Genomic DNA, 115,343 nt, shown 5'->3' with positions numbered 1-115,343 from the left:
ATTAGCCAAACAATTAACAGATATAATCCGAGAACAAAATTTATCTAAGGAAAATATATTTGTTGGTGGATTTTCGAGTGGAGGAAACGTAAGTTTATTAATCTGTGATTATCTTGAAAAGAATAAAAGTCAAATTCAACCGAAAGGTGTTTTTATAGTAGATTCACCTATTGACCTCCTTGGACTTTATCGAACTGCCGAAAAGAATTTAAAACTTAATTTTTCAGAATCATCAATCCAAGAATCAACTTGGATTAAAAATATGTTTGATAAAAAATTTGGAAATCCGTCTGATAGCATTAAATCTTACGAACAGAATTCACCTTATACATTAAAAACGGAAAATATTGACAATCTTAAAGGATTGAAAGGATTAAAAATTAGATTTTATACAGAACCTGATTTAAAATGGTGGAAAGAATATGCAAAAAATGAATATGAGGATTTAAATGCTTTTTATATTCAAAAATTATCAGATAAATTAAAGACCGAATTCGGAAATAAAAATATCGAATTGATAAGTACGAAAAATCGAGGTTATCGGGCAAATGGTGAGAGACACCCACATTCTTGGTCGATAGTAAACAGAAAAGATTTAGTAAATTGGATAACAAAATAAATGAAAATTCCAGAATTCTATTTTCCAACCGATAAAGAATGGAGAGAATGGCTACATAATAACCATCAAAATTATGAAGGCATTTACCTTGTTCTCTATACCGTTAGCAGTCCGAAGCAAAGCATGAGATGGGAAGAAGCAGTTAGAGTAGCTCTTTGTTACGGTTGGATTGATGCCACCGTTAAAAAAATAAATGATGAAAAGAGAATCCAATATTTTACACCTCGAAAACCAAAAAGTGTTTGGAGTAAAGTCAATAAAAATCATTTAAAAGAGCTAGAGGAACTAAAATTAATACATCCAAGTGGGTATGAAAAAATTGAAGTTGCTAAACAAAATGGTTCCTGGACAGCCCTAGACGATGTTGAAAATTTAATTATCCCAACAGACCTTCAAATAGCTTTTGATGCAAATGAAATCGCATTTAAAAATTACCTTACATTTAGCAAAAGTTATCAAAAAAGCTATCTCTATTGGCTTAACCAAGCTAAAAGAGAGCAAACTAGAGAGAAGAGAATTAAAGAAATTATTAACCTCTGTAAACAAAATATAAAATCTAGAAATTGATTAGCTTTGCCTTTCATCTCATCTATTTATAATGAAAAGAATATTTTTAATAGCATTATTATGCGTTGTAGCTACTACTAAAGCACAAAAAACAGGATTGTTTCATAACGAAGAACAGTTTACAAGACAAGATACATTAAGAGGAAGTATTACCCCAGAAAGAGCATGGTGGGATTTAAATTACTACCATTTGGATGTTGCTGTAGAACCTTCAAAGAAATACATTTCAGGAAAAAATACAATCCGTTATAAAGTTCTTTCTTCAGCGCAAACCCTACAAGTAGACCTGCAACCTCCTTTAAAGATTGAAAAAGTTACTCAAAATGATAAAGAACTAACCTTTACTTCGGAAGGAAATGCTCATTTTATTCATCTAAAAGAAAAACAAAATAAAGGCGACTACAATGAGGTGGTTGTGTATTATTCTGGACATCCAAAAGAAGCTATTAGGGCTCCTTGGGATGGTGGATTTTCATGGAAAAAAGATAAAAACGGAAATGATTTTGTAGCTACTTCTTGTCAAGGCTTGGGAGCTAGCGTTTGGTGGCCAAACAAAGACCATATGTATGACGAGGTTGACAGTATGAAAATAAGTGTTACCGTGCCAAAAAACTTAATGGACGTTTCCAACGGAAGACTAATTGGAGTTGATGAACATGAGAAAACTAAGACTTTTCATTGGTTTGTAAGCAACCCAATTAATAATTATGGGGTGAATGTAAACATTGGGGATTATGTTCATTTTGGTGAAAAATATGAAGGAGAAAAAGGAACTCTCGACATGGATTATTATGTATTGAAGGACAACCTTGATAAAGCAAAAGAACAGTTTAAACAAGCACCAAAAATGATGGAAGCTTTTGAGCATTGGTTTGGCCCTTATCCTTTTTATGAAGACAGTTTCAAGCTTGTAGAAGTACCCTATTTAGGGATGGAGCATCAAAGCTCTGTTACCTACGGAAATAAATATCAAGATGGGTATTTAGGTCGTGATTTGTCTGGAACTGGTTGGGGATTGAAATTTGATTTTATAATTATTCATGAAAGCGGTCACGAGTGGTTTGCAAATAATATTACCTATAAAGATATTGCAGATATGTGGATTCATGAGAGTTTTACCGCCTATTCTGAAAATCTGTTTTTAGATTATTTCTACGGAAAAGAAGCATCTGCTGCATATGTAATTGGAACTCGAAAAGCCATTCAAAATGACATTCCAATTATTGGAAAATACAATGTTAATAACGAAGGCTCTGGAGATATGTATTACAAAGGCGCAAACATGCTTCATACACTTCGTCAACTGGTAGAAGACGATGAAAAGTGGCGTTCAATACTTAGAGGTTTGGGAGAAAAATTTTACCATCAAACAGTAACTACGCAACAAATAGAAGGTTATTTGTCTGAGGAAACTGGAATTGACCTTACCGCTTTCTTCAACCAATATTTAAGAACCGTAATGATTCCTAAATTAGAATACAGCATAAACAACAACACTCTTAAATTTAGATATACCGATATTGTTGAGGATTTTGACATGCCAATTCAAGTATTTATTAACCAAAAAGAACAATGGATCTATCCTAATAAAGATTGGAAAGAGGTAAATGCTGACACCCCAATTAAGGAGTTTAAAGTTGATGAAGACTTTTACATCTTAAATCAGGAAATATAATTTAGAGTAGTCCTATTTTTTTAGAATGTTCTATAGCTTTAGAACTATGCTCAAAATAGCAAGTCGGTATTTTAAAAGCTTCTACTTCTTGAAGCATTTTTACGGTCTTGCTATTTTGTTTTGACTTTGTTTGTCTAATATAAATTGCCTCCACATTTTCAGGAAAATACTTTACAATTTTAGCATACAGAAAAGGATCTTTTTGCGAATCGTCTCCCATTAAAACAAAACGCATTTCAGGGTAAAACTCTAAAATATCTTTTATTTTATTAAACTTATGATTGTGACTCCCTCTCCCCGAAAAAAGAAAATCTGTTAGTCCGCTTTTAATTTTTTTTAATTTGAATACCGCTTTTGGTAACTTATGAAGCTGTGTGAAATTGAGAATAAAGCTATACAAATTCCACTCACTACTCGATACGTAAAAAAAGGTATTTGTTTCCATTTTATCCTCCCTCCCTGCTCTACTTAAAAGTGAATAATGTGCTACTACATCTTCAAAAATCTTACGCTTTTTTACATTTTTAGTAAGTAAAACATAAAGCTTTTTAAATAAGTTGTTGGTATGAGAAATCAAAAAAGTATCATCAATATCAGATATTACACCTATTTTACCGGGATAAGGTTTTAGAAATTCACTTTTTTCGGTTACTTTATAGTCTTCATAAAAGGCTTCCGCAGTAAAATTATGCCATCCAGCTTTTATATTTTCACAAGGAATACAAATTCTAAAATACCCATCATTAACCGTACGTGTTGTTATTTCTTGATTTTGAAAACTTACTTTCACCAAAGCATTGTTCAGTGTTTTTATAGTAAACATTTCAAACACACCTTTAGCATGCCTATATCCTTTTTTATCGTTTAACAAATAGTCTGGAGCAATAGATTTAAATACATGTCCGAATAAAATTATTTGCTTTTCGTTTGCATATCCCCTATACAAAGTGAGGTCGAATTTCATAAATCTATTTACGTTTTCTTTAAGATACAATTTACTTATTTTGATTAAATTAGTCAAAATACTTTTTTAGATGACTCATATTCCCGCCATTTTATTGATTGTTAATCCTATTTCTGGTGATATTGATAAGGACATACTTATCCAAAAAGTTGAAAAGCAAGTTTTAAATGAGGGCAAGAACCTACTTATTTATAAAACTTCTGGAAAGCATGATATTCAAGAAATAACTTCTATTTTAAAAGAAAACTCTCCACAAAGAGTACTTGTAGCAGGCGGGGATGGAACTATAAAGTTATGTGTAGAAGCCCTACAAAAGTTTGATATCCCACTCGGAATTATCCCTGCTGGAAGCGCTAATGGATTAGCTGTTGATTTAGGGATTCCAACCGACTTAAATAATGCTATTGATTTAGCATTAAACAAAAATGCTAAACCTATGGATATTTTAAAGATTAATGGAGAAACCGCCATTCATATAAGCGATATAGGAATTAATGCTTCCTTAGTGAAAAACTATGACAAAAGTAACATCCGTGGTAAACTAGGTTATGCCTTACAATCTATTCCTACACTTATAGATTTTAAGGAGACTTTCCGTTTTAAAATTGTTGCAAATGGAACTATAAAGGAAGGACATGCAATGATGATAGCCATTGCTAATTCCCAAAAATATGGAAACGGTGCTGTAATAAACCCAAAAGGAAAGCTTGACGATGGAAAGTTTGAAGTCCTAATTTTCAAATCTTTGCAAATAGGAAAAATTTTACAAACAATTTTTAATGAGATTCCTTTTGATGAAGATTTTGTGGAGATGATTGCTACCGATGCTGTAGAAATAACCACAAAAGAAGTTATTCCATTTCAAATAGACGGGGAATATATTGAAAAGACAAAAAAAATAGAAGCTAAAATATTTTCCAAACAAGCCCAAATAATATACTAAATCCCACAAAATTATTAATGCCTTTCTCATTACTAAATAAGAAAAACCTTATTTAGTAAGTAAATTTAAGTTGAATTATAAAAAATTATATAAATAGCCAACAGGAAATATCAACTCTTAAAACCAAGCAACAAAATGCAATTTTCAAAAATGAATTTATTCTTTAAAACCATCATAATAACCTTACTTTTAATTACTTCAACAAATACACTTTCTTCACAAGAAAGAGGAAGAGACCAATTAGGAAGTTGGTTTGCTTTTAACGGTACAAATATGATTTCCGAAAAATTTAGTTGGCATACGGAAGCTCAATTTAGATATTATGAATTTGCTCATAATTTTAATCAAACACTTTTAAGAACCGCAATAAATTATCATTTTTCTAATAAAGCCATGGTTTCCGCAGGATATGGATATATAGACACCTCTTCCTATGATAAAAATGAAAACCAAATTACTTCAGCAGAAAATAGAATTTATGAACAATTTATCCTTAGAAATAATTTAGGGAAATTTAATTTTTTGCACCGTTACAGACTTGAACAACGTTGGGTAAATAGTTTAGGGTACACAGAACTTCTACACAGATTTCGATATTATCTAGAAATAAGCTACCCTATTACAGAAAACTGGCATTTAGTAGTTTCTGATGAAATTATGATCAATTTTGAGCCAGATCTCTTTAATCAAAATCGTTTATTTGGCGGGATTCGTTATAAATTCTCTAAAGATTTAGCATTTCAATTAGGATACCTTAAAAACCATTTTAGTGATATTAGTTTTGATAGAATTTCTTTAACTGTTGCCTTTAGAACAGATTTTATTGCAAAAGCTTTACAGAAATAATAAATAAATACTGTCTCTCAATACGTGAAAACTACGTTAATTCCTCTGTTATATTTTGGAGTTGACTTATATCTTCTTAATTTAGATTTAACTAAAAAAAACAAACATGAAAAAAATAAGTTTGCTCGTAGCAGCAATTCTAATGATTACTGTTATTGGATGTAAAAAATCTGAAAATAATAAGAATTCTGAAAATACGGTTGTAGAAAAAGAAACTACAATGCCAAAAGAAGCCAAAGAAAAAGAAACTTCTTTAAGACATTCATTAGAATTTACAGCTTTTAAAACTCCTAAAAAGGTAGGTGTAAAAGGTACTTTTAAAGATATAACGTTGACTAACACATCTTCAGGAAATATAACTGAGATGTTAACCAATGCTAATTTCGAAATTGTAACTGCAAGCATCGACACAAAAGACCCGACTAGAGATATTAAATTAAAAGAGTTTTTCTTTGATAATCTAGCCAATCCTAAAATAACAGGAACTTTTAAAAGTTTTGAAGGAAATAAAGCTGTTATAAGTATTCAAATGAATGATGTAACTAAAGATATTCCTTTTGAGTATACTGCTACTGAAAAAGAGATTTTATTATCGGGATCTATTGATATGATTGAAGATTTTTCAGCAAACAAAGCATTTAATGCTATTCATGAAGCGTGTAAAATACTCCATGAAGATAAAACATGGACAGATGTAGAATTAAATTTAACAATAGGAAAATAATTAAAACATGAAAAAATTAGCCATAATGTTTATGGCTTGCTCACTTATTATTGGAGTTAGCTGTAAACAAAACAAAGAAAGTAAGAAAGAAGAAATTACTGACAAAAAAGAAGTTACAGTAGATAAGAAAGAAGAAATCAAAAAAGTTAAGGTTTCTATGGATTCTAAAAGTAACTCAAATGTAAGTGGGAATATTGTGTTTGAAGCAAAAGATGGAACAGTAACAATGACAGCAGTTTTTGACGGTCTAGAACCTGGCCCTCACGCTATCCATTTACATGAAAAAGCAGATTGTAGTGCTCCTGATGCAAAATCTGCCAATGGGCATTGGAATCCAACGCATAGTAAGCACGGAGAATGGGGCAGCAAAGAAGGATATCATAAAGGTGATATAGGTAATTTTACTGCCGATGAAAATGGAAACGGAACCATTACTTTTTCCACAGACGAATGGTGTATAGATTGCGGAGATGACCTTAAAGATGTTGTAGGAAGAAGTGTAATTGTACATCAAGGTACAGACGATTTTACATCACAACCAAGTGGTGACGCAGGAAAACGTGTAAGTTGTGGCGCTATTGCTTTGTAAGTAAAAAATTATAAAATTGAAAAGGCTGTCTTAATAGATGGCCTTTTTTTTGTCAGATTAAAAACAAATTTGTTACTTTAAAGAATTAATCTACACCTTATATGGAGCAAGAGCTTTTAATAAAACGTATTGAAGAAAAAGACCCCAAAGCCTTCGATGTGTTATACGAAAACTATTCTAAAAGCCTTTTTGGCGTTATTTACAATATAGTTAAAAATGAAGAAATAGCCGAAGAGATCCTACAAGATGTTTTTATAAAAATATGGGATAAAGCAGCAACATATAGCCCTTCTAAAGGACGTATTTTTACTTGGATGCTCAATATAGCAAGAAATGCAGCTATTGACAAAACAAGGTCTAAAGACTTTAATAAAGACAAGAAAAACCTTAGTTCTGAAAATTTCGTAGATATTTTAAATGCACATGATAATTTAAATGAACAAGTTGATGCAATAGGAATTTCCAAATATGTAAAGAAGCTTAAAGAAACTTGTAAATCCATTATAGAGTTATTGTACTTTAAAGGATTTACTCAAAAAGAAGCTTCCGAAGAACTTAACATTCCTATCGGAACTGTTAAAACAAGAAATAGAAATTGTATTGCCAACTTAAGAGAAATGCTACTTAACTAATGAATATAAAAGAATACATAGAATCAGGGATTTTAGAGCTTTATGTGGCTGGAGTACTTTCTGAAAAAGAAAATGAAGAAGTCTCTACAGCCATAAAAGAACATCTTGAGCTAAAAGAAGAGGTTGAAGATATTGAAACTGTAATTATTAAACTAACTGCAGCAGTAGCTCCTAAAGATGCTCAAAAACTTTATGATAAAATTAAAGCCAATGTTCTTAATGAAAAAGAAACCAAAGTAGTTTCTCTTCCACAAAAAAGAATAAACTGGGCAGCTTATACTGGTTGGGCAGCTGCTGTTATTTTGGCTGGTGGACTATTCTATTTGTCAAACCAAAACAACAATTTAAATTACCAATTACAATCGTCAGATGCTAAAAATGCAGTTTTAGAAGCTAAAATTGCTGAAGCAAGTCAAGACCTTAAAAAAGCGGAAGAATTAGTAACACTTATAAGAGCACAAGACATTACTACCATTAACTTAGGAGGTCAAAATGTATCGCCTCAATCATATGCTAAAGTGTATTGGAAAAAAGACCAAGAGGTGGTTTATATAGATGCGCTTGGATTACCAGAACCTCCAGAGGGGAAGGTTTATCAAGTTTGGTCTTTAACTTTAGATCCTTTGACTCCTACCAGCATTGGACTACTTGCTGATTTTGTTAACGATGAAAACAAGGTATTTGAGCTACAAAACCCTAATAAATCTCAAGCCTTTGGTATAACCTTGGAGCCAGCAGGTGGTAGTGAAACTCCAACTATGGAGCAACTATATACTTTAGGTGTCGTACAATCGTAATGTAGAAAACTGCATATTTTATTTATGAGCAATCATTATTTTGATGATCAAGATTACAATGGAGAAAATTACCAGAAAAGTCCCCTTTTAAAAGGAGATTATGATAATTGCACTTTTACCAAATGTAATTTTAAAGAAAGTGACCTAAAAAATATTAATTTCTCGGAATGTACATTTACTGATTGTGATTTTAGTATGGCCGATATTGGTAATTGTTCCTTCAAAGAAGTAGAATTTTACGAGTGTAAATTATTAGGACTTCAATTTGAAAGTTGTAATCCGTTTTTAATGTCCTTATTTTTTAAGGGTTGTACACTCAATTTTTCTTCTTTTTATAAACTGAAATTAAGCGGAATGAAATTCATAAGATGTACCTTAGAACAGGTAGATTTTACGGAAGCTAATCTTACAAGCGTTTCTTTTGAAAAGTGTAATTTAGAAAATGCTATTTTTCAGAATACCAATCTTCAAAAAGCAGATTTAAGAACAGCTACTAATTTTTCTATCTCTCCACAACAAAACATCATTGAAAAAGCTAAATTTTCTAATGAAGGTGCGCTCTCACTACTTGAACCTTATAATATCATTGTAGACTAAAAATCATTAATACCCTAGTAAAAATATAAGACTGCTTTGCTATAAAAAAAAGAACAAAGACTAGGCCTTAACTATCATAAAATAAACAACTTAAAGAAACAACATTTCTAAAATCCTCTTTTTATTTATTTTTATTAATAGCAAGGAGTCTATTTTGAAAACCTCAATCAACTACCTCGAAGCAAGCCTACGAGGTATTCAAAGGAGAATAATTTAATCCATCGACCTAGCGCCCTTCGGTAAACTAAGGACAGGCTCTCGGGAATAGAACCCTCAATAAGGGATTTAAACCTCGATATAAGTGGAGTCCAATAAATTCCGTTAATTTTTATCAAACAACAATAATTAAAAATAAAAAAGGCTCTCGAAATGAGAACCTTCTCTATTATAAAACTCGATAATCGAGCGTTGAATACATCAAAATTGTTATTTTTTTAAACCTACTTTATGTCCGTAAAATGCATAATAAAGAATAATAGCATAACACGGAAATAAGATCCAATAACCAGTGGTAGCTGCTTGTCCTGCCGCTACTCCTACTTCTACCCCTTCAGCCACAAGGTCTGCTTTTTTAGCATCTACAAAATATCCATACAAAAGAGGGATTGTAGCTCCTCCAGAAATGGCCATAACCAGTAATGCTCCTCCTGTTTTGGTAAACTTACCAAGACCATTAAGTGCCAACGGCCAAATGGCAGGCCAAACCAATGCATTTGCTATTCCTAACGCTGCAACAAACAAAACAGAGGTAAACCCAGTGGTAGAAATAATTCCAATTCCAAAAAGTATTCCTAATATAGCACTTGCTTTTAAGGCTGTTGTTTGTGATATAAATTTTGGAATTAAAAACACTCCTAGAGCATAGGTTCCAACCATAGCCATAAGCGTCATTAATGTAAACGATTTTGCTTCTTCTCCAGGCATTCCTAAAGACAATCCATAAGAAATAATAGTATCTCCAGCAATTACCTCAACCCCAACATATACAAACAAAGCTAATACTCCCAACCACAAATGCGGAAACTGAAAAATACTTGTTTTCTTGGTAACTACACCATCTTTAACCTCCTCTTCTATTTCCTCAGCTTCTACATTTGGTAATGGAGCTTTAGTTATAAAAATTGCTAGTATAAAAAGTACAATTGCCATTACAACATATGGCATCACTACGCTGTCGGCCATTTCATTTAATAAAGTAGTTTTTTCATCTAAAGACACTTTAGTTAATTGGTCTTTAATTTCATCAATTCCAGAAAGTAAAATTGCTCCAAATATTAACGAGCCCAATGCCCCTGCTGTTTTATTGGCAATTCCCATAATTGCAATTCGTTTTGCGGCACTTTCCATTGGCCCTAAAATAGTAATATAAGGATTCGAAGCTGTTTGTAAAATAGTCATTCCTACTCCTTGGATAAAAATTCCTGTAAGAAAAACCCAATACGTTCTTGCTTCAGCTGCTGGAATAAAAACTAATGCTCCAATTGCCATAATTGCTAGTCCGAGTGACATTCCTTTTTTGTAACCTACTTTTCCTATAATATAAGAAGACGGTAGTGCCATAACCACAAATGAAATATAAGATGCAGAAGCAACTAAATACGATTGTGCATCTGTTAATTCATTTATAGTTTTCATAAACGGAATCAAGGCTCCATTTATCCAAGTAACAAAACCAAAAATGAAAAATAGCCCGGCTATAATCATTATTGGAACTAGCGAATTCGCTTTTGTAGAGGTAGTTGTCATAATTTAAATTTGACTTAGTTAATATATAATTGATTATTCGTTTAAGAAATTTCCTTTATCTCTTAAAATTTTATCTTTAGTATACTTTGCATAATTTCTTCCAATCGGAATTTTTTTATTCTCAATTTCTATTAAATTCCCTTCAATTGATTTTACTTTATCTATAGCTATGGTATAGGACTTATGGACTCTTACAAAGTTTTCAGAAGGAAGCTCTTCACTAATACTAGAAAGAGATTTATGAGAGATATAAGTTCCCTCCCGACTGTGGAGTTTTATGTAATCTTTTAAGCTCTCTATAAATAGAATATCATGTAGGAAAATCTTTATAAGCTTCTTTTCTACTTTTAGAAAAATATGTGGATCTTGATCAAAGTCAACTGCTTGTTTAATACCATTAAGAGTCATTAAACGCGCTGTGAGTTTATTTATAGATTTTAAAAACCGATTAAATGGAATAGGCTTCACCAGATAATCCAACACCTCCAATTCATAACTCTCAATAGCATATTCTCTGTAAGCAGTTGTTATAATTACTAATGGATGCTTATTTAAATTCCGAAGGAATTCTAAGCCATTCATTTTTGGCATATTGATATCTAGAAATATAACATCTATTTCTTCTTTATCAAGAACTTGTAAGGCTTCAATTGGATTATTAAACACCCCCACTACCTCTAGATTTTTAAACTCAATTAAGTATGACTTAATGATTTCAATAGCTAATGGCTCATCGTCTATTATCAAACATTTTATAGTCATAGGATGGGGATTTTTAGAGTTACTACAAACATATCACTATTTACTTCAGTCTTCAAATCAAAATTATCTTTATAAAGTATTTCTAATCTTCTCTGCATATTTTTAAGTCCTATTCCTCCTTGAGTTTCAGATTCACTTTTTTCTATATCAAAATTATTAAGCACTTTAAAAATTAAATATTGACCTGCTTTTTCAAAAAAAACTGTCAATTTTAATTTTTTATTATTTTGAACTCCATGCTTAAAAGAATTTTCAATAAAAGGGAGAAATAATAAGGAAGGGACTTGAATTCCATCAATTGTACCATCAATATTAATCTCAGATTCTATACTATCTTCGTAACGTAATTTCTCTAGCTCTATATAATTATCTATGTAATTTATTTCTTGAATAAGAGGTAAGCGTTTCTTACTGGCATCATAAATAATGTACTTCATAATATCTGATAATCTTAAGACAACATCTGAAGCTTGCGAGGACTTTTTTAGAGTAAGCGCATATAAATTATTCAATGTATTAAAGAAAAAATGCGGCTGCATTTGAGCTTTTAAATATTTAAGCTCTGTTTTATACTGAAGTTCTCTTAATTGCTGATTTTGATTTCTTTCATCTATAAAATCAACCGTAAATTTTATGGCTGCAGTAATCCCGATTACATATAACTCTCCAATAGATACTGCTAGAATATGATTAAAGCCAAAAGCTTCTTGAGTTCCTTGTGCTTCTGGCCATAAATTTTCAGTTACAAGCCAATAATTAAGTCCGCTTCTAATAATATAATGTATTGCCAAGAGTAAAATTAAAGAAATAACATAGAGTACATACTTTTTTTTGAATATCAATTTTGGAATTAGGTAATAAACATTAAAGTATACAATTACAATATGGAGTGGAAATTCCACCAAATTTGAAGAAAATGAATAGGAATAATCGTTAAAATAGCTTCCCCATCTTATAAAGTTTATCATAAAGTAGATTCCCCAAAAGTAAAAATGATACTTCAGCGCAATCGTTTTCTTTACAAGCATTTCATTTACAGACATATTAAATAATATTCATCGTTTTAGGCATTTTGATTAAAAATCTGTGAAAAAATATAATTAATTACAAGAATAACCAAAAGATTTTTAAAAATGGTGAATTATAAAAATCTGTTATCGAAAGCTAGGTGTTGTTTATTGGTAAAATGATGTTGTTTGTATAAAAAGATTTTTGGAAAAGTATCAATGAAGTAATTTTTAACCATTAATTAACAAATTGATAATATGAAACAAAAAAACTTACTAGTAATCCTCTTATCATTTATATGTATGTACGGGGTGTTTGGACAAGAAGTTCAAATCTCCGGGGTGGTAAAGAGTAGTTTCGACGATGTTCCGCTTCCAGGAGTAAACATTATGATTGTTGGAACGGCACAAGGAACACAAACAGATTTTGATGGTAACTATACTATCGACGCCAATCCTGGCGATGTATTAAAGTTTTCATATGTGGGTATGAAAGCTAAAGAAGTAACTGTTGGTGCAAACACAACTATTAATGTAGCACTAGAAGAAGACAGCCAGCAATTAGATGCTGTAATTGTTACAGCACTTGGTATTGAGAAAGAAGAAAAAGCACTAACCTATGCTGCACAAGAAGTAAGTGGAGATGAGCTTACTAAAGTAAAGCAAACAAACCCGATAAATAGTTTATCAGGAAAATCTGCTGGGGTTACAATAACTAGAAGTTCTTCTGGTTTAGGAGGTGCTGCAAAAGTTGTATTGAGAGGAAATTCTTCTACCTCCAACAACGACCCTTTATATGTTATAGACGGGGTGCCAATGCTAAATAGTGGAAATGGTTCTAATGGTGCTGAACCTGGAACAGACATTTTTGGTGGGCAAACAGGAAATAGAGATGGTGGAGACGCTATGTCTATGATTAACCCTGACGATATTGCAAGTATGACAGTTTTAAAAGGAGCTTCTGCATCTGCTTTATATGGGAGTCAAGGTGCAAATGGAGTTATTTTAATTACTACCAAAAAGGGAAAAGATGGTGCTTTGGCTGTAAACTTTAACTCAAGTTTTACGGTAGACAATGTAATGTCTTTACCAGAATTACAGTCGGAATATCAATCTAATTCTGTAGGGCAACCAATTGCAGAAAATGGTAGAGTTGCAGATCCAAAATCATGGGGAGCAAAAGTTAACGGATTAGATAATGATGCTAGAGATTTCTTCAATACAGGATATACTTCTATAAATTCTATGTCTTTAACAGCTGGAAATCAAAAAGCGCAAACCTATTTCTCATACGCTAATACTATGGGAGAAGGAGTAATTCCAGAAAATCGTTTAAATAGAAATAATCTTACGTTAAGAGAGACCGCTAAGTTTTTAGATGAAAAAATTGATGTTTCTGCAAGTATCAACTTATCAGATCAACGTATTTGGAATAGACCTACAAACGGTTTATACTCAAATCCGCTTACTGGAGTTTATTTAAATCCAGTTGGGATTAGTAGAGATATGTACAAAAATAAGTACGAGTATTTTAACTCAGATACTAATATGATGGATCAATATGCTTCGTCTTTTGACGAAACTATTCAGCAAAATCCATATTGGTTAATCAATCGTAACCAAAGCAAAGATATTGCACAACGTGTGTTAGCTAATGTAGCTGTTAAGTATCAAATTACAGACGATTTTTCTTTACAATCTAGAGGAAGTTATGACAAATCTTTCTTCACTTTTGATAAAAGAATGTATGCTGGTACAGATACCAATAACTCAGGTACAAACGGACGTTACATTTATGAGAAAACCGAAAATACGCAACAATACATTGATTTAATTGCCAATTACAACAAAAAAGTTACTGAAGATTTCGGAATTACTGCTTTGTTAGGAACTAGTTTAACAAAGTATAAAATTGGGGATCAATTATTTATTGATTCAGGGAGAGATGGCGTAGGTTTAAATTACCCAAATATTTTTACCCTAGCAAATGTTGCTACTACTAATAACATGAGACAATCTGTTGGAAATAGAGAAGTGCAGTCTGTTTTTGGGTCGGTTAACTTTGATTATAAAGGGATGCTTTATTTAGATGTTACAGGAAGAAACGACTGGTCTTCTACCCTTGCAAATACAGATAGCTATGCTTTCTTTTATCCATCTGTAGGTTTAACTGGAGTTTTATCAGAAATGTTTACAATGCCAGAAGCAATTTCTTTTGCTAAGGTAAGAGCTTCTTATGCAGAAGTAGGAAAAGACATCCCTGTATATGCTACAGTTCCATTAAATCAAATTTCAGCTACAGGTCCAAATGTAGGTTCTCCTGTGTTTGCTCCAATAGAAGGAGAAACATTAAAACCAGAAAGACAAAAATCTTTTGAAATTGGTACAGAATGGCGCTTTTTCCAAGGTCGTTTAGGTCTTGATTTTACTTATTATGACACAAAAACATCAGATCAGATATTCTATATTCAAGCGGCTCCAAACCCTTATGGATATTCTCAAAATATTGTAAATGCTGGTGAAATATCTAATAAAGGTTTTGAAGTTGTAGTAAATGGAAAGCCATTTGCTAATGATAAATTTACTTGGAATACAGCTTTAAACTTTGCTAAAAATGATAACGAAGTAATTTCTGTTCATCCTTCTTTACAAGATGGGGAAGCAATTATTACTGCTCGTGGAGTTAATGGATATGAGTATTCATTAATAGAAGGCGAAAACTTTGGGAGTATTAAAGCGCGTTCCTTAATTAGAGATGAAAATGGGACTCCTGTTATTAGTGATTCTGGAACTTTACTCTCTACCGATTTTGAAACAGTAGCATATGCGCAACCAGACTTTACATTAGGGTGGAATAACTCTTTTGATGTTGGAGATTTTACTATCAACTTTTTAATTGATGGTAAATTTGGTGGAGATGTAGTGAGTGTAACCGAAGCTATTAACGATTATTACGGTGTTTCTCAAGCTACGGCAGATGCTAGAAATAATAATGGAGGAATGGTAAATGTAGTTGATGAAAATGGTACTTCTTCTCAAATTACTGCTCAAGATTATTACACTGCTGTTGGTGGTAGAGCTGGTATGTTAGGAGAATATGTTTACGATGCTACAAATGTAAGTTTAAGAGAATTTTCTGTTGGATATAGATTAGCATTTAACGATGGCTTTATTCAAAGAGTAAACTTCTCCATTATTGCAAATAACCTTTTCTTTTTCTATAAAGATGCTCCATTTGATCCAAACATTGCAGCAAGTACTGGTTTAGGATTACAAGGAGTAGATATCTACAACCTACCTTCTACAAGAAGTATTGGGTTAAACATTAACGTAAATTTCTAAGAAAAATGAAAAAACTAATAACATATACACTCGCTTCTGTCCTCGCTTTAGGCATGACCAATTGCACAGAAGATTTTAAAGATATTAATACTAATCCACACGGAATTTCAGATGAAAGTCTACAACAACGCTTTAATAATATTGGAGCTAAATTTCCTCCAATGTTTGCCAATGTTATTCGTGTAGAACCAGCTTGGAATTATCAGTTACAACATAATTTAAATGCTGATTTGTTCTCTGGATATATGACTACTCCTACTCCATTTGCAGGAAATATCAGTAATCAAACTTATAGTCTTAATAGCGGATGGAATCAGTTTATTTGGACAGATGCTTATGATGCTAACGACGGAAATGGGGTAATGCCTTATGCTAGAGGGATTGACGAGCAAGTAGAATTGGCTGGAGATGAAAGCTCTAAAATGTTCTCTTATATCTCGGATATCATAAAAGTAACAGCAATGCATAGAATCTCTGATGTTTTTGGACCTCTTCGTTATTCAAAATACAACGATTATGAGACTACAGGAGCATACGATTCTCAAGAAGAAGCTTACAATGCTTTTTTCGCAGATCTTGGAACTGCCATTGACCAATTAAAAGCTTTTGAAGGGCAACCACAATTTACCCCTTTTGATTTGTCAGAATTTGGAGGAGATATTGCAAAATGGAGAACCTATGCTAATTCCTTACGTTTACGCTTAGCAATTAGAGTTTCTAATGTGGATCCTGCTTTAGCAAAAACAGAAGGCGAAAAATCGCTTTCTAGTGATGCAGGACTTTTAGAATCTGAAAATATGGCAATTGATATGCAAGGATTTATTCATCCATTAGCAACTATTAGTGAAGGATGGGGAGATATCCGCATGTCTGCAGAAATGGAATCTATTTTAAAAGGTTTTAATGATGCACGTTTAGAAACATTCTTCCAACCTGCTTTAGGGAATGGTGTAGAAGGAGAATATAAAGGGATTCGTTTAGGAATTGCTATAGAAGCAAAATCCGATTACGGAGATCATTCTAAATTAGGATCTTATTTAGGAGGTTTAACTTCTAAAGATTGGATGACTAGTGCAGAAGTTTACTTCCTAAAAGCAGAAGCTGCTCTAAGAGGTTGGACAGGTGCTGGAGATGCTCAGGCAAATTATGAAAGTGGAATTAGAGCTTCTTTTGCACAACATGGTGCTGGCGGTGTTGAAGATTATATTATGGATGCAACAAGTACACCTTCAGACTACGTAGACGCTGTTAATGCTAGTAATAGTATTGCCTATGCTTCTGATGTGAAAATTGCATACGATGCTACTGCTCCAAAAGAAGAACAACTAGAACAAATTATTACGCAAAAATGGATTGCTATGTTTCCTGACGGACAAGAAGCTTGGAGCGAATTTCGTCGTACTGGGTTTCCAAAAATATTTCCTGTAGTTGTTAACAATAGTGGAGGAACAATAGACACAGACATTCAGGTACGTAGAATCAACTTTGTGGATACAGAAAAGAACACAAATGCAGCCAATGTTGAAGCTGCAACAGCCTTATTAAAAGGGCCTGATAATGGTGGAACACGTTTATGGTGGGACACAGGATCTAACAATCTTTAAGGATTATATTTAAAAGCCAAGAATACATAAAAGTGGCTATCTAAAAAGTAATTTATAGTTGTCAAACTGAGCTTATTGAAGTTTTAAACAACTGATAATCAAAAAATATCCTTCGAAAAACTGAGGATAACACTTAGAGTTTGGATACTTTTTAGACAGCCACCTTTTACTAAATAGAACGAGAAAGAAAAACAAAAAAAGGCTATTATAAAATGATACAAGAAATTAAATACAAACAGGTTGGTAAGTTTGAAGATACCAAATTTGAAAAGATTCATAACGAAATCTTTGAAGACTCTAACTATGCGTCTGTTTTGGTGGCTCATGAAATTGCAGAACTTATCAAAGAAAAACAGCAGGAAGGAAAACCTTGCGTTCTTGGTCTTGCTACAGGATCTTCTCCTATTAAAGTATATGAAGAGTTAGTTAATCTTCATAAAAAAGGAGAGCTCAGTTTTCATAATGTAATAACATTTAATTTAGATGAATATTACCCAATGGAACCTGAAAATCGTCAGAGTTATTACTACTTTATGCATCAACATTTATTTGATCATGTAGATATTAATCCTGAAAACATTAACATTCCTTCTGGAGAAATCTCTCAGGAAGAATTGGATCAATATTGTATTGATTACGATTTAAAAATTAAACAATTAGGAGGCCTGGATTTTCAATTATTAGGAATTGGACGTACAGGACATATTGGTTTTAACGAACCCGGTTCTCATAAAAATTCAGGAACAAGAATTATTACCCTCGACCATGTTACGCGTAGGGATGCAGCATCCGATTTTAACGGAATTGAGTATGTTCCTAAAAAAGCAATCACAATGGGAGTTAGCACCATTATGAAAGCTAAAAGAATTATTATGCTAGCATGGGGGCATAAAAAATCTGCTGTCGTAAAAGAAACTATAGAGGGGCAAGTTACTGCAACTATACCTGCTACATTTCTTCAAAACCACGACAATGTTACAATGATTCTAGATGCAGAAGCCGCATCAGATCTTACTAGAATTAAAACTCCATGGATTGTTAGTCAGTGTATTTGGACAGACGATTTAAAAGTAAAGGCTGTTACTTGGCTAAGCGATGAGTTAAAGAAACCTATTCTAAAGCTTACCGATAAAGATTATAATGAGCATGGCATGGCAGGATTACTAACTATTGAAGGCTCTGCTTACAACTTAAACATTAAAATCTTTAATAAATTACAGCATACTATTACTGGTTGGCCTGGAGGGAAACCAAATGCCGACGATAAAAACAGACCAGAACGTTCTACTCCAGCTAAAAAAAGAGTTATTATTTTTAGTCCACATCCAGATGATGATGTAATCTCTATGGGAGGTACTTTTTCTAGACTTATAGACCAAGGGCACGAAGTACATGTGGCATACCAAACCTCTGGTAATATTGCAGTTACCGATGAGGAAGCATTGAAATTTGCAGAAGTTGCAAAACTAATGGACAGCAATGCTGATAAAACAGATTTCAAAAAAGTTATTGATTTTTTAAATTCTAAAACAACTGCTTATGAAGACAGCTTGGAAACTAGAAAATTAAAAGGATTAATACGTAGAATGGAATCTTATGGAGCAACTCGTTATGTTGGATTAGACGATTCTCAAGTACACTTTTTAGATTTGCCTTTTTACGAAACTGGAAAGGTAAAAAAGAATCCTATTGGCAAGGAAGATATTGAAATAATCTCAGACCTTATTACTAGTATTAAACCGCATCAAATATATGCTGCGGGAGATCTCGCCGATCCTCATGGAACTCATAAACTATGCCTAGACGCCATTTTTGAAACTATTGAGCAGATAAAAGATCAAGCTTTTATGGACGATTGTTGGGTGTGGTTATACCGTGGTGCGTGGCACGAATGGGATATTGCAGATATAGAAATGGCTATTCCATTGAGTCCAGATGAAATGAATAAAAAAATAAACGCTATTCTTTTCCACCAATCTCAAAAAGATAGAGTAATGTTTCAAGGAGAAGATGCTAGAGAATTTTGGGTAAGAGCACAAGAAAGAAATAGAAATACCGCTGTTTTGTATGACAATTTAGGACTTGCAGAATACGAGGCTATCGAAGCCTTTAAAAGATATCATTTTTAAATTTTAGTTTATAGTTAGCTTTGAGTTAGTTTCAAGATTAGCCCTTCTTCATGGGGCTAATCTACTACCTCAAGAGAACAAAACCGACTACCAAGAGGCAAACCTACGAGGTATTCAAAGGAAAATAATTTAATCCATTAGGACATAGAGGCCTTCGGTAAACTCAGGACAGGCATTGAGGAATTAAACTCTCTCCTCTATAAGGGATTAAACTTAAATGATTATCTTAGAAACAGTGTTATTTCTAAACAAAATATAAACAAAAAAACATGATTTTAGTTGCTGATAGCGGTTCTACAAAATGTGATTGGATACTTGCTGATAAAAATGGAGAACAGTTACTTTTCTCTCAAACTGAAGGAATAAACCCAATGGCTTTATCCGATAAATCTATAATTGGTATCATTCAAAACAATAAAGATTTAGATCCCTACAAAACGCTGGTTACACAAATTCATTTTTATGGAGCTGGTTGTGGTACACGTAGTGCCGATCAAAAAATGAAACTTATACTTGAAAATATCTTTGAAAATACTATTCATATTAGTATAAAAGAAGATGTTGTTGCTGCCATTCATGCAACAACTACCAAGCCTGGAGTTATTTGTATTTTGGGTACCGGATCCAATTGTTGTTATTTTGATGGCACTAATATCATTCAAAAAATACCTTCTCTTGGTTATGTACTTTCAGATGAAGGAAGTGGTAATTTTATAGGAAAAGAACTACTTCGAGGTTATTACCACAAATTAATGCCTCAGCATTTGGCAATAGCTTTTGAGAAGGCATACAATACAGATATGAATCAGGTTTTCCAGCAATTATATCACAACCAAAATCCAAATAAATATTTAGCCTCTTTTGCTCGTTTTGCATTTAATCATAGAAACGACCCCTATATAGAAGCTCTTTTACACCATACCATAGCAGGGTTTGTAAAAACGTACTTAACACACTATCACCAAGAATTACAACAAGACCCCATTCACTTTGTTGGATCTATTGCCTATTATGCGCAAGACATCATAAACAAGCAACTTAAAGAAAAAGGATATAGAGCAAGTACTTTTGTAAGAAAACCAATTGACCGACTTGTAAAATATATTGCTAGTCAAAACATCCAAGCTTAAATTTAAAATTATGAACCTAAAGTATCTCTTATTATTCCTAATTGTTTGTATTAGCTGTAAAAACACTAATAAGGAAACAGCTATAAATACAAATACTTATATAACTCCAAAACCTCAACATTTAGTAAAGAAAGAAGGGACTTTCACTTTAAACAACAATACTTCTTTTAGTTTTTCTGATGAAAAATCCAAAGCACTAGCTTCCTTTTTTATAGATAAAATTAAAGGATATACTGGGATTAAATTAACTATTGCTGAAAATAAACCAGAAAAAAACACCATCTATCTAAAATTAAACGATTCGTTATCAATAAATAACGAAGGTTATAATTTAACTATCGATTCAAAAAATATACTAGTGGAAGCAAAAACTCACCAAGGTTTATTCTACGGAATGCAATCGGTACTTCAATTAATCCCACTTGTTTCAGAAGAAGAAAAAAACACTATCACTTCAGTTGTTATTCCTACAATAGAGGTTGAAGATGAGCCTACATTTTCATGGAGAGGAATACATTTAGATGTTTCCCGTCATTTCTTTTCAGTAGAAGAAATTAAAAAGCAATTAGATGTTTTAGCGCTTTTCAAAATAAATAAATTTCATTGGCATTTAACCGATGATCAAGGATGGCGTATCGAAATAAAAAAATATCCAGAACTTACAGAAAAGGGAATTAGAGTTGATGGAACTTCAAAAGAAAAAGAATTTTATACTCAAGAACAAATAAAAGAGGTTGTTGCTTATGCTCAAGAGCGTTTTATTGATGTAATTCCAGAAATTGAAACCCCAGGACATGCAGTTGCGGCTCTTTCTGCATATCCAGAATTGGCTTGTAATGATAAAGAAAACTACCAACCAAGAGAATTATGGGGAATTGATTATAATATTTTTTGTGCTGGAAAAGAAAATGTTTTTTCCTTTATAAAAGATGTTTATGATGAATTGATTCCTTTATTTCCATATAAATACTATCATGTTGGAGGAGATGAAGCTCCTAAAAAAAGATGGGAAAATTGTCCGCTTTGTCAAAAAAGAATGCAAGAAAATGGACTAAAAAATGAAGCTGAACTACAAAGCTATTTTATTGCTCGTGTTGAAAAAATCTTACAAGAACACGATAAGATAATGATAGGTTGGGACGAAATTCTTGAAGGAGGTATTACCCCTACAACAAATATAATGTCTTGGCAAGGAGAAGAAGGAGGAATTAAAGCCGCCAATGCAGGTCATGATGTTATTATGACACCAACAGCCTATTCATATTTAAATTTTCATCAAGGAGATTACAGAGTAGAACCAATGGCACATGGAAGTTATATTCCGCTTGAAAAAGTTTATAATTACAATCCTATTCCAGAAGAAATACAAGAAGATAAAGAAAAACATATCCTTGGAATGCAAGGAAACCATTGGACAGAATATGCGTATGAAGGGAAAGATATTGAGTACTATGCATATCCTAGAATAATTGCTATTGCTGAATTAACATGGAGTGGGGAAAACACAAAAAATTATAATGACTTTTTGGTTCGATTAGACAATCTCTATCCTACTTTAGATTTTTATAATATAAATTACCATATTCCACTTCCTGAAGGACCTACAGCCAACAATATCGCTTTTATTGATAGTGTGAGTTTAGAATTTAACACCACCCATCCGGTTAAAATGGTGTACACTTTAGACGGAAGTTTACCTACTCCAGAAAGTGAAGTTTATAAAAATCCGCTTACATTTACTGAGGATACTAAAATAAATATTGCCTCTGTTTTATCTACAGGAAAAATAAGTACTATAAGAAAACTCCAAGTTAAAAAAGTTAGCCTTAAAGAACCTTCATCTGTTGATAATTTAGCTTCAGGATTAGTAATGAAAACTATAAAAGGGCATTTTGAAGATGCTTCTGCCATTACAGGAACTCCTTCTAACCCAAAAATCATTAAAAACATTCAAGATGCAAATGTAACTTTCGATTGGGGAAAAGATATTGATACAACACAATTTAAAGCTGTATTTTTAAAAGGATTTGTTGATATTCCTGAGGATGGTGTCTATTATTTTGCCAGTAAACAAGAAAAAGTAAAGATTGCCGATTCTTTGATTATCGATCCAGAGTACACGCTAAAAAGGTTTCCACTAGAAGGTACTATTGCTCTTAAAAAAGGAAAACATCCTATTGAAATAGTCTACATAAACAATGTTATAAAAGGATGGGCATCCGATTGGAATACTGTAGAAGTTACCTACAGAAAAGCAGATGAAACTGAATATAAAGCAATTGATAGCACTATGATTTTTCACTAACCATAAGTTGTAATTAGCTTTTATAACACCGCCATAATTTGTTGTTTTCAGTCTACCTTTCCCAGAGGGTAGACTGATTTTTTTATGGTCTAGTTTAGAATTACGTTGATTATTTCTTAGCGCTAATACCAATCCAAATTACCAGTGACTTCATGCTTTTCATTTCTTTTGCTCGCCCAAAAGAAACGAAACAAATAAAAAAGCGCATTATTTAATGAATTTGTTCGACAACGAGGCCAAAAAAAGTAAAGTATATAATTTTCAATAACTTAAATCATATTTCGTATTATCCTAACACAAAGGCGAAACAAAAAAATTAGTCTTCTTATATATTTATAATTCTTATGTTGAACTCACGTTATACTATAATTATAAGAAAGCTAGTATACTGTATAAACTGAGAAACCTCACCACCCGATAAGGTAGTGAGGCCTCTCAATCAAAAGCTAACTTAAATAAATAAATTAACGCTACTAAAAACTAATAAGATATTAGTTATACTTCTATTATTCAGGTTTAAAAACCCAAGTCCATCCTGTTCCCCCAGCATTATTTGCTAAGTAAAGAATTAACTCGTCTTCTGTTAAAGAAATAATGGTGTATAAACCATCAGGATTTCCTTGTTCTGCCCCTAAAATATTTAATCCCTTAATTTGTAATGTTTGGTTCTCTACATCCAATACAAATCCTCCTTGTTCTCCATCGCCACTAGCATCTACATAATAAGTGTAATTTGCACCACTATTAAGGTCAAAATGCATTTTCCCTGCTGCATCTCCTGGAGGGCAACAATCTCCTGCTGCATTCCACCATGCAGTTTCCCACGAAGCTGGATCATCTGGTGGCGACATATACCACCACTTTCCTCCATCTGCACCTGGTCCTCCGGCAAACACCCATGTTTTTCCTACAGACGTTTCTTCACTTACCAAATCATACCAATCTTGGTCCAATGCATTATCTAATTGATCAATTTGTACATCAATAGTCTTAGTAAAAAACTCGGCTCCTAAAGTTCCCGTAAAAGTAAATGTTGATTTTCCTGGAATTGGATAAATAAATTCTACTTTATCTGTGTAAGCACGTCCTAGGTTATAATCCCAATATCCTGTAACACCTTCTGTTAACATATTAAGTTCTACTTTATTTCCTCCTGGAGTACTTTGTGTTGCCACTAGCTGTACTCCATCAATATCTATAGTATTCTCCAACATATCTCTATCCTCAATAGGCTGGCATGCTGCAAATAACAGCACAAGAGATACAATCCAAAGATTTATAATCTTATATTTTTTCATGTCTTTAATTTTTTTCAGTTAACATCTTACCATCCTGGGTTTTGTTCGTAAACACCATTCGAAAGTCTTATTTCTGTTTCTGGAACAGGTACTAACCCTTTAGTTTCTGGTCTATACTTAACACTATATTTAGCATCCACCCCAGAATTTCTAACATCTATTTGATCTCCAAATGCATCCTCAAGATCTCCCCAGCGTACCAAATCAAACCAACGCAAACCTTCAAAAGCAAATTCGTGTAAACGTTCTTCTTTTAATGCTTCAAGAGAATATCCTACTGAAGCTAAACCAGCTCTACCTCTTACGGCATTTAACCCATCTGCAGTTTCCGTTAATTCTGAATGCATTAAAAGTACATCTGCATAACGTAAGTATATGTAATCTTGGGCATTCCATAATTGTAATGGATCTCCATTATTCATATCATATAAGAAATAAAACATTCCTTTAATTCCATCTTCTCCCTCTGGGTCTGGATCTGGATGCTGAACAGTAGTATACTTTTTATTTACAAAACCAGTTTCATGATCTCCTTTATCTGCTTGCCAACCATCGGTACCTTGTTCTGCATCTCCTAACTGAAGAATTGATCCTCTTTTACGAGGATCCGCATCATCCCATTGATTCCAAAGTTTAGGATTTACAGAACCCCATCCCCATCCTTGACCGAATGGCACCATAGAATTATCTCTAATTCCAAAGAAAAGAGGATATCTATTGTTGTATTGTTGTCCCCAATCCCAATTGGTAGTTGTATAACGTTGCATAAACATAGTTTCTTTGTTTCCAGTACCATAAGTTGGCGATAAACCATCTTGACCAACCCAGCTTAACCCTTCGGTTTCTGCCCATGGAAGCACTACATCTCCTGCGCTCTCATTAACATAAGAATATGGCCATAAATTTCTAAAATCGGAGGCTAATCCATAACCGCTATTATTCATACAGTCATTTAAATAAGTAACCACTTGAGCTTTTGTAAGTGTACTTCCATCTGGTAATGCAATATCACTTGTTGCTTGCCCTTCAATATTGGCCATATATCCTGTGTAAAATAAATATGCTCTTGCCATATAAGCTTCCGCTACCCATTTATTAGTATGTCCATATCTTGCTGTAGGAATAGCAGAAAAACTTTGTGATGGTAATAAATCAATTGCAGTTTTAAAATCGGATGCAATTTGTCCAAATGTTTCAGAGTAAGAAGCTCTAGGAGCATCTCTAGGGTCATTAATTGTTAGAATTAATGGCATTCCCCCAAAGAATTTAGCAGCTCTAAAATAGAAAAAACCTCTCATAAAGTATGCTTCTCCTATTGTTTGTTGCTTATATATTTCTGCTTCTGCTTCCGTATTAAAAAAAGAAGAAAAATCTGTTGTTTCTACTTTTTCAATAATTGTATTACATCTAACCACTCCATTATAAGTTTGTACCCATAAATCTCTATACGTATCTTCTTCTGGGTCTTGGAAACTATCTACATTTTTAGCAGACCTATCATCTGGTCCCCCACCTCCAAACATCATATCGGAGAGTAAGTTAGCCGCTATGGCTTCATCACTATGTGGTGCCGCAGTATACAAAGCATTGTAAACCCCAGACATAGCTTCGTCTATATCTTGTGGACTACTATAAAAGTTGTCCAAACTCTTTTCGTAAAGATTTTCTGTATCTAAATAATCCTCACTGCAACTCGCCGTAATTGCAAGAACAGCAATGGAGATACTATATATTACTTTTTTCATTGTTATCGTTTTTATATATTAAAAATCAACACTTAATCCAAACATTACTGTTCTTGGTAATGGATATAAACCTAAGTCAACACCAGAAGCCCAAGCAGTATTATCATTTCCTCCGTAGGATACCTCAGGATCCATTCCGTCGTAATCTGTGAATGTGTATAAGTTATTTATAGCAGCATAAATATTGATCTCCTTGATATAATCAACATTCTTTAAATATTGTCCTAATTTAAACCCTACTGTTAGATTGCTAATTCTTAAATAATCAGCATCGTGCATATAGATATCAGAGATCCAGTTGGTATTTCTATTAGAAACAGAACTTAAACGTGGTAACGTATTTGATGTTCCTGCCCCATGCCAACGATCAAAAATATCTGTAGTATAATTTTGGTCAAAATTATCGGCAAAAGAACGGTACGATTGCATTACTTGCATTCCATATTTACCAGTTAAGGTTGTATTGACATAAAAACCTTTATACTCTGCATTTAATTGAAGTCCTAATTCAAAATCTGGATTAGGATTCCCTAACATTTTCTTATCTAATTCATCAATAACCCCATCTTGATTTTGATCTACAAAACGTACATCTCCAGGACGTTGATCTGAAAAATAAGGAGTTCCATCTGTTGGCTTCACATACGCATCAACCTCATCTTGAGTTTGTAAGATTCCATCGGTTTCATACCCATAGAAATAACCTATTGGATATCCTACTTCAGCTCTAGAAATATAAGCAGTTCCTTGAGATAGTATATGTGGCTCCCCAGTAATAATACCTTCGGCATTTGCTATTTTAGTCACTTCATTTTTGTTATAAGCTCCTGTTACAGTAGCTCCATAAGAAAAATCTCCAACCTTATCATTCCATGACACCATAAACTCAAAACCAGTATTCTCAATATCACCTCCATTAATGTAAGGAGCACCAGCTCCAGCTGTACCTTGAATAGGGGCTCTTACTAACCAGTCCATTGTTTTTTTCTTATACCAATCTGCTGTAATTGCAAGTTTTGAATTAAAGAATCTTGTATCGACTCCGAAGTTTAATTGTTCTGATGTTTCCCATGTAACATCTGGATTAGGAACAATTGCTGGGGCTGCTGTTGGTCCAGAAATAGGTTTTGTATCTCCAAAATAATAACCAGGGTTAAAGTAAGCTATACTAGAACTATAATAAAAATTAGGAATATTTTGATTCCCATTTTGTCCCCAGCTTCCTCTAAGTTTTATAAAAGTATTAGAATCTTTCATAAAGTTTTCGGCACTTAAAATCCAACCTGCAGAAACTGAAGGAAAGTATCCCCATCTATTTCCTTCAGCAAAATTTGAAGACCCATCTGCTCTCATCGTTGCAGAAAACAAATATTTTTCTTTATAGTTATATTGTGCTCTTGCAATGTATGAAAGTAATCCTCCTCCTCCAGCAGCCCAATCGGCTCCATAAGTATTAATAGCTCCAATTACAGATTTATCTACATTATTTAAGAAAGCGTATTCTGGCAATCCAAATCTACTATCTGCCATACTTCCGCCTACTTCTGTATTGATTTCATTTTTATAAACTTCATTACCAATTAAAGCTGTTAACTTATGGTCTCCAAAGGTATGGTCATAAGAAATTGTATTTGTTAAAGTAGAATTATTTCCTAAATATTGATTTTGGGCAACCCCGTCTGTAGCATTACTATATAAAGTTCCAAGTGCATAAGTTGGTGTCCAAGAACGACCATGACCAAACCATGCATTAACTCCATAAGAAGATCTAAATTTTAAATTTTTAAGAGGTTCTATCTCTATATATACATTCCCTACAATGGCATTATTTTTATTCCCAAGGTTTGCATAATTATGCCTGTAATACATAACTGCTATTGGATTATGCGAATTATTAGAAATTCCATCCATAGTTGGCGTAAATCCATATTGATCTGGAGAATCTGCCCAATACGCTGGCATTAAAGGATGTTGCACCAAAGCATTGTGCAAATCATTCCAATAAATATTTCCAGTTGCTACACTTCTATTTTCTGTTTGAGTGTAAGTAAAATTCTCTCCAACAGTAACAATACTGTGTTGATCATTTTTAAACAGCGTAAATTCTGTATTCATTCTTGTGGTTAACCTTTTAAAACCAGCATCGGTAATATTACCACCTATAATCCCTGTTTGGTCAAAGAAAGAAGCCCCTAAAGAATAGGTTATATCTTCACTCCCTCCTGTTATATTAATAGAGTGATTAGCAATCGGTGCATTTTTGGTTGACATTTCATCAATCCAATTGGTTCCTTCCCATCCATTTTGAAGCATACTCCAAACATCTTCTCCTAATTGAGTTCCTAATTGTCCTGGATATGAATTATTTAACCAACTGTTATTTTTAATTATACTTTCCCAATCGTTTGGTGCTAATCCATCATTAACACGCCCTTCATCCATTATGTACATATACTCTTGCGCATTTAACGGACTTAAATTTTTATAGATATTCTGGAAACCATAATATGTTTCATAATGAATTTGTGGTTGTCTAGCTTTACTCCCTTTACGAGTTGTTACTAAAACAACACCATTTGCAGCACGAGAACCATAAATTGCAGCAGAAGCAGCATCTTTTAATACATCAATACTTTCAATATCTCCAGAACTTAAATAATCTATATTTCCAACAACCACTCCGTCTACTACATATAACGGATTAGAATTTCCAATAGTCCCTAAACCACGAATTGTAACTTTTGTTCCGGCTCCTGGCGCTCCACTATTTCTAGTAACACTAACTCCAGGCGTTACCCCTTGAAGGGCTTCCATTGCTGTACCTGTATTTAGTTTAGAGATATCCTCACCTTTAACATTTACATTTGCTCCAGTTGTTAATGCTTTTTTCTGTACTCCATACCCTACAACTACAACTTCTTCAAGTGACTCTAAAGATTGCTCTAGAGTTACATTTATAGAAGTTTGTTCTCCTACCAATATGGATTGTGATTTCATACCTACATATGAAAAGATCAATTTGTCTGATGGACTTACCTCATTAATATTGTAATTCCCATCAAAATCTGTTTGGACACCATTATTAGTACCATCTACCATAACCGAAACCCCTGGCATAGGCATTCCAGCATCATCAGTAACAGTACCACTAATGGTTTTTGTCTGCGAAAACATGCTTTGTGCGCAGAGCAGCAGCAAAACAATAATCGCGAATTTAAACTTTAGCATCATCTTTAATTAATTTAAGTTAATTGAGTTAGATTTTAATCAAAGCAATACAAAGGATTATGAAGAGTACCTTACTTGTTAAAAAACAAAAAAGACTAAAAAGACTAATAATCCAATAATGATTATTATTAATAGAATCTCACTTAAGGTTCTCCAGCTAAACTTTGAAAAGCTTTTTTTCATTATGTAAATGTTAACAAAACATTAAAAAAAATGTAGAACGAATTAAGCAATCAATATTAAATTTGATGCAAGGGATGTAGTAGAAATGATGTATGCTTCATATGTTGCATAGAATGCTTCATTATTACTATTCACATATAAAACATTCAAAATCAGTAATTAATAAATATTAAATGTTTAATATTTAAGTACAAAAAAAGATGATATGATAATATCACTATGCTTTATTCGCTATAGACTCAAAAAAGTAGTACACGTAAATATTCCCTTTGAAATGAAGATAAAACTGTCTCAAAACTATAATTTATTACTAGAAACACACTTATATCTATATTGTAACACTAGACAGTTTAAACAGAATTATTGTTGTCCGATAAAAGCAGACAGCGTTTATTGCATTCCACATATATCAAGGGTTAATAGAGGTTTTTAAAATACCCCCCCTTGCTATTAAGAAAAATGAATAAAAAGAGGAGTTTTGTAATGTTATTTCTTTAAACTACTCATTTTGTACTAGTTAAGATTTTAGTCTTTTCTCTTGCAGTGAAGTGGTTTTGTATTTTTACTCGGACATTAATAAAACAGAATAATTAAATGGTATTTGAACACAGAGTATTTAGATTAACCCAAAAAATTGAAAATTCAACTCTCTCAAAACAATCCCTATAAGTAATCAACTACCTCGAGGCAAGCCTACGAAGTATTCAAAGGAAAAATATTTTAATCCATTTCGACGTAGAACACTTCGATATACTCAGAACAGGCTCTGGGGAATAAAACCCTCAATGAGGGATTTAAGAGACACAAATTCAATTGATTCAATGCAGAGTCCCTTCGATAAACTCAAGATAAGCTGTAAGGAATTAAACCTTCTTAAGATAGTAAAGGCTTGATAATTGATTATATAAAAGTAGTTGTAGTTTGTTTAAAAAATGTATACTGAAGCAAAATTACTCCTCTTTATCTGCTTCTACTTCTATTTGCGTAGGAAGAACCCCAAAATAATTTTTAAAGCATTTGGTAAAATAAGAAGATGTAGAGAACCCAACCGTGTAAGAAACTTCACTTATATTGGTATTACCTGCTTGTATGAGAACCTTAGCTTTATGAAGCCTGATATTTCTTATGAACTCGTTTGCTGTTTGATCTGTAAGAGCTTTTATTTTACGATATACCTGACTTCTACTTAAATTAAGATGAGAAGCAAGCGATTCCACACTTATTTCTGAATCTCCAATATGTTGATTTATATAGTTTAATGCTTTCTGAATAAACTCTTTATCCAAAGAAGTAGTATTTGCATTGGCTGGTAAATCGCTAATAGCGCTAAAATATTTATTAAAAATAAGTTGCCTACTGGTAATAAGTTGAGACAAACGAAGTTTTAATAATCTCATATCAAATGGCTTTACCATATATGCATCTGCACCAATTTCTATTCCCTCTATTCTATCGTCAATTTTTGCCTTTGCAGTAAGCATTAATAATGGAATATGACTGGTTCTGATGTCTGTTTTTATACATCTACACAATTCAAATCCATTCATCTCAGGCATAATTACATCAGTAATAATTACATCTGGCAATGTTTCTATAGCTAAATCGTATCCTTCTTTTCCGTGGTTAGCTGTAAGTACCCTATAATGGTTTTTTAATTCACTTTTAAGGTAATTCCTCAATTCTATATTATCCTCTACAATCAATACCGAATATGGATGAAGAGCTTCTTTAGGTTGATCCCCTTCTATTTTTTCTATAGGAATATTAGCTTGTAAATATTTCTTGTTAGATTTATTTTGTTCATACACATCAGAATAAATCTCATCATCTTTTAAATGTTCTTTCCCCTTTGGTAGTATAATTCTAAAGGTAGTTCCATCTTCTACCTCACTTGCTACTTCAATTTTACCCTTATGTAATTCCACAAAACTTTGAACAACTTCTAAGCCTATTCCTGTACCTCCATAATATGTTTTATTCAAACTATCTACTTGATAAAAACGTTCAAACATCTTGCTTATCTCGTCTTTAGGAATTCCTATTCCTGTATCAGAAATTACCAACTCTACTGCCTTTGCTTGATAATGCTCATTCACCAAAGGAAAAGTAACCAGATCGTCTTTAGTATACAATGCTACACTAATAGTACCTCCTTCTGGTGTTGCTTTAAAAGCATTTGAAATAATATTAAAAATAACTTTTTCAAGCATATCAATATCTGCCCAAACCATTACTTCTTCTTCATCGGTACTAACATCTAAGTCGATATATTTTACATGAGCCTCTTCCTTAAAATAGCTCAAAACATCATGAGTTAAATCAACCAAATTAAATTCTTTGGCTTTTAGGCTAATTTTATTAAGCTCCAGCTTTCTAAAGTCTAATAACTCATTTACCAATCTATGAAGTCTTGCTGTATTTTTTTGAATAATTCGATGTTTACTTTTAATTCCCTCTGGAAGAAGCAGCTTTTCATTATTCATAATATCATGAAGCGGATTCATTATTAAGGTTAGTGGAGTTCTAAATTCATGAGAAATATTTGTAAAAAACTGAAATTTTTTCTCATTTAAATTTTGCTCTTGTATACGTTTTTCTTCCTCGTACTTAGCCAATTGCTTGGTACGAATTCTACTTTGGGTTACTTTATTTAAAAGATACAATCCAATAAAAAATATAGTTAAGTACCCTATTAAAGCCCAAGATGTTTTCCACCATGGCGGCAAAATGGTTATTTTTAATTCTAAAGGCTTTGCATTCCATACCCCATCGTTATTAGACGATTTTAGTTTAAATATATAATTACCAGGGTCTAGGTTGGTGTAAGTGGCACTTTTAACACCTCCTACATAATTCCATGTGTTTTCATAACCAGCCAAGTAATAAGCATATTCATTTTTTTCTGGTCTTGTATAATTTATTCCTGAATACTCAATTGTAAAAACAGATTGTTTACTGTTTAATGAAATACTATCGGTCTCTGTTATAATTTTATTTAACGGTGAGTTCTCTTGAGTTGGAAGTACTTTTTTATTAAAAATCTTCAATTCCGATAAGTATAAAAAGTTTTCACTCTTATTAATATCTATAGTATTTGGTTTAAAATAATCTACCCCATCATAGCCTCCAAAATAGATTTCTCCATTTGCATTTTTATAACTGGAATTCATATTAAAATCATTAGAAAGCAAACCATCATTAACAGTAAAATTTGTAAATTCATTGAATTCAGTATTTATTTTTACTATTCCAGAGTTCCCAGAAACCCATATATTCTGACTGTTACATTCAATAATCCCACAAACATTTTCCAATATTAGTCCGTTTAACTTATTGTACCAAATAAAAGAGTTACTTGCTATGTTATACTTACATAAACCAGCTCCTTTTGTTCCAATCCATATATTTTTATCGCTACTTTCATATAAAGAAAGAATATGATTTGCTGTAGTTACATTATGGTATTTCTCCTCCATTTTTTCTTTCATGGAATTTATAGAGAACGCCCCATTGCTTTTTTGTACTATTTTAAATAATCCATTTGTAGTACCAAGCCAAATATTATCTTTATAGTCTACAAGAACTTTCCAAGAATCACTATTAGAAATTCCATTCTCCTGAAACTCTGGCGTATTATAATGAGTAAACTTAGCTGTTGTAGGATTGTAAGAGTGTAATCCGCTATGGTAAGTAGAGATCCATATGGTTCCTTTGGAGTCTTCATCAAAACTAACCACCACATCAGATTGTAAATCTCCATTTGTAGTCTCTTTTGTTTTATTAACAAAATGTTTTGTTCCATTCTTTAAAAAGAAAATACCTTGATCCCAGCTTCCAGCCCAAATATTCTCTTTACTATCTATAAAAATAGCTTGAATATAGTCGCTTGTTAATCCTGAATACTTGCTTTTTAAAGAGGTGTTTATATGTGTGTATTGATTACTCTTTTTATCAATCACATCAATTCCTCCACCATCCATTCCTACCCATATCTTACCAGATTTATCCTCAACAATAGAGGTTACAGAGCTAGCTTGAAGAGAATTAGGATTGTTATATAAGCTTTCTAATCCTTTAAATTTATCATACAGAGGATCATATACCGCTACTCCTTTATTATAATAGCCCAGCCATATTTTATTATCTTTATCTTGATACAAAGACCATATTGAGCTCGACAATAAACTCTTTTCGTCCTTATTACTTGCTTTATGATGATTTAAAATTTTTCCTTGCTGATTGATATGGTACAACCCATCGTTTTCAGTTCCAAACAACAAAGTTTCATCTTTTAAAGATGTTATCGAAAAAAATGGATTCTCAGAAACTGAAAAGTGCTCTATCTCTCTATATGTATCATTATCCTTATAACTTGCCTTGTAAATTCCTTTTGAGGTAGCACCAGCCCAAATATTATTATTCTCATCAATAATTAAAGATTTTATATGATCTTTCACATATAATTCTTTTGAAAACAACGTAGGCTTCAATATACTTTTGTTCGAATCGTATTCTTGTATTCCTAAATTAGTTCCAGTGTAGATTTTACCATCATTATCTATAGCAATTGCTTCTATGGTTATTGGAACATCTATATTTAATTTGCTGCTTTGAATTTTATCTACCTGAAGAATTTCATCTCCAGTAATCTTAAATAATCCCGCCCCAAAAGTTCCTACAAAAATATTTCCTTGTTTATCTTCTATTATATTTCTTACAGATATACTCTTATTGTAGGTAGCTTCAAACTTAGAGTTTGGAATTCTTAAAAATTGATCATTATTTTGATTATATAGATTAAGACCTTCTTCTGTTCCTACCCAAAACCTATGTTTACTATCTAAAAATGTGCAATAAACTACACTACTGCTAAGAGATGTAGAATCGTTTAAAATATATCTGTAGGAATTGTAATCTATTCCATCATACCTGTAGAGACCAGCCCCGTTGGTAGCAATCCACATAAACCCATCGTCGTCTTGATTGATATGATAAATTCCTACTTTGGGAATATCCTCCATCATACTCACAAAATTGAACTTCTTATTTGCTTCTTGAGCAAACAAAAAGACATTCAACAAGAATCCAATACAGGAAAGAAAATAGTCTTTTCTAGACATTTTAGGTTTTTATTAATAGGTACATAGGTTAATACCAAAAATAACATAAAATATTAAATATTAAATTTTTATACCTATATTTTAAAATAAAACCTTTTTAATGCGATATAAAATATCATAAAATAATTTTTTAACTTAATTTAATAAATAATATTTGGAGTATAAATCTCCTTATTTCATAAAAAAACCTTGAGAAAAATCTCAAGGTTTATACGTATCTAATCAACACCATCGGTGCACCCCACGAAGCATTTAAACAAAAATATTTAATTCATTTCGAGGTTTTCAAAATAAACCCCTTGCTATTAATAAGAATGAACAAAAAGAGGACTTCAGTAATACCTCTCCTTTAAACTGCTTATTTTATGACAGTTAGATTAGTCTTTGCACTTTATTCTATGCTCTATGTTCTATGTTCTTTGTCTTTTGTCTCTGTTCTTTTTCTTATAGCAAAGCGATCTTATATTTTACTCGCACATTAATGATAAAATATTTATAAAACTCTTACAACTACTTAAATAAAATACATACAGGTGTTGCTGCCTTTATCTCATCTACATATGTTAATAGTCCGTTATTGATATCTCTTTTAAATGAAATTATATTGTTTGTATATTGATTTGCTACTAAAAGAAATTTTTCGTCTGGCGATAATGAAAAATTACGCGGACCTTCTCCTCTAACAGATTCATGACCTATAACTTCTAAATTACCATCATCCTTAACTTTAAATATTACAATTGAATTATGTCCACGATTGGATGCATACAAAAACTTCCCATCGGAAGAGATATGAATATCTGCTCCTGTATTTTCTTCTTTAAAATCTTCTGGTAGTGTTGAAATAGTACTTTCCACTTTAAACTCTCCAGCCTCATTTATTGCCAAAACTGTAATCGTATTATTTAATTCTCCGAAAACATATGCCCACTTTCCACTCGGATGAAAAGCCATATGACGAGGTCCTGCACCTTTTGCTATTGCTAATTTCTCATTAGACTTAGGTTCTATTTTATTGGTTTCGGAATTAAGTTTAGAAAACCATAATTCGTTTGTCCCTAAATCTACTTCTATTACATCATTTTGGGTAGGTTGTAACCATACAGAGTGCGCATGCGGACCGTCTTGTCTTTTATTAGCTCCTTTCCCTTTATGTTGATGTACATCTAATAATTCTGTAAGACTCCCATCTTCTTTTAGTTTAAGTAAGCCAACACTTCCACTAGAATAGTTTGCTGCCAATACAAATCCTTCATCATTACTTACTACAAAACATGGATGCATTCCTCCAGAAGATTGTTTATTTATAAACTCTAATGTATCTTTTAATATTTTAAATGAAGAAACTTTCCCTTCTGTTAGTTCATTGGCTGCTATTAGATATTTTTTATCTGCAGAAAAATTTAAATAAGATGGATTTTCTGTCTTAGCAACAAGCTTCTCCTTAGATAATTTCCCATCTTCTGCTAAAGAATATTCATAAATCCCTTCACTCTCGCCATTGGTATAAGTTCCTACGTAAAATGGGGAATTTTGCTCCTTTTTTTCTTCAATTTTACTATGAGAATCTACCGCTGTCATATTTTCTTTTTTCTCTACTTTGTCCTTACAGCTTGCTAATAAAACTATTACCAATGCTATTTTTAGTAATTTCATTTCCGCTAAATAATTAGAATGTTTATAAAAAGGAAAGATACAATTTATTAGTATTTAATTACAAAAAGTCAAGATGAGTTCATAAAAAAGATTCCCATCTAAAAGAAAATTATTTAGAATTTCTAACTTCGTTTTCTTTATCGTTTTTATTTTTTTGAAAAATTCTTCCCGTAAAATATCCTAGTAAAAATGGTAAGAAAAGTATTATTGCAAAAAATAAAACTACATAAAACAGAACACTGCTTATAATATCTTTTACATGTGTCATGGTATTGTTTATTGCCTCTTCGGCTAAAATATTTACCTCTTTAGAAAGTGCTTTCCGCTCTCTCAACACCATACTATCTAATGCAACCCGTTCTCTTTCAATAATTGTATCTATAGACGCTCTTTCTTCAGAGAAAAAGACTTTTGAACTTTCTATGTCGTTATGTAATCCTAAAAATAAAATTTGCATATCCCTCCGGAAGTCTTTTATAGATTCATCAAGCATTTCTGGAGTAGTTTCCGCAGTGGTAACTAACCTATTCAAACTATTATCCATACTATTAAATGCTTTTTGAAGACTAGCCGAGTCTATTCCTTGTTCCCGAAGCATCAATTCTGTATTCCATTGTAATTGCTTTCCAGTACTTTCTGAAGTATAAACCAGTCTGTTTGAAAAATTTGTCATTACTTCAGAGAGCGTTCCAACGGTTTTTAAAGCCGTACTATCTGGAGTTTTATTAGCCTCTAAATATGCATCGCGAATGGATTTATGACGAAAGTTTAGTCCGTAAATAGGATTTTTTTGAACGTAGTTTTCTACTAACTCATCTAATTTCTTGTAATTCTTTTCGCTTAACAAACTCCGGGCATTTTTCTCTATAGCATTTGAATTTGTATGAGCTATGTTAGCAACATAAGGCTGCCACTTTCCAAATAAAGGCCTTGCTTTATCTGAAACTAAGAAGTTTTCCATAGCTAAAGAAAGAGCCCAAGCATCTACTAATGCCAATTGCGGCATTGTTTGAAACCCCACTTCCCTATAAGAAGTTAATGTTTTTAATTTCCATCGATAAGCATTTTTCTGAATTTCAAAATCGGCTTCTTCATAGATAATACTATCGGCTGCCCATTCTACCCTTTCAGAAGCATCTGCTATAAAACTCTGTGTTAGCAATCTAGAGTTTAACTGACTCGTAGTTAATGGTTCCTGAGCGCTTTCTATTTTTAAAAGTGAACAAGATTGTAGTACAAATAAAATAAGAATAGCAGAAATATAAGTTCTAAATCTCATCTAAGCTTGGTTTATTTCAATAGGTAGATTCTTTTAAACTGTTTCCTAAAGATACTTATTTTAACTGAAATCAATCAAAACCTATAATAATAAACTCCACATAATACACCTTCATTAGAACAACACTTTTCTACAAAGAACAAAAAATCCTGTGAAGCTTTTCCACAGGATTGATTTTAGTATTTAAAAATTTATTTTCCTTTTTTAAGGCTACTTATTATTAATGTCCGAGAAAAAATACAAGACCGCTTCGCTGCAAGAAAGAAGAACAAAGACTAAATCTTAACTATCAAAAATGAGTAGTTTAAAGAAATAACATTAGTAAACTCCTCTTTTTATTAATAGCAAGGGGGCTATTTTAAAAAACCTCTATTAATCCTTGATATATGTGGAACGCAATAAACGCTGCCTGCTTTTATCGGACAACTATAGCTACTTATCAAAGAAATATTTTCCTTTAATAGGAGTCATAGGCAGTTTATTTACCCCATTTTCCTCCACCAAGATAGAAACCTAAAGATATTCCAAAGTAACTATTTTTAACTTCAAAACTATCTACTTCTATGCTTGATCCACCTTCAGATAATGAGAAACCTTCTGATTTTGTTTTAGGTATTATATTATATTCTAATCCTAATCGGAATTTACCAACTTCAACACCACCTCGAATCATTCCTCCAAATTTACCAGACACATCAAAAGAACCACTTCCATTATTATCGGTATCAAGCTCTAGACTGGCTAATCCATAATATCCCATACCTGCTCCAACAAAAGGAGCGAAAGTACTACTCCCATTATTAAAATAATAATCATAAGTCCCTAAATAAGAGGACATTGTAGCTACTTTTGCTTGTTGATTATTCACCTCTCTAACTGTGGCGGCACCAGCAATTCTCAAACCTACATTCATATTATCTGCAATATTGTATTTAGGTTCAATGTCGAATAAAATTCCTCCACCTCCAGATGCAGCTGCGTATCCTAAGTCTAAGCCGACTCTAAATTTACCCTTTTCCTGCGCTTGAGAGCTATATACTCCAACAACAGTAATTAAAATCACTAATAATAGTTTTTGTTTCATAATGGTATAAGTTTATATTTTATACCACTAATATAACATATATTCTATAATTAGAAAATATTATTTGTATTAAATATTATTTTCTATATTTATTTAGCAATATTCACTGCTCTTGTTTCTCTAATAACAGTAATTTTAACCTGTCCTGGATAGGTCATATCTGTTTGTATTTTTTGAGAGATTTCAAAAGATAATTCAGAAGCCTTGTCATCACTTACTTTTTCACTTTCTACAATAACACGTAATTCTCTACCCGCCTGGATTGCATACGCTTTTTTAACTCCAGTAAATCCAAAAGCTATTTCTTCAAGGTCTTTTAATCGTTGGATATAAGAATCCAAAACTTGACGCCTTGCTCCTGGTCTTGCTCCACTTATAGCATCACATACCTGAACAATTGGTGCTAATAAAGACTTCATTTCTATTTCGTCGTGGTGAGCCCCAATAGCATTACATACATCTGGTTTCTCTCCATATTTCTCTGCCCATTCCATTCCTAAAATAGCATGTGGAGTTTCCATTTCTGTTTCTGGAACTTTTCCAATATCATGTAAAAGACCAGCTCTTTTAGCCATTTTTGCATTTACGCCTAACTCCGCAGCCATTACGCTACATAATTTAGCTACTTCTCTTGAGTGTTGTAATAAGTTCTGTCCATAAGAAGAACGATATTTCATTCTACCCACAGCTTTAATAAGTTCTGGATGTAAACCATGAATTCCAAGGTCTATTACGGTACGTTTCCCTACTTCTATAATTTCCTCTTCAATTTGCTTCTTGGTTTTCTTCACCACTTCTTCAATTCTTGCAGGGTGAATCCTACCATCGGTTACCAAACGGTGTAAAGATAATCTGGCAATTTCTCTTCTTACAGAATCAAAACAAGAAAGTATAATCGCTTCTGGTGTATCGTCTACAATAATTTCAACCCCAGTAGCAGATTCTAAAGCACGAATATTCCTACCCTCTCTACCGATAATTCTACCTTTAACATCATCCGATTCTAGATTAAAAACAGATACACAGTTATCTATAGCTTCCTCTGTACCAATTCTTTGAATGGTATTAACAATAACTTTCTTTGCTTCTTGTTGTGCTGTAAGTTTAGCTTCTTCTAATGTATTTTGAATGTAAGCCATAGCATCACTCTTAGCATCTGCTTTAAGCGATTCTACTATTTGAGAGCGTGCTTCGTCGGCAGAAAGCCCTGAGATAACCTCAAGTTGCTCTATCTGACTTTTGTGAAGCCTTTCTATTTCTGCTTGTTTTTTATCTAAAAAATCTAAACGAAAATCATAATCCTTATTCTTTTCATCTATTTCAGCATTGAGCTTTTTATTCTTTGCTAATTCGTTAGAAACTTGAGACTCTTTATCTCTTGTTCTTTTTTCAGCTTCAGCAATTTTTTTATCTTTAGAAATAATTACTTTTTCATGCTCAGCTTTGAGCTCTAGAAACTTTTCTTTCGCTTGAAGTATCTTATCTTTTTTAATACTTTCTCCTTCTGTTTTAGCTTCTTTTAAAATCTTTTGAGCTTCTTTTTTAGCTCCTGAGATTATTTTAGTTGCATTTTTCTTTTCAAGCACCTTGGCTATCACAAATCCAGCTGCAATCCCTATTATTCCTACAATTATTACTAGTGTAGTATTCTCCATCTTTACATATATTTAAAAAAAAAGCCTACATTGGTAATTGAAGTTTTGTACAAACTCCTCTAAACAGGTTTAAGGCTACCAAACTGATCAAGGATCCGCAGTCCTATATCTGAAATTAATCAGAGGAGCGGCTTGCTTTTACAACTTGAACTCACCTTTTTTAATATATACTTGTTGAGTTTGTCAAAAAAATGCAACCAATGTAGGCAGTAACATTATACTATTTAAAAGAACATCTTATCATCAGCCCAAATGCTTTGATAGCATAGCGTCTAAGTTTTTTAAACGCAATTCCATCTCTTCACTTGTTTTGTTTGTATCAATACCTTCTTGTTCTACTTTAGAAGCAAATTGTAAGGCACACATTGCCAAAACATCTTGCTTGTCTCTAACAGCATAGTTTTGTTCGAATTGCTTAATCAATGTATCAATAGTCTTTGCAGCCTTGCGTAATCCTTCCTCCTGTGATGGTGCCACCGTTAACGGGTACACCCTATCTGCTATCGATATTTTGATTTTAAGCTTCTCTCCCATTGTAATTAGAACGTTTTATTCGGATAATTGAGCAATGCATTGATCTATTTCCCGAATTAAAGTATTTATTTTAAGCTTAGCTTCTGTTTTATTTTCATTACTGCCAAGCATTGAATTTGCCATTTTGAGTGATTCATATTTCTCTTCCCATTTAATAACAGAAAGCGCTAAATCCTTATTCTCATTTTTCGAATTAGCCAATTCTTCTTGTAATTTTAGATTGATATTACGTTCTTGCTCTAATTTCTTGAGCAATTTCCCAATCTTATTCTCCAGAGAATCAACAATTTCTATAATCTCACTCATACATGCAATATTCAACACATATCTTTACAAAGTTAACATACCTTTACGTACTTCACAACAGTTTGTAAAAATTTCTTTTTTATTCTATTTTGAAGGATAAACCTTATATTTTATATCAATCTATAAAGTGTAATTCTTCAGGGTTCAAATATCGTTGGTTTTTTTTGATTAATTTATTATATCATACTAATATAATTAAAATTGCGTTTTTACCGTAGTTTTTTCATGTTTAATTAACATTTGACTATTTTTACGGCATAACTATTTTTTCATGCGCTATCTATTAATTTGCACTATTTTAATATCACAATTTATACATTCTCAAAACAGCTATCCTAAAGATTATTTCCGCTCTCCTTTGGATATTCCAATTGTTTTAGCAGGTACTTTTGGAGAATTGCGCTCCAACCATTTTCATTCTGGAATGGATATAAAAACGCAACAACGAGAAGGATTAAACGTGTATGCAGTTGCAGATGGCTATGTTTCTAGAATTAAAGTGCAACATTATGGATACGGAAAAGCCATTTATATAACACACCCAAATGGATACACCTCTGTTTATGGACATTTACAGAAATATGCTCCAGAAATTGAAGCTTATATTAAAGAAGAGCAATATAAAAATCAATCCTACGAAATAGAACTCTTTCCCTCTGCCAATGAAATTCAAGTTCATAAAGGAGATTTAATCGCTTTGAGCGGAAATACAGGAGGCAGCGGTGGTCCTCATTTGCATTTTGAGATTCGTGACGGACTAGAAAAGCCTATAAATCCACTTTTATTTGGGTACCATGTAAAAGATACCAAAGCGCCACGTATTCTAGGAGTTCACGCATATCCTGTAGGAAATAACGCCATTATTAACAATGAGAATACTAGAAAAGAACTGAGACTTACACAAAATCCAGATGGCACTTATATGGCCGATAAAATCTATGCCTCTGGAAACATTGGTTTAGGCGTAGAAACCTACGACCAATTAGATATGGCATACAATAAAAATGGTGCTTACAAAATATGTACTACAGTAAATGGCACCTTAAATTTTGAATACGATTTCGAAACTTTTTCTTTTGCTGAAAGTCGCTATATAAACACTTTGATAGATTATCCTACTTATATTGACAACAGCATTAAAATTCAAAAATGCTATATCGAACCTTATAATAAATTAAGTATTTATAAGAAAAGAAACGATGATGGTGTAATAACTATAAATGATGGATTATCCTACCAAGTTACCATGGAAGTTTCGGACTTTGCAGGTAATACAAGTACTATTATTATTCCTATTGAAGGGAAGAAACAAGAACTATCCAACCCTATTACATCAAATACTGAAAATAAAGGAGATTATTTAATTGCGACTCGAGATAATATCTTTTCGGTAGGAAATGCTTCTTTATTTTTTCCTGAAAACACCTTCTACCATGATCTTTTTATCAATTTAAAAACAGAAGATGATGCCATTATTATTCATAATGAAAGTGTTCCTGTAAAAAACAATTACACTATAAGTATGAATATTAGCAATAGAAATGAAACCGATAAAGACAAGCTTTTTATTGCACATGTCTCTGATGATGGCAGACTTTCTTATGAATACACCTACAGAAAAGGAGATTTATTAAGCACTCGAACCCGAGACCTTGGAAAGTTTAAAGTAGCTAAAGATACAGTTGCTCCTGTAGTTAAACCTAGTAACTTTAGAGATGGACAATGGCTTTCTAATTTTCGTTATTTAAAACTAAACATTACCGACGACCTTAGCGGCATAAATTCCTACAGAGCCACTATTAATGGGGAATGGATTTTAATGGAGTACGAATACAAAGAAAATTCTCTTACTTACGATTTAAGTGATATTGATTTTAAGGATGCTGCAAATAATTTGGAAGTAGTTGTAACTGATAATGTTGGAAATAGTACTACTTTTAAAGCAGTTTTTCATAAAAAGTAACCAAATCTGACATTGAACTTTAAAAGAGCGATTTTTCCTATACTGTTTTTTCTGACATTAAATTCGCTTTACTGTCAAACTGCTACCATTCGTGGTGTTATTTTAGACGAAAAAAATATTCCTGTTGAAAGTGCTACTATTTCTACTGAAGAAATTGCTACTACAAGTAACAAAAACGGATTTTATCAGCTTATAATTCCTGCAAAAAAGGAGATTGTCATTCATTTTAATCATCTCTCATTTAAAAAAATTCAGCTAAAAATAAACCTTCAATCTGCCGAAAATTTTGAGTTTAACCCTGTTCTAAAAACACAAATAGAACAGATTGGCGAAGTATTAGTTTTATCTTCTGAAGAAAAAAAAATCGAGGGAATCCAAAATATAAATCCCGAAACCGTTAGAACCATTCCAGGAGCAAATGCTGGAGTAGAAAATATATTAAAATCGCTTCCAGGGGTAAACTCCAATAACGAATTAAGCACTCAGTATGCTGTAAGAGGCGGTAATTATGACGAAAATCTAGTATATGTAAACGAAATTGAAATCTACCGTCCTTTCCTAATCCGTTCTGGTCAACAAGAAGGAATGAGTTTTATAAACACCGACTTAATTCAAAACATCGACTTTTCTGCAGGGGGTTTTCAAGCAAAATATGGCGATAAACTTTCTTCAGTCTTAGACATTACTTACAAAACTCCTACACAATTAACAGCTGCTATAGATGCTAGTTTTTTAGGAGGAAGCGTTTATTTAGGAACAAGCTCCAAGAATAACCGATTTACAACTTCTTCTGGCATTCGCTATAGAAACAACAGCTTATTTGTTAATAGCAAGGACACCAAAACAAATTACAATCCTGTTTTTGCAGATGCGCAAACGTTTATGACCTATAGATTTTCAGGGAAATTCCAACTTCATTTTTTAGGCGCCATTTCTTTAAATGAATATGATTATAAACCACAAAGCAGACAAACAACTATTGGCACTTTTAACATTCCTACAGCTATTAGTGTGAATTATAATGGAAAAGAACAAGATAGCTATAAAACAGTTTTTGGGGCTCTAAAAGCTAATTATCAGCTTAACCAAAATACCTCTTTAAAATTTATTGCGTCCTTATATAATACCCGCGAAAAAGAAAATTATAACATCTCTTCTCAATATCAAATGGGAGAAATAAATACGGATCTGGGCGGTCTGATAGGAGATTATAAAGATATTGGCTCCCAATATGAATATGCTAATAACAACTTAGATGCTCAGATTTTTAATTTTCAGCATAAAGGTTTTTTCGAAAAAGATAGCAACACTTTAGAATGGGGAGTAAAATATACGCATGAAAGAATTAAAGATCATATCAACGAATTTGAAGCAGTAGATACCCTAATTATTGACAGTTTAGACTCTTCAAACCAATGGGTAATTCCAGACTTTAATACTATTGATGCGGAAAATAAGGTTAAGAATAATAGAGTTTCTGGACATACACAATGGAGTAGATTAACAACTATTGGAAGTAGCAAAGTATGGATTAATGCAGGGGTAAGAGCACAATTTTGGAATGTTTCTGGAGATAGTATTGCTTCAAAATCTCATTTTATTGTTAGTCCAAGAGCACAATTCTCAATAAAACCAGCATGGAAGAAAGACATGCTTTTTCGTATTTCTGGTGGCTTATACCAACAACCACCTCTCTACCGAGAAATGCGCGATAGTTTAGGCAATGTAAATCCGAATGTGAAAGCCCAAAAATCGTATCATTTTATTTTAGGTAACGAATACAGTTTTAAACTTTGGGAACGCCCTTTTAAATTAATTTCTGAAGTTTATTATAAATATTTAGACGATGTAAACCCATATAACATTGAAAATGTTCGCATTCGGTACCAAGCAACAAACAATGCAACAGCCTATGCGTATGGCTTAGACTTAAGACTTAATGGAGAATTTGTACCTGGAACAGAATCTTGGGTAAGCTTTGGCTACTTAGAGACAAAAGAAAATAGAAATGAAAGAGGTTACATTCCGCGCCCTACCGACCAACGAATAAAATTTGCAGTACTCTTTCAAGATTATATGCCTTCTATTCCAAATTTAAAATTATACCTCAATGGTGTCTACAACACTGGACTTCCTGGAGGCTCTCCAAATTATGCCGACCCTTACGAATATCAATCGCGACTTCCAGCATACAAACGAGTAGATATTGGTGTTACTTATGTGTTTATGAATAGTGAAGGAAAAGTTAAAAATGAAGAACGGAATAACAAATTCAAAGAAATTGAGGTAGGCTTCGAGATTTTCAATATTTTTGACATCCAAAATTCAATTACCAACACATGGGTAAATGATTATTACACCAATAGCCAATTTGCCATACCAAACTACATGACAGGAAGAGTTTTTAATATTAAAGCAGGATTGAGGTTCTAAACATATGAAGAAAATTATAATTTTATGTAGTGTCTTATTAATAAGTGCACTAGGATATAGTCAAAAAACAATATATCAAAGCGATTCTTTTGAAACCTTAAGTAGCAACCATAAAACAGTGGCTATTATTCCTTTTGAGGCTCGTTTAGAGCTAAAAAACAAAGAACTTACAGATGAACAATTAGAAAAACTTCAAGAAAAAGAAGGTTATGAGGTACAAAATGCTCTTGAAACTTACTTTTTAAAAATGCATCAACGCAAAGATTATCGCATTGAATTTCAAGACATACAAAACACCAATGCACTGCTATCAAAAGCAAACATAGATTTAATGAATTTAGACATTTACACTACCCAAGATTTATGTGAAATTTTGAATGTAGATGCTATTATTTCAGGAGACCTTACACTAAATGCCTTAATTTCCGAAGGGGTTTCTACAGATTTTGATTTTATGTCTTTTATTTCTGGGACTTCAGATTATGGTAGGATTGCCATTAAATTAAGTGATGGAGCTACAGGAAAACTTCTTTGGAAATACGAAAAGGTAATTACTAGAAAATCGGGTAAAAACACTTATGACATTATTGAAGCTATGATGCGTAAGTCTACTCGTAAATTTCCGTACGACAAGTAATTAATAATTTTTAAAAAAAATTATTAAAATAAATCGAGCGAAGTATGAGTTGATTAACTCGTTACTTCGCTCGAACTCATAATTGCGGTTATAAGCAAATAACCATATCTTTAATTACATCTCCCAACCTTTACGGTAAGTTCTAGTAACAAATTGATTTGCTTCTTCTAGGTTAGTAATTTTCATATTCTCACCATCCCATAATAATTTCTTACGTCCGAAAAACTCTTCATTTCCTTTAGCATTTTCTTTTTTCAGCATAAAACTTCTAATAGCTAGATTCCCCATTAAAACAGTTTCTGTCATAGGTCCTGCATAGTCAAACGAAGAAGTAAGTCCTTTGTGTTCTTTACTGTTAAATCCAGCCTTACAAGCATCCACCCATTTACGTTGGTGTCCGTATTCTGGTTCTGGCATCTCCTCTACTTCTGGACCAAATTCGGTAGTTCCATCATTTAAATAAAGCTTAGGCATTAACGGAGAACTATCATTAATATTAGTGGAAATAATTCCATTTTCACCATGAATTAAAACTCCATTAGCACTTCCTTTCCCTCCAATATCACTATCTGCAGGAATAATATCTGGATGTGCAGGACGAATCCCTCCGTCACTCCACGTCATTTTCAATGGTGCTTTAGTTTTATCGGTAGCATCAAAATCTATAGAAATAAATGACGATGGCGGACAACCCTCTGGGTGATAATCTGGTGTCCACATTTGTGAATATACAGACCCAACACTACATTCGGCTGCTTTTGGATACATTAAATCCAAGGTTCTAAAAGGAATATCTATTAGGTGGCATCCAACATCTCCAAGAGCTCCTGTTCCATATTCCCACCAGCCACGCCAGTTAAATGGATGTATATTTGGAATATAAGGCGTTTCTTTTGAAGGGCCTAACCATAAATCCCAGCTCAATGCATCTGGTTTTTTACTTGGGTCTGGAGCAGGCATTTGCCCTCCTTGCGGCCATACAGGTCTATTTGTCCATACTTCTACTTTTGTAATAGCTCCAAGTTTACCAGAATCCACCCATTTTTGAACCATATTTAATAACGGATTAGACCCTCCTTGATTCCCCATTTGAGTAACCACTTTTTGATCTCTTGCCATTTGTGTAAGCATTCTTGCTTCACGGATATTGTGCGTCATTGGTTTTTGAACATATACATGTTTTCCACGTTCCATAGCATATTTTGCTGCAGGACCATGAACATGGTCTGGAGTAGAAATAGTTACTGCATCAATATCCTTTTCCTTATCAAGCATCTCTCTAAAGTCGGCATACAATTTAGCTTTAGGAAACTTTTTAACTGTTGCAGCTGCTGATCCCGAAAAATCCACATCACATAAAGCAATCACACGCTCTCTTCCATTTACAGAAGCATTTATAATATCGCTTTGTCCTTTTCCTCCTGCACCAATAGCAGCAATATTTAGTCGGTCACTAGGAGCCATATATCCAACTCCGCCGAGAACATGCCTTGGTACAATTAAAAATGAAGAAGCTAAAGCACTGTTCTTAATAAAAGAGCGTCGCGATGTTCCTTTTGGTTTCTGGTTTTTTTCGTTCATAATAATAAGTTTACGGTTGTTTTTAACAAATTAATTAAAAGTCAGCTAATTTTACTAAAACGTTTTATTAAAACAGTCAAAAAAAATGATTTCAAATACTATAAAAATCAACTAACAGGATAAATGTATGAAAACATTTAGCTATCACTAAAATTTTAACATAAAAAAATACAAAAATCAACTAAGTCGAAGCAAGCCCACAAGGTATTCAAAGGAAAAAAATTTAATTAATTTCAACGCAGAGCACTTTGATATACTCAGAACAGGCTCTGGGAAATTAGATCCTCTATGAGGGATTTTAAACAGTCTTCCCTTTTTCTAGTCTCAAAATTTTAGTAACACTATTTGGGATTTCTTCCTCTCTATGAGAAACATAGATCATGGTTATATGTTTTGAAGCACAGATATAATCTAATAATATTTTAAAATACTGAATTTGATTTCTGTCCATTCCTTGGCATGGTTCGTCTAAAATAAGCAACGAAGGACTTTTAACCAATGCCCTTAAAAGCAATAAAACACGTTGCTCTCCAAGAGAAGCATTTACAAACAACGTATTCTTTAAATGAGTTAATTTTACAAGATCAAGCCATTTACTAGCCACCTCTTCTTGATGTTTTGTAGGAATAGAAACAGTTCCTATTTCATCTTTAAAACCAGAAATAATTACATCCGAACAACTCAGAGTACTGTAAGTTTCTTCTGTAGTAGTAATCCCCGGAACGCTATTGGCAATTCCTTTTCCTCGCATAAAATACAAATGAAGTTCTGGAGATAAAAAACCGATGTGTTGCTTTATATCCCAAATACTTTCCCCACTCCCACGTTTTCTATCAAAAAGTATTAAATGATTTCTATATCCCTGCGGATTATCGGCAGTAATTAAACTCAATAAAGTAGATTTCCCAGCGCCATTATGTCCTAAAAGTGCCCAACACTCCCCTTGTCTGATAGTCCAATCTACATTTTGTAAAATTGACTTACCACTCATGGATACATTTACATCTTTCATTTCAACAATAACCTTGAAATAATTTGAACTTTCTTGCAACAAAGCATCAACTTCAATAGAATTATCTAGCTTTAATTGTTGCGCTTCTGTAATTTTAATTTCTGAAGGAATTCCTTGCTGAACAATTCTTCCCTGCTCTAATACGATGGCATTTGCTATAAATGATGGGATTTCGGAAACATCACAAATAAGAATTATCATTATTCCTTTATCAGAAATACTTTTTAAAAAATCAGATAAATTCCCTCTTGATTTTACATCCAAGCCTATATACGGCTGATCCATTATTAAAACTTCGGGATCTTGAAGGCAAGCAGTAACTAATTGCAGTCGTTTCCGTTCTCCATTACTTAACTGAAGTAAACTTTTTTCAAATAAATAAGTAATATTAAAAGTTTTAAAAAGAGACACCTCTTCCAAACTTCCTTCTACAAACCTTTCCTTTTTATTGAGGCGCTCTAAATATTGATATACGGTAAGCTGATTTTCGTATTCATGAAACTCATATCGTTTACTATAATATGTACTTGCCATTCCAGCTATTTCACTAAAATGATCTTGCTGCGAAACAAAAATGGTTTTAAACGGATTCCTTACCACTCCAGAACTAGGAGTTTTCTTCATCTGAATTAAATTAGCTAAAGATGTTTTTCCACTTCCGGAATTTCCTGTAATTGCTAACGAATTTCCCTTGTGTATTTCTAGATTAATCGCATCTAAAATAAGATGATTTTTAATCGTTAAATTCGCATTAGATAACTCAATAAAAGCTGTTTTAGACTCTGGCATTTCAATATAATTTGTCTTGACGAATTTCGTATATTCTTAGTAAAATAACAATAACATTTACGGTACAAGTTTAAAGATACCCTAAAATTAATTTTCATTATCTTTATAATAAAATCTACTAAAACAATTATGAAACCTCTTTCTTTATTTCTGATATTAGTTTTTCTTATTTCTTGTAAAGAAGCAAAAAAAGAAAATAGTAACGCTACTGAAAAAACTATTATTGAAGGTCCTAAAAAGGAAATAGAAAAGTCAGTTGAAGAAGTTTATGCTCCTCAAACAGTAAACGATGAATTAGCAGAAAAAATTAAAACCTATCTAAAAACCGATTATTTAAAAAATGACATTGCTATTTTAGAAGAAACTGACAGGCAGTTTCAATTTTATGAAATAGATTTAAATGAAGATGGTAAAAACGAAATCTTTATCAACTTCTTTACCCGTTATTTTTGTGGTTCGGGAGGCTGCACACTATTACTGCTGGATGCTAATTTAAAACCTATAACTAAATTCTCTGTTATGAATCCTCCGCTCTTTGTTGAAAAAACGAAGAAAAATGGATGGTCCATTCTTTTAATAAAAGACTCGGGAGTTTTTAAGGAACTTAGCTATAATAAAGGCAAATATCCTTCAAACCCAAGCATCTTAGAAAAAGCTCCTTATGATGCCCCTAGCGGACATGCCGAAATTCTTTTTAGCGATGAATACAGCAAAGCTAAAACCTATACCTATTAAATCTAAAAAGCACACATTAAGACTCCTTTCAAGGAAAATAATATTGATTAAAACTCATAAAGTTAATAGGAACCTCTATAAGGGATTAATTTTGAAAAGCTAGTTGCTGTTTAGAAGCTTTTTGTTTTCTATACCATACTATTGAAACAGCCAAGATAACACCACTACAAGCCATTATAGCGCCTACTATACTTGCAGAAGTATAACTAAGCCCATAAGCTATTGGAAGCCCTGCAAAATATGCCCCCGACGCATTTCCCATATTAAAAGCACTTTGATTAGCAGAAGAACCTAACATTTCGGAACCTTTAGCACTTTTTATAACCGCCATTTGAATTGGAGTAGACACCGTAAAAGCAACCATTCCAATAATAAACGTCATTAATAAAACAATATAACCACTAGAAGCTATAAAACTATTAAGAAGCAAAACGCTTACCATGACCACTAAACTAATAATTACCGCTTTTAAAGGAGTAAATATTTCTGCCAATTTTGCACCTACAAAATTCCCTACTACCATTCCTAAACCAGCAATTATCATTGCATAACTCACTATATTTTCATTCAAACCAGCCACGTCGGTTATTAATGGTGCTATATAACTATACCATGCAAAGAAACCTCCAGTTCCTACCATTGTTAAAACAATTAGCCCTAAAAAGTCTAAGTTTTTGAATAGTTTAAACTCTTCTTTTACACCTTTAGTTTTTGTTTTTTCTATTTCAGGCATCCAGAAATAGATACTTAACATTGTTAAAATACCTATTACTCCAACTATCATGAACGAAATACTCCAATGAAAATGGTGTCCCACATACGTTCCTAAAGGCACTCCAATAACATTTGCCACAGTTAACCCTGAAAACATAGTTGCAATTGCTTTGGCCGATTTACCTTCTTTAGCTAATTTCCCAGCCACCACAGCTCCAATTCCGAAGAAAGCACCGTGAGGTAAGCCCGACAAAAATCTAGAAATTAATAATAAATAGTAACTATCTGCAAACGCGGAGAGTGTATTAAAAACTGTAAACCAAACCATTAAATACAAAAGCATTTTATGAGGAGCCCATTTATTTCCAATACTAGTTAAAAGTGGTGCACCTACTACAACTCCCAATGCATAAGCAGAAATAAAGTGTCCTGCCTGCGGAATTGTAATATTTAAAGCAGTAGCTACATCGGGAAGAATCCCCATAATAACAAACTCTGTCATCCCTATACCAAAGCCTCCTATTGCTAATGCCAATAATGCTTTCTTATTTGTTATTCCTGCCATTTGGTTTTATTAAAACAATTATTAATTTATTACAAAAATACCGCGTATTTAATGATTTTTCCTATACTCTATTATCTAGTATATGTAAAAAAATATCATTAATTAATATTGCTGTCCGATAAAAGTTAACGGAATTTATTGGACTCCACTTATATCAAGGTTTAAATGAGGTTTTCAAAATAGATTCTACGCTATTAATAAAAATGAATAAAAAGAGGATTTTTAGCAATACCGCCCCTCTAAACAACTTATTTTTTGATAGTTAAGATTTAGTCTTTTTCTTATAGCGAAGCGGACTTATATTTTTACTCGCACATTAATGATTAATTAACTATTATTTTTGACAACAATTTATTTAGTTCGATATTTAAGTATAACCTAACATTATTTTTTATTAGGAATCAACTTTACAATTCCTTTCCCTTCTATTCCTACGTACAAAAAACCATCGGGTCCTTGTTTTATATTTCTTACCCTTCCTTCTCCTTCTACTATTTTTTCTCTTTTTTCTACATTAGTACCTTCTAAAACCATTCGCTCTAAATAACCAAACTTTAAAGACCCTACCATTAAATTACCTTTCCATTCAGGATAAACATCCGAAGTTACAAAAGCCATTCCGCTAGGCGCAATTGAAGGCACCCAATAATAGATAGGCTGCTCCATCCCTTCTTTTTCGGTTATGTCTGTAAAAGAAGTCCCGTTATAATTTTCCCCATAACTAATTACTGGCCAACCATAATTTGCTCCTTTTTTAATAATATTAATCTCGTCTCCACCCTGAGGACCATGCTCATGAACCCAAATTTTTCCAGTTTGGTAATGTTTTAACATCCCTTGAGGGTTTCTATGTCCGTAACTATAAATTGCCTGTTTTGCTCCAGACTGCTCTGCAAAAGGATTACTATCTGGAATACTACCATCGTCATGTAAACGATAAATTTTCCCTCCATCTCTAGTAATATCTTGAGGATTTACATCTCTTTCCCCTCTTTCTCCTATTGAAAAATAAAGATATCCGTCATTATCAAAAGCTATTCTAGAACCGAAATGTTGTCCTTTTGTTGTGTTAGGCTCTGCCTTATAAAGAACTTCGGTGCTTACTAACGAATTTCCTTCTAATTTCCCTCTCGCAATAGCTGTATTCCCTCCATCTTCTTCGCCTTCATTAGAAGCATATGTTATATATATCCACCCGTTATTTTGGTAATCGGGATGAAGTTCTATATCTAAGAGTCCACCTTGTCCTCTATCATAGACAGTTAAGTTATGTGCTATTTCTGTTTTCTGACCATTTTTAAACTGAAATAATTTACCAGACTTTTCTGTTATTAGCATACTTCCATCAGGTAAAAAAACCATTCCCCATGGAATATTAATCCCATCAACAACAGTTTCCAAGGTATAATTAATGGTTTCGGGAGTTGAAATTGTTTTGTCCTCCTGAGCACAAGAAAATTGAATTAAGATCAACATTAATAAATATATTTTCGCCTTCATAGTTATTTTTTTTTGATAATATAATTAAAAAAAATAACTCACAACTAATTGCCTATCAAATAGTAATATTTATCAACACTATTTTGAATTAAAAAATTTTAGTTTTATAATGATATTTTAAAAAAATAATCATACTTTTGTGCCCGCTTTAAACAAGACATACTAACGTTTAGTATTTATCTTTTAAAAGCAGAACTTTACTCAAAAGTTTTCGGGGTGTAGCGTAGCCCGGTTATCGCGCCGCGTTTGGGACGCGGAGGTCGCAGGTTCGAATCCTGCCACCCCGACAATTACGGTGTCAATAGACACTAAAATATAGCTAATCTTATGAAAATCAATGATTTTCATTTTTCTTGAAATCATAAGATTGGCTTTAATATCAATTCAAAGGTTACCTATTCGGTTACCTAAATTGTTACCAGAATTTTCACTACATTGGTAATTCAATAGACTTGACTTTCGCAGCGATTTGACTTTCGTAAACAAATCGATTATTAACTTAAAGCGAGAGTTTATGCAGACTTCCAAGACTTTTACCATTCATTTTTGGCTGAGTATGGCCAAAGCAAAAGATGATTTTGCACCTATTTATGCCCGTATTACGGTCGATGGAAAACGTGCCGAAATCAGTTTAAAACGATCTACATCGGTTACCTATTGGGATACCCGTTCCAAGAGGTCAACGCTAAGGACTTCCGATGGAAAGTCATTAAACGTTTACCTTGACCAGGTGTACTCTGATTTATTGGAATGCCACAAACAGCTTCTGGGCGAAACCAAATACGTTACCGCCCAGGCCATCAAAGCCCGATATCTTGGGGAAGATGAACAGCACAAAACGCTGCTTCAACTGGTTTTCTATCACAATAAGAATATGGTTTCGGTACTCAAACCCGGCACCTTGAAAAATTACTTCACTACGGAACGCTATATCAAACGGTATCTGAAGCACAAACTAAAGACCAATGACGTTTTCCTGAAACAACTGTCCTATAAATTCATCATTGATTTTGAACAGTTCCTACGTAACGGAAAATCCATAAACCGTTCACAGCCCCTAAAGAACAATGGGGTTATGAAACACTTGGAACGCTTGAAAAAGATGATGAACCTTGCCCTTCGGTTGGAATGGATCGAAAAAGACCCTTTTGTAAGGTTCTCGCTGAAGTTCACAAAACACCAACGGGCATTTCTGTCCCAGTCGGAACTTGAAGTTTTGGAATCTGGTCAGCTTTCAAAAGTGATGCACCAGAAAACGAGGGATGTATTTGTTTTTGCCTGTTATACGGGACTGTCCTATATCGATGTAAAATTACTTTGCGATGACCATATTGTACGAGGCATCGATGGAGATTACTGGATATTTACAAAAAGGGAAAAGAACGATGAAGCCGTAAAAATACCACTGTTGGATAAAGCCCTTGACATACTGAAAAAATATGACCAAGATCCTAAAAGCAAGCAAGAAAAGCTGCTTCCGGTATTTTCCAATCAGAAAATCAACAAATATTTGAAGGAAATAGCGATAATTCTAAAAATCAATAAAAAGCTTACGTTCCACGCGGCCAGACATACGTTTGCCACTACAGTTACGCTTTCAAATGGCGTACCCATTGAGACCGTTTCAAAATTGCTAGGTCATACCAAGCTTTCCACAACGCAAATCTATGCCCGGGTTATCGAGCAAAAGGTATCATCGGATATGCGTTCGTTACGCACTAAATTAAACACCAAGGACACGGCCGAAACAAGGGTGCATTATCAATAATTCGGTTTGGAAAACAGCTTTTAGGTTCTAATCCAGTCGGCACTCTTATTTTTTCTCGTCAAATCCTTTGCAGATTTTGGTTTTTTATTGAGCCATAAATTTCTGCGTTAAGTCATTTTTTGTTTCGGTCAGCTGAGGCAACCAAAACCAAACCGTGGGCAAATGTAGCCACATCCCACCGCTTGGTCAAGGCCAGGCCCTTCGGGATGCCGAACATTTTTCTGCGAAAAATAACCGCTCATACCTTGCCCCTTCCTACCTGTGGCTGTTAATGCCCTGTTTTGGTATTGCTCGTTGCCTTACAAGCTACCAAAACGATTTAAAATAATGTTTAATTTAAAAATTTTAATTATGGCAACAACAGTAAAACAAAACGGAACTGCAAAAAAGGAAAATGCATCCGTTAAAAAAGAAGTACAGAAAAAACTGACCGATGAAGCTATCGGAAAAACCGCTTCTACAGAAAAAGCGGTAGCATCCAAAAAAGCTACCATCAGTTTGGATGATCGAATCCAAAATTTTGAAAAACTGAGAGGATTGGCCACCCAACGGGAACGGTTATCCCAAACCTTGAACGAGTTGACGAAATTCAACTACAACCAAGGGGATTCAGCTTCATTTTATATCCGGGATTCCCACAATTTGGAGTTTAAAACGACCAATACGAACCTTATCAAATTGGTCACAACACACTTACAGTCCACTTTGGAGGAACGAAAATCCGAGATTGAGGAACAAATTGTAGAGTTTGAACTCTAAGGTAACTTTAAATCTTTTAAACAGGAAGCCTACTCGCAAGAGTAGGTTTTCTTTTTTCCTTAAAAAAGGGAGGTAAAGTATTCAATCAATATGTGCGCAAAGGTAAACTCGTAAAATACTCCCATCAAAAGACTACGGCATAACCGGGCTCGTTCCTCACTCCTTTTATTCCGTTTCCTTTTGAGCCGAGATTTTATCTTCCGTTTGGCTCTAGCTTAATATTAATTGTTTAACTAAAATCAAATGTTATGTATTTATCAAATTTACAGCAGGATGAAATCTTCGTTCCATCAGAAATGAAATCCTTGAAAAGTCTGACCCAGATGGAATCCCGAAGGGGGCTTGAAAATGTCATTGTATCAAATGGCAAGATTGTCAACGTGGTATCGAACAGCTATGGCCACGTACCGAACGAATTGTACTTCAAAAAAGCCGAGGAAATGTTGACCGGTGCCGGACTGAATTATCAGAAGCGCACGATCAATAGGGATGACCGGTCTTTCATAACCGACTTTATCATCGATGACAACAGCCAATTCTCGGTCAAGAATGAAAAAGACCTGATACTGCCAATGCTACGGTTCAAAAACTCCTATGATGGTAGCGAAAAAACGTCTGGGCATTTTGGATTTTAACGTCAGGTATGCTCCAATGGACTGCACGTTTCACAATCAGAAATTGAGTTTTCAATCAAGCACAGTAAGAACAATACCGACCTGATAATGCCACGGTTGAGCAATCTGTTCGATAAGTTCTTGGACAATGAGTTTTACACCATTACCAAGAAATTCGACAGGATGAGGGAATTTAAGATCATCGACACCAAAGAATTTGTGGAGGATATCTTGCACAGAACTAAATTGTTTCGGTATGAATGTAGTGACAAGAACAATGATCCTTCAAAGAAATCCCGGGAAGTCCTTGAAATTCTGGATAATGAAGCCCTACTACTCAATGAACAACCCAATTTATGGATAGGCTATAATGCCTTTAACCAAATGCTTCACAATAAATTGAAGAAAAGCTTTTCACAACAGGAACGCTTGGACAAAAAACTGTTCAATGCTGTCTATGAAATGGCTTGATGTCATTAAAGGTTCATCCGGTACCTTAAACTGGATTTTTTCTATTTTCAGCAAAAGAAATTAATTGAAAAGTTGGCTTTGCAATCCCACTCAGCCCATTTCCCTGCATTTCGCAGAAAAAGCTCCATTCCGGGAAAAGCGCTTCATTACAAAGATCTTAGACACAACTCCAAAGCTTCCGATTCCCATTGCGCTAATCCTGCTGAAATACGCAGGAACGCTCCATTCCCATCTACACCTTTGAAGTTAAGTCCGCTTGAAATCCTACTTTAAGAGGATAATCCGTTTTTATAATCCGGTCAGCACATTGCCGCTCCATTTCGCGAAAAGCTGCATTCCGGGCAAAGAGCTTTCCTGCAAAGGTCTTGGACACAACTCTAAAGATTCCGATTTCCATTACGTTAACCCTGCCTGAAAAACGGCAGGAACACTTCATTCCCAATCTACATCTTTAAAGCTAAGTCCGCCTGATAGGAATTCCATTTTATCATTTAGTCCCGCTTCCTATGTTTTTGTACTTCACAAAAGGCATTTAGACCTACTCCCGAACCGCCGCTGTCCCAACCGTTTTTTTGTAAGCAAAATACCAACATTTGGAAGTTAAACGGACTGCATAACCGGTCGTACCTCCCTTTTATAAGTCCTTATTAATTCCAAATATTGAAAATGTATCAGCAACAAAAAAAGGTAACAGCGGACGGCTCTATGGGAAGTAAATCTAAATCGAATATTATGAAATCTTACAAAAACATCAAAAAGGAAGCGGGACTAAAAAAACAAAAAAAGGAAAACGCTCTGGATATAATAAGTAAATCACTTCAAAAAAATATAAACCCAAACTATCCGAAGGGTTCGGGTAGCATTTTAATTAATCTTTAATTCTTTTATTATGAGTACTTTAAAAAATCACGTACAGTTAATCGGAAATGTTGGCCAAGAGCCACAAATCACGAACCTTGAAAGCGGTAAAAAGGTAGCCCGTCTTTCACTCGCCACAAATGAGTATTACAAAAACAGCGAGGGCGAAAAAGTCCAAAATACCGAATGGCACACGATTGTAGCCTGGGGCAAAACTGCCGAAATCATCGAGAAATATGCCGGAAAGGGCAAAGAAATCGGGGTAACGGGAAAACTGAAATCCCGAAGCTACGAGGACAAGGACGGTATCAAAAGGTATGTTACCGAAGTGGAAGCCAATGAAATCCTTTTGTTGGGAACTAAGAACGGCAATAATTCAGCCGATTAATCTAAAAATTAAAGAGGGCGTTTCCGTCTAAAGTTGCGCCCTCTTTTTTCATTATTAACTCCTTAAATAGAAATCACAATGAAAGCACAAGTTAACGAAATCAAAGAGGGATTGCAACATTTTCACGGTTCAGAAACCATTTTTCAAATCCCACTATTAAGAACCCGGTACACCAACGGAATGAAATATTTGGCGGAAGCTGCGGAATGTTTTTGGCTGATTACAGATACCTCCGCATTTGCTAAAACCTTGATGGATAAAAGCTATTTTGTAACCATCGACTTTAAAAGGCTATCTAATTAAAAACAGGATCATTCTGGGTACGAAGCCGAGATAATTTATAGCGATGGAAACGGGAATATTTTTGAGACCCACCGATATAATGTAACGGATTTTCCATTGGATGAACTACGGTTATTTTTTGTGGATAATACGTTGATGCTGCCGAGCGAATATTAACCCTTTCAAAAACCTAAAAATTATGATTTATCTAAATTTTTCAGACCTGAACGGGGAAGCCCAAGAACGGCTTTTGGAAAGTTCAAAAAACGACGTTGAGCAAAAATTTGGCGATGACATTCGGAACTATTCAAAAGAACATCACACCAATTTTGATGTGATGATCGAGGAAGAAGCACTACGGAATTTATACAGTTACACCTATGTGTTTAATATCTGAAATTGTTCAAATATTAACGGAAAGACCTTTGAATTTTTCAGAGGTCTTTTTTACTTAAACACATTCAATTAAATAAAAAATTGTTATCTTTATTTCGCTGAAATACAGCATTCAATTCTACGTAGGGTCATCCATTTTTTGACTTTCGCCGATAGCCCTGCCCATCGAAAAATCACATAACAGGAAATTATTTCCCTAGAACTGGCAATTGTCTTTTGACCAAATTGTACGGAATTTTCGTTCGCCTGTGGCGAACGAAAAGGAGTAGCAAGAGGGTAACACGCGATGCGATGTTTGGCACTCCTTTTCGTTTTCAAATAACTGATATTCAGTAACTTGAAAAAATATAAAATTCCCGACCTTCTACAATTTGCGACAAATACGCTGCAAACGCCCATTTTTAGGGAAGGATTTGCGACAAATCGGCGAATTATGGACTCATTTATCGGCATCAGGTTTAAAAAGGAAACGGCAAAACGTTTTCAGGAATTTTCAAGAACACACTTCAAATCACACACCGAAGCATTAGAAACAATGCTTGACTTTTTCTTCTACAACGAAATTTCCCCAAAAGAAAAACTAGGACCTACGGGAAGGACAATCGAAGCTTCAATCAAGAAGCGAATCAATGCGGTGATTGCCATTATGAGGGATATGGAAAAGAGCCAGACCAAACCCACTGTAGCAATGTTGGAATCCCTATTTCAAACCGAAGAACCCAAAAAGAAACCGTTAATTTTGGAAAAGAAAATCATTGAAGAAAAGAATGAAGTACGCTTTCGAGAAAAGCTAAACGGGAACAACAATCTGTAAATTTTTGAGCTATGTACATTACCATCACACCTCAAAAATTAGGGAACAATTACTCGCAAAGTTCAGCGGATTTTGTGGGCTACCTGGAGAAGGAAAATCAGGATCTGGAGCAGGGATCTATGGAACATTTTTTCAATCAATATGATGATGAAATATCAGCGGATGAAGTTGTAAAGGAAATTGATGGAAATGGTTCCAAACTCAAAAAGACGGAACCAAAATTCTATTCGATTACGGTCAGCCCTTCCAAATATGAACTGAACCGGTTACAGAACAATAGCGAGGATCTAAAAAGATACACCCGTGAACTGATGAAGAACTATGTGGCATCCTTCAATAGGGAAATCAACGGAAGACCGATTAGCATCGATGATATAAAATATTACGCAAAAATAGAACACCAACGAACTTTTAAGGGAACGGATTGGCAGATTAGGGAAAACCAGCCATATGCAACGAAAATCCTTCAGCTCAAAACAAAAATCAGAAACATTAAGGAGGGGCGATCTGAAGGCAATATTAAATTATTGCAGAGTGGAATTGATCGATTGGAAAAGGAAGCTTCGCACCAACAGGATGGAAAGCGAATTGTCCAGGGGATGCCAAAGGCAGGAAATCAAAGTCATATCCATATCATTGTAAGCAGAAAGGATGCCTCCAATACCTTTAGCCTTTCACCAGGGAGCAAGCATAAGGCATCGGAAGTCGAGATGCACGGTAAGAATGTAAAACGGGGCTTTCACCGTGATCAGTTTTTTGACCAGGCAGAAAAGACCTTTGACAGGACTTTTGTCTATCAAAGAAACTTTGCAGAGACCTATAAGGCTCGGAAGGATTTTATCAAAAACCCTAAAATCTATTTTGCATCGCTGATGAAATTGCCCATCAATGAAAGGGCAATCGCCTTTAAAATGATGAAGGAAAGTGATGTTCCAATGCTACCAAATATTCCGGTTACCCAGGCACAACTGGCAATGAAAGTATTTAATCGGTTGAGGCGTGGTGTGGACATCGCTATAAAATCAAGTTCAATAGGTATCTAAGGAAAAACAATAATGCAACTAGCCAATCCACTACATATACTATTAATTATCGTTTTGACAGCTTCAGTATTTTATGGACTGTATCGGATCTCAAAATATGCCTTTTTCTTAAATACTGTGCTGCTTTTGGGATTAATAGCCTATCTGTATTATCCGCATAATATGATAAAAGCACTACTTTATTTAGGTTGTCCTCTATTGTTGGTCAATACGGTATTTTACGTTTTTCTGCATAAACCGGATTTAAAGCAAAATACCTCTCAAAAATATCGTGTAACTTTTAAAACAGATAAGAAAAGTTTTAAAATTGAAAATATCAAACGTGGAGCTTCGATTATTGGATCTGCCGGAAGTGGTAAAACTGAAAGCGTGGTTTACGGATTTTTAAAACATTTCCAAGAACATAGCTTCTGTGGGGTTATTCACGACTATAAGGATTTTGAACTTACCGAAATGGCGTATCCGCTTTTTAAAAATTGGGATATTCCTTTTCGTATAATCTCCTTTGACAAAATTATTCATAGGGTAAACCCCATTGCACCCCGGTATCTTGAAAACGAAGAAAGTGTAAATGAGATTTCCCGGGTACTTATTGAAAATCTTCTGGAACAGCGGGAAATGGGAACCACGGGTACCTCTAAATTTTTTAACGATGCAGCTGAAGGTTTGATAGGCGGATTGATTTGGAAACTGAAAACATCCTATCCACAATTCTGCACCTTACCCCATCTAATCGCCATCTATCAATATTTGGACACGGATAGTCTCATAAAGTTTTTAGAGACCAATACCACCTCCAGAGCTATGGCAGATGCCTTTATTAGCGGCAAAGATTCCGAACGACAGACCGCGGGTGTAAAAAGTACCCTGGCCAATGCTCTGAAACGCATAAGTACTCAAAATATTTTTATGGCTCTTTCCGCAGATGAAGTGCCATTAAATATTAATAATCCGGAAAATCCTGCTGTGGTATCAGTAGTGAACAATCCTAAATTTGAGACCTCTTATTCGCCAGTTATAGCCACAATAATTCATACCATCGTTAAACAAATGAGTGTGCGCAATTGTATGCCTTCTTTCTTGTTGATGGAAGAAGCACCAACAATTCGATTATTAAATATGCACCGCATTCCGGCTACTTTAAGAAGTTATGATATTGCTACAGTTTACGTAATGCAGGACAAGATCCAGAATGATATGATGTATGGTGATAAGGCGAGTAAAGCAATTCTGAGTAATCTTTCTTATCAATTCTTCGGAAAAGTCAATGATCCGGACACCGCTAAGTATTATGAACGCTTTTTCGAGATCGTTAAAAAGGAAACTACCAGCATCAACCGTGGTTATAGTCTTGATTTTGATACACGCATTACTACCGGGGAACGGGAAACACCCAAAATACGGGCAGATGTGTTTTTCCGCTTAAAGCAGGGGGAGTTTATTACTTATGCTGATGGGGAGGATAAAAAGGTGCAGTTCAAATTGCAGAAAATTCAAAGACAGGTTCCTCAGGAGGAAAAGCAATTTTCCAAGGCTGACTTAGAAGCTAATTTTGAAAGAGTTTATCAGGAAGTGAGATCAATTTTTAATTAAATTATAGTTTAACAAATCAGAATATTATATTTGTACAAATGGCAAGAGCAGATTTATTATTAAAATTAGTTAAAGCCGGAACTAACGGAGACAATACCCTTTTTAGAAAGGTTGTTGAATCTATTATTGCCGAAGAAAAGAGTAAACAACATCATATTGTAGCTCAACAACTATTAGATGCACTTTCCAAAGCCTCGAAGCCTCAATCCAACCAACCTATACATAATCGTTTACTGGAAGATGGATTAGACAGTTTTTTATATCGCATTTACCCTCAAAAGACTTTGGATGATGTGATTTTAAATTACGAAAATCAAGCCGTCATTCAAGACCTTATCCAGGAACACCATCGCAGTGACTTATTGAGATCCTATAATTTAGAACCTAGAAATCGTATTCTATTGGCAGGTCCTCCTGGAAATGGAAAGACTTCTCTCGCAGAAGTCATAGCTCAATCTTTAATGATTCCATTTTACGTTGTGAGATATGATGGTATTATTGGTAGTTACCTAGGAGAAACCGCTACTCGGCTTAAAACAACTTTTGATTTTATTAGAACGCAAGAATGTATTTTATTTTTTGATGAATTTGACACTATAGGAAAGGAACGTGGGGACATTCACGAAACGGGTGAGATTAAAAGAGTTGTAAGTTCATTACTTCTTCAGATTGATCGCTTGCCGAGCTATGTCGTAGTTGTCGCAGCAACTAATCACGCCGAACTTCTGGATAGGGCTGTATGGAGAAGGTTCCAAGTAAGATTGGAGTTAAAAGCTCCGGATAAGTCAATGATAAAGATTTGGCTCAAAAACTTTGAACAGCGTGTTAAATACGATTTGCAATATCCTATTGATAAAATAGCAAATAAGCTCGAAGGTCTTAATTTTGCTGAGATTGAAGAGTTTATCCTCGATGTTGAACGTAAATATATATTGTCGCTCCCTGACGTAAACGTAAAAAGGTTAGTGGATGAATGCCTTGTTCAAATGGAGCATAAATATTCTTTAGGGAATGGTTAAAAAACCAATTCTTTTGTTCCCATTCCCTATAAGTGCGGAAAAATCTAAAAAACAAGGTTTTCCTGGTAAAATGTTCATCCCAACCAAAACTCAACAAATTCAAAGAAATGAACTAAAGATAACGGAATTAGATCGTGTACTTTCTAATAGGTCAGCCTCACTACAAAAGGAAGTAGGGAATATTATCCCTGAAATGATCTTAGTGTTAGAAACTGCCGGAGAAATAAAAGATTTTTTTAAAGCTGTGAAAATGACTCTAGGAATGGAGTTTTTAGCTGAATATGAGACTGAGTTCGAGGCAGAAGATGATTTCTATAACATAGATAAAAACGGTAATAGATCTGAAGAAAATGTTGATGCCAGATTTTACCTCACTATGACCAACCAAAGGGCACTTAAAGAACTTCAGAAATATTGGCGAGAATATAAGAAAGATAAAGAAAAACAAAATTTTAAGCGAGGGACTGCAAAATTCAGATCGCTTTTTGAACAATTAAAGGATATTAGACCCTATAATGTTAGTGATAGGGTACGTGATACAGGTATTGAAAAATATATTCAGGAAAGAAAATTGTACGATTTTGATTTCGTAAGATTTGAAATAGAATTGGCCTTTAAAGATAGTGACCAAGCCAATCGAATAGCCTATGAAGAAGTAATCCGTTTCCTGAATTTACATAACGGAGAAGAAGTGAAAGGTTCAAGGACTATAATCTCCGAGATATCATATCACGCTTTTATTGCAAGGGCTCCAATTCAAGTATTTGATGATCTTACGGAGAATACGAATATTTCCTTTTTAAAATCGCAACAAGTTTTGTTTTTTCGTCCTGTAGGACAGATGGTTTTTGAAACTCCTGAAGATATTGAGCAATTAAAAAAGTTGCCCAATGTTGAAGAAAATGATGAACAACCCACAGATGGCCATCCAGTCATTGCACTTTTTGATGGTCTTCCCTTAGCAAATCATTCTCTATTAGAAAATAGATTACAAATTGATGATCCTGATGGTTTCTCCAGTAATTATACGGGTAATCAAAGATTTCACGGTACCGCAATGGCTTCTCTTATTATTCACGGGGATTTAGATAATGAGAAAAAATCGATATTAAAAAGACCCTTATATGTCCGCCCTATAATGAAATTGGACACACAACTTTATCAAGGAGAATGTCTTCCAGATGACGTTTTACCAATAGATTTAGTACATAGGGCTGTTCTAAGGATGAAAGTGGGAGATGCGGACAATCCTCCAGTAGCCCCTGAGGTAAAGATCATTAATTTTTCTATTGGAGACGCTTTTAGACCTTTCTTAAACAATATGAGCTCTTGGCAAAATTACTGGATTGGCTTTCTTATCAATACGATATCTTATTTGTAATTAGTGCTGGAAATTTTAGTGACGATATCGCTTTGGAAATCCCAGATGATGAATTTGATAATCTCTCTGATGATGAAGTACAAAAATTAGCTTTAGAGGAAATAGTTAGGACAAATTTTAATAGAAAGATTTTGGCACCAGCTGAATCAATAAATTCTATTACAGTTGGTGCGGCACATTTTGATTTCTCAAAGCCTAATAATTTATACCAAAGGAAAAATCTGATTAAGTCATCCTCCTTATTATCTCCAATAAGCCGGATTGGTTTTGGTTTCCGAAGGAGCATAAAGCCAGAAATTATAACGTCAGGTGGGCGGAAGTTATTTCGAAAATCTCCAATTCAAAATTTACCAGGGAAAACGCTTCTTAAATTAGAATCAAGCCCATTTAATGTAAATCCTCCCGGAAACAGATCTGCATTTCCAGGTATTTTAGGACAAATAAATAAGTCTGGGTATTTGTGTGGTACTTCAAATGCAGCAGCTTTGACATCTCGTCTTGCTGCCCAACTTTATGATGTTTTAATTTCTATAAATAATTCTGGAGATAAATCTATACCATCAGATTTTCTTACTGTAATTATTAAAAGTTTATTGGTACATAGTGCTAGTTGGAGTAAAAGTTCAGATTTTTTATTGCAACTAATTAAGGATTTACCAGGCTCAGCTGCAAATACTTCAAAAAAAAACGTATTGCCTTATCTAGGGTATGGGGGTATAGATCCAGAACGCATTTTATATTGCACTGAGAAACGAGTAACCATTATCGGATACGGAAAGCTTTACGATGGCCAAGCCCATTTATATAGATTTCCATTGCCGCCATCACTTACTAAGGGAAGGATTGATAAAAAACTAACAATAACTTTAGCTTACAATAGTCCTCTAAATTTTAAAACAAGACAATATCGTAAAGCACAATTATTTTTTGATAATCTTAAGCATAATAATCATCTCGAATTAGATAGATCATATTATGATTTCCGAACCACACAATTAGGAACTGTGCAACACGATATTCTTATTGGGGACAAGGCTGACGTCTTTGTTGATGGAGATTTTTTAGAAATAAAAGTGAATTGCAGAGAAGACGCATCTGAGCTTGGAAAACTGTCAATTAAATATGGATTGTCTGTTACTTTAGAAGTCAAGGAAAATAATGACATAAAAATTTATGAAGAAATTAGGCAACGAGTTCAAACACGAATTAGGCCTACTCTATAAATTCAAAATTTATTTTTCAAAAAGGTCCTTTCTCTCTTGGTCCTTTGCTGGTAACTTTCCATTGACCATTTTCTTTAGCCAGTTTAAAAATTCCTGTTTTCCCATCGTAGGTGGTGCTGTATTTTACCCAGGCAAGTTTGCCATCAACAGCTTCATCTAAAATTTCTACCTCGATGTCTTTATCAGAATCTGGCATCATATTCTGTACGGTAATCAGACTGGCATATCCTTCTGAAGTGGTATGTTTTTTCAAGGCTGATTCATCTTTTGAGAAAAAGCTTTCTGCAACAACTTTGGCAGTTTCAGAAGGAGATTTTGTTGTGCTTTCTAAACAAGAAAGGAACAACAGTACGAGCGAACAAATGACTATTCTTTTCATAACATTACTAATTTGGGTTATTAATATATCTATGTGATATTTTTAGTTCTGTATTGCGTTCGCCATCCTTTTCATTCAATTCCAAAATTACTCGACGGTCATCGGACAATGAAAACTTGGGCATCACATAAACAAAGCGAGCCGTTTCATTTTCCTTAATCTTAGACGGCAGATTATGTTTGTATATCGGTTCTTGATAGAGCCGCTGCAACGATTTTCTTTTTCCTTTTTGACGAGTATCGATGGAAAGGTTTAAGAAATTCAAATCGTAATCCAACGTAGAATTATTTTCAATTTCGATAACAAAATAGAGTTCATCTTTATCAAAAACAATATTCTCTACGGTCAAGATAATACCTTCGTTTCGCTTCTTGATTCGCCCTATTCGCTGTTTTCTTTCAAGAAGGTACGAGCAGAATTTTTGGAAATAATAGGTGCTGTTATCTACAAGTTCTTCAGAAGATTCAACAAGGACTGAATCAGTTAAAATCGGTTTTTCATTACCGATACTATTTGATAGCGGAATGAAATAATTGAGCTTAGATATCTTCTTTTTATATCTTACAATATACGAAAAAATCGAACCATTTCTATTGATTACCAGCAAATTACTTTCCTTCCCAGGCTTTGCTTGAAGTAGCCCAAAATACTGTTCATTTTCACGGTTGTAGGTAAAAACAAAATTGTCCGAACCGGTTATGCCTTGTCGTATGGGTTCTGGGAAGAATAGCGCAACATTTTTGGTATCGTTAGCATAAATGGTGTCCAGAACTTTGGTTTTTAACGCTGTAGCTTGTGCCGAACAGAGTCGAGGTGTGAAGACGGAAATCAACACCAGTATTAAAATTGAGATGAATGTTTTCATAATTTGGGTTTTAGAATGAGTTTATAATTGTTCAGTACCGTAACTTTTACATTTCTGTTGCTACGTCTGAGCACCTTTGTTACGCCACCAACTTGCGGAACAGTTGGAATATTGATGTCGCTAATAATATCGTCCAGAACTTCGGTAGTGGCTTCTGCCCGAAAATTGTTTTGCACATAAATACCTTCACTACCATCTGACAAATCGAAGGCTTTGAGTTTAGTAGGATGGTGCTTTATGTTTTCAATTTCAATGAGTGCACGATTAGGCTGAAAGCTGATAAAACCAAAAACGGATGTGTTCTTTGGCATTAGCTTACCATTGATGGTAGCAGCTTTGGTCAGGCGCATCCGCAATCTGGTGTTAGCTTTTACTACTTGGTCGCCATCCACAACCACGTAGATAGCTTCATCTGTATTCCCGATGACTGAAATGGCGCTAGGTTTTGGCGAAGTAGCGAAGAACAATTGATGTTCCAAGCCCAATTCTTTCGCTTGAATTTTTTGTTCCCTTTTTACTTCAGCAGAATCGATTGTTGGTATCGCTTTGCGAATAGTTCTTTTCTGTCCCAAGTTTTGGTATCGTTTTTCTGAATACTGAATCTTGCCAGCTTCATAAATGCTATCTACGATACGTTCTTTTTCGCGTTCCGGTAAATCTGGGTCGTAAAATCCCAATGAATCAATCAGCTTTTCATCATAGATGCTGGGTGCATTGTTTTCACGCACTTTTTTCAGGTCGTTAATAGCATCCAGTTTGGAATCGTACTCTTTTTGGTCCTCTTCCAAATCTGGCACTAAGGTCTGCTTAAGGTTTTCAGTTTCACTTTCATCATCGCCCATTACCATTACAGAATAGGAAATCAGGAATATGAAAATCACGGCCAAAACCGCGGCAAATACTATCTTGTTTTTTTCTACTTTCATAAGAGTGAGTTTTTAAGTGCCGATTATCGGCTTTCAACTTTCATCTGATATTTTCTTTAAGGTGTTCTCGAAATAGTTTGTAATCAAAAGTCCGTGTGGGTTGTTCGGGAAGTTCCGATCAACCATCATTAAGTTGCCAGTTGAAACCAATTCATAGGTATCTTTTATTGAGCCTCTATTGATTTCAAAAATGGTGGTTGTTGTAAAACTATACGAGCCATTATTTTCAGATATTCGTGAATCGATGCTCAGTACTTTTTGAACCAAGGAATACTGAAGCAACCTGTTGTAAACACCATCCGCTTTTTTCTGGCGGTAGAGATTGTCCACAGAACTATTGCCCAACCACAATGCCTTTTCCAAATTGCGTTCGTAATTACTGGCATCGATGTTATAGAAGTAGGTGTGGAACAGATCCAAATGTGCTAAAGCTTCAACCCGAAAATTTTCCTTTTGGGTTACGAGCTTCAGCGGAATTATACTGCCATCGGTATTGATAGCAAAGGCACTATTAAGGGCTTTTTGATTGGTTTTGAATGCCATCCAAACTGAAAAGGTACTGGATAGCAAAGCACAGACGACAACTGCAAAAACGATAAGCCGATTCAGTTTTAGGACGTTATAAATATTCTGGTATGGTGTTTTCATATTTTCATTTTTAATCTGCCTTATGCAGTAAATAATCTGAGCGTGAATGACGTGGCGCGTCTATACAATTTGAATTTTAGGAAAACGATGAAGCCAACCGACCCTAACTGAACTACAGGTGCAAAAAAGCCCTGGCCAACGTCCGTTCCAAACAGGTTTGTCCAAAAGTTGGTATTTATCTCGGTATAAAGGGCATTGACAAAAACGTTGACCAGAAAGAAAGCAGGCACCAGCATATACACCGCTGCATACAGTTTGAAGAACGTATAAGCGAGCGAGCGGAATTTCTCAAATACTGCTAAGCTGATGACCAACGGGAAAAATGCTTGCATAATTCCGAGTAGAAAAAACCGTTCTGCCAAAAACAGTGGATAGATGAACAAATCCAATATCCATAGGAAAAGACTGATAATAAAGGTAAATATTTCGAAACCGTAGAGCGGTGTTACCAAGGCTTCATATAGAAGTGTCATAGCCGCTTGTGCCACCTCGATGATACTCACGTCCTCTTCAATTGGAATATCCTGCATTTGTAATGGCAATAAAGCCGGTGCAGTCCCTCGATATTGCCCTTCAATGGCCACTAAGATGCCATCAAAAAATCCCAATACCTGAGTTGAGAATATGACCAAGATGACAATGGTAAAATTCTTGACCAATTCACCAGGATTCAATCCCCAAGTGTAACCGTCCTTCTCTGCAACGCCTTCGTTATACTTTTAAGGATGTTGACCAAAAAGAACAGGACAGCGAGCGTTTTCATTCCCGCAATTGTGTATTGCGAAAAATTGCTAGCCTGTATGGTCTGGAAAACGGTATCGATATATTCTAGTCCGATTCCTAAGAGAATTGTGGCGGTCATTTTTAGTATTCGGTTTCTCGGTTATTGACTTTATCCTGCATTTTTCTAAAGGAAATAATGTCACGATAGCGTTTTGTTTTCGTTGTGATGCTGGAAACCATCTGTTTTGATTCCAGCTCTTTTGCTTTTAGAATTTCAGCACGCTCGGCATCACTCATTTTTAGGTAATCGCTGGACAGCACTTCATCGATAAAATCCACCGTGTTTAATGAGTTTTGAACTATGGCGTCGAAAGATTCCACAACCCTTGAAACTTCTTCTGGTTTGATATAAGGCGAGTTTAAAATATCCTGCAAATCATTTTGCATTACGTTGATAAGGCGCTGATTGTTCTGTCCAATTTCCTCAACAGCCCTAAGCTGTTGGACAACACTGGATACTTTTTCTACGGCCTCTTTTGCATCTTTTAGAAATTTCACAGACTTGATAAGTTGGCTCGTCTGCTTCGCAGATTCTACCAAAGATTTTACCAGACTGATAAAATTGGTGTTGTCATATACTGGCATTCCTTGGGCAGTAGCATTGCCTGACATAAAAAAAGTGAGGGCTACTGTCATTACTAAAATTTTGATTTTCGTCTTCATAATATTATGATTTAGATGTGAATTGCATTATTGCTTTTTCCATATCGTTATGCTCATTGTATAGCTTCATTATTTTCTCATTTTCTTGTCCATCGGTCAGGTAGGCGGCATAAACTTCCTTCGGAACTTCGAGCCGGAAGATGTTGCTCTCACGACCTATTTTGATAAACATTTCTGTGTATTTGCGTGGACCGGAAAGATTGTTCTTAATGGATTTTAACTGGTTGAGATCGTGGCTTGATAGATTGAGCCTTTTGACTAGTTCATCATAACCCTTTTCGTTGTTCAGGCTATAGATGACCTGTGTGTTTTCAAGAATACTTGCTGAAGTTGAATTATTTGGAAGTTGGTTGATGGATTGTAAAATAATTCCAATAGCACCATTTTGCTTACGTATGGCTTGGTAATAGAACTCGACGCTTTCCAGCACGTTTTCAAACTTTAGTTGTTTAGCGAACTCATCGAAGAGGATGATGCCTTTTTCAGCTCGGTTTTTCCAAATGGTTCTTTGGATGGCTGACTTAATAAGCTTGAGCATTACGGACAGGATTTCCTTATTGTCCTTTACTTCATCCAACTCAAAAACGATCAGACGTTTGTCTTCAATTTTATAGGTTTGGTCTTCGCTCACTTCAAACAGGAAACTATATAGACCATCGCCGACATATTCGGACATTACGTGCAAAAAGCTCGTGACATTGAAGTAGTCGGGATGGATTTTTAAGGTGCTCAGAAGGTCTTCCTGATTCCTTTCTATAAAGCTGTAAAAACCATCTAAAGAGTGATTTTCTGAAGTGCTATCGTAATAATGGCGAAGAATCTTTTTGACCGATACCGATTGCGCTTTTGTGACTTTTAAGTCTGAAGCAAAGAGTTCAAACAAGAAAACGGACAAGTCTTCCAAACGTTCAGGTGTGAGGTCATTAGTATCGCTTATATAAAATGGATTGATACCAAGGTTCTTTCCACTTTCGTACCTAAGCACGGTATATTTTTCAGGATAGAGTTTGGCAAATTTGGTATAGGATCCACCGAGGTCAATGATGACCAAGCGAACGCCACTTTCAAAATATTGACGCAGAATATTATTGGCCAAGAACGATTTTCCTTCACCTGTTGGTGCAAAAATGGCGAAGTTTCGTGCCTTTATTCTTTTCTTCTTTTCGTCCCAAACATCCTTTAAAACAGGAATGTTATGCTCACGGTCATTAAAGATAATTCCGGTGTTATCGCTTTTGTAATTGGTATTATTGATGAACAGGCAAAGCGCGTGTTTCAAATCAGTTACATACAAATCATTGTTTGAAAAATTGGAAGAGAAACAACAATAGCTATTTAGGATGTAATTTTTACGTTCCTCGCCTCTTGGATAATACGGTATGATATCCAATTCCTTAAATTCAGCCTTAATTTTTGAAGTTATCTTATCAAGCTCTTTGGCATCTTTTGACCAATAAACAATATTCAAATGACCACGAATAATTCGGGCATTATCATCAGCATTGATTTGGTCAAGGATGTACTGGATTTTACTGAGTACCACCTTATTCTGGGAACCGAAGTTTGAGCTTTTGTTCAGTTCTTCTACTTTCTTGTCGAGCAGCTTTCGCCACTTTTGTTTATCCTCCAGATATAGGATTTGATTAACGATATGGTTCTCGTTAAGCGTAAGCCCTAAGCCATCAATAAACCCTTGATGAAATACAAAATCGTCTGAAGTGAATTTCTCATTGGTCTTGCTGCTCTGTACACTTTCGCCAAAGCACAGTTCGCTATTGATGGCCAGGGCATCAAAATGGTTTTCGCCAATATTGACGCTTTTTTTATCTAGGATAATGTCTGTATCATAACCTTCATTAAATCCATTGAAGTAGTTACTTGTAAGCTTCTGTATTTCTTCCGCTTTAAGCGGAGAGAACGCCATTTTTCGGCTATTGTTTATAAAGGAAACAGAGTCGCTTACCGAGTTTACGAAACTCTTTATGTTATCATCCAGTTCCTGTACGATTCCCTTTGAAACTTTTCTGAAGGGATTGACATATTTTGGATTGTTGAGTGCTTTGTTTTTCGTCAGAATGAAGAACAAATAACAGCTGTGCTCGATGTGGCTACGACCTTTAAAATGCTCGTGGGTAGCCTTTTCCAGAAAAGTTGTGTTCGGAAGCTTTTCTGAAGCATATGATTTTTTGAGGTAGATATCCTGCTTGTGAACCACAGTGCCGACCGGTAAGGATTTCAAAGCCTGAAACCACGCACCGTGCATATCCTCAAAATCCTTTTCGGAAAGCGAATATATTTCAGGCAGGTTGCCTTTATAGCATAGGACAACGTTGCCATTATTGACAAATACGATATTGTCCTGAATATCTGCAATGGGTTGATATGCCGAAAGGTTAATCTTGTTCATAATTAAAACCGGAATTTCTTTTGTTACTAATGATTTTTGGAAAGGCCTTTGCCATTTGGAACAGTTGCGGATTGTGTGCTATCCTCGTCAGCGCCACATATAGGGAAGCGTTGAAGACCAACACACCTATAATCATCCCAAAGCTGAATGAGAAAATGATGATTAATAGCGAAGCCAAAATGGAAACCATCATCAAGGCAAACAGGGAAATGGGCAGCCCGAATATGACCGCCCGTTTCCTGATGTTCTTATATACCTCGAATTTTTTCATAGTGCTTGGATAATAAATCTCTCTGCGAGGTTTAGACCACAATTCCAATTAAGTAGGTAAAGATTCCTACGACCGCGCCGGCGATCAAAACAAAGACCAGAACACGAGTAATCCCTTTTTTGAGATCGGCATTTTCTCCAAAGAAGTGCCCTGCGTTAAAGAGGAAACCAACTAGAAAAATTACACCCAGGAGAATTGGAAAAATAACCCTAATGGTATTCGAAACATCATCAACGGAATCTTCTATCCCTCCGATTTGTGCAAAAAGCGATTTTGAGAGCAACGAAAGAAACATTGCCAAGTAGATTGATTTTTTCATAACGGAACGGTTTAAATTTTAGTTCATTTTCGTTATTGGAAATTTACATATATTTGAATGTAAATAACTGAAAATCAAATATTTGTGAATAAAATATTATTTGATTCTGTTTGAATTCCGTTGCTATTAATTGGCATCAAATCCTATGGATTTTTGAAGGGAAGTTGTTCATAACCCGAAAATTGAAAATGAAAAAAGTGCTCAAAAACGTCAGTTTTGTGATTTTGCTTCTAAAAATGTGCATCATTCTTGGGCAAGAACCGACTGCTCAAAAACGAATCGTGATTGACGTCGGACACGGTGGAAAAGATTCCGGTGCAATTAGCATAAATGGCATCCAAGAAAAGGATGTTGTTTTTTCCATTGCTAATGATATTTTAAGGTTGAATAATGATTTGGATAAACCTTTGGATATTTACTTGACCAGGTATAACGATACGTTAATTTCATTATCGGACAGAACTAAGCTGGCCAAAGCCTTGAATGCTAATTTGTTCGTGTCGTTACATTGCAATCATTCAGATAATCCGGATGCGAGAGGGATAGAACTTTATGTGGCTAACGCTATATCCAAATACTCGGATCATTCTACTTGGTTTGCTTTTCAACTGCAAGATGACCTAAATAAGAAGCTGAGTTTAGAGAGTAGAGGTGTGAAGTTTGCAAATTTTCAGGTGCTACGGGAAACAGTTGGTCTTTGCCCTTCTTTGCTGATGGAATTAGGCTTTTTGAGTAATAAAGATGAGAGCTTTTATATTTCAGACAGCAACAATATTGAACGCATAGCACTATCGATATTATTATCTATTCAAAAACTATTAAAATTATGAAAGATATTTTTTTAGAATTAACAAAGAGTTTGAAGGATATTATAGCCCAATTTATTTCAGAAGTGATTTTGTTATATAAATCCTTCAAAAAATAATCTACTTCCTCTTATCCCCAGCCCCCTCATCAAATGCAATCAGATTAAACAGTTCCCGCATCCGGCTACGAACACGGTTACCGTAACGTTCCTCCAATTCTTCTGCATTTAGGTTTGTTGTCGCGTGGGTCTTGATTTTGTGTTTGGTCTGAAGATAAAGTTCGTAACGCGATAGAAGAACTTCACCCATCACGTTCAGATCCTTACCGTAAAACCTCCCGGCAGGTTCTACCCCCAAGTCATCAAAACAGAAAAACTTAGTGTTTCCATAATCCTCGATGGTTTTAAAACCAAGATGGTTAAAACTGAATGCCACATTCCGGCAAGGGATCATTTCGTAAGGGCGTTGCAACGGCACTAAATGCCGTAAAAGTTTTAATAAACTGGTTTTCCCGCACCCTACTGGGCCCGAAAGTAAAATCCCTTTTTCAACATCGATATCAAATTTTTGGCAGTTTTCCTTGTCTTTGATGAAGTAGGAACAGAGTTTCAGCAGAATATCTTTGTCCTCATCGTAAATCTTGAATTTCTTCCCAAAAAGCAGTTTGCCTTTAGCATTCAGGTAAATCAGGATTTTCGGGAAATCGTAGAGCACGCATTTTCCGTCAAACTTGCCCAGCGAGTATTCCACGCCGCCTTCGGTTATTTTAGAGGGGTTGTCCATAATCCTTAGTTTTAGTGGTTCGCAAGTTGTCCTTGATTTGGGACGCTCCCGTTTTGTATGGTTTGTTTTCTTCGGTAAATAATTCGGTTCTATCCATCCAGTTGATGGCTACGGCACGCCAATCCCTAATTTCTTTTCCATCGCTCGTTTTCCAATCGTTCGCTTGGTAATGCTCCAAGAATTTTTTTCCTTCATCAGCAGAAAAACTTTTTTCAATAAAAAAATCTAAAACGGCCTGCCTGCCATTTGGTTGTTTATTAATGTTTACCTGTTTGGTATTGTTTATATTAGATACCAATGCTTGTCCACTCACGGGACGGTGAGGGTACACAGCTTGTCCGTTGGTGGGATGGTGCTGGTACACTACCGGTTCACGTATGGGATGGTACCGTTCCGCAAGTTGTTCCAATTCGGGATCGTACAGTCCCAAATCCGGTTCATCACTTGTCCCGATAATGGCCATCTTGATTTTGCTGCCTTTGTATGGATTATTGGACGGATAATAAAAAAGATATTTCCAAGAATCTAGATCGGTTACACACCGGTGATATGTAGATTTAGAACCTATTTTGGCCACCCGCATCAATTCGCGCCGGTTTACGTAAAATTCACTGGCAAAGCGGCTGCTGTTCCATTCCTGGAATAAAGCCATATATAGGCTGATATGCGTTGGGTTCAAGCGGTCATCAAAGAAGAATTTTTCAAAAGCCGCGTTGAGAAGCTTTATATAATTCATCGCCTAAGAATTTAATTCGTGCTGCACACGATTTGCGGTCATTACATTCTGGATTTCCTCGGCATCATAGTAAATGATACCGCCCACTTTCGTGTAGGGCAAGGTGCCATTGACGCGAAGGTTTTGAAGTGTACCCGGACTTACCTGAAGCAATTCCATCACTTCGGAAGATTTAAGGTATTTTTTGAGCTTTCCTTTAGACTGATTGGAAAGCAATTTTTTAATGTCATCGAGCAATTCCATTTTGAATTCCCGAAGATCGTCTGTGGTAATAATACTTGTTGGCATAATAGATTTTTTTAAAAGAAAGGGACTACCAAAATGCTTTAAGCTAGTTTTGATAGCCCCTCGCAGGATTTGACTTTCGTTCTACAAATTTGGGCCGGTTTATTGTATTTTATTCCCCATTACGACCGTAGTACGGTGAAAATTTAACATATTGAAATTTGATGGTTTTTGAGGTGTTTTGAGGGTTGTAAATTAGAAATAGTGAGCTAAATCACACTAAATTATATGCAGACGGTATTTAAAAACAAAAGACCATAGGTCAACCGTAGTACGGTCTTTAATTGACGATGTGATAAGAGAGTGTGGAAGTTGGGGAACGCTTATTATCCCTCGCTTTTATCCATTTCTTTGAGCAGGGAGGCAGCAAGTTGATCGAGGAATAGTGTGCGGCTATTTTTACGATTTTTGATGTCCTGAAAGGATTTGTAGATTTCTTTTGGCTCAAAGTTGAATATTTCCTGCAACATCTTGGAAAGTTTAACAATACTCAGCTTATTTTTATTAAATAGTCCAGCAGCGTAAAGCGCATAAACGAGTTCTACCCAATCGGTGTTCGAGAATGGCCAATCGATTTTTTCGGCAGGTTTTCTGTTCAAGTATTTTCCGTTCAAGCCACTTTTGATTTTAAGTTGCTTTTCATTCATATATCCTACCAATGAATCATACGCTTTGTACTTGCCCAACAACATATCCCTTGGGGTACAAAAATCTGGGTCTTGGAAGTAGAATTTTGAAGTGGTTATGTGATAGGTGTCCAGGTGATCGCGTGTGTAGTATTCCTTGTCAAAGTGGGTTGCCCCTGATTTGATATATTGCCCAAAATCAAGATTATATAAAAAGAAGCGGTTGAGCTTGGTTATCTTTTTCTTGATGAATTTTAGCTGTGCGGCTTTATCGGCTTTGGGAAATTGGATTTCAAAAGAATGAATTTCAGAGAAGTAGATGAGTTCTGCCAACGGTATCTGTTTGGTTTGTTTAAAGAAGTAAATTTCGTCATTTAAGGAGTCGAAATCATTGACCAGAATTTCACGCTTGAATATACTGAGCAGATTTCTACAAACTTTTATAGAACGATGTGCCCGTTCCAAAATCGGTAGATTTTCGAGGCTTATCTCGTTCAACTTGACGAGAAGTTCCTTTGTTAAAGTTTGTAAGTCCATTTGCAACCATAAATTTAATTCTGCCGTTAGTTTAACGGGTATTCTTAGGATAGGTCGCTTAGTTTGTAGTGGCATCTTTAGTTCGCGAATGTGTAGAAAGTGTACTTATAAAGTAGAAAGTTTTAATCACAGGGGAATCTAAAGAACCGTTATAAAAATAGACCTTTGTTCTATAAGGACAAGTATTTTAATCCGTAGATAAATACGGAACTCACCGTAATTTCCTACGAAAAACGTTGTTATCCCCTATTACTTGCTATTTTGATTTTTTGCGGTATCGATGTATGAATTGCCGTCTGTTTTTAACACCTGTTTTTTTATAAATATTGGATGCGTGTTTAGAAACTGTACTTTCTGCTATAAACAAGTCTTTAGCAATGCGCTTATAGCTCAGATTGCTTAAAATCGATAGCGTAATTTCGATTTCTCTTCTGGTCAAATCCTCGTAAATAATTTTCGTTTCGGGCAGACAGAGTGCCTGCTCTCTGCTCATTGCAAATACCTCGTACATTTTTGTTTTGTTTTCCAAGAAATACAAATACCTATCTATTTCAATTATTGTAATGGCGTAAAACGCTGCATTCATAATAGTAAAGGTTAACCATTGATAGTCCCCTATAACGGTTAATATTGGCAGCAAAGCGATGCTTCCAATACTAACCATAGACAACCGGATACGCCGTAAAATATAATCATTCGGGTTGCTCGGATTGGAAATTCTCTTATGGAAAATCCAAAGAAAAACAAAAGCCAAACAAGCGATGGGTACGGTAAAAAGTAATCTCGCAGAGTCCAAAGAATTGGTAAAAAAGTATGGAATCAAAAAAAACAGAACGAAACTTCCCGATGCAACAATTGCTAAATTTCTGATAGAGGAATTATATTTTAAGACCTCAATATCGTATTCTTTGTACAGATAATAAACGATATAAATGCACAAAGCAATGGCAACTCCATAGGTTATGATGTACTGAATAATAATAGGTCCTAGAAAATATTCAGTTGGTAAGAACCCACCGGTTAAATTGTATGCTATGAACAGAATGCCTAAGTACAGAAACCTTTTGTAACCACTAGAATCTTTTCTGGTCGAATAGTAGATTGTGCACAATACAATGACCGTATCTAATAGAAGATAGAAGAAAGTCGTCCAATGTATTGATGTTCCAAACATTTAATCTTTTCATAGCTGCTCAAATTTGTTGGTTTCTAAATTTTTAGTGACATTCTTCCAGTTGAATATTGTGCCGTTCATAGCTACATAAACATCTGGTATTAGAAATTGTACAGAGCATATTGCATAACCTAAATTGAATGGGGCATCTGTGCCATAGGATGAGCCTAAAACGAATGAGCCAACTAAGACTATCGTTTTGTTCAGGTTAAGTTTTCCGATATATTTTGCGGTATCTTCCATAGTGAAAGTACCGTGGGTTAATACTATTTTAGCTGTGTCCGAAGCCTTTATTTTCTTAACCAAAAGTTCCCGGTCTTCGTCTGTAATAAAACGGCTGTCCTTGTTAAGGACATTTTCAATCGAATAGGGAAATGAAACATTGGCAGACCTAAAAAAATGCTCTATTGAAATTATTTTTTCATGGGTATTATCTTCTTGTGGATCATGGTCCACCCCTTCAATTGTACCGCCAGTTGTGATTATATGTATCATAAAATAGGACTTGTTGTGACCTATAAATATAATGGTTAATTTTTGCGTTATTTAGGGTATGTATATGTCTAATGTTCCGTCTAGGGTTCTCAATTTCAGGAGGTTTTTCTAAATCTTCAACATAAAACATCTTCTTTAGTAAGTTTGAACCGATTTTTTTTAAAAATGGAGTTTTTAATAACTCGACCATTTATTCAAAGATTTCAATTTTCATGTGTATTCAATTTTTTGAATATTCAAAATAGATGTGGCCTTCAGGCTATAAATTGATTTACACACATCTTTTTTAGTTAGTTCATCCTCAGCTTGTTCCTGCTATTATTATAATAATATATTACCATCAAAAGGGTAAAAAGTATCATTTGTGCCATTAAAGTTTCGGTAGTTGGGTAAACGCCCAGCCAATCAATTTTTAGGTACACAGGAAAACCGGTAACTGAAAGCCAACCAGCTTCCTGAATTGCGTGAATACCTTTACCAATGAGAATGACCGCTAATAAGGTAATCACCCAAGCAGAATATCTAAAAAGTTGCCTTACCGGAATTCTTTTGGAATATTTCACAAAAATAACTGCAAGCAATGCTATCAGTCCAAAAGCAGCAATTACGCCCAAACCTATGGAAGACCCATCGCCAGTTTTGGTCTCTAAGTTAATGGCCTGTAAGAAAAGGATGGACTCAAAGGCTTCCCTAAATACCACCATAAAGGAAAATACAGCCAATCCGAACATTTTTTCTCCTCTTAGTTGTTTTCCTATCTTTTTTTCTATAAACTCCTTCCACTTTTTTGAATGGGAATGATTATGCAGCCAAAACCCAACAAATGCTAACACTATTACCGCTACTAAAGAAATCAACCCCTCCATAATCTCACGGTTCTTACCACTAATACCAATTATCCAATCTGATAGGAACCATCCTGCGATACCTGTTAAAATGGCCATAATCCACCCTCCGTGTACATATGGGAGTGCTTTTTTTGTACCAGAAGTTTTTATTAAAGCCAGGATCAGGGCAATGATAAGGAATGCTTCAAGCCCCTCGCGCAACATAATAGAAGCTGCCAAGAAAAAAGAAAGCCAATAGTTGAGCTTCGTATCCCTCATCAATTGGTCTGCACGGTCTATCATTGATAGCGCAGCACCGATTTCAGCTTGTACCGTGGAAATGCTTTTAGAGCTCTCTATAGCCTGTCTAACGGCCATCATTTGCTGCTCTAGTTGTGAGGTAAATTCTGGGTCGTTGGCTTTCAATCGTACTTCCAATGGTTCAATACCTTCGAGATACGCATTCAAGGCGTTTTGACGTGCCGATTTTTTATTGCCTTCCTTATAATCTAATAGAACAGCGTTCAGGTAATTTCTTGCAACAACAAGACTATTTTCGGTCGAGTTCTCGGGAAGAGAAAAAATTCTTAAAGCTTTCAATTTTTTATAAGTAACGGAATCTTTGTAGCCCAACTTTTGAATCAATTCTTTATCGGATAGAGTAGCCACATCTTTTAGGGAAACTTCATTCGAGACTTTATCAAATATTTGCTTTAGCTCAAGCGAATCCGCGGAAGAGGCATTAAATCTCAGGGATTTGATATAAAAGGAAAGGTCCCATACTTCTTTATCACTCAACATTCCGAAACTTTGCATTGCAGTTCCTTCTACACCAAGTTTGATAGTGTTATAAGCCTGAAAGGGGGAAACCTCACGCATAAGGGTATCGATCAAGAAATTGGTCGGTGCCGGGTTTAGGCCCATAGCTAGTTTGCCCTGTCCATTACCGCTTACTCCGTGACATTGAATGCAATTGTTCAGAAATAGTTTCTGTCCATTATCAATATTTGGCCAATTAGGTGGGCTAATTTCAAATTCTGTAAAGCTGATAATAGCCCACTTAACCTTTGAAGTGACCGTTTTTATTTGTTGATGGGAAACTTTGTTTAGTACATTTGTCCTCAAATCCATCAAATCCCTCTGTATCTGATCCGCCTGCGTTATGGAGAGCTCAAGATTTTGGCTTAGTGAGAGAATGGTTTCACTAAATTCTTTCATTTCAAGGTATTCACCTTTGTTAACTATGACACCATCTTTAACCGCTGCTGGATAATCTTTTGATAGATAGTCCAATAAATGTATAATGGTCTGAATATTAGAGTCGTCCTTGGCCGTGCCGGCATAGATGTTCGAGCTTAATAAGGCAATGAAGCTTATTAGAAAAATACTTATATAACGCCTGTGTTGTAACATAAAAAACTATTATAAAAATCACTAATATTATTTAGACTAAATAAAAACAAAGATACGCTTTAAAATAAACTTTACTGGAAGAAGTGGTTAATTAATCCATACGGAGTTACTCTATTAAGCAATTTTCAAATTTAACCATATACCAAATCTTTTATAAAGAAATGAAATAAGAGAAGGGCTGCGATAAAAATTCCAATTAGGGCCATAATTGCCCATAGCTTATCTCTTTTAGTTATTTTACTTTTAGACCTTTTCTCCCTTCTTCTTATTCTTCTGTTTAATGACATAATTTAATTTTGAGTAATCAAGACACTGTTCAACAAGCAATAAGGACAATCCCTGAACCTTAGAAAAATTCAATCTTTAAGAGGAAGGCGATGTCATTTATATAAATGAACTAGGTAAACATTATATTTTTCAACTCCCGACAGTATTAGATAAATTAAAAAATCTTTTGAATAGTATCAATTCGAAAAAAGCAGGTAAAAAAAGTAGAAAATGGCATCGAAAAAATAAATTATAAGTACTATGGTAATTTCGACAAGTGCTAGGGTGCCGTACAATCTGTCTTTCATAGGCACAGTACTTTTTATGGGTTTTTCATCTCTTTTTTTTGCCTTCTATTTCTACGATTTTTAGAGATTTTATTCTTTATTTGCTTCTCCCAATTTTAAATTAGTCCCATTTCATTTTCTGTAATCTTACCGCATTGAGAATAGCCAGAAATGCGACACCAACATCTGCAAAAACTGCTTCCCACAATGTGGCCATACCAATTGCGCCCAAAATCATAAAGATAATTTTTACACCGAAAGCCAGACCAATATTCTGCCATACGATGCGTCTTGTAGACCGACCTATTTTTATTGCCCTTGCAATTTTAGAGGGTTGGTCGGTCTGGATAATGACATCCGCCGTTTCGATGGCCACATCACTACCCAAACCACCCATTGCAATGCCAACATCACTTATCGCCAAAACCGGGGCATCGTTAATACCATCGCCTATAAATGCTACTTTGGTTCCGGATTGCTTTTTGAGTTCTTCGACTTCGTTCAATTTGTCTTCAGGCAACAATCCACCTTTTGCCCAATCGATATTTAACTCTTTTGCAACTTGTTGTGTAATAGAGTCCTTGTCGCCTGATAGCATTATAATCCTGGAAATTCCTGAATCTCGAATTTGTTTAATGGCTTGGTGTGCATCATCCTTTAATTCATCTGCAATGGTTACATAACCTTCAAATTTTCCGTCAATAGACACCATAACAATTGATTCTACAATACCATCTGTTTCCGAAGGAACTTCAATACTGTTTGAGGTCATCAATGCTTTGTTACCTACAAGTACTGTTTTTCCGTTGACCATCCCTTTCAATCCTTTTCCGGCAACCTCTGAAACATTGGTGGCCTCATAATCAGAACCGTCCGCTTTATATTCCAAGATCGCCTTGGCAATGGGATGTGTGGATTGTTCTTCCATCGCCATCAGGTACTTCATAAACGTTGCCTTTTCTAATGTTATGGGTTTGATTTCCTTTATTTTGAATACCCCGTGAGTAACGGTTCCTGTTTTGTCCATTACTACCGTATTCACTTGGGTCATTGCATCCAAGAAGGATGCACCCTTGAATAGAATACCGTTTCGGGATGCTGCACCCAACCCACCGAAGTAACCCAGGGGAATGGAAATCACCAATGCACAGGGACAAGAAATTACCAGAAAAATCAAGGCCCGGTATAACCACTCCTGAAATACGTACCCGTCCACAAAAAAATAAGGTAAAAACGTTAAGCATACTGCTAAGAAAACTACGATAGGAGTATAGATGCGTGCAAATTTCCTTATAAACAGTTCGGTCTTTGATTTACGTGCTGTGGCATTTTGCACCATATCGAGAATTCGAGCAATGGAACTATCCTTAAATTCCTTGGTGGTTTCCACTTCTACAACACCTTCTAGATTGATGCTCCCGGCAAAAACCTTGTCTCCTTTGGCAATGGTGTCGGGTTTGCTTTCCCCCGTAATCGCTGCGGTATTGACCGATGCTTTTTTAGATAGCAATTGGCCATCTAAAGGGAACTTTTCACCTACGCGCACTTGTATTTTTTCTCCAATTTCAACGGTCTCGGGATCGACCGAAACATAATCGCCGTTCCGATACACCACGGCCTCATTAGGACGTACATCAAGAAGCGCCTTTATGTTGCCCTTTGCTCGTTTTACAGCTGCGTTTTGGAAAAGTTCGCCCACGGCGTAAAACAGCATTACGGCCACACCTTCCGGGTATTCCCCAATGGCGAACGCCCCTAAGGTTGCGATAGACATTAGGAAGAATTCGGTAAAGAAATCACCGTCCCTGATACTTTTCCATCCCTCTTTTATAACAGGAAAACCAACGGGGATGTAGGCTACCGCATACCAAGCGATTCGTACCCAACCTTTAAAAAACGGAAAGGCATCAAAGTAATCAATAGCAATTCCCGCTATCAACATCACAAAACTGAATATGGAAGGGATGTATTCCTTAATGCTCAGTTGTGATGAAACCTTATTTTCAATTGAAGGATCCTTGAGGTCTCTTAGATTTAGTTTTTTCTTTTTCATATATGTTTTATTTTAAAATAGTTTTAGAACAAAAAATACCATTGTCAATAGATAGACGATATAGGCTGCATCGAACGCGAATATCTGCCATCTGCTAAAACCGTGAAGTTCCTTGCTTTGATGGACAAAAAGGGAGTACAAAAGCGGCATCAGTCCAACGAAGGCAAGATTCACCCAAAACAACTGGAAATCTTCGATAGGGGTAGTAACCAGCGCCAACGGGAAAAAGGCGACCGTCATCGTAACAGCATTATCTGCGATAACACTAGTGGTGCCTGCCGTTACTTCGCCTCCTTTCACCACGCTCCAGGTCTTAAATATTTCAGGCGCGGTGGTCATTATACCCGTGATGAACAATCCCCCAACGATTTCAGAAATATTCAGGGCCGAAACAATATTTTCTGTTGCCTTAACAATAAAAAAAGCACCCACAGCTATGGCCAGGGCCCCGGCCACGGATAACCAGACTTTCTTTTTGTCCCATTCTACTTTTTCGCCCTTTTCCCTGCCTTTTATAATGGCATGCGTTAAAAAAGCAGCATAGGCAGCCAGCATAATATAGCCATCGATGGGTTGTAATCCACGCCAGGCTTTGGGAAGGGTTAGTATAGCTACCAAAGCAATGATTGCCAGGTAGGGGATGGACAATACCGAAACAGAACGTTTGTTCAGAGCCAGTAGGTTGGCATCCAGATGTTTTTGGTGTTCCTTATTATTTTTAAATTGCTTTCTGGAAGCGAAATAGGCTATGCTAACCATCAACGGAATGGAAATTATATTGGAACCCAAAAGGTTGCCCAGACCAATTTCCGATACTCCCCGGGCTGCACTGGTAACGTTTACAGCTACCTCGGGGCTGGCGGTCACAATGGCAAGGAAAGCTGCTCCTGCAGAAGCTGTAAGCCCCCATTGCTTACGCAGCATTTTTAAAGGGGTAAGGAGTTGGTCCGCGCCCCAATGAGCAGCCCAAGCTGCCAATCCCAATACTACTACCCAGAGCCAAACGTTCATAACTAATCGTTGTTTATAATTTTTCTGTTACCCTCAGTATATTTCAACTTTTTCTTATCCGATATATTCTGGTCTTTTTTTGTTGGCTTTGAAAGATCAGGAGTAAAATCACTCCCGTGCTAATCCAAACATCTGCGGTATTGAATACAGGGTCGAAAAATGTAAATTCATTGCCTCCCCATAATGGCATCCATTCCGGAAGCCTTGTGTCAATAATTGGAAAGAACCACATATCCACCACATTGCCATTTAAAAATCCCGCATAACCACCGCCTGAGGGGAATATTTCAGCAATGTTGCGAAGTGCTGGATCACTTTTTTCAAAGATCAGTCCGTAAAATGCACCGTCCATCAAATTGCCCAATGCACCTGCGTATATAAATGCGGCACAGATTATAAAGACTTCTGCATATCCTTCACGTATCATCTTTTTGATATAAAAGGTCCCCCAAATAACGGCTACGAAGCGAAATAGTATTAAAACAAATTTGGCCAGATATCCTTCGCCAAATTTAAAGCCCCAGGCCATGCCGGGATTTTCCAAAAAATGTAAGCGAAACCAATCCAGGCCAAACACAAAATATTCCTCGCCATAATAAAAATGGGTCTTCACATAAATCTTTATGGCCTGGTCTATTACGAACAACAGTAAAATCAATAATGCTACACTACTTTTATTCATAATTTCCTTATTGTTGCCCAACGTCTTGTGCAACATATATTTGCATTATTTAGATAATTTTAAAATTCTTATGGCGCCCCGCATTACAAACGTGAAAACGATGCCGCCAATTACCAAATCAGGCCATTTGCTATCCAGAAAATAAACCAAAACACCTGCCAGAATCACCCCACCGTTTACAATAATATCATTTGAAGTAAAAATAGCACTGGCCTGCATATGGGCTTCCTTACTTTTGGCCTTATTGATTAACCATAATGAAATTAAGTTTCCGGCAAGTGCCAGAGAGGAAATAATAATCATCCACTGAAATATGGGAGGTTCACTGCTCATAATAAACCTGCGTAAGACCTCTACAAATCCAAGTGTCGCCAGAGCCATTTGAAAGTATCCGCTAAATTTTGCGACCTTCTTTTTTCTTGAAACAGCACCACCTACGGCAAATAGGCTTAGTGCATATACAATGGAATCTGCCAGCATATCTAACGAATCGGCAATAAGGCCCATCGAAGAAGATATCCACCCCGTGGTCATTTCGATAATGAAAAAGCCGAAATTTATCCCGAGGACCCACCAAAGGATTGTTTTCTGTTTGGATTGGTCTTCTATTTCAGGAGGCTCGGCTTCTTCGGTCCCTTGAAAGGAATCCCCAAGGTTTAAACCGGCTATTGATGTTTGTATATCTTCGATTCCATTCACATGATATACTTCCAGTTTCCTGTTGGGAATATCAAAATCCAAGTGTTTCACCTGAGCATAAGACTCCAACTTCATCCGGATCATCTGTTCTTCTGAAGGACAGTCCATTTGACTTACTATAAAAGTACTTTTGTTCATTTCTCCCATATCACTTAACTATATTTTTCTTTCCTTTATTGGAAGTTAATAAGAGAATTACCGCACCGCCAATAGCTGCAAGTAATGAAGCTATCAAAATGCTTATTTTCGAAATTTTAATCAATTCCTGATCATTAAATGCGAGATTGGTAATAAAAAGGGACATGGTAAAGCCAATTCCCGCAATCATACCAATTCCAATTATATGTTTCCAGTTTAGTGTAATATGTAATTCGGAAACTCCAAGTTTTTGCCCAATCAATGTAAAAATACCAATCCCTGTTACTTTACCAATTGCTAATCCCAAAAGGATCCCCAACCCTAAAGAACCGGAAACAACCTCAATTAAATTTACATCGAGCTTTACTCCCGCATTCGCGACTGCAAAAACAGGAATGATAAAGAAAGCATTAAAATCAACAAGGGAATTTTCCAGTTTGAGCAAAGGAGGCCTTGAATTCTCAGTATCTGTTTTAATGGCTTTTAAAATTTTTCGTTGTTTTATATCCTGAAGAGGATTTAATTTTTCTAACTCTGCTTTCTCAAGATCAGTAACGTTTGTGGCAGTCCTTTCTTTGAATTTTTTACTGTCTAATTTGGGCACTATTGGGATGGTAATGGCAAAAAGTACTCCCGCAATTGTTGGATGGATACCTGAATTAAGGAAGCAATACCATAAGATGATACCTATAATAATATACCAAATCAAATTTTTGACCCCAGTCCAATTCATTAATAATAATAACCCAAATGCCCCCATGCCCGATCCAAGGTATATCCAGCTCAACTCGTTGCTATAAAACAATGCTATCACCAATATGGCACCTATATCGTCAGCAATAGCGAGGGCTATTAAAAATGTTTTTAACTGCCTGGGGACATTTTTCCCCAGTAGGCCAATTATCCCTAGTGAATATGCGATATCGGTAGCCATAGGGATGCCCCAACCCTTTATATTTTCAGTGCCTAAATTTAGGCTAATAAAAATGAGGGCCGGAACTGCCATACCACCTAAAGCTGCCAACAAGGGGGCTGAGGCTTTTTTAATTGAAGATAATTCCCCCACCATAACCTCCCTCTTCAATTCAAGGCCGGCAACCAAAAAGAAAATTGCCATTAGGCCATCATTGATCCATTCTTCAATTGTTAGCCCAAAACTAAGATGCTCGGAAAATTCAAAAAGCAATTCATCACCAAGAAAATGATGATAGGCACCTGCCCACTGTGAATTAGCTAAAAGAAGGGCAACTATAGTAGCAATTATTAAAAAAATCCCCCCAGCTGTTTCCCTGTCGAGGAACTTTGTTGCCGTTTCCCTGATATACCCAATAGTGGATTGATTTCGAACTGATTGCCCCATTTGATCTTATCTATTTTTTGAGTTTATTACTTAAACCTTAATTTTTCAAAAAGCTCTGTAGCGTCTTAATTTTTAAGAACTTACTGTTAGGTCAACTTTAAATATGCAACGCCCTGTCTTCGGTAGCTGCCAGACAGGCCTCCTTAAAGGTCTCGGAAAATGTGGGGTGCCCGTGTGACATTCTTGCTATGTCTTCGGCAGCTGCCCTAAATTCCATCGCTACCACCGCTTCAGTGTAGCTGTCTGCAATGCGAGGGCCTATCATATGCACGCCCAGTATCTCATCGGTTTCCTTATCTGCGATTACCTTGATAAAACCGTCAGTGTCCATACTTATCTTTGCCCGTGCGTTTGCCTTATAGGGAAAAGAGCCCGTTTTTATACTTCTATTGGTCTTCTTCAGTTCTTCTTCCGTTAAGCCTACACCGGCAACCTCGGGTTGGGTGTACACAATATTTGGGATGAGCGAATAATTGATATGGGGCTTTTGGCCAACAATCCGTTCGGCTACAAAAACGCCTTCTTCGCTGGCTTTATGGGCGAGCATTGCCCCTCGGATTACATCCCCAATGGCATATACATCCTTGACGTTTGTTTCAAGGTTTTTATCTACCGTTACCTGTCCTTTCTCATTGGTTTTTACTCCTATATTTTCAAGCCCTAAACTGGCGATATATGGCTTTCGGCCAATGGCCATAAGACAGTAATCGCCTTCTAAACTCATTTCTTCTTTATCCGAAAGGTTTTCCGCTTTCAATTCTACTTTGCCGTCAGTTGCCGTTGCATTGGTTACCTTATGTTCCAAATAAAAATCAATTCCCTGTTTTCTTAGGGAACGGTGCAATTGATGTCCCAGTGCGCCGTCCATAGTGGCGATTAGGCTATCAAAATATTCTACTATAGAAACCTTTGAACCCAGGCGGGCGAATACGGAACCTATTTCAACACCGATAACGCCACCGCCAACGACCATTAAATGCTCGGGAATTTGGCCTAAGGCAAGGGCTTCGGTAGAAGAGATGATCCGCTTTTTATCGATTTCAATATTGGGCAGTGAAGCGGGTTTGGACCCTGTGGCAATGATGATTTTATCGGTTGCTATGGTTTCCGTTTTATCTTCGCCCTTAATCTCAATCGTGTTTTTATCCCTGATGGTACCGTGACCTTCATATACGGAAACCTTGTTCTTTTTCATCAGATAGTCAACGCCATTGATGATTTCCTGTACCACATCCTGAACCCTTTGGTTCATCTTTAGGATATCTACATTGGCCTCTTTAACATCAATTCCAAATTTTTCGAATTGATGTTTGAGTTTGTAATAATGCTCAGAGGCTTCCAACCAGGCTTTTGACGGGATACAGCCCACATTAAGACAGGTACCGCCCAACGTGCTGTACCTTTCAACAATGGCCACTTTCAATCCCAATTGGGCGCAACGGATCGCACTTACATACCCGCCCGGGCCAGATCCTATTATAGTTACATCAAATTTTTCCATATTCATATTTTTTTTAAGTTAGTTACGGTGGAAAAAACCTTAAGCTTGACCATTGGGGGCTGGGATTCAGGCTTAAGGCACTCCCACCTATTATTTTTTACTACAATTTTTACAAATCCCTTTTAAAACCAGGTTCACATCGTTCACCTCATACTGGTCTGGCAAACTCTCTTCCGATATTTTATTTGGTAAACAGATTGTTTTCTTACAATCGGTACAATGAAAGTGCATATGTAAATCTGTACTGTGTTTAAAATTGGTGTTTTCATCAGAAAGCGCATATTTTGCAAAAGCAGTTCCATCGTCAATTTGGTGCACCATGCTTTTTTTCTCAAAGAGCTTTATCGTCCTGTAGAAAGTGGTCTTATTGGCCGTTTTGATATTTTTATTGATAAAGACTTTTTGCATTTCATTTAAACTTACTGCATAAGTTTTCCTTTTGAGGTATTTGTAAATTTTCAACCTCATTTCAGTGGGACGTATCCCTTTTGACGATAATTTTTTTTCCGTTTTTGTCATTTTATATTCTTTCGAAAAACAGTCTAAGTCCGGATCTAATCTTTTTTATAAGCCAAAAGCCTTAACGCATTAAAAACCACCAGAAGCGTCGAACCTTCATGGATTACTACAGCCACTCCAATATTTGCCAAGCCGAATATGGTTGAAGGTATAAGCAGGGCCACAATACCAAGGCTAACCCAAAGGTTTTGCCTGATAATCGCCTTTGCCTTCCTGCTTAAGCCTATGGCAAAGGGCAGGGTTTCCAACTTATCGGCCATTAGCGCAATATCCGCCGTTTCCAAGGCTACATCACTTCCCGCAGCACCCATAGCTATGCCTACAGTGCTGTTTGCCATGGCAGGGGCATCATTAACGCCATCGCCCACCATTGCCACCTTGGATTCCTTTTCTTTTAATTCTTTTATAGCATCCACTTTTTCTTCCGGCAATAGGCTCCCCCAGGCATCGGTCAATCCTATTTCTTCTGCTACAGCGTCTGCTACCTTCTGGTTATCTCCGGTAAGCATGATCATTCGTTTAATGCCGATTTCTTTTAATTTTTTGAGGGTTCCCTTGGCGGCTTCACGAGGGGTATCCATTAATGCAATGATGCCTATATATTCTTCATTTTTTCGTATAAGCATTGTTGTATTTCCACCACCTTCAAGACCACGCACTTTCGTAGCTATTTTTTCGGAAGGTGTACTCTCATCAAGCCCTTCGTACAGGTCGAGGTTACCTATATAGATTTTATCATTGCCAAACGATGCTTTAATCCCTTTACCCAGAACTGCCTCCAAATTAGAGGCATTTGGGATTTCCTCGCCTTCCAGACGCTCTTTTCCATCACGAACTACAGCTTTGGCCAGGGGGTGATCACTCAAACTTTCCACAGCTACTGCTATTTTGAGAAGTTCGTTTTCAGATATATTTCCAAGTGGCACCACTTGGGTAAGTTTTGGCTTTCCTTCCGTTAGAGTTCCGGTTTTATCAAAGGCGAGGGCGGTAATAACCCCCAGGTCCTCCAGAGGGCGCCCTCCTTTAATTAATACCCCGCCACGGGCAGCTCTGGCCACTCCACTCAATACAGCACTTGGGGTCGAGATTGCCAACGCACAGGGACTTGCAGCTACCAGTACCGCCATTGCCCGGTAAAAGCTCGCGCTAAAGGGTTCGTCAATAACTAAAAAAGCGAACAAAAGAATCCCGACCAAAATAAGGACGGACGGCACAAAATATTTTTCAAATTTATCGGTGAGCAACTGGGTAGGTGATTTTTGGGTCTGGGCCTCGTTAACCAGTTTCACCAATCGGGAAAGCGTTGAATCTTTGGCTGCTTTGATCACTTTAATTTCCAAAGTATTGTTCCCATTGATCGTTCCGGCAAAAACGCGGTTTTCATCCTTGATATCATCTTGCGCCGAATAATCCTTGTCAACATCTTCTACGGGAACTTTATCTACCGGTACACTTTCCCCGGTAATCGGAGCTTGGTTGACACTGCTTTTTCCGTTGACCACAACGCCATCGGCAGATATTTTACTGTTCGGCTTGACCACGATAATATCGCCTATACCCAATTTTTCGATACCCACCTCTTCGGTTTTGCCATCTTTTTTGAGCAAAGCTGTTTTTGGTGCGAGATCGGCAAGGGCCGCTATGGACTTTCGGGCCTTGTTCATTGCATAATGCTCCAGGGCATGCCCCAGGCTAAAGAGAAATAATAACAAAGCTCCTTCAGCCCATTCCCCAAGAATAGCTGCTCCTATAGCTGCGACCAACATGAGAAAATCAATTTCAAATCCACCTTTGGCTACGGTCTGTATGGCTTCTTTTGCTGTAAAGTAACCTCCAAAAAAGTAGGCACCTATGTATAGGGATAAGCTGACCCATTCCGGTATTGATGTTACGTAGGACAAACCAAAACCAATACCCAAAAGAGCACCACAAATAATAGCAAAAATAAGTTCGGTGTTTTTCCCAAAAATACCTCCGTGGGCGTGGGAATTTTCTTCCCCGGCCCCGTGGCTATCCGCTTCTCTATGATTCTGGAGATCAGTATCTTTATGCTTTTGTTCTTCTATATCCCTTACCTTTTCTTTATTTAAATTTTGAGGATTCTTTTCGGCAGATTTAAAGCCCTTATTCTCAGCAGAGGAGCTTTTTTTAACTTGTAGGTTTTCTTTTTCGAGCTTTGTAGTTATCTCATCAAAACTTGTTTCCCGTTTATCATATTCTAAACGGATCATTCCTCCGGCATTGGCGGAAGCTTCCAAAACGCCTTTGATATTCAGCAGACTCTTTTCTAAAGTCCTTGCATGCCGGGTATGTCTAATCCCCTCAACCTCTATAAGCAAATGTCCATATTTCGCGGTAATTTCAGCCCCGGTTCTTTCTGCCAATGATTGAATGCGGTCAATAGAAATTATATCCGGATCGTAATGAAAGCACAATTGTGGCACCGTATCTTCCTGATCGTCTTTTATATGCACTTTATCAAGACCTTCTTTGGCTTCTAATTCTTCAATGAGCCTTTGCACACAAGTGTCTTTTTCATTTGGCACCTGAGGTAACAGTACCGGAATTTTCAGTTGTAATTTTTTCATTTTAGGTGTTGTTTATTTTATGTTTTTTCAAAAAAGGGAAATGATGTGAAACCAATAATAGAATAAGAAAAGCGGATGTAACACTTCCAATGAGGTACATACCAAACCCAATTGATATACCAACCGCGGCAGTGGCCCAAATTGTAGCTGCGGTAGTCAAACCGGAAATTAAATTTTTCGCGCTATCCCTAAAAATAATTCCTGCACCAAGGAACCCAATACCGGAAACAATATTGGCGACAATGCGGGTTTGGTCAGTTACTTCAATATGAGTATTGATTATTGTAATTAATGCGGCCCCAAGGCAAACGGCTGCATACGTTCTAATTCCTGCCGCATTTCCGTCAATTTCCCTATCGAGTCCTATCAGGACACCTAGTAAAAGAGCGACAAATAATCTCGGTATCAGTGTTATTTCAGTTTGAAAATCCATTGTATTCATCTTGTATTATAAAATATAATAATCTGTTGGCTCTTTCTTTACAGGAACATCTGTTTCACCTATCATTTGTTTAATGTTTATTTCTATCGTTTCGGCCAAATCAGTCATGGGTGTATCCAAAGGGTCGTTTTCAAAGGGATCCTGCATGAGTATGGATGTTTTTTCAATGGCAATGAAAATGACTGGTATAATAAATGTTATAGCGATTTCAACTGCTATATTTTTATCGTCCAATCCAAAAGGCAACATTGTAGCAAAAACGTAGATGATCAAATGAATCAATAAGCTGTGTGCTTTGGGGAAGACAGTATTTTTTATACGTTCGCATTTGCCCATTGAATCACATAACCTGGCTATAGTACTGTCTATCTGTACCTGCTGAAAATCATTGACCATACCAATTTCTTTTGCCTTTAACAAAGTTTCAGAGTGTTGTGACAATAAAGCATTAGGAATATTAAATGCTTTAATCCCATAGGATTCTGAGTATACCTTAACCCGAGTGGAAAAGGGTAGTTTCCTCAACGATTCCCCTAGGGCATAGCACCAGATTACCTGACGATCGGTCATCTCTTTCACCATCTTTTGATAGCCTCCTTGATCCCTTGCAAAAAAAGACACACACTGCCTGACCAGTGTTCTGGAATCATTGACAATAGCCCCCCAAATAATACGGGCTTCCCACCACCGTTCATAGGCTTGATTGGTTCGAAAACCCAAAAGTAGAGCCACCGCAGTACCAAAAACGCCGGTTATTGCAATTGGAATAGAGATTTTTGACAAAAAACCATATTGGTCCATATAGCCAACCAGAATTGAATAACTACCGATAAATATCAGGTCAAATTTTATGGTTTTCAAGAAGTCAAAAATTGATATCCGCTTATTTAAGAGCATATTTAAAAATTATTTAAGTCCGTTCAATAAGTTGTTTGCTTATTCTCATAATGTAAACTATACTTCATTGCCACATTTAGAACAAAATTTTGCATCCATAGGTATTGGTTCTTGACAACTTATGCATTTTACTTTACCTAAAGGCTCGCCATAATGTTGACAAAAAGAAGCATTTTCAGGATTGTCTTTGCCGCATTTTGTACATCTCACAACAACCTTGGGTTCATTAAATCTTGGGTCATTATTTTTACGTTGATGCTTGTTGGAATGATGACCATAATTTCCTCTTAATAAATGTTTTAAAAATCCCATATTGTTTAGTTTAAGTATGTTTCCATATATTCCAACGCCTCGGGCATATCCAACTCGCGGGTTCCGTTCCCTGTTCTGATAAAGAAATGCGAACGATCGCCCAAATTCAAATACACAGGTTTTTGTGATTTGTGAACCCTTACATAACAGATATCCTTTTCTTCAAATTGGTGAAAAGACACTTTAACCAAAGTGCAAAAATGGGTACCCAACTTGAGGGACACCAATTGCATTATATATTGCTCAAACCCGTCCTTGCCAGGTTTTTTTAAAGTACCATAATCCTGTTCCAGCCCCAGAATACTACCTTCATCATCAATTCCGATAATTAAATGCCCTCCTTGGGTGTTCATAAACCCGGCAATTGTTTTTGCTATTACGTCTTCCAAAGCCTTATTCGGTTTAAACTGCCTCAAATCCCATCTCAAGGTAGATTTAAATTCTACTTGCTGGTTTTCTCCTGCCGCAATCAGCTCTCTGATCTCCTCCAGCTTATCTTTTCTTCCGGTCAATTGAAATATTCTTTGCCTGACCATAAACATAAGCGACAAGGCAATGCCCAGCAGTCCAAATAGCAATTTGATTATGGCTTGATCCAAATCCCATGAACTAAATTCCTGCTGATATGAAGCAAGCAGAGATTTCCACCATTCGCCATTACCTCCCTGCATGTCATACATGTGGAGTGAAATAACCAGGGGCTGTATTATAAATAAGCCAAGGGCTAATCCAATGAATATAAAAACAAATACTTTGCGTTTTTTCATTTTTACCTTCTTTTATAAGCCATAGGTGCCATCGCTTTCGATGCCTGTGCCTTATAACTACTTCTTCTTATCCTGAAGGACTTTCTTCTTTTGTTCAAATTCCTCATCGCTTATCTTCTGTTTAAATTTACTTAACTTTTTTAATGATTTCCTTTCTCCATCCATTCCTTGGCCAAATGTTTTTCTTCAGGGCTAAAGAATTTAATATGTGCCTTTGTAAAGGGTATCAAAACTTCGGTAAACTGTTCCTGCCATTTTGTAATTCCCACCAATGCAACCTTTTTAACGCGTTCTTCATTCGGAAGTTTCAGTTCAATGCCTTTCCAATACGCACTTGCAGTCCACCCCTCAAAATTTTCCATTTCAATATACCAGTATACTTTATGGTTTGCCTGTATATGGTTTTTTAATTGAGATATCAAATTGTCATAATCGGTAGCATCCAATCTATTTTGAGCTACCATATATACCTTGTTTTCTTTTTTATAAATTTTCATCATTGTTCCAATTTTTTAAATCAAAAAACTTAATCCAAGTCATTGCTACATTTCTCACAGACTCCCTTGGCCACCAGATTGATATCCTCTGCCACATAGCCGTCGGGCAGGTTTATCTGAGGGATTTTGTGCTCTGTAAGGCACACGGTTTCCCCGCAACTATTGCAATGAAAATGTAAGTGAAGGTCGTTTCCCACCTCACATTCACAATTGTCTTCGCACAGGGCATATTTAATGATGCCGGTGCCATCCTCAATTTGATGCACGATTCCTTTTTCTTCAAATGTCTTCATAGTACGGAAAAGCGTACTCCTTTCCGAGCTTTCGAAATCCTTTCCAAGGTCGCCTAAGCTAACGGCCACATTCAGTTGTGCCAGCCGTCTATAGGTCATCAAGCGCATTGCCGTAGGGCGGATGCCTTTGCTTTCCAACTTTTTTACTATTTTTTCCATTTGCTATAAAAGTATTTAGGGGTCGTAACGCTTTATGGATTCCCCGGTTTTTATCTGGAAGGCATCTTCAATATCGGAAAGATAAATTATTCCGTCACCGGGTTCAGTTGTTTTTGCATTCTCAAGGATAATATCTATTGCTGATTGTGCTTCTTCGTTTTGACATACCAGTTCTAACTTTACAACCGGACTGTCTGTTACACGGAAATCTAAAGAAGGTGATGCGCCTTTTGCTTTAAAAGCCCCCGTTCCTTCTCCCTGGGAAAGGGTCATACTTTTAAATCCGCTTTCACTAAGAGCTTCAATTACATTTTGAACTCGTTTCGGTTTTATAAATGCTTTTATTTCTTTCATTGCTGTAATATTAATTTTAGTATTAAGGATGAACCCTCTGGAATTTTAATTAAGACAAACATTTAACAGAGAGTCCATCCATCTAATTTTTTTAATTTAATGACCATGGGAAGTCTGGCTTTTCTGCATTTCAGAAACCAGATAATAGGCATTATTATAGGCAACCAACGTACCTTCAGGCAGAGGCTCCAGCAGTTTAATTTCAACCCAACCATCTTCATTTATTCCCGTTCTAACCTGCACTGGTTTCAATTCCCATTCGGTTTCACCATCTTCCTGGTGTTTTTGGGCCGTAAAGATGTAGGGATTTCCTTCTTCTTCAATTATTGCTTCTTCCGGTAAGGCAGGAACAGCTTCTTCACCGGTCCTGATTTTTCCGTTTATATACATCCCCGGAATTAGAAAATCTTCTTTATTATCGATTTCTGCATGCACATGTACCGCTTTGGGGTTTTGTTCAAATTGTTTCCCCACTGAATAAATTTCCCCGGTTAAATTACTGCCTGGAACCGATTCCAGTGTAAACGCAATCTTTTGGCCTTCTTTCACCTTATAAATATCTTTTTCAAAAACCATTAGATCGGCATGCACATATTCATTATCAACTACCATAAACATACTGGTCTGAGGGTCTACATATTGTCCTACCTGTACCAGTACTTTTTCAATATAACCTCCAATTGGGCTTACTACCGGAATATATTCATATAATTCACCGTCTCTAACCTGGGAAGCATTTAGGTTTAACTGCCGTAACTGTGATTCATACCCCCGCACTTCACCTTGTACAGACTGGTAATCTGATTGGGTTTGTTGAAAAGATTTTCCAGATCCTACCTCTGCTTCATATAAACGTTTCTGTCTTTCAAATTCCTTTTCCAAAAATTGCATCCTACTATATGCATTAATATAATCAGACTGCATTCTGGTTAAATTTGGGTGAGAAAGATAAGCCAACACCTGACCTTTATTTACCTTATCCCCCTCAATAACCTTTATAGAAGTTATATTACCGCCTAAAATTGCCGTAACGGTAGCTTCATATTGTGGCGGCACTTCTAACTGGCCATTGGCTTCCACAATACCGGACAAAGCTTTTTTAGGCAAGGTATCTACTTTAATCCCCAGACTATTGAATTTCATTTCTGAAAGATGTACCGAACGCATCCCACCTTCTTCTTCACCGTGTTCTTCATCTCCTTCCTCACCGTGATTTTCACCTTCTTCGGTATTAGTAGTTGCAGTTTCACTGGAAGCATCTTCCCCTGCCGCAGGATTTTCTTTACATCCAAAGAATATGCTGAGCGTTAAGGCAAGCATTAGAATATTTATTGATCTTGTATTCATATCGATTTTCTTATTTTAATTTTTAATTTGAATTCTTAAGGTAATATTCCAGTTGGTAGCGGCTGTCGAGATAATCGTTAAAAGCACTCCAGGCATTTACCTCGATTCTAATGGCATCTCTTATATTTTGGAGAAATGTCACATAATCGATAGCGCCTTCCTTAAAGGCCAGCACTGATCCACCTTGTTGCTCTTTGGCCAGCGGAAGTGCTTCATCCCTATAATAATTCCATGAGTTTCTCCATTTGATGTAGTCTTCACGCATATTTTTATAGGCGGTTTCCAGTTCGATTTTATCCTGATAAAAGTTTTGCTCTGCAATCTGTCTATTTACTTGTGCTTCCTGTGTACGGCCTAATTCCGGCCCAAAAAACAGCGGAATTTGAATTCCTATTTGATATTGGAAGAAACCCGATTGCCCGGCTATTTCCTGCCTACCGTACTGACCCTGAAATTTGGGCAAAAATTCAGATTTTCGTTCTCTGGTAACCGCTTTGGCAACATCTATCCTTTGTTCCGAAACCTGCAGCAACGGATGATTTTCAAGCGACTCTACCAGAAAGTTTAAAGGTTCGTCTAAAGTTTCAACAGGCAAATCTGGTACATCATAGATTGTGTCACTAACGAACCATAGGTTTAAACGCTGTATTGATTTCAGGTAATCTCGGTACGATTGTTCCAGCTGTATTTTAACCTCATTCCCCTGATTTGAAGTAGCAAGATACTCCAGTTTAGAGGTAGCTTCTGTTTCATACCTGATTCGTGCTGCTCTTTCAATGTCTTCAAAAATTGAATCCATTTTCTTATATACCCGATACCTCTTTTTACTTGTATAAACTGAAGCCCAGGCCCTGCTTACTTCACGTTCCACTTCTAAGGTATTTAGTTCTAAAGCATTTTCAGCAAGGGCCACCCTTTCTTTCTGTAATTTCAAACGGGGAGCTATTCCAAAAACATCTATGCCTTGTTGTTGAACACCAATTTGGGTATAGATCCCATCAGAGCCATTTCCTACCTCTTCTTTTCCTGTAAAGATTTGGGTATTTCCAAAATCATAGGCGGTTTTACGCAATACTTCCTCACTTTCAATTTCAAGTTGGGCAGCTTTTAATTGTGGAAAGTTTTGGATTGCCATTTCTTTAGCCTCTTCCAAACTAATAGTTTGTAAAGAATCCTGTATTGGATTTTCCGATGACATTTCATCAGATTGTGCATTTACGGAAAAGGTTCCGCCTAACATCAAGCCAATTATCAAAATTGTGGCTAAAGATCGTGAATTGGAAGAACCAAGCTTGTTCTGTTCCTTTTTCTCTCGTCTCTTCTCTACAAATGTATAAAGGACAGGAAGAACAACCAGCGTAAGTAAGGTAGCTGTAAGCATGCCACCAATAACAACCGTAGCAAGGGGTCGTTGTACTTCAGCTCCTGCTGACGATGAAAAAGCCATCGGCAGAAATCCAAAAATATCTGTTGTTGCTGTTAACATAATGGGACGTATTCGTTCTTTGGTTCCTGTAAAAATTCTATCTTTTATACTGGTTACCCCTTCTTCTTTTAAGGAATTAAACCTGTTAATAAGCACCAGCCCGTTTAAAACGGCAACCCCAAACAATACAATGAAGCCTACACCAGCTGAAATACTAAACGGCATATCTCTTAACCAAAGAGCAAATATTCCTCCAATAGCCGCCAGTGGAATGGCTATATAGATCATAATTGATTGGGAAAAAGATTGGAGTGCAAAGTACAGAAGCACGAATATCAGAAATAGAGCGATGGGCACTACTATTTGTAAACGCCCTTTTGCTCTTTGAAGGTTTTCAAACTCCCCACCATAAGTAATGTAATATCCTGGAGGTAAATCTAACTCTTCATCCAATTTTTGCTGGATGTCATTTACCACAGATTCCACATCCCTCCCGCGGGCATTAACTCCCACATAGGTTCTTCTAAAGGTGTTATCCCTGGAAATTTGCATAGGACCCGGTACATAACTAATATCAGCTACTTCCTTAATCGGAACCTGGGTTCCATCCGGCAGATCTATATAGAGGGTACGTAAATCATCAATGCTTTGGCGGTGCGCCTCATCAAAACGTATTACCATATCAAACCGCTTTTCCCCTTCAAAGATCACTCCGGCCGTTCCTCCGGCAAAAGCTGCACTTATATAATCGTTAATCTTTTCAATGTCCAATCCATATTGCGCAATTTTTTTACGATTAAACCGCACCGTCATTTGTGGAAGACCAGATGTTCGTTCAGGGTTCACATCTCCTACGCCCGGTATAGTCTGTATTATTTCAGCCATTTTATCAGCTTTTTCAGCAAGAAGGTCTAAATCTTCGCCATATAATTTTACCGCAACATCTTCCCTGACCCCGGTAAGCAGTTCATTAAAACGAAGCTCTACAGGCTGGCTAAAAACCAGGTTGACTCCCGTAAGTTCTTCATTAAGTTTCTCTTTGATCTTTTCTATCAATTCCTCTTTAGAACTTGCCGAAGTCCAATTATCCATATCCTTCTCTAATACAATAAACATATCGGCAATATCCATAGGCATTGGATCAGTAGGGATATCGGCAACCCCAATCCTCGCTACGGCGGTTTCTACTTCCGGGAAATTCTCAAGAAGGATATCTTCTATTTTTGTGGAAACATCGATTGTTTCACTCAACCCACTTCCAGGCCTGATTAACGCCTGCATGGCGATATCCCCTTCATCAAGTTGAGGGACAAATTCCCCTCCCATTCTGGAAAAGATAAAACCGGCTACTATAAGTGAGACAACCGCAGACCCCAATACTATGAACTTCAATCTTAAAGCTCCTTTTAATAAAGGCATGTATCCTTTTTGAATCCCTCCAATAATTTTATCACTAACTTTTTCCAGCCAGCGTTCAAACTTTCCAAACCAGTTCTTTTTATTCTGAATTGGTTTCATAAATAAAGCAGACATCATAGGGACATAGGTAAGGCATAAGAAAATAGCACCTATCATGGCAAAACCAAAAGTAAATGCCATTGGCCGAAACATTTTCCCTTCTACCCCCGTTAGAAAAAGAATGGGCGCAAATACGATAAGAATGATAATTTGTCCAAAAAAGGCGGAACCCATCATCGTACTTCCGGCATCATAGGCTACTTCATCCATTTTAGCCTTATTAAATTTTATTTTGCCGGAACGCATCCGTTTTTGTATTTCATATACCGTACCCTCAATGATGATCACAGCACCGTCTATAATAATTCCAAAGTCAATAGCTCCCAAACTCATTAGATTGGCCCAGACATTAAATTGCTTCATTAATATAAAAGCAAAAAGAAGTGATAAAGGAATGGTAGTCGCTGTTATAAGTCCACCTCTTAAGCTACCTAATAGTATCACCAGGGCAAAAATCACGATTAAAGCACCTTCCAGAAGATTCTGGGTCACGGTACTCGTAGTTCTTTCAATTAAAACACTTCTGTCAAGGAAGGGTTCTATTGATAAACCTTCAGGCAAAGATTGTTCTACCGTCTCCATACGATCCTGAACATTTGCAATTACTTTATTAGGATTTGCACCTTTCAACATGAGCACCATACCGCCAACAGCTTCACGGCCGTCCTGGGTAAAAGCACCATAGCGTACCTGGCTACCAAACTGGACCTCTTCAGCTGCATCTCCAATTGTTACAGGTACTCCATTTTCATTCTTGATAACAATAGATTTTATATCATCTAGTGACCTGATTAAACCCTCACCACGGATAAAATTGGCCATATTATTTTTTTCTATATATGCACCGCCTGTATTAACATTATTTTTTTGCAGGGCATCGAAGACTTGGGAAATAGAAACGTTTAACGCATTCAGTTTTTCGGGATTAATGGCAATTTCATATTGTTTTATAGAGCCCCCAAATGAATTTACCTCTACTACACCTTCGACGAGGGTCATTTGACGCTTTACGATCCAATCCTGGATGGTACGCAATTCCGTAGGGGAATAAACAGTGTCATACTCTTTTTGGGGCTTTATCGTATATTGATAAATCTCACCCAAACCTGTAGTAATGGGCCCCATAGCGGGACTTCCAAATTTTTCAGGTATTTGGTCCCTGACTTCGTTCAGTTTTTCCTGAACCAGTTGACGGGGTTTGTAAATGCCCATATCGTCCTCAAAAACAATTGTAACCACGGAAAGGCCAAACCGGGAAACAGATCGTATTTCCGTAACCCCGGGCAGGTTCCCCATTGAGAGTTCTACAGGATAGGTTACAAATTGTTCAATATCTTCTGTTGCAAGATTAGGTGATTGGGTGATCACCTGAACCTGGTTGTTAGTAATATCTGGCACCGATCCCAGGTTGACGGTCATCATGGACCAAATACCCGTCCCTATCAGCGCTAAGGTAAGTAGTCCAATAATAAATTTATTATTAATGGAAAATGCGATTATCTTATTAATCATATAAATAAAAATTTAATTCAGTTAAAATTCTTGATAATAATTTTGTGCCTAACAAAATCTATCAATAGGACCAAGGATCTAGTATGAGAACCAGGATTTGGTCAAAAAAGGATATAATTATCCTTTAAAAAAACTGAATTAAACTTTAGGGGGATCTAAAAAGGAAAGAATAGGTTCTTCCACTGAGCTGTCAAAATGGACAAAGGCTTTTGATGGAATTTCAATAATCAAAGCCTTGAAATTTGAAGAACCGAAATCTACTGTATGCACATGGCAGCAATGACAACTACAAAAAGGAGGGCATAAATCTGCTACTTTATCATGTGAATGGTCGATATCTAAATCCTGGGTAGCAACCATTGTTACTTCTGAATCAGAAATCACTTGTGAAGTATCACTATCATTACAGGCTAATAAGTTAAGCCCGAATATATATAGAGATAATATGATAGCGATCATTTTCACACTACAAAGATAAAAAAAAATCAATGCACAGATTGTGCAATGATATAATGAGTACGTTTTTAAAGTATATTCAATTATTTCAAATCTTGAAATAATCGCGAAAATCTATACCACAATGAACAGCCAAAATACAATAATTATGTTCCCGATCATCCAATTGTTATTTTTGTTCCATTAGTAGTTCTTTGCTTTTATCAAACACTCCGCTTTTACATCTTCAGGAACAAGCCTTCCGATGAAATAAATCCCAATCGGTATTAAGATTAGGCTGTCAAGATATCCAATTATCGGGATGAAGTCAGGAATAATGTCAATTGGACTTAACGCATAACCGATAATTATAAAAATCGAAAGTTCGGCTTACCAGAGAGTTCGCTTTTCTTTCGAAGTCAAATGGAGCATCACTATTCGCTGCTTTAGGTTCTTCCCCAGGTTTTTAGATTTTCAATAATACATTAGGCCTGTTCAAAATACTTAAGAATTGTTGCACAAAGGGGGAGCCAAATAGAATTTGATTCTATTTATTGTCTTTTAGTTTAAGATAATCATATATCTTTGCATTTACGAATAAAATCGGTGCAAAGGTTACCTATCCGGTTACCTGATTTTATTGAAACAGTGTAAGTGTCTGGTTATTAAAATATTGTCTAGTGGTAATTTAGTTCTGCCACCCCGACAAAATAGCTTTTAAAAAGCTATAATAAAAATGTAAAATGATGATTTTCAGTAAATTACATTTTTATTAAAAACATTTGATCGTATTTAAAATCAATGAAAAAGTTACCTAATCGGTTACCTCTCAGGTAACCGATTTTTTTATTATCTTGTATTCGGGAGCCACCATTAGCTCTTATGATTTGACTTTCGTTTTGTATCACTGAATTATTCATGAAAAACGAGAGATTATGCACGTTTCAAACACATTTTCCATTCTTTTTTGGTTGCATACAGCCAAACAAAAAGACAATTTAGCCCCTATTTACGCACGTATTACTGTTAACGGTAAAAGGACAGAAATTAGCTTAAAACGAACTGTATCGGTTACCTCTTGGGATAGTTCTAAAAATCGGGTTACTGGTAGGACAGATAGGGTGAAAAGTATTAATTCCTTTTTAGATCAGACACATGCTAAATTGCAGGATTGTTATAGTCAACTACAAAGTGAATTAAAGCTCATTACAGCACAAAGTATCAAAGCACGGTTTCTTGGTGCTGACGAAAACCATAAGACGCTTCTAGAGCTTATAAAGTATCATAACACAAATATGAATGGTACTATTAAGCGAGGAACGATGAAAAATTACTTTAGTACGGAAAAATATTTAAAAAAGTTTCTGCTAAAGAAGATAAAAAGCAACGACATCTACCTAAAGCACATCTCTTATAGTTTTATTGTTGATTTTGAAACTTTTTTAAGAACAGCTCCTACTTTAAAAAAACATCAACCATTAAGCAATAATGGTATTATGAAACATTTGGAACGTTTAAAAAAACTCATCAACCTTGCTTTAAAACTGGAATGGATAGATAAAGACCCTTTTGCAAGATATAGCTTGAAGTTTATAAAATTTGACAGGGTTTATCTTAATAAAGAAGAGTTGGAGCAGTTGGAGGGTACATCCTTTAAAAACACAACGCACCAAAAGACAAGAGATATATTTGTATTCGCCTGTTATACGGGGTTATCTTATGCGGATATAAAGACATTAACTTCTTCACATATTGTAAGAGGTATTAACGGAGAGTACTGGATTTATACCCGAAGAGAGAAAAGCAATACTTCGGTTAAAGTTCCATTACTGGATAAAGCACTGTCAATTATTAAAAAATATGATGAGAATCAAGATAGTAGCTCTAATCAAGTATTACTTCCAGTTTGTAGCAATCAGAAAATGAATAAGTACTTAAAAGAAGTAATGCAAGAATGTAAGATTCACAAAAGGATTACTTTTCATGCAGCAAGACACACTTTTGCTACCACAGTTACGCTTTCTAATGGAGTTCCCATAGAAACCGTTTCTAAACTTTTAGGACATACAAAAATAACGACTACTCAAATCTATTCAAGAGTATTGGAGCAAAAGATTGGAGATGATATGTTTGCTCTAAAGACAAAATTAAATATGCCTACAAAAGATGATATTTATAATCAAAATTTATAAAGGTGGCAGGCTTATTTTAAAAACGCCACATACCCTATTATTACTGTTATTCTGTAACTTTCAATTATTTATGAACACCTAATTGCATACTAAAACCAAGAAAAGAGCTTTGGAGATATAATTTACTCTCTTTTAATATTATAAAGATATGAAAATTAGTAAATAGCACAATCTCTGCAAAAAAATGGTTATACTACGTACTCATTGAATTAATTGTCCAGTTTTTTGTTGCAAATCCAAAATATATCTGTAACATATTCCATACTTGTTCGTCGAAAGTTAAAAAAATAAATGCGAACCATACTCTTATTAATCTTATCGATCAAATGTCTGTTTTCATTCGCTCAAAATAATGAATTAAAGTGTTCTAAAAGTGACACTTTAGTTATTATCGAGAAGAATTCTGAAAAAGGTTTTTATCATGACTATATCTTGTTTATTCCAAAAGAAACACCCTTTAACAAAAAAACATACCTACTGGTAGAGCCAAATAATACAGGTAGAACTACCGATAGTATAGAAGTTCATAAAAAGTATGCTATTGATTTAGCGTCAATAAGTTCTGTAGGAAACAATGTTTCTACAATGCTAAAAATACCCTTACTGGTTCCTATATTTCCTAGACCTGCCAAGCAAGAATTAATCTACACTCATGCATTAGACAGAGATGTTATGTTAGAAAAATCTCCTGAATTAAAACGGCTAGACTTACAATTACTTGCCATAATTAATGATGCTAAAATAGTTTTAAACAAAATGAATATTCAAGTTGATTCAAAAGTATTTATGAGTGGTTTTTCTGCATCTGCCACGTTTACAAATCGTTTTTCTTTTATACATCCAGAAGCTATAAAAGCATTAGCCATTGGTGGGTTTAATGGTGAACTGATGCTACCTCAAAAGGATATTAATGGTACAAAATTAAATTACCCTCTTGGTCTAAACGATTTCACGGTTTTATTTGATAAAAAATTTGATATTGCTTCCTTTAAACAAATTACCCAATTTATTTATATGGGTGAATTAGATGAAAATGATGCTGTTCAGTTTGATGATGCCTACAGTGAGCATGAACGCCAAATCATTAACAACTACTTAGGGAGAGAAGTACAAGTAAGGTATTTAAAATGTCAAGAGTTATATTTGGAGAAAAACATTTTTCCGCTTTTTGAGAACTATGAAAATGTTGGACATTGGACAACTTCAGAAATAAATTTTGCTGTGATAAAATTCTTTTTCAATCAAATGAAATAATCTTACTGCTAACATTGTTAAAAAATGGATACATCAATAACTTTATATATATTATTTTAGTTTTGTCTCACGTTACTTTATATAGCTGGTAATCGTTATGCATTATCTTACCCCGTGCTGAATATGAAGACATAGAAAATGGAATTAAGGAAGAATTAAACAACACATTTCATGTCGATGGACAGGTTTTTTCGATAGCACCTGATTTACTTTGCTAAGAAGCTTTTGAGTTAGGGAAACTAAAACTTTTCTGGGAGGGTGAAAATATGGTATGGTAGGAATATAAAAAAGGAATTGGAATTTTTTACATCATTGGGTTTACATCCCGAAACAGGTAAAACATTAGACCCAATTACAGATTATATGATAAAAAAATATGCGTGCCCTAAAAAAATGCCTTAAAATTAAGAGTTTAGACTCTTTTATCAATACTCTCTTTATCAAAAGCTATTAAATTGAATAGCTGATGAATTCTTTAACTTGCTCGTTTACAGCATATCTATTATAAATCCTGTGCGTTCGGTCTTGTCGTTGCATGGGTTCTTATTTTTCAATACATAAATAAAATTGATTTTTTATCCTGATAAGTTCAACTTGTGATTAAGATTCTTGACACCAACATGTAGTTGGTTAACCTAGTAATTTAAACAAAAAATATTAATTAAGAGTATGGTTGACTTTAGATAGCTCTTTCTGGCCAAAAGTCTTTAGGAGAACATTTGAATATTTTGGCAATTGCATTTAGATGATTCAAATTGTATTTGGCTCTTCTGCTTTTAGCTTCTACATGAGATATAAAACTATCGTTCATTTCCAGTCTCTGAGAAAGCTCTAATTGTGTAATGTTGAGCTCTAAACGCTTTTTTCTAATTGAATTTATTATATGTTGTTCTATATCAGTTGCCAATTCGGGTAGATTTATTACAAAGAGCTACTATTTTTACATTCTTTTCAATGGTACATGTACCATTATTTAAATAATTTTATTATATTTGACTATCAGTTAATGATTTAGCATTAAAAGCATTGTCCTTAACAATATTTTAGTGCATACTAAATATAGACTCCCATATAAAAAGTTATCTATAACAAATGCTTTTTAGGATATTTAAGAGAGAAATTAAAATGTTTGGTTTTTTCCGTTATGGGGATGGTGTAACTGTATTTGACATTCTATTTAAGAAAAAACCAAAGAACCCAATATGATATTTTTAATTATAGGATACCCTGTTGCACTTTTTTAATTCCGGTAATCGACATTTTTAATCCTATAATTCACGTACTTCATTTTTCATGGTATCCGGCCATGCTTCTATTAATAAAGATTTAATGTTGATTCTTTCTTGTTATTACAGGGCTAGGCAATTGTATGGCTTTGCTGATTCCAAGTGGTTTAGCATTTAATAAAACAAAATCTATTATGCCACACACAAACTTTGAATTATTAAAAAATAATGATCCCGCTGCTTTGGTTAAAATTCATGAGCAATACAACAGGAGTATCTTCTGGGTGGGAAAACGATGGCTCAATGATGAATTTGTGATAGCGACCTTGGTTCAAAATGTTTTTTTAAAACTGTGGGTTTGTAGAGACAGGATAGAAACGCCAAAACATATTTACTTTTTCTTAAAGTTTGTGATGAAAAGAGAATGTATCTCCTACTATAGCACGCCCAGAAATAAATTTTATAGAAAAACTTATTCCTTAGATAATTTTAATAATTACCAAGATTATATGGCAGGCTATGATCCAGAAAAAGTTGATACCCATCTTCAAGATCAGGAATTCGATCAGCAGCAATTTGAAAAGCTCAAAAAAGTATTACCCCTATTAAGTAATGAGAGAAAACACCTAATAGAACTCTGTTTAAAATACGGTTTTCAATATAAAGCAATTGGTGCAGTGATGGGAAAAGGTATTACAGAGACCAGTAACGAGGTTAAAAGAGCCATAGAAGATTTAAAAACCATCATCCATCAGGGAGGTATGAAGGCAGTTAAGAAAAGTCCAGCTATTGGGATAAAGATGCAAGGTGTAATGACCGAAGAACAAAAAAGAGTATTGGAGCTACGATGTAAAGAGAAACAGTCCTTTGCATTTATCGCCAACGAACTTAAACTATCCCAAAAGGAAGTCCACAAAGAATTTGTGACCGCCTATAAGCTAATGCAAGAGCAACATAAGCAGCAATTAAAATCAGCATAGTTATGGGGAAATCAACACTTAAACTCACTCGAAAGATTCAGATACTAGTAGACCTGCCAGCCAAAGAAGAACGGAAGGAGAAACTAGACAAATTATATCAATACCAGAATCGGTGCTTTAGAGCAGCGAATATTATGATGTCTCATATGTATGTGCAGGAAATGATTAAAGACTTTTTTTACCTCTCCGAAGGAATCAAATATAAACTGGCAGATGAGAAAAAAGATAAAGATGGTATTTTGCAGCGTTCCCGTATGAATACAACTTTCCGAGTGGTGTGTGACAAGTTTAAAGGAGAAATTCCAACGGATATTCTATCGAGCTTGAACAATACCTTGTTGTCCACTTTTAACAAAAACAAATCGGATTACTGGAAAGGACTCTGTTCCCTACGAAATTTCAAAAGAGACATGGCATTTCCGTTCCCTGCGAAAACAATGAGTCGGATTTCCTATAATCCTGATAAAAAGGCATTTTGTTTCCGTTTGTTTTCTATACCGTTTAAAACGTATTTAGGAAAAGACTATACCGATAAACGAAGATTATTAGAGCGTTTGGTTGAAGGGGATATGAAGCTGTGTACCTCAAAGATTAAATTAAAGGATGGAAAAATCTTTTGGTTAGCGGTATTTGAAATTGAAAAAGAAGAGCATGGTCTTAAACCTGAAGTTATCGCAGAAGCTTCACTTTCTCTTGAGTATCCTATAGTGGTTAAAACAGGCAAAACAAAGCTAGCTATTGGAAGTCGAGAAGAATTTTTATACCGAAGGCTAGCTATACAAGCCGCCTATAAAAGAACACAGGAAGGAATTACTTATTGTAAATCAGGAAAAGGGAAAAAGCGAAAATTAAAGGCTGTGGAGAAGCTTCGAGATGCAGAAACTAATTATGTATCCCATCGCTTACATTTATACAGTAGAAAACTGATTGATTTTTGTGTAAAAAATCAAGCGGGAACACTGATTTTAATAAATCAAGAGGACAAAATCGAGATTGCTAAAAAGGAAGATTTTGTCCTTAGAAATTGGAGTTATTATGAGTTAATGACTAAAATAAAATACAAAGCCGATAAAGCAGGTATTGAGCTAATTACAGCTTAATGATTTAATTTAGAGGGTGCTTGTACACCCGTAGGGTGAGGTTTACCTATAGCGCTCACTAAATGCTTATAGCATATACAACGGCGTGGGCTTTCTTTATTTTTCTATATTCTGATTAGGGTAAAAAGCCCTAAATCTTACCATAACTAATACTATTTTTTGAATGGGATTTATAGGAGTTATTAAAATATTATCATGATAAGAACGTTTACCTAAAAACTCTTCATTGAAGCTAGGAAAACTTTAAAGTTCTCTCAACTACAAATTAAATAGGAAGTCTAAAAAGGCTTTCTGTTCATTTTTTACTAAAAAACACCCTAGTTTTAAAAGGCTGAGCGCATTTTTTAGTAAAAAACCTTCCGAAAACACCTAAATTCATTTCAAGAAATTTTCTTAAAATACATCTGAAATTTATATAGCATAGATATGCGAAATCATACTTTTTGCAGCAAAAAATAGCCTATTTATTAGAGATAGAGAAGGATTTGCTGCAAAAACAAAGTAAATAGGAATAATCTAAAAGATACTGAAAACGCTGAAAACCGATATAAACAAAGGGGATTTCGAGGAAATGTAAACCAGTAACATCGCTTTAGCGTGTTACCCTCTTGCTATCCCCCTTTGTCCACTTGAATAGATTAAATATCATAGTTCTTCATTTAATATTCCTGAAAAGCTGCATTTTCATAAAAAATGAGGATTTCCGTAATGATAGTATTTAATCTTTAGTTTACTTTGTTAAGTAATTTTAATGCTTAAGGAGTTTATCCAACTTAGAATTAAAGGTACTTATATCTATAAAATAGCTTCTTTGCTAGAAAAAATTACTTGATTTGAAAGGATTATATTTATTTTAGTTCAAATAAATATAATTGAGATAAATACACCACATGTGTTTATACAGACGTTGCCAGTAATGCGGAAAAACAGAAACCTATGAAACCAATAACATTCGAATTTTTAGAGAAACCATCGGAAAGTGAGTTTGACTATTCCGTTATCGAATATGATAATGAATTTAATTTAAGTGTAGATAAAACCACAAAATTACCTGCAATTGATTCTCTGAATATGGAAACAGAAACATTTACAAAAACTGGTGGAGAAGCATCAGACTCTGATGCCGATTTTCGAATGGATACTGCTACTCGAACATATACTGAAATGGAAGCTACAGATAGCGATGCAAATATCCATAGTTTAATTCAGCTTATGGGAACATCGACACTTACGGAATCTTCTGAAGCTGTCGATTCTGATGAAGATATCAAATGATTCTAATTATTACACATAAACAAGACTATACAGTCGATTTTGTAGTTAATAAATTAAACAAAAAAGGAATCCAATACAAAAGACTTAATTGTGAAGATTTAATAAACAAAAATTATAGCTTTAATTTCAACAATGATTTTTCTTTCTCATTTGATGGCATAAATAACTTCAAGTCTGTTTGGTTCAGACGAACTAAATTCCCAGAAATAAACGACTTAAAACAAGAAGAGAAACATTACATTCTTACCGAATATGATTCGCTTCTTAAGAATATTTTTGCAACCATAGATGCAAATTGGTTAAGCGAACCTAAATATGTTTACAACGCTGAAAATAAAGCTCTTCAACTAAAAGTTGCAAAGAAAATTGGCTTTAATATTCCTCAAACAATCATAACCAACGAAAAAGAAAAAATCAGAGAGTTTTATAATAAAAATAACAAAGACATTATTATTAAACCATTAGCTCATACAAGGATTAATTACAATAATGATGTTGCTTTTATTTTTACTAATTCAGTTAGTCAAAAACTAATAGATTCAATTGATGGTTTTGATATCAATCCTTGCATATTTCAAGAAAACATTAAGAAAGAATACGAAATTCGTGTAACAGTAATTGATAAAAAAGTTTTTGCATCTTCTGTTTATTCACAATCGAATGAAAACACCAAGAATGATTGGAGAAAAGAAAAACTTGATTTTAATATCGTTGAAATTCCGAAAGATATTGCAGACAAATGCGTCACACTTTTACAAGAGTTAAATCTTAAATTTGGTGCAATTGACTTAATCAAAACACCAAAAGATGAATATGTGTTTTTAGAAATAAATCCAAACGGACAATGGGCTTGGATTGAAATGCAGACTGGACAAGAAATGTCCGATGAAATAATCAAATTTTTAGAAAATGACAAAACTTAAATTTCTCTTTCAGTCATTTGGACTTTTCAAAAAATTGGAGTTCCAAAAACCATATAATTACGACATAAACGATTATACTAATTCAAAAGAAAAACAATTAGAATTACATAAGGCATATTTAAAAGAGATTGAAAATGAAGAAAACAACAGATTAAATGTAATTGAAAATAAAACTTCACAATTAATCGCTCAAACTGGACTAATATTCTCTTTATTAAGCTTGTTTATGCCATTCATCATTGACAAGGTTTTAGATTTCAACCTATACCTTAAAATCCTATTTATAGTTGTTTTGGCTCTTGCCTATTTATTCTACATTCTTACAATAAATAATGCGCTTAAAAACTTTAATGTTAAAAACTTCAATTACGGTAAGAATTCACCAAATTCTATTTTAAGCAAACAAGATGTAAGTGTCAAAAAGTTTCTAAAGATGGAGATAAAAGACTCTCTTTTTACAATAAACAATAACATTTCCATTAACAATGTAAAAGCTACAAATCTCATAACAGCTTATAATTCATTTAGGTATGGAAATATATTCACATCAATATTAGTAGTGTTTTTATGTGCCTCATTATTATTTATTAGTTCAAAAACAGAAGAAATTAAAATAGAGAATCCAATTGAAATAAAACAATTTGAAGAGTATATTGAGACATTAAAAGAACAGAATCTGATTTTAAAAGAGCAATTAAAAACGGAAAAAAAAGACACTATTGTGAAAAGCACTACTGGCAACAAAGTACTGTGGTAAAAAACAAATGAAATTATGAAACAAATATTTACAATTCTATTTTTCTTTCTATTCTTATTTTCATTTGCGCAAACAAATCCAAATCACGTTTATGTTAGTGGATATTATAGAAGCAATGGTACTTATGTAAAGCCTCATTATCGAACTGCACCTAATAGTACTAATAGAGATAATTTTTCAACCAGAGGAAATACAAACCCATATACAGGGCGAGCTGGATATATAACACCTGACAATAATACATCTTCAACTTATACACCAAGCACATATTCAACTACTACTACAAGTTATCCTAAAACCACATATAACACCACATCATCGAGTACATCAAACAGTTCATATAATTCAAGTACAATTTATACGACTACAAGTTCTTATGGTCAATTATGGAGAACACCATCACAATACGATGCAATTCGTCCATTAAAAAAAGGTAGTAATGTTAAAGTAATTGAATATGACAACGGATTTTATAAGGTAATATCAAACGGCACAGTTGGGTATATAAATGATATTACTATTAATGAAAATTCTTCAATGAAAAAACTAAAAAATTCAGAAGAAAAATACTCAAATAATGATGTTAACAAAGCAACAGTAAACGAGATATTTGACATAGATGTATCAAAAATTTACGCTTTACCAAGTAAATACGTTTCTGCAAGAAAAGCCAATTTGAGATTAGGACCGACAACAGTTACAAATGTGCTAACTACAATTGAGCGAAACGAAAAAATCCGAATAATTGACAATTCAACTTATAGCTCTTGGACAAAAATCATAGTAGAAGTGGATGATGGATTTTTCATAGGATTTTTAAGTAATAGTCTAATATCTAATAGTAAAATTACCGAAAGCAACCAAAAAGATAGCCCGACCTCTGTCGTTAAGAGATTTTTAAAATATTTGGGCGATGAAGAATTTTATAGTGCATTTTCATTAACTAATAATCCAAGCTGGAATAAAAATGGTGGTTACAAATGGTTTTCATCAACGGATGCTTATGGTGGAATTGATTACGTGACTGTTTACGAAGTAAGACTTGAAAATGCTTTTGATGACCAAGCAGTTGTTTTTGCTGATTATTATGCAAGTGACCCTTTGCACACTTCAAGAAGATGGAAACAAATACTTATTTTAGAATATCAGTACGGAAAATGGAAAATAGTGAGAACCAAATTAGCAGAATAGCACTACACACAACAAAGATGTATATAAAAAATAGGCGAAACAGTAATAAATAAAAGAGTTGTTTCTTTCCAACGCTCATATATGCCTGAGGAAATCCGTAATTAAATTTACTGGAAATGAAATAAATTACCCAAATTGAATTATGATGAATATATAATCCGATGCTAAAAAAATAAAAAGAATGTCAAACACGCACGACCCAATCAAGCAAATAAAATTTTTAAGCCAATCATTATCAAATGATAAAAAACCATTGTCTTTTTTCATTTCTGCTGGTTGTCCTTTGGGAGTGACTATGCCTGAAGGCGAATGGCCTTTAATTCCTGCCATAAAGGAATTAAGTCAAAAAGTAAACGCAGAATTAATAAAAGAAGGAAAAGAGGAATTGAGGTATAACGATTTCATAGAAGAAATTAAAAAAGATTCAAAAGACCACGAAAATATAGAATTAGTATTGAGCTTTGCTCGCTCTTTAAAAGATGTATCTCTTGGTGGAGAAGCTAGAGGATTTACAAATAAAGAGCTAATTGAAATAGAGAAAGAAATTTGCTCATACATCGCTGAATTGATAAATGTTGAACTTCCAAAAGACATAACACCATATCATAAATTTGCATCTTGGATAGCATCTATAGATAGAGATAAGCCAATAGAAATTTTCACAACAAATTATGACCTCTTAATTGAGCAAGCTTTGGAGGAAACCTATGTTCCATATTTTGACGGTTTTGTTGGTGCTCGTAATTCATTTTTTGACCTTCGTGCAATAGAAAGCAATTCTATTCCTCAACATTGGACAAGATTATGGAAAATCCACGGTTCTTTAAATTGGTATCAGTCTAAAAACGCAGTCCATAGAAGTACAGGAAGTAACATACAAGACCAAGAGTCACATTTGATATTTCCATCTCATCTAAAATATGACCAAAGTAGAAAAATGCCATATTTAGCGTTGATAGACCATTTAACAAATTCTATAAAATCAGAGCCTGCAATTCTTTTAACATCTGGATATTCATTCAATGATGAACATATAAACGATGCTATTCTTAACGCATTAAAAGCAAATCCAACTTCAATTGTAATTGCATTACTATTTGGTAATCTTTCAGATTATCCAAGAGCAGAGGAAATAGCAAAACGCAGACCTAATATTAGTCTTTGGGCTTTTGATGAGGCAATTATCGGAACAAAAAAAGGAAACTGGGAACCTAGTGATACTTTTGAAAAAGAAGATAATATTGCCGAAGTAGTTCATAGAATAGAAACTGATGACCCAGAAGATGCTGAAAACAAAATAATTTCGTGGAATCTAAAGTTAGGAGATTTCGCAAAATTAGGGGACTTTTTGCAAGAACTAGTTGGTAGTGAAATTGAAGAAAAAAAATGAAAAATCAAGCTACTTTTTTAGGAACAATTGAAGATGTTAAAGGTTCTAGCGTAAGAGTTCTATTATCGAATGAATCTCTATCTGGTTTAACATACATTGATGGACAAGGTTATAGAATTGGTCAAATAGGAACATTTATAAAAATCCCAATAGGCTTCACATTATTATACGGTGTCATATCTCAAGTTGGTGCAAGTTCAGTACCTGAAAACTTAATCGACCAGCAACCGTATGGAAATAGATGGATGACTGTTCATTTAGTTGGAGAAGGAACTACCAAAGGTAGTTTTCAACGTGGAATTAGTCAATACCCAACAATCGGTGATGAAGCACATTTAGTATCCGAAAAAGACTTGACTAAAATTTATGGAAAGGTTTCTGATGTAAATTACATTAAAATAGGGAACATAGCTAGTTCCGAATCTATTCCTGCCTTGTTGGATGTCGATAAACTTGTTACTCGACATAGTGCAATTGTTGGTTCAACTGGTTCTGGTAAATCCAACACTGTTACTTCCTTATTGAAAGCAATTAATTCTGGAAACTACCCAAAAGCAAAAATCATATTAATTGACCCACATTCTGAATATCATACAGCTTTAAAGGATTATAGTAAAGTATATTCAATTGATGGAGATAACCCATTAAAAATCCCATATTGGTGTTTATCGTATAATGAATTGGCTCTGATTTTATTCGACAAAAAGCAATCGACAGATATGACACAAGATTTAAGGTTTCAACAAGAGATTTTAAAGCAAAAAATAGAATTATCATCTAAACTTAAATCTGGAGTAATTGCAGAAAATCAAATAACTGTTAATTCACCAATCCCATTTGACTTAAAGAAAATTTGGTATGAACTGTATATAGAAACTTTTGCCACAGTAAACACAAAAGGAGATTTATCAACTATTGCCTATCAAACAGACGCAGATGGCAATGAATTAAAAGGTAATAAGGACACATTAGAATTACCCAAATTTCAACCACCAGGAAATGGAGGAAGTGCACCATTTATTTATACCCAAAACAAATTATTATCATCATATCTTAATAAGTTACGAGGAAAACTTTTAGACAATAGAATTGATTTTATTTTCGATACAACTGAATATGATGGTGTCAAAAAAGATTTAGATGACCTTTTAAGTGAGTGGATTAATCACGATAAGCCGATAACAATACTTGATTTAGGCGGAATACCTTTTGATGTTATGGATTTAGCTGTTGGTTTAATTTCAAGACTTTCTTACGAAACTATGTTTTGGGGAAGGTTTTTAGATGGTATTGGAAGGCAAAGTGTAAATTCCTGTAAAGTTGACCCACCCATTCCTGTTTAAATTGAGCATAGTAAAACAGGTTCTAAAAAGAGCAGTTTTGTGCTTATAAAAATATAAAATTTATCATTGTTTTTTTCTTTTTTTTCTCATGGATTCACCTT

94 protein-coding genes, 1 tRNA gene, 1 other RNA gene and 3 pseudogenes (1 of these 99 running past the window's edge) are annotated in these 115,343 nt (G+C 35.1%); 44 read left to right on the top strand and 55 right to left on the bottom strand.

Annotation, left to right across the window (positions count from 1 at the left end; genetic code table 11):
• The 3 genes in view from AC13CQ_RS11035 to AC13CQ_RS11025 are tightly spaced (at most 31 nt apart) and all read left to right on the top strand, a layout consistent with a single transcriptional unit that may run on beyond the window.
• Positions 1-619 carry the 3' portion of a hypothetical protein gene (locus AC13CQ_RS11035; protein WP_474506699.1) on the top strand. 293 nt of this gene lie to the left of the window's left edge, so 619 of the gene's 912 nt are visible here — the last part of the coding sequence; its start codon lies off the left edge, out of view; its stop codon occupies positions 617-619.
• Complete coding sequence (locus AC13CQ_RS11030; protein ID WP_456865943.1) at positions 620-1,186, top strand: YdeI/OmpD-associated family protein; 567 nt, start codon at positions 620-622, stop codon at positions 1,184-1,186.
• 31 nt (positions 1,187-1,217) lie between these two features.
• On the top strand, positions 1,218-2,861 hold the full coding sequence (locus AC13CQ_RS11025) for a M1 family metallopeptidase (protein WP_474506698.1): 1,644 nt from the start codon (positions 1,218-1,220) through the stop codon (positions 2,859-2,861).
• Between the two features lies 1 nt (position 2,862).
• Here the strand turns inward: AC13CQ_RS11025 and AC13CQ_RS11020 are convergent, their stop codons facing one another.
• Positions 2,863-3,882 (bottom strand): App1 family protein, encoded by a 1,020-nt coding sequence (locus AC13CQ_RS11020; protein WP_317133728.1) that lies wholly within the window; start codon positions 3,880-3,882, stop codon positions 2,863-2,865.
• A gap of 13 nt (positions 3,883-3,895) precedes the next feature.
• Between AC13CQ_RS11020 and AC13CQ_RS11015 the strand changes: the two genes are divergently transcribed.
• The 7 genes from AC13CQ_RS11015 to AC13CQ_RS10985 all read left to right on the top strand — a co-directional run bounded on the left by AC13CQ_RS11015 (position 3,896) and on the right by AC13CQ_RS10985 (position 8,953).
• Positions 3,896-4,768, top strand: coding sequence for a diacylglycerol/lipid kinase family protein (locus tag AC13CQ_RS11015; RefSeq protein WP_474506697.1), 873 nt, complete (start codon positions 3,896-3,898; stop codon positions 4,766-4,768).
• Between the two features lie 135 nt (positions 4,769-4,903).
• A complete protein-coding gene (locus tag AC13CQ_RS11010) occupies positions 4,904-5,614 on the top strand; it encodes a DUF2490 domain-containing protein (RefSeq protein ID WP_474506696.1) in 711 nt (236 codons plus the stop codon).
• Positions 5,615-5,720: 106 nt separating this feature from the next.
• Entirely contained in the window at positions 5,721-6,338 is a 618-nt protein-coding gene (locus AC13CQ_RS11005; protein WP_335587615.1) for a YceI family protein, read from the top strand.
• A gap of 7 nt (positions 6,339-6,345) precedes the next feature.
• Entirely contained in the window at positions 6,346-6,927 is a 582-nt protein-coding gene (locus tag AC13CQ_RS11000; protein ID WP_008615422.1) for a superoxide dismutase family protein, read from the top strand.
• 101 nt (positions 6,928-7,028) lie between these two features.
• A complete protein-coding gene (locus AC13CQ_RS10995) occupies positions 7,029-7,559 on the top strand; it encodes an RNA polymerase sigma factor (protein ID WP_008615424.1) in 531 nt (176 codons plus the stop codon).
• Positions 7,559-8,356 (top strand): anti-sigma factor, encoded by a 798-nt coding sequence (locus AC13CQ_RS10990; RefSeq protein ID WP_474506695.1) that lies wholly within the window; start codon positions 7,559-7,561, stop codon positions 8,354-8,356. Before AC13CQ_RS10995 ends, AC13CQ_RS10990 begins: the two co-directional genes overlap by 1 nt.
• 24 nt (positions 8,357-8,380) lie before the next feature.
• On the top strand, positions 8,381-8,953 hold the full coding sequence (locus tag AC13CQ_RS10985; protein WP_008615437.1) for a pentapeptide repeat-containing protein: 573 nt from the start codon (positions 8,381-8,383) through the stop codon (positions 8,951-8,953).
• 426 nt (positions 8,954-9,379) lie between these two features.
• Here AC13CQ_RS10985 and AC13CQ_RS10980 read toward each other — a convergent pair whose 3' ends face one another.
• From AC13CQ_RS10980 to AC13CQ_RS10970, 3 genes are read right to left on the bottom strand one after another with little or no spacing between them, the layout of a single operon-like run.
• Positions 9,380-10,699 carry a sugar MFS transporter gene (locus AC13CQ_RS10980; protein ID WP_008615440.1) on the bottom strand — a complete coding sequence of 440 codons (1,320 nt, stop codon included), beginning with the start codon at positions 10,697-10,699 and terminating at the stop codon, positions 9,380-9,382.
• A gap of 33 nt (positions 10,700-10,732) precedes the next feature.
• A complete protein-coding gene (locus AC13CQ_RS10975; protein WP_008615441.1) occupies positions 10,733-11,461 on the bottom strand; it encodes a LytR/AlgR family response regulator transcription factor in 729 nt (242 codons plus the stop codon).
• A complete protein-coding gene (locus AC13CQ_RS10970; RefSeq protein WP_335587619.1) occupies positions 11,458-12,504 on the bottom strand; it encodes a sensor histidine kinase in 1,047 nt (348 codons plus the stop codon). The genes AC13CQ_RS10975 and AC13CQ_RS10970 overlap by 4 nt, the downstream gene beginning before the upstream one ends.
• A gap of 222 nt (positions 12,505-12,726) precedes the next feature.
• On the opposite strand from AC13CQ_RS10970, the gene AC13CQ_RS10965 reads away from it, so the two are divergent.
• The 5 genes from AC13CQ_RS10965 (at position 12,727) to AC13CQ_RS10945 (ending at position 22,978) form a co-directional block, all read left to right on the top strand.
• On the top strand, positions 12,727-15,810 hold the full coding sequence (locus AC13CQ_RS10965; RefSeq protein WP_474506694.1) for a SusC/RagA family TonB-linked outer membrane protein: 3,084 nt from the start codon (positions 12,727-12,729) through the stop codon (positions 15,808-15,810).
• A 5-nt stretch (positions 15,811-15,815) separates the two neighbouring features.
• Positions 15,816-17,414, top strand: coding sequence for a RagB/SusD family nutrient uptake outer membrane protein (locus AC13CQ_RS10960; RefSeq protein ID WP_474506693.1), 1,599 nt, complete (start codon positions 15,816-15,818; stop codon positions 17,412-17,414).
• 212 nt (positions 17,415-17,626) lie between these two features.
• Positions 17,627-19,543 (top strand): glucosamine-6-phosphate deaminase, encoded by a 1,917-nt coding sequence (nagB, locus tag AC13CQ_RS10955; RefSeq protein WP_008615446.1) that lies wholly within the window; start codon positions 17,627-17,629, stop codon positions 19,541-19,543.
• Positions 19,544-19,812: 269 nt separating this feature from the next.
• The gene (locus AC13CQ_RS10950) at positions 19,813-20,673 is read left to right on the top strand and encodes a BadF/BadG/BcrA/BcrD ATPase family protein (protein WP_008615447.1); all 861 of its coding nucleotides are present in this window, start codon (positions 19,813-19,815) and stop codon (positions 20,671-20,673) included.
• A gap of 10 nt (positions 20,674-20,683) precedes the next feature.
• A complete protein-coding gene (locus AC13CQ_RS10945) occupies positions 20,684-22,978 on the top strand; it encodes a family 20 glycosylhydrolase (protein WP_474507660.1) in 2,295 nt (764 codons plus the stop codon).
• Between the two features lie 506 nt (positions 22,979-23,484).
• Here AC13CQ_RS10945 and AC13CQ_RS10940 read toward each other — a convergent pair.
• The 11 genes from AC13CQ_RS10940 to AC13CQ_RS10890 form a co-directional block, all read right to left on the bottom strand.
• A complete protein-coding gene (locus tag AC13CQ_RS10940; protein ID WP_337901293.1) occupies positions 23,485-24,276 on the bottom strand; it encodes a hypothetical protein in 792 nt (263 codons plus the stop codon).
• Between the two features lie 26 nt (positions 24,277-24,302).
• Positions 24,303-26,021, bottom strand: a complete 1,719-nt coding sequence (locus AC13CQ_RS10935) for a RagB/SusD family nutrient uptake outer membrane protein (protein ID WP_474506691.1) — start codon at positions 26,019-26,021, stop codon at positions 24,303-24,305.
• An 18-nt stretch (positions 26,022-26,039) separates the two neighbouring features.
• The gene (locus AC13CQ_RS10930; protein ID WP_335587625.1) at positions 26,040-29,195 is read right to left on the bottom strand and encodes a SusC/RagA family TonB-linked outer membrane protein; all 3,156 of its coding nucleotides are present in this window, start codon (positions 29,193-29,195) and stop codon (positions 26,040-26,042) included.
• 1,187 nt (positions 29,196-30,382) lie between these two features.
• On the bottom strand, positions 30,383-34,552 hold the full coding sequence (locus tag AC13CQ_RS10925; protein WP_474506690.1) for a hybrid sensor histidine kinase/response regulator: 4,170 nt from the start codon (positions 34,550-34,552) through the stop codon (positions 30,383-30,385).
• A 510-nt stretch (positions 34,553-35,062) separates the two neighbouring features.
• Positions 35,063-36,208, bottom strand: a complete 1,146-nt coding sequence (locus tag AC13CQ_RS10920; protein WP_474507659.1) for a lactonase family protein — start codon at positions 36,206-36,208, stop codon at positions 35,063-35,065.
• Positions 36,209-36,317: 109 nt separating this feature from the next.
• A complete protein-coding gene (locus AC13CQ_RS10915) occupies positions 36,318-37,487 on the bottom strand; it encodes a hypothetical protein (protein WP_474506689.1) in 1,170 nt (389 codons plus the stop codon).
• 478 nt (positions 37,488-37,965) lie between these two features.
• Positions 37,966-38,571 (bottom strand): outer membrane beta-barrel protein, encoded by a 606-nt coding sequence (locus AC13CQ_RS10910; RefSeq protein WP_008615466.1) that lies wholly within the window; start codon positions 38,569-38,571, stop codon positions 37,966-37,968.
• Between the two features lie 89 nt (positions 38,572-38,660).
• Positions 38,661-40,226 (bottom strand): ribonuclease Y, encoded by a 1,566-nt coding sequence (rny, locus tag AC13CQ_RS10905; RefSeq protein ID WP_474506688.1) that lies wholly within the window; start codon positions 40,224-40,226, stop codon positions 38,661-38,663.
• A gap of 51 nt (positions 40,227-40,277) precedes the next feature.
• A non-coding RNA gene (gene ssrS, locus AC13CQ_RS10900) (6S RNA) lies at positions 40,278-40,406 on the bottom strand.
• Between the two features lie 63 nt (positions 40,407-40,469).
• A complete protein-coding gene (locus AC13CQ_RS10895; RefSeq protein WP_008615476.1) occupies positions 40,470-40,760 on the bottom strand; it encodes a cell division protein ZapA in 291 nt (96 codons plus the stop codon).
• Positions 40,761-40,775: 15 nt separating this feature from the next.
• Complete coding sequence (locus tag AC13CQ_RS10890) at positions 40,776-41,066, bottom strand: hypothetical protein (protein ID WP_040879817.1); 291 nt, start codon at positions 41,064-41,066, stop codon at positions 40,776-40,778.
• 271 nt (positions 41,067-41,337) lie between these two features.
• Between AC13CQ_RS10890 and AC13CQ_RS10885 the strand changes: the two genes are divergently transcribed.
• The 3 genes from AC13CQ_RS10885 to AC13CQ_RS10875 are packed head-to-tail and all read left to right on the top strand — an operon-like array spanning position 41,338 to position 46,099.
• Positions 41,338-43,029: a M23 family metallopeptidase gene (locus AC13CQ_RS10885; RefSeq protein ID WP_337901299.1), complete on the top strand. Its 1,692-nt coding sequence runs from the start codon at positions 41,338-41,340 to the stop codon at positions 43,027-43,029.
• 12 nt (positions 43,030-43,041) lie between these two features.
• Entirely contained in the window at positions 43,042-45,462 is a 2,421-nt protein-coding gene (locus AC13CQ_RS10880) for a TonB-dependent receptor plug domain-containing protein (protein ID WP_474506687.1), read from the top strand.
• A 4-nt stretch (positions 45,463-45,466) separates the two neighbouring features.
• Positions 45,467-46,099 (top strand): hypothetical protein, encoded by a 633-nt coding sequence (locus AC13CQ_RS10875; RefSeq protein WP_474506686.1) that lies wholly within the window; start codon positions 45,467-45,469, stop codon positions 46,097-46,099.
• A 114-nt stretch (positions 46,100-46,213) separates the two neighbouring features.
• Here the strand turns inward: AC13CQ_RS10875 and AC13CQ_RS10870 are convergent, their stop codons facing one another.
• Positions 46,214-47,680, bottom strand: coding sequence for a Gfo/Idh/MocA family protein (locus tag AC13CQ_RS10870; protein WP_337901301.1), 1,467 nt, complete (start codon positions 47,678-47,680; stop codon positions 46,214-46,216).
• A gap of 298 nt (positions 47,681-47,978) precedes the next feature.
• Positions 47,979-49,481, bottom strand: a complete 1,503-nt coding sequence (locus tag AC13CQ_RS10865) for an ATP-binding cassette domain-containing protein (RefSeq protein WP_474506685.1) — start codon at positions 49,479-49,481, stop codon at positions 47,979-47,981.
• A gap of 129 nt (positions 49,482-49,610) precedes the next feature.
• Here AC13CQ_RS10865 and AC13CQ_RS10860 point away from each other — a divergent pair, with 129 nt between their 5' ends.
• On the top strand, positions 49,611-50,216 hold the full coding sequence (locus AC13CQ_RS10860; protein WP_474506684.1) for a hypothetical protein: 606 nt from the start codon (positions 49,611-49,613) through the stop codon (positions 50,214-50,216).
• An 85-nt stretch (positions 50,217-50,301) separates the two neighbouring features.
• Here AC13CQ_RS10860 and AC13CQ_RS10855 read toward each other — a convergent pair whose 3' ends face one another.
• Complete coding sequence (locus AC13CQ_RS10855) at positions 50,302-51,495, bottom strand: MFS transporter (protein ID WP_008615492.1); 1,194 nt, start codon at positions 51,493-51,495, stop codon at positions 50,302-50,304.
• Positions 51,496-51,879: 384 nt separating this feature from the next.
• Positions 51,880-52,995, bottom strand: coding sequence for a PQQ-dependent sugar dehydrogenase (locus AC13CQ_RS10850; protein WP_474506683.1), 1,116 nt, complete (start codon positions 52,993-52,995; stop codon positions 51,880-51,882).
• A gap of 212 nt (positions 52,996-53,207) precedes the next feature.
• Here AC13CQ_RS10850 and AC13CQ_RS10845 point away from each other — a divergent pair.
• From AC13CQ_RS10845 to AC13CQ_RS10780, 14 genes and pseudogenes are all read left to right on the top strand, one after another.
• Positions 53,208-53,282 (top strand) — tRNA-Pro (locus AC13CQ_RS10845).
• 227 nt (positions 53,283-53,509) lie between these two features.
• Positions 53,510-54,763 carry a site-specific integrase gene (locus AC13CQ_RS10840; protein WP_008612815.1) on the top strand — a complete coding sequence of 418 codons (1,254 nt, stop codon included), beginning with the start codon at positions 53,510-53,512 and terminating at the stop codon, positions 54,761-54,763.
• 351 nt (positions 54,764-55,114) lie between these two features.
• The gene (locus AC13CQ_RS10835; protein WP_008612814.1) at positions 55,115-55,522 is read left to right on the top strand and encodes a hypothetical protein; all 408 of its coding nucleotides are present in this window, start codon (positions 55,115-55,117) and stop codon (positions 55,520-55,522) included.
• 248 nt (positions 55,523-55,770) lie between these two features.
• Positions 55,771-56,607: pseudogene (locus tag AC13CQ_RS10830) on the top strand (DUF932 domain-containing protein).
• A gap of 666 nt (positions 56,608-57,273) precedes the next feature.
• Positions 57,274-57,486: a hypothetical protein gene (locus tag AC13CQ_RS10825; protein WP_482882893.1), complete on the top strand. Its 213-nt coding sequence runs from the start codon at positions 57,274-57,276 to the stop codon at positions 57,484-57,486.
• 10 nt (positions 57,487-57,496) lie between these two features.
• Complete coding sequence (locus AC13CQ_RS10820) at positions 57,497-57,853, top strand: single-stranded DNA-binding protein (RefSeq protein WP_008612811.1); 357 nt, start codon at positions 57,497-57,499, stop codon at positions 57,851-57,853.
• A gap of 78 nt (positions 57,854-57,931) precedes the next feature.
• Positions 57,932-58,312: pseudogene (locus AC13CQ_RS10815) on the top strand (DUF6876 family protein).
• Positions 58,313-58,334: 22 nt separating this feature from the next.
• The gene (locus tag AC13CQ_RS10810; RefSeq protein ID WP_139067548.1) at positions 58,335-58,532 is read left to right on the top strand and encodes a hypothetical protein; all 198 of its coding nucleotides are present in this window, start codon (positions 58,335-58,337) and stop codon (positions 58,530-58,532) included.
• Positions 58,533-58,964: 432 nt separating this feature from the next.
• Positions 58,965-59,345 carry a BfmA/BtgA family mobilization protein gene (locus AC13CQ_RS10805; protein ID WP_139067549.1) on the top strand — a complete coding sequence of 127 codons (381 nt, stop codon included), beginning with the start codon at positions 58,965-58,967 and terminating at the stop codon, positions 59,343-59,345.
• 11 nt (positions 59,346-59,356) lie between these two features.
• Positions 59,357-60,388, top strand: a complete 1,032-nt coding sequence (gene mobB / locus AC13CQ_RS10800) for a MobB family relaxase (protein ID WP_311687450.1) — start codon at positions 59,357-59,359, stop codon at positions 60,386-60,388.
• Positions 60,389-60,400: 12 nt separating this feature from the next.
• Positions 60,401-61,981: a type IV secretory system conjugative DNA transfer family protein gene (locus tag AC13CQ_RS10795; RefSeq protein WP_311687452.1), complete on the top strand. Its 1,581-nt coding sequence runs from the start codon at positions 60,401-60,403 to the stop codon at positions 61,979-61,981.
• Between the two features lie 38 nt (positions 61,982-62,019).
• Positions 62,020-63,000, top strand: a complete 981-nt coding sequence (locus AC13CQ_RS10790) for an AAA family ATPase (RefSeq protein WP_482882892.1) — start codon at positions 62,020-62,022, stop codon at positions 62,998-63,000.
• The gene (locus AC13CQ_RS10785) at positions 62,993-64,381 is read left to right on the top strand and encodes a S8/S53 family peptidase (protein WP_482882891.1); all 1,389 of its coding nucleotides are present in this window, start codon (positions 62,993-62,995) and stop codon (positions 64,379-64,381) included. Before AC13CQ_RS10790 ends, AC13CQ_RS10785 begins: the two co-directional genes overlap by 8 nt.
• Entirely contained in the window at positions 64,330-65,604 is a 1,275-nt protein-coding gene (locus AC13CQ_RS10780) for a S8 family serine peptidase (protein ID WP_482882890.1), read from the top strand. The genes AC13CQ_RS10785 and AC13CQ_RS10780 overlap by 52 nt, the downstream gene beginning before the upstream one ends.
• A gap of 16 nt (positions 65,605-65,620) precedes the next feature.
• Here the strand turns inward: AC13CQ_RS10780 and AC13CQ_RS10775 are convergent, their stop codons facing one another.
• From AC13CQ_RS10775 to AC13CQ_RS10735, 9 genes and pseudogenes are all read right to left on the bottom strand, one after another.
• A complete protein-coding gene (locus tag AC13CQ_RS10775; protein ID WP_311687458.1) occupies positions 65,621-65,983 on the bottom strand; it encodes a hypothetical protein in 363 nt (120 codons plus the stop codon).
• 7 nt (positions 65,984-65,990) lie between these two features.
• Positions 65,991-66,848, bottom strand: coding sequence for a DUF4138 domain-containing protein (locus AC13CQ_RS10770; protein ID WP_311687460.1), 858 nt, complete (start codon positions 66,846-66,848; stop codon positions 65,991-65,993).
• Positions 66,845-67,774 (bottom strand): conjugative transposon protein TraM, encoded by a 930-nt coding sequence (gene traM / locus AC13CQ_RS10765; protein WP_311687462.1) that lies wholly within the window; start codon positions 67,772-67,774, stop codon positions 66,845-66,847. Before traM ends, AC13CQ_RS10770 begins: the two co-directional genes overlap by 4 nt.
• 33 nt (positions 67,775-67,807) lie before the next feature.
• Entirely contained in the window at positions 67,808-68,422 is a 615-nt protein-coding gene (locus AC13CQ_RS10760; RefSeq protein ID WP_482882889.1) for a conjugal transfer protein TraK, read from the bottom strand.
• Between the two features lie 20 nt (positions 68,423-68,442).
• Positions 68,443-69,284 (bottom strand): annotated as a pseudogene (locus AC13CQ_RS10755) (hypothetical protein).
• Positions 69,285-69,286: 2 nt separating this feature from the next.
• Positions 69,287-69,868: a conjugal transfer protein gene (locus tag AC13CQ_RS10750; protein ID WP_311687468.1), complete on the bottom strand. Its 582-nt coding sequence runs from the start codon at positions 69,866-69,868 to the stop codon at positions 69,287-69,289.
• Positions 69,869-69,872: 4 nt separating this feature from the next.
• Positions 69,873-72,275 carry a TraG family conjugative transposon ATPase gene (locus tag AC13CQ_RS10745; protein WP_482882888.1) on the bottom strand — a complete coding sequence of 801 codons (2,403 nt, stop codon included), beginning with the start codon at positions 72,273-72,275 and terminating at the stop codon, positions 69,873-69,875.
• Positions 72,262-72,546: a hypothetical protein gene (locus tag AC13CQ_RS10740; RefSeq protein ID WP_311687472.1), complete on the bottom strand. Its 285-nt coding sequence runs from the start codon at positions 72,544-72,546 to the stop codon at positions 72,262-72,264. Before AC13CQ_RS10740 ends, AC13CQ_RS10745 begins: the two co-directional genes overlap by 14 nt.
• Positions 72,547-72,577: 31 nt before the next feature.
• Positions 72,578-72,865, bottom strand: coding sequence for a hypothetical protein (locus tag AC13CQ_RS10735; RefSeq protein ID WP_311686802.1), 288 nt, complete (start codon positions 72,863-72,865; stop codon positions 72,578-72,580).
• Positions 72,866-73,053: 188 nt separating this feature from the next.
• On the opposite strand from AC13CQ_RS10735, the gene AC13CQ_RS10730 reads away from it, so the two are divergent.
• Complete coding sequence (locus AC13CQ_RS10730; RefSeq protein WP_286949906.1) at positions 73,054-73,695, top strand: N-acetylmuramoyl-L-alanine amidase family protein; 642 nt, start codon at positions 73,054-73,056, stop codon at positions 73,693-73,695.
• A 96-nt stretch (positions 73,696-73,791) separates the two neighbouring features.
• Here the strand turns inward: AC13CQ_RS10730 and AC13CQ_RS10725 are convergent, their stop codons facing one another.
• From AC13CQ_RS10725 to AC13CQ_RS10600, 26 genes are all read right to left on the bottom strand, one after another.
• On the bottom strand, positions 73,792-74,454 hold the full coding sequence (locus AC13CQ_RS10725) for a P-loop NTPase family protein (protein WP_268225806.1): 663 nt from the start codon (positions 74,452-74,454) through the stop codon (positions 73,792-73,794).
• Positions 74,438-75,190, bottom strand: coding sequence for a hypothetical protein (locus AC13CQ_RS10720; RefSeq protein WP_268225807.1), 753 nt, complete (start codon positions 75,188-75,190; stop codon positions 74,438-74,440). The genes AC13CQ_RS10725 and AC13CQ_RS10720 overlap by 17 nt, the downstream gene beginning before the upstream one ends.
• 3 nt (positions 75,191-75,193) lie before the next feature.
• Complete coding sequence (locus tag AC13CQ_RS10715; RefSeq protein ID WP_268225808.1) at positions 75,194-75,478, bottom strand: helix-turn-helix domain-containing protein; 285 nt, start codon at positions 75,476-75,478, stop codon at positions 75,194-75,196.
• A gap of 323 nt (positions 75,479-75,801) precedes the next feature.
• The gene (locus tag AC13CQ_RS10710; protein ID WP_268225809.1) at positions 75,802-76,638 is read right to left on the bottom strand and encodes an RteC domain-containing protein; all 837 of its coding nucleotides are present in this window, start codon (positions 76,636-76,638) and stop codon (positions 75,802-75,804) included.
• A gap of 256 nt (positions 76,639-76,894) precedes the next feature.
• Entirely contained in the window at positions 76,895-77,749 is an 855-nt protein-coding gene (locus tag AC13CQ_RS10705) for a LuxR C-terminal-related transcriptional regulator (RefSeq protein ID WP_482882887.1), read from the bottom strand.
• Positions 77,750-77,821: 72 nt separating this feature from the next.
• Positions 77,822-78,307 carry an asparaginase domain-containing protein gene (locus tag AC13CQ_RS10700; RefSeq protein ID WP_268225811.1) on the bottom strand — a complete coding sequence of 162 codons (486 nt, stop codon included), beginning with the start codon at positions 78,305-78,307 and terminating at the stop codon, positions 77,822-77,824.
• Positions 78,308-78,597: 290 nt separating this feature from the next.
• Positions 78,598-80,547, bottom strand: a complete 1,950-nt coding sequence (locus AC13CQ_RS10695) for an FTR1 family protein (protein ID WP_268225812.1) — start codon at positions 80,545-80,547, stop codon at positions 78,598-78,600.
• A 675-nt stretch (positions 80,548-81,222) separates the two neighbouring features.
• Entirely contained in the window at positions 81,223-83,154 is a 1,932-nt protein-coding gene (locus AC13CQ_RS10690) for a heavy metal translocating P-type ATPase (RefSeq protein WP_268223124.1), read from the bottom strand.
• 12 nt (positions 83,155-83,166) lie between these two features.
• Positions 83,167-84,165 carry a sodium:calcium antiporter gene (locus tag AC13CQ_RS10685; protein WP_150313765.1) on the bottom strand — a complete coding sequence of 333 codons (999 nt, stop codon included), beginning with the start codon at positions 84,163-84,165 and terminating at the stop codon, positions 83,167-83,169.
• 43 nt (positions 84,166-84,208) lie between these two features.
• Complete coding sequence (locus AC13CQ_RS10680) at positions 84,209-84,883, bottom strand: lipoprotein signal peptidase (RefSeq protein ID WP_482882886.1); 675 nt, start codon at positions 84,881-84,883, stop codon at positions 84,209-84,211.
• Positions 84,884-84,892: 9 nt separating this feature from the next.
• Positions 84,893-85,684, bottom strand: a complete 792-nt coding sequence (locus AC13CQ_RS10675; RefSeq protein ID WP_449543910.1) for a cation efflux transmembrane domain-containing protein — start codon at positions 85,682-85,684, stop codon at positions 84,893-84,895.
• Positions 85,685-85,694: 10 nt separating this feature from the next.
• Positions 85,695-87,044, bottom strand: coding sequence for a Na+/H+ antiporter NhaA (gene nhaA, locus AC13CQ_RS10670; protein WP_228249896.1), 1,350 nt, complete (start codon positions 87,042-87,044; stop codon positions 85,695-85,697).
• Between the two features lie 97 nt (positions 87,045-87,141).
• Positions 87,142-88,545, bottom strand: a complete 1,404-nt coding sequence (gene lpdA / locus AC13CQ_RS10665) for a dihydrolipoyl dehydrogenase (protein ID WP_167596224.1) — start codon at positions 88,543-88,545, stop codon at positions 87,142-87,144.
• A 90-nt stretch (positions 88,546-88,635) separates the two neighbouring features.
• Positions 88,636-89,064: a Fur family transcriptional regulator gene (locus tag AC13CQ_RS10660; protein ID WP_167596225.1), complete on the bottom strand. Its 429-nt coding sequence runs from the start codon at positions 89,062-89,064 to the stop codon at positions 88,636-88,638.
• Positions 89,065-89,099: 35 nt separating this feature from the next.
• Positions 89,100-91,652: a heavy metal translocating P-type ATPase gene (locus AC13CQ_RS10655; RefSeq protein ID WP_292247996.1), complete on the bottom strand. Its 2,553-nt coding sequence runs from the start codon at positions 91,650-91,652 to the stop codon at positions 89,100-89,102.
• A gap of 1 nt (position 91,653) precedes the next feature.
• A complete protein-coding gene (locus AC13CQ_RS10650; RefSeq protein ID WP_228249894.1) occupies positions 91,654-92,085 on the bottom strand; it encodes an MgtC/SapB family protein in 432 nt (143 codons plus the stop codon).
• A 15-nt stretch (positions 92,086-92,100) separates the two neighbouring features.
• A complete protein-coding gene (locus AC13CQ_RS10645) occupies positions 92,101-92,991 on the bottom strand; it encodes a bestrophin family protein (RefSeq protein WP_008613747.1) in 891 nt (296 codons plus the stop codon).
• Between the two features lie 57 nt (positions 92,992-93,048).
• The gene (locus AC13CQ_RS10640) at positions 93,049-93,303 is read right to left on the bottom strand and encodes a zinc ribbon domain-containing protein (protein ID WP_008613749.1); all 255 of its coding nucleotides are present in this window, start codon (positions 93,301-93,303) and stop codon (positions 93,049-93,051) included.
• 5 nt (positions 93,304-93,308) lie between these two features.
• Positions 93,309-94,070: an AlbA family DNA-binding domain-containing protein gene (locus tag AC13CQ_RS10635; RefSeq protein WP_008613751.1), complete on the bottom strand. Its 762-nt coding sequence runs from the start codon at positions 94,068-94,070 to the stop codon at positions 93,309-93,311.
• A gap of 140 nt (positions 94,071-94,210) precedes the next feature.
• On the bottom strand, positions 94,211-94,570 hold the full coding sequence (locus tag AC13CQ_RS10630) for a SpoIIAA family protein (protein ID WP_128766681.1): 360 nt from the start codon (positions 94,568-94,570) through the stop codon (positions 94,211-94,213).
• Between the two features lie 26 nt (positions 94,571-94,596).
• Positions 94,597-95,019 carry a Fur family transcriptional regulator gene (locus tag AC13CQ_RS10625; protein WP_128766680.1) on the bottom strand — a complete coding sequence of 141 codons (423 nt, stop codon included), beginning with the start codon at positions 95,017-95,019 and terminating at the stop codon, positions 94,597-94,599.
• Positions 95,020-95,034: 15 nt separating this feature from the next.
• Positions 95,035-95,373 (bottom strand): P-II family nitrogen regulator, encoded by a 339-nt coding sequence (locus AC13CQ_RS10620; protein ID WP_009778856.1) that lies wholly within the window; start codon positions 95,371-95,373, stop codon positions 95,035-95,037.
• A gap of 96 nt (positions 95,374-95,469) precedes the next feature.
• Positions 95,470-96,720, bottom strand: coding sequence for an efflux RND transporter periplasmic adaptor subunit (locus tag AC13CQ_RS10615; RefSeq protein ID WP_187288243.1), 1,251 nt, complete (start codon positions 96,718-96,720; stop codon positions 95,470-95,472).
• A gap of 22 nt (positions 96,721-96,742) precedes the next feature.
• Complete coding sequence (locus tag AC13CQ_RS10610) at positions 96,743-101,176, bottom strand: CusA/CzcA family heavy metal efflux RND transporter (RefSeq protein WP_008613766.1); 4,434 nt, start codon at positions 101,174-101,176, stop codon at positions 96,743-96,745.
• Positions 101,177-101,314: 138 nt separating this feature from the next.
• Complete coding sequence (locus tag AC13CQ_RS10605) at positions 101,315-101,635, bottom strand: DUF6660 family protein (protein ID WP_121668025.1); 321 nt, start codon at positions 101,633-101,635, stop codon at positions 101,315-101,317.
• A gap of 180 nt (positions 101,636-101,815) precedes the next feature.
• The gene (locus AC13CQ_RS10600; protein WP_382402986.1) at positions 101,816-101,980 is read right to left on the bottom strand and encodes a DUF1232 domain-containing protein; all 165 of its coding nucleotides are present in this window, start codon (positions 101,978-101,980) and stop codon (positions 101,816-101,818) included.
• 566 nt (positions 101,981-102,546) lie between these two features.
• Between AC13CQ_RS10600 and AC13CQ_RS10595 the strand changes: the two genes are divergently transcribed.
• Positions 102,547-103,803, top strand: a complete 1,257-nt coding sequence (locus AC13CQ_RS10595) for a site-specific integrase (RefSeq protein WP_482882885.1) — start codon at positions 102,547-102,549, stop codon at positions 103,801-103,803.
• Between the two features lie 291 nt (positions 103,804-104,094).
• On the top strand, positions 104,095-105,057 hold the full coding sequence (locus tag AC13CQ_RS10590) for a hypothetical protein (RefSeq protein ID WP_008615495.1): 963 nt from the start codon (positions 104,095-104,097) through the stop codon (positions 105,055-105,057).
• Positions 105,058-105,736: 679 nt separating this feature from the next.
• Here the strand turns inward: AC13CQ_RS10590 and AC13CQ_RS10585 are convergent.
• On the bottom strand, positions 105,737-105,964 hold the full coding sequence (locus AC13CQ_RS10585; RefSeq protein WP_008615500.1) for a helix-turn-helix domain-containing protein: 228 nt from the start codon (positions 105,962-105,964) through the stop codon (positions 105,737-105,739).
• Between the two features lie 513 nt (positions 105,965-106,477).
• Between AC13CQ_RS10585 and AC13CQ_RS10580 the strand changes: the two genes are divergently transcribed.
• The 8 genes from AC13CQ_RS10580 (at position 106,478) to AC13CQ_RS10545 (ending at position 115,242) form a co-directional block, all read left to right on the top strand.
• Positions 106,478-107,263, top strand: a complete 786-nt coding sequence (locus AC13CQ_RS10580) for an RNA polymerase sigma factor (RefSeq protein ID WP_474507794.1) — start codon at positions 106,478-106,480, stop codon at positions 107,261-107,263.
• A gap of 2 nt (positions 107,264-107,265) precedes the next feature.
• Entirely contained in the window at positions 107,266-108,363 is a 1,098-nt protein-coding gene (locus AC13CQ_RS10575) for a nuclease/transposase family protein (RefSeq protein WP_474507618.1), read from the top strand.
• Positions 108,364-109,299: 936 nt separating this feature from the next.
• Positions 109,300-109,638 carry a hypothetical protein gene (locus AC13CQ_RS10570; protein ID WP_474507795.1) on the top strand — a complete coding sequence of 113 codons (339 nt, stop codon included), beginning with the start codon at positions 109,300-109,302 and terminating at the stop codon, positions 109,636-109,638.
• On the top strand, positions 109,635-110,561 hold the full coding sequence (locus tag AC13CQ_RS10565; protein WP_474507796.1) for an MvdC/MvdD family ATP grasp protein: 927 nt from the start codon (positions 109,635-109,637) through the stop codon (positions 110,559-110,561). The genes AC13CQ_RS10570 and AC13CQ_RS10565 overlap by 4 nt, the downstream gene beginning before the upstream one ends.
• The gene (locus tag AC13CQ_RS10560) at positions 110,548-111,318 is read left to right on the top strand and encodes a hypothetical protein (RefSeq protein ID WP_474507797.1); all 771 of its coding nucleotides are present in this window, start codon (positions 110,548-110,550) and stop codon (positions 111,316-111,318) included. Before AC13CQ_RS10565 ends, AC13CQ_RS10560 begins: the two co-directional genes overlap by 14 nt.
• A 15-nt stretch (positions 111,319-111,333) precedes the next feature.
• Positions 111,334-112,509, top strand: coding sequence for an SH3 domain-containing protein (locus tag AC13CQ_RS10555; protein ID WP_474507798.1), 1,176 nt, complete (start codon positions 111,334-111,336; stop codon positions 112,507-112,509).
• Positions 112,510-112,690: 181 nt separating this feature from the next.
• The gene (locus tag AC13CQ_RS10550; protein WP_474507799.1) at positions 112,691-113,899 is read left to right on the top strand and encodes an SIR2 family protein; all 1,209 of its coding nucleotides are present in this window, start codon (positions 112,691-112,693) and stop codon (positions 113,897-113,899) included.
• Positions 113,896-115,242: an ATP-binding protein gene (locus AC13CQ_RS10545; protein ID WP_482882882.1), complete on the top strand. Its 1,347-nt coding sequence runs from the start codon at positions 113,896-113,898 to the stop codon at positions 115,240-115,242. The genes AC13CQ_RS10550 and AC13CQ_RS10545 overlap by 4 nt, the downstream gene beginning before the upstream one ends.
• Positions 115,243-115,343 lie beyond the last annotated feature (101 nt).

The sequence above is a fragment of the Galbibacter sp. L-19 genome (assembly GCF_056857615.1).
This window is presented reverse-complemented; position numbering and strand designations above follow the sequence as displayed.

Bases quoted from the DNA above. Each gene is read 5' to 3' on its own strand.
- AC13CQ_RS11030 (WP_456865943.1), top strand. From the start codon at position 620: ATGAAAATTCCAGAATTCTATTTTCCAACCGATAAAGAATGGAGAGAA.
- AC13CQ_RS11025 (WP_474506698.1), top strand. From the start codon at position 1,218: ATGAAAAGAATATTTTTAATAGCATTATTATGCGTTGTAGCTACTACT.
- AC13CQ_RS11015 (WP_474506697.1), top strand. From the start codon at position 3,896: ATGACTCATATTCCCGCCATTTTATTGATTGTTAATCCTATTTCTGGT.
- AC13CQ_RS11010 (WP_474506696.1), top strand. From the start codon at position 4,904: ATGCAATTTTCAAAAATGAATTTATTCTTTAAAACCATCATAATAACC.
- AC13CQ_RS11005 (WP_335587615.1), top strand. From the start codon at position 5,721: ATGAAAAAAATAAGTTTGCTCGTAGCAGCAATTCTAATGATTACTGTT.
- AC13CQ_RS11000 (WP_008615422.1), top strand. From the start codon at position 6,346: ATGAAAAAATTAGCCATAATGTTTATGGCTTGCTCACTTATTATTGGA.
- AC13CQ_RS10995 (WP_008615424.1), top strand. From the start codon at position 7,029: ATGGAGCAAGAGCTTTTAATAAAACGTATTGAAGAAAAAGACCCCAAA.
- AC13CQ_RS10990 (WP_474506695.1), top strand. From the start codon at position 7,559: ATGAATATAAAAGAATACATAGAATCAGGGATTTTAGAGCTTTATGTG.
- AC13CQ_RS10985 (WP_008615437.1), top strand. From the start codon at position 8,381: ATGAGCAATCATTATTTTGATGATCAAGATTACAATGGAGAAAATTAC.
- AC13CQ_RS10980 (WP_008615440.1), bottom strand. From the start codon at position 10,699: ATGACAACTACCTCTACAAAAGCGAATTCGCTAGTTCCAATAATGATT.
- AC13CQ_RS10975 (WP_008615441.1), bottom strand. From the start codon at position 11,461: ATGACTATAAAATGTTTGATAATAGACGATGAGCCATTAGCTATTGAA.
- AC13CQ_RS10970 (WP_335587619.1), bottom strand. From the start codon at position 12,504: ATGTCTGTAAATGAAATGCTTGTAAAGAAAACGATTGCGCTGAAGTAT.
- AC13CQ_RS10965 (WP_474506694.1), top strand. From the start codon at position 12,727: ATGAAACAAAAAAACTTACTAGTAATCCTCTTATCATTTATATGTATG.
- AC13CQ_RS10960 (WP_474506693.1), top strand. From the start codon at position 15,816: ATGAAAAAACTAATAACATATACACTCGCTTCTGTCCTCGCTTTAGGC.
- nagB (WP_008615446.1), top strand. From the start codon at position 17,627: ATGATACAAGAAATTAAATACAAACAGGTTGGTAAGTTTGAAGATACC.
- AC13CQ_RS10950 (WP_008615447.1), top strand. From the start codon at position 19,813: ATGATTTTAGTTGCTGATAGCGGTTCTACAAAATGTGATTGGATACTT.
- AC13CQ_RS10945 (WP_474507660.1), top strand. From the start codon at position 20,684: ATGAACCTAAAGTATCTCTTATTATTCCTAATTGTTTGTATTAGCTGT.
- AC13CQ_RS10940 (WP_337901293.1), bottom strand. From the start codon at position 24,276: ATGAAAAAATATAAGATTATAAATCTTTGGATTGTATCTCTTGTGCTG.
- AC13CQ_RS10935 (WP_474506691.1), bottom strand. From the start codon at position 26,021: ATGAAAAAAGTAATATATAGTATCTCCATTGCTGTTCTTGCAATTACG.
- AC13CQ_RS10930 (WP_335587625.1), bottom strand. From the start codon at position 29,195: ATGTTTTCGCAGACAAAAACCATTAGTGGTACTGTTACTGATGATGCT.
- AC13CQ_RS10925 (WP_474506690.1), bottom strand. From the start codon at position 34,552: ATGTCTAGAAAAGACTATTTTCTTTCCTGTATTGGATTCTTGTTGAAT.
- AC13CQ_RS10920 (WP_474507659.1), bottom strand. From the start codon at position 36,208: ATGAAATTACTAAAAATAGCATTGGTAATAGTTTTATTAGCAAGCTGT.
- AC13CQ_RS10915 (WP_474506689.1), bottom strand. From the start codon at position 37,487: ATGAGATTTAGAACTTATATTTCTGCTATTCTTATTTTATTTGTACTA.
- AC13CQ_RS10910 (WP_008615466.1), bottom strand. From the start codon at position 38,571: ATGAAACAAAAACTATTATTAGTGATTTTAATTACTGTTGTTGGAGTA.
- rny (WP_474506688.1), bottom strand. From the start codon at position 40,226: ATGGAGAATACTACACTAGTAATAATTGTAGGAATAATAGGGATTGCA.
- AC13CQ_RS10895 (WP_008615476.1), bottom strand. From the start codon at position 40,760: ATGGGAGAGAAGCTTAAAATCAAAATATCGATAGCAGATAGGGTGTAC.
- AC13CQ_RS10890 (WP_040879817.1), bottom strand. From the start codon at position 41,066: ATGAGTGAGATTATAGAAATTGTTGATTCTCTGGAGAATAAGATTGGG.
- AC13CQ_RS10885 (WP_337901299.1), top strand. From the start codon at position 41,338: ATGCGCTATCTATTAATTTGCACTATTTTAATATCACAATTTATACAT.
- AC13CQ_RS10875 (WP_474506686.1), top strand. From the start codon at position 45,467: ATGAAGAAAATTATAATTTTATGTAGTGTCTTATTAATAAGTGCACTA.
- AC13CQ_RS10870 (WP_337901301.1), bottom strand. From the start codon at position 47,680: ATGAACGAAAAAAACCAGAAACCAAAAGGAACATCGCGACGCTCTTTT.
- AC13CQ_RS10865 (WP_474506685.1), bottom strand. From the start codon at position 49,481: ATGCCAGAGTCTAAAACAGCTTTTATTGAGTTATCTAATGCGAATTTA.
- AC13CQ_RS10860 (WP_474506684.1), top strand. From the start codon at position 49,611: ATGAAACCTCTTTCTTTATTTCTGATATTAGTTTTTCTTATTTCTTGT.
- AC13CQ_RS10855 (WP_008615492.1), bottom strand. From the start codon at position 51,495: ATGGCAGGAATAACAAATAAGAAAGCATTATTGGCATTAGCAATAGGA.
- AC13CQ_RS10850 (WP_474506683.1), bottom strand. From the start codon at position 52,995: ATGAAGGCGAAAATATATTTATTAATGTTGATCTTAATTCAATTTTCT.
- AC13CQ_RS10840 (WP_008612815.1), top strand. From the start codon at position 53,510: ATGCAGACTTCCAAGACTTTTACCATTCATTTTTGGCTGAGTATGGCC.
- AC13CQ_RS10835 (WP_008612814.1), top strand. From the start codon at position 55,115: ATGGCAACAACAGTAAAACAAAACGGAACTGCAAAAAAGGAAAATGCA.
- AC13CQ_RS10825 (WP_482882893.1), top strand. From the start codon at position 57,274: ATGTATCAGCAACAAAAAAAGGTAACAGCGGACGGCTCTATGGGAAGT.
- AC13CQ_RS10820 (WP_008612811.1), top strand. From the start codon at position 57,497: ATGAGTACTTTAAAAAATCACGTACAGTTAATCGGAAATGTTGGCCAA.
- AC13CQ_RS10810 (WP_139067548.1), top strand. From the start codon at position 58,335: ATGATTTATCTAAATTTTTCAGACCTGAACGGGGAAGCCCAAGAACGG.
- AC13CQ_RS10805 (WP_139067549.1), top strand. From the start codon at position 58,965: ATGGACTCATTTATCGGCATCAGGTTTAAAAAGGAAACGGCAAAACGT.
- mobB (WP_311687450.1), top strand. From the start codon at position 59,357: ATGTACATTACCATCACACCTCAAAAATTAGGGAACAATTACTCGCAA.
- AC13CQ_RS10795 (WP_311687452.1), top strand. From the start codon at position 60,401: ATGCAACTAGCCAATCCACTACATATACTATTAATTATCGTTTTGACA.
- AC13CQ_RS10790 (WP_482882892.1), top strand. From the start codon at position 62,020: ATGGCAAGAGCAGATTTATTATTAAAATTAGTTAAAGCCGGAACTAAC.
- AC13CQ_RS10785 (WP_482882891.1), top strand. From the start codon at position 62,993: ATGGTTAAAAAACCAATTCTTTTGTTCCCATTCCCTATAAGTGCGGAA.
- AC13CQ_RS10775 (WP_311687458.1), bottom strand. From the start codon at position 65,983: ATGAAAAGAATAGTCATTTGTTCGCTCGTACTGTTGTTCCTTTCTTGT.
- AC13CQ_RS10770 (WP_311687460.1), bottom strand. From the start codon at position 66,848: ATGAAAACATTCATCTCAATTTTAATACTGGTGTTGATTTCCGTCTTC.
- traM (WP_311687462.1), bottom strand. From the start codon at position 67,774: ATGAAAGTAGAAAAAAACAAGATAGTATTTGCCGCGGTTTTGGCCGTG.
- AC13CQ_RS10760 (WP_482882889.1), bottom strand. From the start codon at position 68,422: ATGAAAACACCATACCAGAATATTTATAACGTCCTAAAACTGAATCGG.
- AC13CQ_RS10750 (WP_311687468.1), bottom strand. From the start codon at position 69,868: ATGAAGACGAAAATCAAAATTTTAGTAATGACAGTAGCCCTCACTTTT.
- AC13CQ_RS10745 (WP_482882888.1), bottom strand. From the start codon at position 72,275: ATGAACAAGATTAACCTTTCGGCATATCAACCCATTGCAGATATTCAG.
- AC13CQ_RS10740 (WP_311687472.1), bottom strand. From the start codon at position 72,546: ATGAAAAAATTCGAGGTATATAAGAACATCAGGAAACGGGCGGTCATA.
- AC13CQ_RS10735 (WP_311686802.1), bottom strand. From the start codon at position 72,865: ATGAAAAAATCAATCTACTTGGCAATGTTTCTTTCGTTGCTCTCAAAA.
- AC13CQ_RS10730 (WP_286949906.1), top strand. From the start codon at position 73,054: ATGAAAAAAGTGCTCAAAAACGTCAGTTTTGTGATTTTGCTTCTAAAA.
- AC13CQ_RS10725 (WP_268225806.1), bottom strand. From the start codon at position 74,454: ATGGACAACCCCTCTAAAATAACCGAAGGCGGCGTGGAATACTCGCTG.
- AC13CQ_RS10720 (WP_268225807.1), bottom strand. From the start codon at position 75,190: ATGAATTATATAAAGCTTCTCAACGCGGCTTTTGAAAAATTCTTCTTT.
- AC13CQ_RS10715 (WP_268225808.1), bottom strand. From the start codon at position 75,478: ATGCCAACAAGTATTATTACCACAGACGATCTTCGGGAATTCAAAATG.
- AC13CQ_RS10710 (WP_268225809.1), bottom strand. From the start codon at position 76,638: ATGGACTTACAAACTTTAACAAAGGAACTTCTCGTCAAGTTGAACGAG.
- AC13CQ_RS10700 (WP_268225811.1), bottom strand. From the start codon at position 78,307: ATGATACATATAATCACAACTGGCGGTACAATTGAAGGGGTGGACCAT.
- AC13CQ_RS10695 (WP_268225812.1), bottom strand. From the start codon at position 80,547: ATGTTACAACACAGGCGTTATATAAGTATTTTTCTAATAAGCTTCATT.
- AC13CQ_RS10690 (WP_268223124.1), bottom strand. From the start codon at position 83,154: ATGAAAAAGAAAAAACTAAATCTAAGAGACCTCAAGGATCCTTCAATT.
- AC13CQ_RS10685 (WP_150313765.1), bottom strand. From the start codon at position 84,165: ATGAACGTTTGGCTCTGGGTAGTAGTATTGGGATTGGCAGCTTGGGCT.
- AC13CQ_RS10680 (WP_482882886.1), bottom strand. From the start codon at position 84,883: ATGTTGCACAAGACGTTGGGCAACAATAAGGAAATTATGAATAAAAGT.
- AC13CQ_RS10675 (WP_449543910.1), bottom strand. From the start codon at position 85,684: ATGAACAAAAGTACTTTTATAGTAAGTCAAATGGACTGTCCTTCAGAA.
- nhaA (WP_228249896.1), bottom strand. From the start codon at position 87,044: ATGGGGCAATCAGTTCGAAATCAATCCACTATTGGGTATATCAGGGAA.
- lpdA (WP_167596224.1), bottom strand. From the start codon at position 88,545: ATGGAAAAATTTGATGTAACTATAATAGGATCTGGCCCGGGCGGGTAT.
- AC13CQ_RS10660 (WP_167596225.1), bottom strand. From the start codon at position 89,064: ATGACAAAAACGGAAAAAAAATTATCGTCAAAAGGGATACGTCCCACT.
- AC13CQ_RS10655 (WP_292247996.1), bottom strand. From the start codon at position 91,652: ATGAAAAAATTACAACTGAAAATTCCGGTACTGTTACCTCAGGTGCCA.
- AC13CQ_RS10650 (WP_228249894.1), bottom strand. From the start codon at position 92,085: ATGGATTTTCAAACTGAAATAACACTGATACCGAGATTATTTGTCGCT.
- AC13CQ_RS10645 (WP_008613747.1), bottom strand. From the start codon at position 92,991: ATGCTCTTAAATAAGCGGATATCAATTTTTGACTTCTTGAAAACCATA.
- AC13CQ_RS10640 (WP_008613749.1), bottom strand. From the start codon at position 93,303: ATGGGATTTTTAAAACATTTATTAAGAGGAAATTATGGTCATCATTCC.
- AC13CQ_RS10635 (WP_008613751.1), bottom strand. From the start codon at position 94,070: ATGAAAAAACGCAAAGTATTTGTTTTTATATTCATTGGATTAGCCCTT.
- AC13CQ_RS10630 (WP_128766681.1), bottom strand. From the start codon at position 94,570: ATGATGAAAATTTATAAAAAAGAAAACAAGGTATATATGGTAGCTCAA.
- AC13CQ_RS10625 (WP_128766680.1), bottom strand. From the start codon at position 95,019: ATGGAAAAAATAGTAAAAAAGTTGGAAAGCAAAGGCATCCGCCCTACG.
- AC13CQ_RS10620 (WP_009778856.1), bottom strand. From the start codon at position 95,373: ATGAAAGAAATAAAAGCATTTATAAAACCGAAACGAGTTCAAAATGTA.
- AC13CQ_RS10615 (WP_187288243.1), bottom strand. From the start codon at position 96,720: ATGAATACAAGATCAATAAATATTCTAATGCTTGCCTTAACGCTCAGC.
- AC13CQ_RS10610 (WP_008613766.1), bottom strand. From the start codon at position 101,176: ATGATTAATAAGATAATCGCATTTTCCATTAATAATAAATTTATTATT.
- AC13CQ_RS10605 (WP_121668025.1), bottom strand. From the start codon at position 101,635: ATGATCGCTATCATATTATCTCTATATATATTCGGGCTTAACTTATTA.
- AC13CQ_RS10595 (WP_482882885.1), top strand. From the start codon at position 102,547: ATGCACGTTTCAAACACATTTTCCATTCTTTTTTGGTTGCATACAGCC.
- AC13CQ_RS10590 (WP_008615495.1), top strand. From the start codon at position 104,095: ATGCGAACCATACTCTTATTAATCTTATCGATCAAATGTCTGTTTTCA.
- AC13CQ_RS10580 (WP_474507794.1), top strand. From the start codon at position 106,478: ATGCCACACACAAACTTTGAATTATTAAAAAATAATGATCCCGCTGCT.
- AC13CQ_RS10575 (WP_474507618.1), top strand. From the start codon at position 107,266: ATGGGGAAATCAACACTTAAACTCACTCGAAAGATTCAGATACTAGTA.
- AC13CQ_RS10570 (WP_474507795.1), top strand. From the start codon at position 109,300: ATGAAACCAATAACATTCGAATTTTTAGAGAAACCATCGGAAAGTGAG.
- AC13CQ_RS10565 (WP_474507796.1), top strand. From the start codon at position 109,635: ATGATTCTAATTATTACACATAAACAAGACTATACAGTCGATTTTGTA.
- AC13CQ_RS10560 (WP_474507797.1), top strand. From the start codon at position 110,548: ATGACAAAACTTAAATTTCTCTTTCAGTCATTTGGACTTTTCAAAAAA.
- AC13CQ_RS10555 (WP_474507798.1), top strand. From the start codon at position 111,334: ATGAAACAAATATTTACAATTCTATTTTTCTTTCTATTCTTATTTTCA.
- AC13CQ_RS10550 (WP_474507799.1), top strand. From the start codon at position 112,691: ATGTCAAACACGCACGACCCAATCAAGCAAATAAAATTTTTAAGCCAA.
- AC13CQ_RS10545 (WP_482882882.1), top strand. From the start codon at position 113,896: ATGAAAAATCAAGCTACTTTTTTAGGAACAATTGAAGATGTTAAAGGT.